The organism is Neorhizobium sp. CSC1952 (assembly GCF_030378245.1).
Lineage (GTDB): Bacteria > Pseudomonadota > Alphaproteobacteria > Rhizobiales > Rhizobiaceae > Neorhizobium > Neorhizobium oryzae_A.
The window spans coordinates 2,898,794-3,010,818 of the sequence record NZ_CP128416.1 but is presented as its reverse complement, the minus strand read 5'-3'; the positions used below and the strand labels follow the sequence as shown (position 1 = coordinate 3,010,818).

Genomic DNA, 112,025 nt, shown 5'->3' with positions numbered 1-112,025 from the left:
GGTGGTTCCGTCGGCCGGCGGCGGTGCCGCATCGGCATGGGACCCATCCTCGGGGCCGTCATCGGAACGGATCACGTCGGCATCGCTCGCCTTCGACCATCGCTTGCCGCCTTCCGCGGCGGTCCGGGGCTCGGGCGCGGGCGAAGCTGCTTCCGGCGCGTGCTGTGCCGCGGCTTCGTCATGGGATGGAGCGGGCTTCGCCTCTTCGCCGCGGCCGAAGATCATTCCCTTAACCGAGGCCAGGAAACCGCCCTCTTCCTTCTGCGGATCGATGGCCGCCTGTTCGGCTGAGGCGGGCTGATCGCCATGATCTTCCGTGGCGGCCGCCTCCCCGTGACCTTCTGCCGCCTCCCCGTGACCTTCTGCCGGCGCACCGTGGCCGACGGCGGCGGGCTCCGCGGCATGGCCGGGGGTTCTCTCCTGTCCGCTGCTTTCACCGTGGCCGGACCCCTCGCTTGGGCCGCCGGCAGGAGCACCATGCTCGCCATTGGAAGCGACGGCCTTCGGGTCGAAGCAATCGGCACTGTCGGTCAGCCTGGCGGAAAGCGTTTCGACATCCTCGAGCGGCAGGTCGATCCGCATGCCGTAATATTCGCCGTTCGCATTGGCCGAACCGTCGAGATAATAGGCGGAATAGGTCTGGGCGGCGATGCCTTCCGGGACCTTCTCCGGATCGGGGATATAGACGACCTGCGCTCCGATCATCCGGCCGCGCATCCGGGCGCGATCCGTGGGGCCTGCCTTGTCGACCATCGCCACCTGGACGAGATCGGCCTTTTCCTTCTTCTGCACCGCCTGGGCGACGCGCAGCGCCGTCTTCAGGCGCGCCGGGCCGTCGCCGGCCTTGTCGCTCGTCACATATTTGCGGACCCAGTAGCGCTGGTCGCGCCTGATCTTGATCGTTTCCAGCGTGGTACATTCGAGCCCGTTGAGCTCGCGGTAGGAGGGGCCGAGGATCTTGTCCGCGCCGATGATGACCGCAGCGGCGCCGCTGCCGCCGCCGAACAGGACGATGCTGCCCATGATCAGGACGAGCGTCCTGGAAAACCGGAACCTGGGACCCTTCACTTGCCGAGCTCCGGCATGATCAACTCCATTCACGCAAAACACCCATGGAATATTGGCCGGATATTCGCCCATTCTTCTTGAAGAAGCTTTAACCCTCGGCCGCCGGCGGCGGAGCAATCTGGAACAGGCGCCGATCTCGGCAGTTCCGCGCCAAAGGCAGGCGGTCTGCCGCAATTGGACGCTCTTCTTGCGAATGAGTTGCAATAGCAATTGACAGTCGAGAAATTTTTGCTACTTGGTATTGCGACTTAATCGCAAAAAAGGTTTGATCTGCTCATGAGACATTTCCGCCGCACGTTACGATTGGCTCTGGCTGCCGCCCTGCTCTCCCTCCCCTGGGCGGCGAACGCGCAGGAAAAGCCGAAGGTGGTGACCACCTTCACGGTGATTGCCGACATGGCGAGAAATGTCGCGGGCGACGCGGCGGATGTGGAAAGCATCACCAAGCCGGGTGCGGAAATCCATAACTACCAGCCGACGCCGCGCGATCTGCTGCGCGCCCGCGACGCCGACCTGGTGCTGCGCAACGGGCTGAACCTCGAACTCTGGTTCGAGAAATTCCTGGCGAACCTCGGCGACGTGCCGAGCGTCACGGTCTCCGACGGCGTGGAACCCATGGCGATCGCCGGCGGCGCCTATCAGGGCCGGCCGAACCCGCATGCCTGGATGTCGCCGGACAATGCGGTGATCTATGTCGAGAACATCCGCAAGGGGCTGACGGAGATCGATCCGGCGCATGCGGATGTCTATGCCGCCAATGCCAAGGCCTATACGGACAAGATCCGGGCCGAAATTCAGCCGATCCGCGACGAGCTCGCCGCCCTTCCCGAGGATCACCGCTGGCTGGTGACGAGCGAGGGCGCCTTCTCCTATCTCGCCCGCGATTTCGGCCTCAAGGAACTCTACCTCTGGCCGGTCAATGCCGACAGCCAGGGCACGCCGCAGCAGGTGCGCGCCGTCATCGACGCCATGCGCGAGCATAGGATCGGGGTGATCTTCAGCGAAAGCACGGTTTCCGCCGAGCCGGCCCAGCAGGTCGCCCGCGAGACCGGCGCGAAATACGGCGGCGTCCTTTATGTCGACTCGCTGAGCGAGGAAGGCGGCCCTGTTCCGACCTATCTCGATCTCCTCCGGGTGACCACGCAAACCATAGCGAAAGGCCTTTCGCAGTGATGATGGGCAAGACGAAACCCGCGGCCGCCGGCCTCGACGTGAAGGATGTCACGGTTGCCTACCGCAACGGACTGACGGCGCTGAGGCACGCGACCTTCACGGTACCGAAAGGGACGATCACCGCGCTGGTGGGCGTCAACGGCGCCGGCAAGTCCACGCTTTTCAAGGCGATCATGGGTTTCGTGCCGCTCGCCCAGGGCTCCGTCGAGATCTTCGGCATGCCCGCCCGCGAGGCTCTCAGGAAAAACCTCGTCGCCTACGTGCCGCAGGCCGAGGAGGTCGACTGGAATTTCCCGGTCCTCGTGGAGGACGTGGTGATGATGGGCCGCTACGGCCATATGAATTTCCTGCGCATCCCCTCGCGCCGCGACCATGAGATGGTCACCCAAGCGCTGAAGCGGGTGAACATGGAGGAATACCGCAAGCGCCAGATCGGCGAGCTCTCCGGCGGGCAGCGCAAGCGCGTCTTCCTGGCGCGCGCCCTGGCGCAGGAGGGACAGGTCATCCTGCTGGACGAGCCCTTCACCGGCGTCGACGTGACGACCGAGGAGCAGATCATCACGCTTCTGAAGGCCCTGCGCGACGAAGGCCGGGTCATGCTGGTCTCCACCCACAATCTCGGCAGCGTGCCGGAATTTTGCGACCGCACCGTCTTCGTCAAGGGCACCGTGCTCGCCTATGGCAGGACGGAGGACACTTTTAACGAGGCCAATCTCGAAAAGGCCTTCGGCGGCGTGCTGCGCCATTTCATCCTCGGCGGCGCCGAACTGCACGACGATGCCGACCCGCGGCATGTGAGGGTGATCAGCGACGACGAGCGGCCTTTCGTCACCTATGGCAACGGCAGGCAGAAGACGGGCAAGGACCAACCGAAGGAGAAGGCTGATGCTCCAGACGCTCCTTGAGCCCTTCACCTACGGCTATATGACCAACGCCATCTGGGTCAGCGCGCTGGTCGGCGGCGTCTGCGGCTTCCTCTCGGCCTACCTGATGCTGAAGGGCTGGTCGCTGATCGGCGACGCGCTTTCCCATTCCATCGTCCCGGGCGTCGCCGGCGCCTATATGCTCGGCCTCCCCTTCTCGATCGGCGCCTTCCTGTCCGGCGGGCTTGCGGCCGGCGCCATGCTCTTCCTCAACCAGCGGACGAGGCTCAAGGAAGACGCCATCATCGGGCTCATCTTCACCTCCTTCTTCGGCCTCGGCCTCTTCATGGTGTCGCTTTCGCCGACCTCCGTGAACATCCAGACGATCGTGCTCGGCAACATCCTCGCCATCACGCCGGAGGATACGCTGCAGCTCGTCATCATCGGCGGCGTGAGCCTGGCGATCCTGGCGCTCAAGTGGAAGGACCTGATGGTAACCTTCTTCGACGAAAACCATGCGCGCACGATCGGCCTGAAGCCGGACCTCCTGAAGGTCCTGTTCTTCGCGCTGCTCGCCGCCTCGACCGTCGCGGCCCTGCAGACGGTCGGCGCTTTCCTCGTGGTCGCCATGGTGGTGACGCCGGGAGCGACCGCCTACCTGCTCACCGACCGGTTCGAGAGGCTGATCCTGATGGGTCTCGTCATCGGCGCGGCGACTAGTTTCGTCGGCGCTTATCTGAGCTACTTCCTGAACGGCGCGACGGGCGGCATCATCGTCGTGCTGCAGACCGCATTGTTCCTCGCCGCTTTCCTCTTCGCGCCGAAGCACGGCATACTCGCCGCCCGCCGCCGGCTGCACCGGACGCTGGAGGAGAAGGCATGAGCGACTTCCTCGACCTTTTGACCTTCCCGTTCCAGATCGATTTCATGCAGCGCGCCTTCATCGTGACGCTGATGATCGCGCTGCCGATGGCGATCCTTTCCTGCTTCCTGGTGCTGAAAGGCTGGTCGCTGATGGGCGACGCGGTCTCGCATGCCGTGCTGCCCGGCGTCGTGATCGCCTACATGCTGTCGATCCCGCTGTCGGTCGGCGCCTTCGCGGCCGGCATGATCTGCGCGCTTGCGACCGGCTTCCTGAAGGAGAACAGCCGCATCAAGGAGGATACGGTGCTCGGCATCGTCTTCTCCGGCATGTTCGGCCTGGGCCTCGTCCTCTTCGTCAAGGTGCAGAGCGACGTGCATCTCGACCACATCCTGTTCGGCGACATGCTCGGCATCCTCCCCTCCGATCTGGTCGAGACAGGCCTCATCGCGCTCGCCGCCACCCTTTTCCTCGTCATCCTGCGCAAGGACCTGCTGGTGCATTCCTTCGACGAGCAGCATGCCAAGGCGATCGGCCTGCCGGTGCGCCTCCTCCATTACGGCCTGCTTGCCGTGCTGTCGCTGACGGTGGTCGGCGCGCTGAAGGCGGTCGGCATCATCCTGTCGGTCGCCATGCTGGTCGCGCCCGGCGCGATCGCGTTCCTCGTCACCCGCCGTTTCACCCAGATGCTGCTGACGGCGATGGCGATCGCGGCGGGCTGCTCGCTCCTCGGCATCTATGTGAGCTTTTTCCTCGATAGCGCCCCTGCCCCGACCATCGTGCTGCTGATGACCGCCTTGTTCGTTCTCGCCTTCGTGCGCACGACGATCAAGGCCCGCGCGGCCGCCTGAAATCTTTGTTCCCCTCTTGCGCAAGCCGGACTACGGGTATATACCCGCGCCATGCCGGACGATACATGCCATTGCATCCTGCTGAGAAAGGCCTCCCGGAAGGTCTCGTCATACTATGACGAGGCGCTGGCGCCGCTCGGCGTCAACATTGGCCAGTTCAGTCTGCTCAGGAACATCAACCGGCTGGCGCCTGTCTCGCTGACGGAACTCGCATCACAGGTGGAGCTCGACCGCTCGACGGTCGGCCGCAATGCCAAGGTGCTGGAACGCATGGGGCTGGTGACGATCGGCCATGGCGAGGACCAGCGCGAGGCCATGCTGAGCGTGGCGACCAAGGGCCACGCGATCCTGAAAAAGGGCGCGCCCCTCTGGGATGGCGTGCAGGACGATATCGAGGCCCGGCTGGGCCCCGAAAAGACGAAACAATTGCAGGATCTGCTCGCAGCTCTCTGAGGAATTTTTTGCGCAAACACGGGTATATACCCGAAATGACACGCTGCGGATGCGGCGACGATCAGGAAAGGGATAGATAATGATTTCCACCAGCGCCGCCCGATGGATGGCCGGCAGAAACCTCCACTATGGGTGGGTTGTCGCCGCGACCACCTTCCTGACCATGCTGGCGACCGCCGGCGCCATGGGCTCGGCCGGCGTGATGATCCAGCCGCTGCACCAGGAATTCGGCTGGGATATCGCCGACATCTCCTCCGCCATGGCGGTCCGCCTCGTGCTCTTCGGCCTGCTCGGCCCGTTCGCCGCCGCCTTCATGAACCATTTCGGTATCCGCCAGGTGGTGGCGACGGCGCTCGCCCTCATCATGGGCGGCATCGTCGTCTCGCTGTTCATGACCGAGGTCTGGCAGCTCGTGCTCCTCTGGGGCGTGGTGATCGGCGTCGGCACCGGCATGACGGCGCTGGTGCTTGGCGCGACCGTCGCGACCCGCTGGTTCTCCAAGCGCCGCGGCCTGGTCGTCGGCCTGATGACGGCGAGCAATGCCACCGGCCAGCTCGTCTTCCTGCCGCTGCTCGCCGCGATGACGGAGGCCTATGGCTGGCGCACGGCGCTGACGCTGACCGTCGCGGTCATCGCCGCCGCGATGGTGCTGGTCCTCCTGCTGATGCGCGACCATCCCGCCGATGTCGGCCTGCCGGCCTATGGCGATACGACGGTTTCGAAGCCTCCGAAGCAGGACCACAAGCTGCTCGCGACGCTCGCCTCGCCGCTCGTCACCCTTTACAGCGTCGCCGGCAATCCGGTCTTCTGGGTCCTGTTCGGCACGTTCTTCGTCTGCGGCCTTTCCACCAACGGCCTCATCCAGACCCACTGGATCTCGATCTGCGGCGATTTCGGCATGGCCGCGGTGACCGCCGCCAGCACGCTCGCCGTCATCGGCATCTTCGATTTCTTCGGCACGATCTTTGCCGGCTGGCTCTCCGACCGCTTCGACAACCGCTTCCTGCTCTTCTGGTTCTACGGCCTGCGCGGCCTGTCGCTGATCTACCTGTCCTTCTCGGGCTTCAGCTTCGTGGAACTCTCGGTCTTCGCGATCTTCTACGGGCTCGACTGGGTGGCGACCGTGCCGCCGACGGTGAAGCTCGCGGCGGAAAACTTCGGCCGTGAAAAGGCGGGCCTCGTCTTCGGCTGGGTCTTTGCGGGCCACCAGCTCGGCGCTGCGACGGCCGCCTTCGGCGCCGGCTTCTTCAAGAGCGACTTCAACACCTATATGCCCGCGCTGCAGATCGCCGGCGTGATGTGCATGATCGCCGCGATCTCGGTCCTGCTGCTGAGAAAGCCCGGCTCGGCAACGGCGGTACCGCAGGCGGCTTGAAAATCTCATGCGGTCAACTGCAGGAGCTTATCTTGCCATGAAACAGAAAACCGGGCATGAATGCCCGGCCATTTCCAAGTAATTACTCCCGTTCAGGAGGAACGATCATGAGGCAGTTCGAACTCTAGCGCATAAGCGGAGTTCAACGTTCGCTTGTGCGCCAAGCCCGATCTTTGTCGAGCAATTGGAGCATCACATGCGAACCATCACACCTATGCCTGCCAACGGCATAGAGGTTTACGATATCGATTCAGGAATTGGTGGCGTTTTCACGGTATCCATAGCCCGCGAACTGGGAAAAGATACGCTCGAACTACGCGTCTGGTACGGCAAATTGACGGAAAGCGGCTGGGAATCTTACGGCCTTTTCGACGGGTCAATGTTCAGAGCCAGCCGCAGCAGACTGAAGAACAAGCGAAAGCTTATCATTCGATAATCCGCAAGATCACAAAAGGCCCGCCGCAGGACGGGCCTTTCATTCTAATGTAACTGGAGATCACGCTGCGGCGAGCGCCAGTTCCTTCTTGATCATGCTGCGCAGCGCGACCAGGTCCTTGGCGAAGAGGCGGATGCCTTCCGACAGCTTTTCCGTCGCCATCTGGTCTTCGTTCAGCATCCAGCGGAACGCCTTCTCGTCGAGCGACTGCAGCGGCTCGGCCTTGAAGGTTTCGGGCGAGAGCTTGCGCGTCAGCGTGCCCTCGGCCTTGTCCAGTTCTTCGAGCAGCGCCGGGCTGATCGTCAGCCGGTCGCAGCCCGCCAGCGCTTCGATCTCTCCGACATTGCGGAAGGAGGCGCCCATGACGATCGTCTTGATGCCGTTCGCCTTGTAGTAATTGTAGATCTGCCGGACGGAGACGACGCCCGGATCGGTTTCCGCCGTGTAATCCTGCCCGGTCGACTTCTTGTACCAGTCGAGGATGCGGCCGACGAAGGGCGAGATCAGGAAGACCTTGGCTTCGGCGCAGGCGATCGCCTGGGCCTGGCTGAAGAGAAGCGTCAGGTTGCAGTCGATGCCTTCCGTCTGCAGCACTTCGGCGGCGCGGATGCCTTCCCAGGTGGAGGCGAGCTTGATCAGGATGCGGTCGCGCTCGATGCCGCGCTCCTTGTAGGCGGCGATGATCGAACGAGCTTTGGCGATCGAAGCTTCCGTATCGAAGGAAAGGTCGGCATCGACCTCGGTCGAGACGCGGCCGGGCACGATCCCCGCCAGCGCCGCGCCGACATCGATCGCCAGCCGGTCTGCGACCGCGGCGGCAACCGCGTCATCCTGGCCGCCCTGCTTGCGGCCCCAGGCGATCGCTTCCTTCACCTTGTCGGCGAAGGCCGGCGTGCCGAGCGCCTTCAGAACGATGGTCGGGTTGGTGGTGCAATCCACGGGCTTGAGACGGGCCACGGCTTCGATGTCACCGGTATCGGCGACGACCGTGGTCATGGAACGAAGTTGCTCTAGTTTCGACGTCATCCGAATAGTCCTCGATATGAGATTAAACGCCTGTCGCGCGATTTTGCTCCCCGGCGCCCTCTCCGGACTATCGTCCGTGCATGGTGAAGAAGTCAAGACATTTGTCCTTCGGAATTGACATATGTTTCACGACGGACAAATATCCGGGCTCGGTTCACCATCCTTCCGGGAGGCCCGTTGGCGAAGCTCAGACGCGAGATCCACACCGCCTATTCCGAAGCGGCATCGCTCCGGCTGCGCGCGGCATGGCTCTATTATAATCAGGGATTGACGCAGAAAGATGTCGCCGAACGGCTCGGCATCAGCCGCTCGACCGTGATCCGCCTGCTCGACGAGGCGATGAAGCGCTCCGAGGTGCAGATCTGGATCAGCGAGGGCATCGACACCTGCGTAGAGCTCGCGACTCGGCTGGAAAGGGCTTACGGCCTGGACGAGGCCGTGGTGGTGCCCGCGCCCCGCGACGACGGCGCCGCGGCCATGGCGGGCGCCGTCGGCCTTGCGCTCGGGCAGTTCCTTTCCGAAGTGGTTCAGGACGACATGACGATCGGCGTCGGCTGGGGCCGCACCATGACCGCCTCGCTGTCGAGCTTCCGCCCGCCGCGGCGGGAAAACTGCAAGGTCGTCTCGCTGCTCGGCGGCATCGTCGCCGTGCATCAGACGAACCCGATCGACTATACCTGGCGGTTCGCGGGCCAGCTCGGTGCCGAATGCTACATGTTCCTCGCGCCGCTCCTGGTGGATTCGGTCACCACCAAGCGGGCACTGATCGAGCAATGCGGGTTGAAGACGATCTACGATCTTGCCGAAAACCTCGATCTCGCGGTGGTGAGCTGCGGCGATATCGGCCCGCATTCGACCTCGCTCTCGGAAGGCTTCATCTCGAAGGCGGAGCTCGACCGGCTGATCGCGGCGGGATGCGTCTGCGACACCATGTTCAACTTTCTCGACGAGGAGGGCCGCTCCGTCGACCACAAGCTGAACGAGCGGGTGATGTCGGTCGACCTCGATACGCTGAGACAGGCCAAGCACATCGTGCTTTCCTCGGGCGGCGCCCACCGGGCCGTGGCGATCCGCGCCACGATCCGCAGGATCGGCTGCAACACGCTCATCACCGACGAGACGGCGGCGAAGGAGCTGTTGAGGCTGTCGGACGACCAGGCGCGCATCTCCGTGTAGGCACGGAAGCGTTATCTAATTATGGTTGAACTGTGGTATCCCTTTAGGTAACGTCGGCCCATGCCAAACATTCACTCTCCGAGACACAGCGTGTTTGACGAAGGACGCGCGAAGGAATGTGAAGCAGAGTTCAGACGAGTGCTGGACTCGGTGATTTCCCGCGCCGTGGCAGCCGGCTGGCGCGAGAAGGAAGTCGCCCTGCAGATTGCGGATCTCGCCGAGGATTACGTGATGGAACTGGCCCTCAACGGCAAGGCTTCCGCGGCCAACGACAACTAGAGCGCCGTGCGTCCGAACGACGCACAAAGGACGCTCTAACTTATTAATCTACGCATCGTGCTGACCGAAAATCGATTCCGATTTTCGGGCCGATGCTGTAGAACCCTTCAGACGTTTCCCGCTTCCCAGCCGAGGATAGCCCGCTTGCGGGTAAGACCCCAGTGATAGCCGGTAAGCGCTCCGCTTTTCCCGAGCGCCCGGTGGCAGGGCACGACGAAGGAAATCGGGTTGGCGCCGACCGCGGCACCCACGGCACGGCTTGCCGTCGGCTGGCCGATATCGCACGCGACCTCGGAATAGGTGACCGCCTTGCCGAACGGGATCTTCAACAGGCTCTGCCACACGCGCACCTGGAAGTCCGAGCCGATCAGCACGACCTTCAATGGCTGGTCGGACGACCACTGCGACCGGTCGAAGATGCGCCGGATGTAAGGCGCGGTGGCTTCCCGGTCCTCGACATATTCGGCATTCGGCCAGCGGCGCGCCATGTCCTCGAAAGCGGGCCTTTCACCGCCCGCATCGGCGAAGGCGAGGCCTGAAAGCCCGCGATCCGTCGCCATGACCAGCGCCACGCCGAAGGGCGACGGATGGAAGCCGTAACGGATCGTCAGGCCGCCGCCGCGCGCCTTCCATTCGCCGGGCGACATGGCCTCGTGGGTGACGAAAAGGTCGTGCAGCCGGCCGGGGCCGGACAAGCCCAGCTCATAGGATGCCTCGAGCAGCGGCATCTCCTCCTTGCCGAGCAGGCGCTTGGCATGGTCGAGCGTCACCGCCTGCAGGAAAGCCTTCGGCGAAAGCCCCGCCCAGCGGGTGAACACCTTCTGGAGCTGGGTCGGCGACTGGCCGAGTTCGGCGGCGATGGTTTCGAGCGAGGGCTGGTCGCGGTAGTCGAGCGTGATCATTTCGATGACGCGGCGGACGGTCTCGTAGTCGGAGCCGTCCGGCGTCACGTCGACTGCGGGTTCGGTGATCTTCGCAAGAGCGTTCATGGTGTTACTCCTTCACCAGCGCCCGCACGCCGGGACGGCACGCAAGGGCGTTGTGCAATTGACATGCTGCATAGATGCCCCTTCGGCTTCGCCGAAACCACCCGTTTCTTGCGGGCTTACGTCTTTTGTTTCACGGTGGCCAACGCGCCCTTGAACGCCTTGGCAAAGCTTTCGCGGTCATCGGGATTGAGGAAGGAACCGATATCCGTTCCGCGCCCCTCGCCCGTCACATACATGGAGGTGATGCCGAATTCCTCATGCCGGTTGACGCGGAAGCGCGCCCAGAACGGATTGAAGCAATACTCCACCATCCGCCCCGCCGGCGAAAATTTCCGGATCGAGAGATTGCTGCGCGACACGGTGACTTCCTCGCGCGCCCTGCCGGAGCGATAGCTCATCTTCAGAGCGAAATAGAGGGCGAGGAAATCGAGCCCGAAGAAAAAGCCGATCGGATAGGCGCCCGTCGCCAGGAAGAAGCCGCCATAGACAAGGCAGACCGCGCCGGACAGCATGAGCACGACCTGGAAACCGCGCCGGCCGAGCGAGCGGTGCGGCGTGAGCTCGGCGGCGAAAACCGGCTGATCGCTGGAAACGTCCACGTTGCTTTCCTTCACAGGGAGTGCCTATACAGGCATATGGCGACTCCAAAGACCAAATCCAGCACCAGCACTCCGCAAAAGTCAAATCACGCGTCCGGGCGCAAGCCCAAGCGCTACAAGACCGCCTATTCGAAAGCGGAGCTGGAGGAGATTTTCCGCCGCTTCTCCGTGCAGCGGCCGGAGCCGAAAGGCGAGCTGGAGCATGTCAACCCGTTCACGCTGGTGGTCGCCGTGGCGCTTTCCGCGCAGGCGACCGATGCCGGCGTCAACAAGGCGACGCGGGCGCTTTTCAAGGTGGCCGACACGCCGGAAAAGATGCTGGCGCTCGGGGAGGAAGGCGTCATCCAATATATCAAGACGATCGGGCTCTACCGCAACAAGGCGAAGAACGTCATCGCGCTCTGTCGCATGCTGATCGACGAGTTCGGTTCGGAAGTGCCGAAGACCCGCGAGGAGCTGATGCGGCTTCCGGGCGTCGGACGCAAGACGGCGAACGTGGTCATGTCCATGGCCTTCGGCATCCCGACGCTCGCGGTCGACACGCATATCTTCCGGATCGCCAACCGGCTGCTGCTCGCCCCCGGCAAGACGCCGGACGAGGTGGAGCAGCACATGCTGAAGGTGATCCCCGACCAATATCTCTATCACGCGCATCACTGGCTGATCCTGCACGGCCGCTATACCTGCAAGGCGAGACGGCCCGAATGCGAGCGCTGCGTCATCGCCGACCTCTGTCGCTCGCCGGAAAAGACCTGCGACGTGCCCGCTCCGCTGGTGGAACTACCGCCGCAGCGGATCGGCGTGGCCGAGGCCGTCGAGTAGCGCCGCGATCGCCGCCTCATAGCCCTCGCGGCTGCCGCCCGCATCGACGGCGATCGCCGCGCGATCGAAGGCGGCGGAGATCAGCACCGTCAGCGGATCGAGAAGCGGCTCCAGCTTCGAGCCGGCCACGAGCTCGGAAAGCCCGGCCCTGAGGCTCGCTTCCGCCGGCTCGTCGGCAAGCAGCGCCGGCGCCTCGCGCAGCAGAAGCTTGGTGCGGCCGGGCACCGCCATGGCGTCGAAATAGGCCGAAGCCCCCTGCAGCAACGCATCCCGCGCCGACGTCGCATCCGCGGACTTCGCCTCTATCGCTGCGCCCACCTCGGCGGCCTCGCGCTCCACGACGGCGGCAAAGAGCGCCTTCTTGTCCTCGAAATGATGATAGAGCGCCCCGCGCGTGACCTTCGCGGCCGCGACGATCTCAGGCGTCGCGGTTTCGGAATAACCCTTCTCCACGAAAAGCGCCCGGGCGGCATCCAGAAGAGCGGTTCGGGTGGCATCGGTGCGTTCGCGATTGCTGCGCGGCATTTCCTTCTCTTTCCTATTTACATACAGACAGAATGTATCTATAAAGAAACATACAGGCTGAATGTATCTTAAACAAAGAGGAAGGAAAAGCCATGAAGGCGTTGAGCTATTACCCCGTCATCATGACGGACGAGGTCGCCGGCACGGCGGCTTTCTATACCGGCCATTTCGGCTTCGAGGCGCTGTTCTCCGCGGATTGGTACGTCCACCTGCAATCGAAGGAAAGCGGGCATGTGACGCTGGCGATCCTCGACGGCAGCCACGAGACGATACCCGAGGGCAGCCGCGGCAAGGTTTCCGGGCTTCTCCTGAATTTCGAGGTGGAGGATGTAGATGCCGTCTACGATCGCCTCAAGGCGGCCGGGTTGCCGATCCGGCTCGATCTCCGCGACGAGGATTTCGGCCAGCGGCATTTCATCACGTCGGACCCGAACGGCGTGCTGATCGACGTGATCACGCCGATCCCGCCGAGCGCCGAGTTCGCGGCGATGTACGACGCTTCGGCTTTGCCGAACTAGGCTTTGCCGAACTATGCTTTGAAGGCCGGATCGCGGCGGGAGACCGCCTTGTGGAGATGCACCATGAGGCCCGCCGCGAAGAGCGGCGTCAGGAGATTGACGATCGGAACCGCCAGGAAGCAGGCGATCAGCAGGCCCGCCATGAACACGGTCGAGGAATGTTTCGACCGGAAGGCGCGCGCCTCCGCCGGCGGACGGAAACGCATCGCGGCGAATTCGAAGAATTCCCGGCCGAGCAGGTAGCCGTTCACCAGGAAGAAGGCGACCAGGTTGATGCCCGGGATGAACAGGAGAAAAAGCGCGACGATGTTGCCGACGATCACGACGCCGAGGAATTTGATGGAACTGGCGATCGCCTCCCCGAGCGGCATGGCCTTGCCGGGCGGATCGTTCGGATAGTCGCGCTTTTCGACCACCTCCGCGACATCGTCGAGGAAAAGGCCGGCGATCAGCGCCGTGATCGGCGCGATCAGCAGGGCAAGCGCCAGCGCCAGCCCGATGCCGGCGACGATCGCGCCGATCAGGGTGAGCCAGCCGGTCCAGTCCGGCATATCCGGAAAGAAGGCGGCGAACCACGGCCAGGCATAGAGGACGAAGAGCTCGCGCAGCGCGAACCAGATGCCGACCAGCACGAGGACGGTGAGCCCCAGCGTCTTCCAGAAGACGGCGCGTGTCTCCGGCGCGAAAAGGTTGAGGAGCGAAAGGCGTGCGGCGTCGAGGATCATCGGCGTCTCCATTTGTGCCGCAGAGATGTAGGTTTGCGCAAGCGCGGGAGCAAGCGTCAGCCGGATGGGCGCCGGACAAGAAAATTTTGCGGGCATGTCACACCGGCGGATCCTGTCTCGTCATGGTGTCGTAACCAACGGAAGGAAACGGACCATGAGTGCCAAGTTTGATATTTTCTCCGCCGCTCCCGCGCTGATGAAGAAGTGGATGGGCGTCTCCGTCGAAGTTGCTTCGAGCCTTGAGCCGAGCCTCATCGAACTCGTCAAGATCCGCGCCTCGCAGATCAACGGCTGCGCCAACTGCATCAACATGCACACGGCGGAAGCCCGCGCGAAGGGCGAGACCGAACAGCGCATCTATCTCCTGTCGGCCTGGCGTGAAGCTCCATGCTATTCCGATCGCGAGCGCGCTGCGCTAGGCTGGACCGAGGCCCTGACCCGGCTTTCGGAAGGCCACGCGCAGGAAAGCGCCTATGAGCCCCTATGGGCCCATTTCACGGCGGAGGAACAGGTGAAGCTCACTTTGATGATCAATGTCATCAACGGCTGGAATCGCCTCGCGGTCGGCTTCGGTCTGTGGACCGACCCCGCCGCGGCGAAGGCTGCCCAGGCAGCGGTGGCGGCCGCCTGATGGCGGGGCTCGACCATGAGGACGCAGCGGCGAGCTTCGATCCGCTGCGTCCTAAGCTCATGCGGGTCGCCTACCGCATGCTCGGATCGGTGGCCGATGCCGAGGATATGGTGCAGGAGGCCTTCATCCGCTGGATGAAGGCCGACCGCGGCGCGGTGCGCGAGCCGGAAGCCTTCCTGCGCCGGACGGTCACGCGCCTCTGCCTCGACCAGCTCAAGTCGGCGCGGCGCCAGCGCGAGACCTACGTCGGCCCCTGGCTTCCCGACCCCGTGGTGGAAGAGGAAGCACAGGAAGACGTCACATTGCCGCTGATGCTTGCCCTGGAACGTCTTTCGCCGCTCGAAAGGGCGGCGTTCCTGCTGCACGACGTGTTCGGACTGGGATTCGAGGAAGTCGCGGCGGCCGTCGAACGCGACCCGGCCGCCTGCCGGCAACTCGCCACCCGCGCGCGCCTCCATGTCCGCGAGGCGAGAACCCGCTTCCAGGTGGACAAGCAACGGGGCGTCGAGCTCGCCGAAGCCTTCTATGCGGCATCCCGCAGCGGCGACATGAAAGCGCTTGGCGCGATGCTGGCGGCGGACGTGAGCGTTCATGCGGACGGCGGCGGCAAACGCCCTGCCATCCTGGAGCCGATCTTCGGCTTCGATGCGGTGATGAAGGTGCACGAAAATCTGGCGGCCCTGTTCAGGAAACACGGCTCGCAACTGGTTCGTGCCGGCTTCGTCAACGGCCTGCCCGGCTTTGTCACGCTGGAAGCGGACGGCGAGTTCCAGACGACCGCGCTCGACATCGAGGACGGCAGGATCGCGGCCATCTACGTCGTGAGGAACCCCGACAAGCTGAGGCATCTGCATTAGAGCGCCGTGCGTCCGAACGGACGCACGAAGGACGCTCTAACTTATTGAATCTACGCCTCGTGCTTACCGAAAATCGATTCCGATTTTCGGGCCGATGCTGTAGCGCCCCTCCCCTCCTTTGATCGTGCTTTGGATCGTCAGGTCCTGTATAATGACGATGAACGGGAGGACCGATCATGCGCATTCGCAGATTGACTGTCCTGACGACGCTGCTTGCGGGCACCTGCGCAGTCGCGCAGGCTCAGCAGACAAAGCCGATGTCGATCGAAGTGTTTCCCTTCGAATTGGAGGACAAGAGCGCCGGCGCGGGAATAATTCCGCCGGATGACCGGGACAGGCGCTATCTGTCCGAAGCGGCTCAGGTTGCGAGGGACATGCTCTCCCGATCCGGGCGCTTCACGGTCGTCGACGCGGCGCCCCCAGATGAATTGGCGGCACCGCACGGATTGCGCAACTGCGGGGGCTGTGAAGGCAGGATCGCGAAAGAACACGGTGCGTCCCTCGCTCTGCTGGGCGTCGTAACGCGCGTCAACCGGACGGAACACACGATGTTCATCCGCATCCTTGACGCTGAAACCGGAAAACCTGTTTCGGTGGGCTTTACCGACCTCCGCATGGGCGCGAACTATGCCTGGCCCCGTTCCGTGAAGTGGCTGATGACGAACCGGATCCTGCGATAAGAGCGCTAGAGCTGAGCCTCGATGGCCGTCTTGTCGATGACGGACCAGACTTCCGCAATCTTTCCCGCCTGAAACCGGTAGATGACGTTTTCGGCAAACGCGACCCTCTTCCCATCGATGTCGAGACCGAGGAACGTCCCTTTGGGCGTGCAGTCGAACGCGAGCCTGCTGGCCACATGGGGCGGATCGCAGACGAGCAACTCGATGTCGAAATGCAGGTCCGGAATTTGCTCGAAATCCCGTGTCAGCATGTCCCGGTAACCGGAAATGCCGATCCGCCGGCCATTATGGATAACGTCATCGCCGACGAAGCGGTCGAGACTGTGCCAATCCTGACTGTTCAGACAGGCAATGTAAGCGCGATAGATGCCGGAGAGCTCCGAACTGTTCATCACTCCATCCCCCGCAACTCCTCCCGATGTCTTACCATCGTGAGGAACCGGCGATAGTCGCGGTCATATTGCGCCGCGCGCGAGGGATCGGGCAGCCGCTCGGTGCCGCCCGCGTCCATCGCCTGGCCCGCCGCGAACAGACTGCCATGCACGCCGCCTGCGACAGCCGCCGCCATGGCCGTGCCGAGCAGCACCGCATCGCGCGTTTCCGGGATGACGACGCGGCAGGCGGTAATATCGGCGTAGAGTTCGACGAGCAGCGGGTTGTTCACGTGCCCGCCGGTGACATGCAGCGTCTCGAAGCGGTAGCCGTAGCCGGCGAGCGTTTCGAGGATATGGCGGATGCCGAGCGCGACGGCCACGCAAGATCGCCAGTAGAGCCGGCAGAGCCCGTCGAAGGACGTGTCGAGCGTGAGCCCGCTGACGACGCCGGTCGCATGCGGATCGGCGAGCGGCGAGCGGTTGCCGTGGAAATCCGGCAGGACATGCAGGTTCGGCGCGATATCGCCCTTTTCCGCCGCGCGCAGCTCTTCGATCCGGGCGATGATGCGGCCGTGCAGCTCGGTGGTCGGCTCGCCGCCGGCGGCATGCATCCGCACGATATGGTCGAGCAGCGCGCCGGTCGCCGACTGGCCGCCCTCGACCAGCCAGTGGCCCGGCAGGATCGCTTCGTAATAGGGCCCCCAGAGGCTGCGGCCCGGTTTGGCCTCGCGGGCGAAGGCGACGATGCAGCTCGAGGTGCCGCCGATCAGCGCCACGCTGTTCTCCAGCGTCGGGCCGCCGGACGCTCCGCCGAGAACCCCGAAGGCACCGGCATAGGCATCGATCATGCCCGGCGCGACCTCGACATGCGTATCGAGGCCGAGTTCGTCGGCAGCCTTCGGGCTGAGGCGCCCCATGCTCGTCCCTGCCCCGACCGTCTCGTCCGGCAGGCCGCCCTTTTCCAGAAGATCGTCGAGGCCGGCGAGCGCAAGGTAGTCGGCGCTCCAGCCGGGGTTCTCGTGGGCGAGATAGTTCCACTTGGCCGTCAGCGTGCAGCGCGAGCGGGCGGGCGAGCCGGTCGCCTTCCAGGTGAGGAAATCGGCAAGGTCGAAGAAATATCCCGCCCTCGCCCAGCTCTCGGGCAGATGCCTCTTCAGCCACATCAGCTTCGGCATTTCCATTTCGGGCGACAGCGAGCCGCCGGAAAACTCCAGCACCTTGTGACCGGTGGCGGAAAGCTCGTCGGCCTCCCTGATCGCCCGATGGTCGAGCCAGACGATCGTATCGCGGCGGTCATCACCGGTGGCGGAGACGGTGAGCTGGCGTCCCTCGCGGTCGCGGGCGACGAGCGAGCAGGTGGCGTCGAAACCGATCGCGGCGATCTCGGATGCCGCGATGCCGGCCTCGGTGACCGCCTCCCGCACCGCCCGGCAGGTGGCCGCCCAGATATCCTCCGAATCGTGCTCGGCGTGGTTTTCCTTCGGGCGGAACATCAGGATGGGTTGCTTGGCCTTCGCCAGCAGCCGTCCGTTGCGGTCAAACACCCCGGCGCGCGCGCTGCCGGTGCCGATATCGACCGCAACGAGGTGATCACGCATCCCGATCTGCTTCCTGTCCCTGTGTCCGCTTCGGAAATTTCGCAAGCCGCTCTAGGGAGCGGCCCGGGAAACGGGGCCGTTGCGGCCCTCCCTATGTTTTCGGACAAGGTGTATCAAATCCGGCATGGCGTCAAACACGACTTCCGGAGAAAGCGCATCGATCCGCTCCCGGTAACCGGGGGCCGAGGCGTGCGAGCCGCCGACGAAGGCGAACGCGACCATGCCGGCGCGATGCGCGGCCTCGATGCCGGCCGGGCTGTCCTCGATGACGATGCAGCTTTCGGGGTCGGCCCCCATCTGGCTCGCCGCATGCAGGAAGAGATCGGGTGCCGGCTTGCCGCGCGCCACCATGGCGGCGGAAAAGATGTTGGGTTCCAGCCTGTCGATGAGACCGGTGAGCGAAAGCGACAGGCGGATGCGCTCCGGCTGGCTGGAGGAGGCGACGCAGCGCCGCAAGGTCAGCGCATCCAGCGTCTCGGCAATGCCGGGCATCGGCTTGAGCTCGGCGCGGAAGCGGGCATAGAGATCGCGGCGCATGTCCTCCAGGAAGGCGTCGTCCGCCTCGATGCCGAATTCCTCGCGTATGGTCTTCGTCACCGTGGCGAGGCTGCGGCCGAGGAAATGGCGGCAGGCCTCCGCCTCGTCCAGGACAAGCCCCTTGCGGCCAAGCCCGTCGAGCAGCACCCGGATCGAGACGGTCTCGCTGTCGACGAGAACCCCGTCGCAATCGAAGATCACCAATGGTCCCGCCGTCTGTGCCACGTATCCCACCCGCTATTTGACGAGATCGCCTGCCAGATACAGCTCGATCGTCTTCGCCGTCCCCTCTTTCCAGAGCGTCGCGAGCGCATGGGCGAAGCGCTTGCGGAACAGCTCGGATTTCGAAACCTCGCCGAAGATTTCATCGAAGACAAGGAAGGCTTCCGGGTTATCCTTGGCTTTCAGCGCCGCCTCGTGCAGCTTGTCGGCGCTCGCGTCGTTGAAGACGATCTCCTTGCCGCTGTCCGACGTGCCCGCGAAATAACGGCACCAGAGCGCCGAGACGAGCGAAAGGCCCACGATGTCGAGGCCCTTGACGAGCCGGTCGCGGGTCGAAGGCAGGATGAATTTCGGCTGGCGGTTGGAGCCGTCCTGCGCGAGCCGCGGGATGGTGTCGCCGATCTTCGGGTTCAGGAAGCGGCGCTCGATCAGCGCGAAATAGTCGTTGAGGGCGGTGCCCGGCACCGGCGGCACGATCGGGATGATTTCTTCCTTTTCGAGCTTCGCCAGGAAAGCGCGGATCAGCGGATGCTCCATCGCCTCATGGACGAAATGGATGTCGAGCAGCGCCGCGGGGTAAGCGATAGCCGCATGGCCGCCGTTCAGGATGCGGATCTTCATCAGCTCGTAAGGCGCCACATCCGGCACGAACTGCACGCCGACCTCCTCCAGCCGCGGGCGCCCGGCGGGGAACTTGTCCTCCATCACCCACTGCTTGAATTCCTCGCAGAAGACCGGCCAGTTGTCGTCGATATCGAAATCCTCTCTGAGAATGTCGATCTCGCGCTGGCCGGTGGCCGGCGTGATGCGGTCGACCATGGAGTTCGGGAAGGCGACGTTCTCATGGACCCAGCGGGCGAAATCCGCATCGGACAGCCTGGCGAGGCCGACGACCGCGTTTTCCGTCACCTCGCCGTTGCCCGGAATGTTGTCGCAGGACATGATGGTGAAGGGCGGAATACCCCTTTCCCTGCGCAGCCTGAGGCCTGCGAGGATGAGGCCGAAGACCGTCTTCGGGCTCTGCGGGTTCCTGCCGTCCTCGGCGATCGCCGGATGAGCCGGATTGAACTGGCCGGAAGCATCGATGAAATAGCCGCCTTCGGTGATCGTCATCGAGACGATGCGGATCGCCGGATCGGCAAGCTTCTCGACGAGAGCGGCCTTCTCGTCCGGCGCGATGACGTCGATCATCGGCGCGGTGACCCGCGCGGCCGTCTTGTTGTTGTCCTGCTCGACGACGGTGGTGAGATAATCCTGAGCCTTCAGCTTGTCGCGCATGACGGCGTCCGAGTCCGGCGAACCGATGAATCGAGATGCCCGCGACGAACTTCTTCGGTTTGCCCGGCGTTCTTCGGTCGCGGTAGAGTTCAGCGGCGAGCGACCTGTTCGATGACGCCGCGACGCAGCACGACGATCTTGTCGGCCATGGTCATCGCCTCGATCTGGTCGTGGGTGACGTAGATCATCGTCGTCTTGAGCTGATGGTGCAGTTCGCTGATTTCCAGCGCATGTGACGCGCAGCGCCGCATCGAGGTTGGAGAGCGGCTCGTCGAACAGGAAGGCGGACGGATTGCGGACGATCGCCCGGCCGATCGCCACGCGCTGGCGCTGGCCGCCGGAAAGCTGCGCGGATAGCGCTCCAGGTAGTCGGTCAGGTTGAGGATGCGCGCGGCGTCCGTCACCTTCCTGTCGATCGCGGCCTTGTCCATCTTCGCCATCTTCAGCGGGAAGGCGATGTTGTTCCTGACGCTCATATGCGGATAGAGCGCATAGGACTGGAAGACCATGGCAAGCCCCCGCTGAGCGGGCGCCGCGGCGGTCACGTCCTTGCCGTCGATGAGGATCTGGCCGCCGCTGACATCCTCCAGGCCTGCGATGAGACGCAAAAGCGTGGACTTGCCGCAGCCGGAGGGGCCGACGAAGACGACGAACTCGCCGTCGTGGATTTCCAGATCGATCGAGGGGATGACCTTGGCCTCGCCGAAGGTCTTCGACACGTTTTTGAGAGTGATGCTGCCCATAGCCGAGGGTCCCTTACTTAACCGCGCCAAAGGTGAGGCCGCGAACGAGTTGCTTCTGGCTGAACCAGCCGAGGATGAGGATCGGCGCGATCGCCATGGTGGAGGCGGCCGAAAGCTTCGCCCAGAACAGCCCCTGCGGGCTGGAGAACGAGGCGATGAAGGCCGTCAGCGGTGCCGCATTGGTGGTCGTCAGCCGGATCGTCCAGAACGCCTCGTTCCAGGCGAGGATGATGTTGAGCAGCAGCGTCGAGGCGATCCCCGGCACCGCCATCGGGGTGAGCACATAGACGATCTCCTGCCACAGCCCCGCCCCGTCCATGCGCGCCGCCTCCAGGATCTCGCCGGGAATCTCGCGGAAATAGGTGTAGAGCATCCACACCACGATCGGCAGGTTGATCAAGGTCAGCATGACGGTCAGTCCGATGCGCGTGTCGAGCAGGCCGAAATCGCGGAACATCAGGTAGATCGGCACGAGGACGGCGACCGCCGGCATCATCTTGGTGGAGAGCATCCACATCAGGATGTCCTTGGTGCGCCTGGTCGGCGAGAACGCCATGGCCCAGGCGGCCGGGATCGCGATGATCAAGGCCAGGATCGTCGAACCGACCGAGAGCACGACCGAGTTCATGAACGGCTTGAAATAGTCGCGCTGGGTCTGGACCGTCACGTAGTTCTCGAACGTGCCGGACGGGATGAGGCTGAAGCCGGCGATCGCCTCCGGTTCGGTCTTGATGCTGGTGATGACCGTGTAGAGGATCGGGAAGAAGATGATCAGCGCGACGATCCAGGCTGCGGCCGTGGCGGTGATCTTGTGCCTTGTGGTGACTGAGCGGGCCATGGTGATCTCCTACCGGTCCAGGTTCCTGCCGACGGCGCGCATCAGGAAGATGGCGACGATATTGGCGAGGATGATGGCGATGATGCCGCCTGCCGACGCTCCGCCGACATCGTAGCCGAGCAGCGCGGTGCGATAGATGAGGAACGGCAGGTTGGTGGAGGCGTAACCGGGGCCGCCATTGGTGGTGACGAGGATTTCCGCATAGACGCCGAGCAGGAAGATCGTCTGGATCAGGATGACGACCGTGATGGCGCGGGCGAGATGCGGCAGCGTCAGATAGATGAAGCGGTTGAGGAAGTTCGCGCCGTCCATCTCGGCCGCCTCCTTCTGCTCGCCGTCGAGCGACTGCAGCGCGGTCAGGAGGATGAGGGTGGCGAACGGCAGCCATTGCCAGGCGACGATGACGACGATCGAAAAGAGCGGGTATTGCGCGAACCAGTCGACCGGGCGAAGGCCGAAGAACCTGGCGATATCCGCCAGCACGCCGTAGCCCGGATGCATGATCATGTTCTTCCACACCAGCGCTGCGACCGGCGGCATGACGAAGAACGGCGAGATGACGAGGATGCGCACGATCCCCTGCCCGAAGATCGGCTGGTCCAATAGCAGCGCGATCGCGATGCCGCCGATGACGGTGATCAGCAGCACGCCGAGAACGATGACCAGCGTGTTCCAGATCGACTGGAAGAAGGCCGGATCGGTGTAGAAATACTGGTAGTTGAAGAAACCGGCGAAGCTCACATTGGCGGGATTGAGGAGATTGTAGTTCTGGAACGAGAACCACAACGTCATCGCCAGCGGAACGATCATCCAGATCAGGAGAAGTAAAACGGAGGGCGCCATCATCAGCCGCGCCAACGTCTTGGTGTTTTGCGTTGCCATATCGGCGCCCTCCCTAAATCGCTGCGCCTTTTCTTTGGGAAGGAGACGGCGCAGGGATGCAGCTTCTTCTTGTTATCCCGGTGATGCTTTCGAAATCCGGCCGCCCGGCAGAGACGGGACCGGGCGGCCGATGCTCGGGAGGATTACTTGATGTAACCGGCGCGGGTCATTTCGCGCGTGGTCGCGGACTGCGCCTGGGCAAGCGCGTCGTCGACCGTGGACTGGCCGGCGACGACGGCCGAGAACAGCTGGCCGACATTCGTGCCGATCGCCTGGAATTCAGGGATCGCGACGAACTGGCCGCCCGTATAGGGCACCGGCTTGACGGTCGGCTTGGTGATGTCGGCCGCCTTCATCGCTGCAAGCGTAGGCTCCGCGAAGGACGCCGCCTTCTTGTATTCCTCATTCTCGTAGAGCGAGGTGCGTGTGCCCGGAGGAACGTTCGCCCAGCCCTCCTTGGAGGCGACGAGCTGGGTATATTCCTTGCTGGTCGCCCAGGAGATGAACTTCTGAGCCGCCTCGGCCTTGGTCGAGCTCGCCGGCACGGCGAGGTTCCACGACCACAGCCAGTTGCCGTGGTTGTTCACGCCTTCCTTGGTCGGGAAGATCGCGTAGCCGACCTTGTCGGCGACCGTCGAGTTCTTCGGGTCGGAGACGAAGGAGGCCGCAACGGTGGCGTCCATCCACATGCCGCACTTGCCCTGCTGGAACAGCGTCAGGTTCTCGTTGAAGCCGTTCGAGGAAGCGCCGGACGGGCCGGCATCCTTCATCAGGTCGACATAGAACTGCAGCGCCTCTTTCCATTCCGGCTGGTCGAACTGCGGCTTCCAGTTCTCGTCGAACCAGCGGCCGCCGAAGGAATTGGTCAGCGCCGTGACGAAGGCCATGTTCTCGCCCCAGCCGGCCTTGCCGCGCAGGCAGATGCCGTTGATGTCGGCCGAACGGTCGGTAATCTTGCGGGCGGCATCGCCGATGAACTGCCAGGTCGGATTGTCCGGCATCTGCAGGCCGGCCTTCTCGAACAGGTCCTTGCGATACATGATCATCGCCGACTCGCCGTAGAACGGCGCGGCATAGAGCTTGCCCTCGACCGTCAGGCCGCCGCGGATCGCCGGCAGAAGGTCGTTGACGTCATAGGCGTCGCCGAGCTTGTCGAGCTCGAGCAGCCAGCCCTGCTTGGCCCAGATCGGCACTTCGTAATTGCCGATCGTCAGGATGTCGTACTGGCCGCCCCTGGTGGCGATATCCGTGGTGACGCGCTCGCGCAGCACGTTCTCTTCCAAGGTTACCCAGTTGATCTCGATATCCGGATTGGCCTTCGTGAATTCCGACGTCAGGCCCTGCATGCGGACCATGTCGCCGTTGTTGACCGTCGCGATCGTGAGAGTTTCGGCCGAAGCCGCGGTGGAAAAGCCGGCAAACACCAGCGCTGAGCAGGCGCCCAGCAAAACCGTCTTCAGTGTCATATCTTCCTCCCGAGAAGATTAAATGCGAGCATTCGCTTTGCTCATGAGCAATTACCCACAAAACGGCGCGAAAAGTCAATCGCCATTCGTCGCTGCAATGCAACGGACATAGGTCATGCTGTTGATTTGACTAGGTATAATTTTTGCTCAGTCGATGAGCAATTGCTCTGAAGTGGCTTCATCGGTGATGATGCCGTTGATGATCCTGCCCCTGAGAGCGGCGGAAATCGCTGCGACTTTTTTTCTGCCCTGGGCAATTCCGATGACCGAGGACGTTTCCCGCGAGGGAATCGGCACGCTGGCGACCCGGTCGTTGATGGAGTTGTCGAGCAGCCGGCCCCGGTGATCGTAGACCCAGCCGCAGATCTCCCCGGCCGCGCCGCTTTCGACCAGCTTGAGCATTTCGTCCCGCCCCAGGAACCCGTCGACGCAGAGCGGTCCGTCGATCCCGAGCTCGCCGATACCGACGAAGGTGACGTCCGCCTGGGCGCCGAGCGCGATGGTGGAACGCACCAGCGCCTGGTCGTGCAGGGTCTCGCGCTCTTCCGCCGACGAACAGAGGACCGGCAGCGGCATGGGGAAATGCCGCGCCTTGATGGCGTCGGCCATCGAGAAGATGACGTTGTAGAAGGCGGCAGAGCCGTCAGGGCCGATATTGCCGGTGAGCGACACGATGCGGTGCTGCGGACATTCCATCGGCGGCAGCTGGTCGACGGCCGCCTTCAGCGTGCGGCCGGTGCCGACGGCGATCACGATCGGATCCGGCCGCTTCAGCCAGCGCTCGATCTCCGCCGCTCCGGCCTCGGCGATACCAACCGTCGTCGAAACGCCGGCGGGATCGCTCGGCACCACTTCGACATGCCGGAGATCGTATTTCCTCCGCAGGGCCTCGGCGAGTTCCAGGCAGGCCGAGATCGGATGGTCGAGCCGCACCTTGATGAGCCGTTCGGCGACCGCGAGCGATACGAGCCGCTGCGCCGACTGTCTCGAAATGCTCATGGCCGCGGCGATCTCGTCCTGGGTTCTTCCCGCCACATAGTAAAGCCAGCCCGCCCGCGCCGCATCGTCGAGCCGCCCCTGCGTGTCAGACCGTTTTGCCATGGCAGAAAATCTCCTCGGCGTGTTTGCTGCCATGTTTTTCGAGTCGCTGTCAAACGGTTGGCGGCGGTGGAGCTCATACGCAAAGAGATCGGTCCGAGAACGCCTCTTGCTTGCAGAAAGATGCACGCCTGGCCGAAGACTACCGTAACGTTTTCAGATATTGCCCTGTGATTTCAAACCATAGACGACGTGAAGGCTTCTGAAGTTTGAAAAGCCACTCGTTCTCAATCAGGCTCATCGCCTGATCTAAACGCTTCGCGGCCAAAACTTCTTTGCATCCGAGATGCAAGATATTCAGTCCGGAGAAACGAGGATTGTTTCCGTAACGATTCGCGATCCTGCGCATATCTAAATCGATTGCTACAAGGATTGCATTATTCTTCATCGCAGTTTCGCAAACCAAAAGGTCCGGCGCGCCGTCTTCCAGAACATCGTGATAGGCAATCAGGTCGTGCCCATGAGTTTGAATTACCTTTCCAACAGAAACTGGTACGCCCGCATCCAAGAGAAATATCATGGAGGGACGCTTCGATATCACGCAGCGTCCTTGTGCTTGATGGCAGCCATGATGTCAGCTTCAGTCAGGGTGGGGTATTCTTGCCTGATTTGATTTACAGTATAACCTTCCTCTGCAAACGCCTTGATCGTACTAACTGGAATCCGGGTTCCAGCTATTACCGGCTTGCTTCTGGCAATGCCTTTCTTGGTTTCAATTTGCCCGACGAGGGTTTCATCACGGCGGCGCATGTCTTCCACAGAGTTGCGCATGTCACCGGTCACCACCTCAAGGGCAATTGCAAGCACACCTTGTCCGGTAACGATTTCTTCCTTGGCTTTAGTGACAGGGTTGTCGAATGCAACCCGTCTCTTCAGCACATAGAGCTTTGTTTTCGCCCAAATATCTTCGCCTAAATGAGAAAGCGTTTCCTTGACTTGGCGAAGATGCTGAAGTGATACTTTGTGCTCGTTTCGAAGCAAATTCAGAATCTTAAGGGAAACGAGGTCGCGAAAAGAATATAGCCGGCTAAGCGGTTGGCTGCGATCCTCGTAAGCCATGCTAGGCACAAAGAAACCGGTCCGGTCCCAGTGCCTTAATTGATGCACAGTAACACCGGTTAGCCGTTCCACCTGATCTTCGGTGAACGCTGCTATAGCAGTCTTTGTCGTTTCTTTGCTCATAACTCAAGAATTAACTTTTTAACTGATTCCGAACCATTAAAAACGGCGGCATAGCGGATCTTGTTGTAATCTTTTCCTTTTTCTGCATCCGCTTTTTCAGGTCTTCGCGAATATAAGCCAATTGCTCTTCTGTCGAAAACCCCTCCCGGTCGAACATCTCGAACATGGCGTAATCTTCATCGTCGAAAGGATTCCCATCGATCATCTGAAGGTGAGCGGCCTCAAGCGTGCGCTGCCGGATCGTGTCCTTGTCGTTCATGTGAGAACTTTCTTCGTGCGAAACCGATCCGTCGTCCGGATTTCATGGAGGTTCAGAATACCGGAAATCCGGACATTCGGCAAATTCGACCGCGTCGAAAACCTCACGCCACCTGTACCAGATGTCCTGCACTCACCTCGCGGTATTCGCGCCTCGGCGGCACGTAGTCGACGGGGCGGATGGGGCTCTTGATCTCGTCGGTCGACATGTTGCGCTTGATCCTGCGGCGCGAGGGGTCCGGCACCGGCACCGCCGACATCAGCTTCTTGGTATAGGGATGCTGCGGGTTCTCGAACACCGCCGCCCTTGGGCCGATCTCGACGATCTCGCCCAGATACATCACCGCCACCCGGTGGCTCACCCGCTCCACCACCGCCATGTCGTGGGAGATGAAGAGATAAGCGAGGTTCAGGCTCTGCTGCAGGTCGAGCAGAAGGTTGCAGACCTGCGCCTTGATCGAAACGTCCAGCGCGGAGACCGCCTCGTCGGCGACGATCACCTTCGGATCGAGCATCAGCGCCCGGGCGATCGCGATGCGCTGCCGCTGGCCGCCGGAGAACTCGTGCGGAAAACGCTTCATCATGTCGGCGGACAGACCCACCTTCTCCATCAGGTTCGCCGCCTTCTCCCGCGCCTGCTGCTTGGTGCCGAGGCTGTGTTCGACGAACGGCTCCATCACCGCCGCCCCGACGCTCATGCGCGGGTTCAGGGAGGCGAAAGGATCCTGGAACACCATCTGGATCGAACGGCGCATCTGCCGCAGCGTCGATGCGTCGAGTTTCATCACCTCGTAGCCGTCGAGCGTCACCTCGCCGCTGGTCGGCGTGATCAGCCGCGTCACCGAACGGCCGGTGGTCGACTTGCCGCAGCCGGATTCGCCCACCAGCGACAGCGTCTCTCCCTCGAAGAGGTCGAAGGAGACCTTTTCCACCGCATGCACGGCACCGGTCTTGCGGCCGAACAGGCCGGAATGGATGTCGAAGCGCGTCGTCAGGTCCTTCACGTCGAGGATCGGCGTCTTGCCCTTCGCGACCGTGTCGGTGACGTCGGTGAGCGGCTGCTGTTCGCCGGTCTTCACGTCGACGATCGGGAACCGCAAGGGGAGCTTCCGCTCGCCCATCGAGCCGAGCCGCGGCACGGCGGAAAGGAGCGCGCGGGTATAGGGGTGCTTGCCGCGATGGAAAATGTCGCCGGTCTCGCCCGTCTCCACCGCATCGCCGCGATACATGACGATGGTCCGGTCGGCCACCTCCGCCACCACGCCCATGTCATGGGTGATGAAGAGAACGGACATGCCTTCCTCGTCCTGCAGCGCCTTGATCAGATCGAGGATCTGGCCCTGGATCGTCACGTCGAGCGCCGTCGTCGGCTCGTCGGCAATCAGGAGCTTCGGCTTCGATGCGAGCGCCATGGCGATCATCACGCGCTGGCGCATGCCGCCGGAGAACTGGTGCGGATATTCGTCGAAACGGTTCTTCGCGTTCGGGATGCGCACTTTCTCCAGCAGCCGGACGACCTCCGCCTTGGCATCCGCCTTGGAAATGTCCTTGTGAACGGTGAGCGCCTCGGCGATCTGCTTGCCGATCGGAAAAATCGGGTTGAGCGAGGTCATCGGCTCCTGGAAGATCATCGAGATGTCGTTGCCGCGCACCCGCCGCATCTGCTCTTCCGGCAGCGACAATAGCTCCCTGCCGCTCAGGAAGACCTGGCCTTCGATGCGGCTGGAATTCTTCGGCAGGAGCCGCATGATGGAGAGCGAGGTGACGCTCTTGCCCGAACCGGACTCGCCGACGATCGCCACCGTCTCGCGCGGCGCCACGTCGAAGGAGATGTTGCGCACCACAGTCCGCCACTCGTCGTTCACCCGGAACGAGGTGGAGAGATTGCGGACGGAAAGCACGGGCGTCACCGAACCGCCGCCCTGCTCCATGGAAGTTCCCGAAAGCAGCATGGAAATCTCCCCCGCGTCAGGCGGCTTGCGCGGAAAGCGCGGTTTCGGCGAGCGTCACCCAATAGCTGACGCCATAGGGGATCGCCTCGTCGTTGAAATCGTAAGCGGCGTTGTGGAGGCTCGCGGTATCGCCGTTGCCGATGAAGATGAAGGCGCCCGGCCGCTTCTCCAGCATGTAGGAGAAGTCCTCCGCCCCCATATGCGGGGGAACGTCCGTCGCAACCGCCTTGGGGCCGGCGACCCTGCTCGCGATCTCGACCGCGAAATCGGTTTCGCCGTCGTGGTTGAAGGTGACCGGATAGCCGCGGCGATAGGCGACCTCCGCCGTCGCGCCATGGGCGATGGCGGTGGACTGGGCGACCTCGGCCAGGCGCTTCTCGGCGAAATCGCGGGTTTCCGGAAGAAGCGTGCGCACCGTCCCGCCGAGCTTCACGAAAGCGGGGATGACGTTGTTCGCCTCGCCGCCATGGATGGAGGCGACGGTGACGACGAGGGACTTCAGCGGGTCGGTCTCGCGCGAGACGATCGACTGCAGCGCGACGACGATATGCGAGGCCGCGAGGATCGGATCGATCGACAGATGCGGCTGCGCCGCATGGCTGCCGCGGCCATGGATGGTGATCTCGAACGTATCGGCGGCGGCCATGGTCGATCCCTTGCGGATGGCGAAATTGCCGACCGGCAGCCGCGGCTCGTTATGCATGCCGTAGACCTGCCGGATGCCGAACTTCTCCATCAGGCCGTCATTGATCATGGCGAGCGCTCCCGCGCCGCCCTCCTCCGCCGGCTGGAAGATCACCGCGACGGAGCCTTTGAAATTGCGGGTCTCGGCGAGATACTGGGCCGCGCCGAGCAGCATCGCGGTATGTCCGTCGTGACCGCAGGAATGCGCCTTGCCCGGCGTCCGGGAAGCCCAGGCCTTGCCGCTCGTCTCGAAGATCGGCAGGGCGTCCATGTCGGCGCGAAAGCCGATCACCGGGCCGTCGCCCTGGCTGCCCTTGATGATGCCGACGACGCCGGTCTTGCCGATGCCGGTCTCCACGATGTCGCAGCCGAAGGATCGGAGCTTCTCGGCGACGAATTTCGAGGTCTCGTGGACATCGTAGAGCAGTTCCGGATTCTGATGCAGATGGCGCCTCCATTCGGCGACCTGATCCTGCATTTCGGCGACGCGATTGATGACTGGCATTACGGAGACCCCGTTTACTTTGCTGTTTCCCACTCTGGTGTCCGGATTTCGAGGACATCAGTAACTTTATGATTCCATTGCGGCTTCTTGCTTCACGCTCGCTTCGGCGGCTGCCGTGGAATGATGCGAACTTCAACTCCGCCACACTGGTCGGAGACGGATATTGCGACGTAGGAAGCGGCTTTTGCAAGCTTCAATTTTCCGGCTTGAACGGAAAATAGGCCTATGCTTAGATGGCTCAAAATTTGATCATGTTCGCCTGGGGCGACACGATGCAACTTGTTCTTAAGCCAGCACATTGAGGAGGACGCAGAGAGAAAAACCCTGCGAAGTCAGCCAGTTGTAACATGGCTTCGCAATCCCATGGCATCAAAGCCGGCCTGACCGGCAAGCCACAAAAAACAACTCGTAAGAGAACGATAAGGGGAATAGCAGCATGAAAAATCTCAAACTCCTTCTGGCCGGCACCGTCGCCGCGCTGAGCTTTGCCGGCTCCGCCGCCCATGCCGAGCGGGGCACCGACGGGGATCTGAAAATCCTCTTCTGGCAGGCGGTTTCCACCATGAACCCCTACCTCTCCGGCGGCACCAAGGAAGTTTACGCCTCCTCCATGGTCATCGAGCCGCTCGCCCGCTACGACGAGAAGGGCGAACTCGTGCCGATGCTGGTCACCGAGATCCCGACCGTGGAAAACGGCGGCGTCGCCAAGGACCTGCTCAGCATGACCTGGAAGCTGAAGCCGGACGTCAAGTGGTCGGACGGCACGCCGTTCACGGCCGAAGACGTCATCTTCACCTGGAAATACTGCATCGCGCCGGACGGCGGTTGCGCCCAGGCAGCCCAGTATGAGGGCGTGAAGACCGTCGAGGCTCCGGATCCCCACACGGTCAAGATCACCTTCGACGAGCCGAAGCCCTACCCCTACAGCGCCTTCGTCGGCGCCCAGTCGCCGGTCATCCAGAAGAAGCAGTTCGAGAACTGCGTCGGCGCCAAGGCTCCGGGCTGCACGTCCGCCAATTTCGGCCCGGTCGGCACCGGCCCGTTCGTCGTCAAGGACTTCAAGCCGAACGACGTGATCACCCTCAATGCCAACACCAATTATCGCGATGCGGCCAAGCCCGCCTTCGCGACGGTGACGCTGAAGGGCGGCGGCGATGCGGCTTCTGCGGCCCGCGCCGTGCTGGAAACCGGCGAATACGACTACGCCTGGAACATGCAGGTGGAGCCGGAAGTGCTGGCGACCATGCTGAAGGCCGGCAAGGGCGTTCTCGTGACCGCGTTCGGCACCCAGGTCGAGCGTATCAACCTCAACCATTACAATGCCGATCCGGCGCTGGGCGACAAGCGCTCGACCAAGGAAGCCGGCCCGCATCCGTCGCTGTCGGACCCGGCCGTGCGCCGCGCCCTTTCGCTGGCGATCGACCGCGACGTCATCGACGAGGCCGGTTACGGCGAAGCGGGCAAGCCGACCTGCAACATCGTGCCGGCGCCGGAAGCCGTCGCTTCCACGAAGAACGACAGCTGGTGCCTGAAGCAGGACCTCGAAGCCGCCAACAAGCTTCTCGACGACGCCGGCTGGGCGAAGGGTCCGGACGGCATCCGCGCCAAGAACGGCGTGCGCCTTTCCTATCTCTACTCCACCTCCACCAACTCGGTCCGCCAGGCGACCCAGGAACTGGTGAAGGCCATGTGGGCGGAGATCGGCGTCGATGCGGAACTGCGCAATGCCAGCGCTTCCGTCTTCTTCGGCGGCGACCCGGCAAGCCCGGACACGTTCCAGAAGTTCTATGCCGACGTCGAAATGTACACCAACAACTTCGACGGCACCGACCCTGAAAAGTATCTCGCGGAATGGCTCTGCGACAAGGTTCCGAGTCCGGAAAACGGCTGGCAGGGCCAGAACATTCCGCGTTACTGCAACCCGGAATACGACAAGCTGGTCGGCGAACTCTCCAAGACCGCCGACCTCGACAAACGCCATGAGCTGGCCAAGCAGCTCAACGACATGCTGACCGAAGAGGGTGCGCATATCCCGCTCATCCACCGCGGCAGCGTCTCCTCGCATTCCGTCACGCTGGAAGGCGTGCGGATGAATGCGTGGGACAGCGAACTGTGGAACGTCGCCGACTGGTCGCGCAAGAAGTGATGACGACCGCCGGGCCTGCCTGAGAAAGCGGCAGGCCCGGCGTCCGCATTTTCTCTGCTCCAGTCCGGAGACGCATTCATGTTCACATACACTTTGCGGCGATTGCTTTTTGCAATCCCGACGCTGCTGGTCATCAGCTTCGTCATTTTCGCGCTTCTCGACCTCGCTCCCAACGATCCCACCGGCGACCTGCCGCTGACGATCCCGCCGGAGGTCCGCGAACAGATCCGGGCATCGCTCGGCCTGGATCAGCCCTTCGTCATCCGCTATCTCAGATGGCTGCAGCAATTCTTCGTCAACGAGCCGCTCAACATCTTCGAAAGCCTGACCGGCTGGCAGATCGGCGACGGCGAACGCATGCGGGTGCTTTCCTGGGCGACAAGAAGTCCGGTGGTCGACCTGATCGTCCAGCGCCTTCCCCAGACGCTCTGGGTCGTCGGCCTCGCCTATCTGTTCGGCGTCCTGATCGCCATTCCGATCGGCGTGGTCTCCGCCTACAAGCAGTATTCGATCTTCGACCAGATCGGCACTTTCCTGGCGATGGTCGGCTATTCCGTCCCGACCTTCTTCACCGGCGTGCTGCTGATCGTCATCTTCTCCTCCTATCTGCAATGGTTCCCGTCCGTCTACGACACCAACCTGAGGGTCACGGACGTCTCGAGCTTCATCGCACAGGTGAAGCAGATGGCGCTGCCGGTGACCGTGCTGGCCCTCTTCAACGCCTCGCAGATCACCCGCTTCGTGCGCGCATCGATGCTGGACAACCTGCATCAGGACTATGTGCGCACCGCGCGCGCCAAGGGCGTCAAGGAAAAGGCGGTGCTGCTCGTCCACGTGCTGCGCAACAGCCTGATCCCCGTGGTCACCGTGATCGCGCTCGGCGTGCCGACGATCTTCTCGGGCGCCATCATCACCGAGCAGATTTTTCGCGTGAACGGGCTCGGCCAGTTGCTGATCACCGCCGTCCAGGGGGCGGATATCCCGCTCGTCCAGACGCTGACCTTCATCTTCGCGGTGCTGATCGTGTTCTTCAATCTCATCGCCGACGTGCTCTACGGCATTCTTGACCCGAGGATCCGTTATGACTGATGCGACCATTGCAACCGCGCCGCCCGTCAAGGCGGCGACGCCCGCCCGATCGGCCTTCGCCGACATATGGCGCCAGTTCCGCGCCCACAGGGGCGGCGTCGCCGGACTAGTGGTCTTCGTCTTCATCCTGCTGGCGGTCTATGTCGGGCCGTATATCCACCGGGTGGCCCCGAACGCCATCAACATACGCGACAAGAACCAGTGGCCGTCGCTCGCCCACCCCTTCGGCACGGACAATCTCGGCAAGGACATGCTGGCCCAGGTGCTTGCCGGCGGACGCATCTCGCTTGCCGTCGGCGTCACGGCCATGCTGCTGGCGCTCTTCCTCGGAACGCTGGTCGGCGTGCTCTCCGGCTATTTCCGCCGGCTCGACGGGCCGCTGATGCGGCTCACCGACCTCTTCCTGGCATTGCCGCTCCTGCCGCTGCTTCTCGTCATCCTGATGCTCTTCCGCGATACGCTGCGCGCGACCTTCGGGCCGGAAACCGGCATCTTCATCCTGATCGTCTTCGTGATCGGGATAACGAGCTGGATGCATACCGCACGCATCGTTCGCGGCGACGTGCTGGCGGTCAAGAGCCAGGAATTCATCCTGGCGGCGAAATCGAGCGGCATGCGGGAATACCGCATCGTCCTGAAGCATATTCTGCCGAACGTGCTGAGTTCGATCATGGTCTCCGCGACGCTCGGCATCGCTTCGGCGATCATCACGGAATCGGCACTGAGCTTCCTGGGGTTGGGTTTCCCGTCGGACTTCCCGACCTGGGGCCGGCTGCTCTTCGACGGCGCCAATTTCCTGCAGCTCACGCCGTCGCGCGTACTGTGGCCGGGGCTGGCGATCTCGCTCACCGTGCTCAGCGTCAACTACATGGGCGACGCGATCCGTGACGCCCTCGACCCCCGGGCTCTCAAGCATTGAGGGCCGGTATTCCGATCGTGGGGCGAGACTGGAAAATGGCGGCCCGGCCGCCATTTTCGTTAGGCCGGCAGCAGGGGTGAAAAACGGCTCCGCAGACCCCGAATTTTTTTTCGGAACCGTGGGAACCTATTTTGTAGACGCCCGTTATATCCCTGTTCGAAGGCGACCCCCCGTCCCCCGCCCTACAAAGCCTTCGGACATACTCTTCAATCCCCCTCGAAGAGACGAGCTGGCTCGGTTCCGCAAATCGGAACCGGGCCAGTTTAGCTTTGGGCGGCGAAGTGGTGAAAAATGTGGCGCGGGCCTCAGTCGCCGCCGCTTTCCAGCGGGAAGGCCAGCTCGTAGCTGATGCGGTCGTTCGCGATGACGTAATGGGCCTTGCCGTTGACGGAGACCGGGACGACCCGCTCCAGCACCGTGCTGCCGAAATGCGCCTTGAGCGCCTCTTCGCTTCCCTCTGATTTCCGGTCGTCCAGGGCCTCGTCCCAGATCATTTCGAGCGAGTCATGGCCGTTGATATGCTTGCGGGTGCAGGTGACGTTGATCACCCGGCTGCCGCGCAGAAGCGATCCGTGGCTCACCGCGTTGACGATCAGCTCGTGCAGCGCGAGCCCCAGATGCAGCGAGGCATTCGGCGTCAAAAGCACGTTGTCGCCGTGGACGCGCACGAGATGCTTGTTCTCCGGCAGGTATTTTTCGGTCTGCTGCTGCACGAGCTCGAAGAAATAGGCGCCGCGCCAGCTGGAATCGGTGATCAGGTCCTGGCTTTGCGAAAGCGAATAGAGCCGCCCCCGGAACTTGTGCAGGAAGAGTTCGAGCGAGCCGGAATAACGGGCCGTCTGCAGCGCGATGCTCTGGATGATGGCAAGCAGGTTCTTGGAACGGTGGCTGACCTCCCGCAGCAGCGCGCGAAGAAGCCGCTCGCGATGCCGTTCCTCGGACCGGTCCACGATCGTGGTCACGAGATGGACCCCACCCTTGGCCAATTCCACCGCCTGGACGCGAAATTCGTAGATCTGTTCGGTGCCGACCGTGATCTCGATATGGCCCTTGTTGCCGGGCTCGGTGATGCCGTCCTTCAGCGCGGCAAGCTTGGCGCCGACCTCTTCGCCGAACAGGCTTATGTCGGTCGGAGCCGCGACGTGCTCGGCTGCCCAGACCTCGGGAAGGTTGGTGACGAAGAGATAGTTGCGGCGGGAATCCTGGATGATGACGCTCGCGCCCAGATCGACCAGGGCGGGCACGAAAAATTCACGTAATTTGTCATCGCTCTGACCAGCTTGCTGCCATGTCAGGGGATGCACCAATTTCCTCACTCCGTTCGCGGGCTTTCCGGAAGACCCCGGGCGCCCGCTGAGGAGACCCCCGGATATCTGAGCATTCGCACCTTATAAGGCGTCACACGCGCCGGAACAACCCGACCACAAGGGATATAAGCAACAGCGCGAGGAACAGGAAGAACAGGACTTGCGCGATGGTGGCCGCCGTCCCCGCAACGCCGCCGAAGCCAAGTGCACCGGCGACGATCGCCACGAGCAGGAACACAAGAGCATAATACAACATGGCATTTCTCCTTTCGGATGCGCTTAAAACGCTGGCCCTGTTGCATTTGTTCCTGGCCTGCCCGTTTGGGCGGCGGCTGCGATCAGGCGGCCGCCTTCACTGCTTCGTTGAAGAACAGCGCCTGGCTGATCAGCGCCTTCACCATGTCCGGATTGAACGGCTTGGTGACGAGGAAGGCCGGTTCCGGCCGTTCGCCGGTCAGGAGCCGCTCCGGGAAGGCGGTGATGAAGATCACCGGTACGCTGGAGGTTCTCAGGATCTCGTTCACGGCGTCGATGCCCGAGCTGCCGTCGGCGAGCTGGATGTCTGCCAGAACCATCTTCGGATGCGAGGAATTGAACAGCGAGACCGCTTCCTTGTGCGTGCGGGCGATCCCAGTGACGCGGTGGCCGAGATCCTGCACCATCTGCTCGATGTCGAGCGCGATCAGCGGCTCGTCTTCGATGATCATGATATCGGTGGCGACCTGGCGAGAAATCTCGCGGGTCGCCTCGTCGAGCAGCCGGTGCACGTCGGCGACGCCGACATCCAGGACTTCGGCGGTCTCTTCGATGGTGAAGCCCTCGACCGAAATCAGCAGGAAGGCGTGCCTGGCCTGGGACGGAAGCGTCGCCAGATTGGCGGCCGCCCTCTGTTCCCATGCAAACGGCGATTCCATCGGCCGGATCTCGATGTTCGTGGAACCAAAAATCGCGACAAAGAGTTTATAGAGCGAAACACGGTCCTTCGACGTTTCCGGGAATATCGAAACGTCCGCGATCAGAGCCTCCAGGACCGCAGCGACATACGCGTCCCCCGAGGTCTGAGACCCGGTAACGGCGCGAGCATATCGACGCAGGTACGGAAGATGAGACGCAACGCGTGTGGTGAGTGACATACAAAATCTCCCCTGATGCCCAACGGGCAATTGACCTGGTATGAACGTAAGGCGGCAAAAAAAGTTCCGCAAACATGGAACTTTTTTTGCCGCCATGAATTTCACCGCCCGACGATATCGTAACAGGCTGCCCGCGTATGAGTGACGACGAAAATAGAAAAAAAGACGAGATGACGACAATTCCACACAACGAACTCAGACCCGGGGCGATGCCGCCCAATGCATCCATTTCCCGCAAACTGCGGGAATTCTACAATGCCGTGCAAGAGGAGGGGATTCCGGATCGCTTTCTCGAGCTTCTCGAACGCCTCGAGCAAGCCGAGAAGAACGCCAAGTCGGTGAACGCAAAATGAGCAGGGAAGACGAGATCGACGATCGCGGCTTCAAGCGCGACCTCCTCGCGTCGCTGCCCAATCTGCGTGCCTTCGCGGTGTCGCTTACGGGCCGGCACGACAAAGCCGACGACCTGGTGCAGGACACGATCATGAAAGCCTGGGCCAATCAATCGAGCTTCACGGCGGGCACGAACATGCGCGCCTGGCTCTTCACCATCCTGCGCAACGAGTTCTACAGCCAGATGAGGAAGCGCGGCCGCGAAGTGCAGGACAGCGACGGCCTGTTCAGCGAACGCTTCTCCGTGCATCCCGAACAATACGGCCGGCTGGACCTCCAGGACTTCCGCAAGGCGCTCGACAAGCTGCCCGACGACCAGCGCGAGGCGATCGTGCTCGTGGGCGCTGCCGGCTTCGCCTATGAGGAAGCTGCCGCGATCTGCGGTTGCGCGGTGGGCACCATCAAGAGCCGCGTCAGCCGCGCGCGCACGCGCCTGCAGGAACTGCTCGGGGTCTCCGGCGAGAGCGACTACGGACCCGATGCGGGCGATGCGGCCATCACCTCCCGCGCCTTCGGAAGCTGACGATCTTCAATCGGCGGAATGCCGCAGGTCTCCTGTGGCATTCCTGATGGCTTCCACCAGCTTCTCGTCCTTGAAGGGCTTTGGCGCGAAGGCGATACGGCCGCGATCCAGGATGCCGGAAACCTTCTCGGTCAGGGACGTGGTGAACACGATGGCGGCGGCGCTGTCACGCAGCTCTTGCGCGTCCTCGGAGCGCCGGATGAGGTCCGGATCGATCAGAACGACATCGAAATTCCGCCTCTCCAGACTGGCCTGGTAATCGTGCGACATGGCGATCTCGATCTCGCAGTCGAAAGCGGCGTCGATAATACGCTCGGCGTCCATCGCAATGAGGTATTCCGGATCGACGATGAGAATGCGCAAAGGCTGAGGGCTCTAGCTGGAGTAAAGAAGAAGCAGCCCTAGATCATCCGCGGAAGGCCGCGTCATTTAAAAAAGACACAAGAGAAAAGAAACGGCCGCCGTCCGGGAGGAAGACGGCCGTTGAACCCGTTATTCGGCCGGCTCTCGGGCATGGCCGCGATCGGTCGAGCCCATGTTCCTCGTCAGCAGGAAGCCGAGGCCGGCAGCTGCCGAGGCCAGCAGGAGCGGCCGCGATTTCATGATGACCGGCAGTGCCGAAATCGCCGCGGTCACCATCAGCGCCTTGCTGCTGCTGGATGCGGCCGCTTCCCGCTTGCGCCTTGCCTCGGCCCGGTTTTCCATCACGACCCAGAGATACATGATGAGCGCCAGGACGAGCGCGCCGCCCGCGACGACGAGCAGGGCGATCGGCATGCCCCACAGGCTGCCGAGCTGGATCGCAAGGGCGGCGACCCCCAGCGCATAGGCCGTCAGCAGGAAGATCAGCGCGAGCGCATAGAGGATGACGTTTCTTTTCAGCCTGCGGGTGAACGCCGCGACGTCCATCGCGGCGAGCGAAGCCAAAAGAGGTCCCAGTCCCGCCATCATCAGCGGCGCGTCATCAGCGCGAACAGAAAGCCGACGCCTGCGGCGATGGCGACTGCCTGGATAGGGTTCGTGCGGATCTGACGCTCCAGGTCGCGCTCCAGCGAGACGGCCTGTTCGCGGGCGGCTTCCACCATCTGCATCGACGCATCGGCCGCCTCGTTGGCGACGCGGCGCGCCCTGCCCTTCACTTCGCTGGCCTTGTCGCTTCCGACCGCCGCGACGGTCCTGGCGAGCGATGCGATATCTTCGCGGAGCTGCTGGATCTGCGCTTCGATGTCCTTCGAGGCGGCCGAGCTCTGGCCGTTGCCGCTGCGGGCGAAATCACTGGACGGGTTGGCTGTAGGCATATCGATCTCCTCGGTTTTGTCTGTTCTTTAAAGCACGCAGGTCACAGCTCGACGTTGCGGAAAGTCAAATGACATCGCGTTTCGGGCTGCGCGCATTGAACGCGACAAAGGGCGTGATGGTTCCGCGCGCAGGCTTCGGCGCGAAATGAGGCAGGCGGGGCCTGGATGGGAATCAGGTCCCCGGCGGTTCCGGCCAGGCGGCAATGCCGCCGGTCCAACGCTCGAAGGCACGGGAGAGTTTCAGCACGGCGAGATCGCCGAAGCGCGGACCGACGATCTGCAGCCCGATCGGCATGCCGGATTTGGAGAAACCGCAGTTGATCGAGGCGGCCGGCTGCTCCGACATGTTCCAGGGCACCGTGAAGCCGATATGCTCGAAGGGTCTCGCCGGGTCATCGGTGGGCGAGGCCCATTCCGCAGGATAGGAGACGACCGGATTGGTCGGAGACAGGACCGCATCGACGGCGGTGAAGAGCTTTCCGCAGGCCTTGCGCATCTCGATCGTCTGGTTGAAACCGCGCACCGCCTCGACGCCGGAAATATAGGTGCCGCCCTCCGCCCATTCATAGATGTAAGGCAGGATCAGCGCCCGGCGCTCCTCCGGCATCTTCTCGATATCGCCCCAGAAGCGGGCGCGCCAGAAGTTGTCGAGGCCGTCGAGCATGACGCGGGTCAGAACCGGTCCGGCCGGCACGATCTCCGCCCCCGCCTCCTCGAAACGCCTTGCGGCAGCGACCACGGCATCGCGTACCTCCTCCTCGACCGGCAGGCCGATGCCGGCATCGAGCATCAGGCCGATCTTCATGCCCTTCACGTCGATATCGAAATCGAGCCAGTCGAAATCGTTGGGCGGCAGCGCGGTGCCGTCGCGCCAGTCTGGCCGCGTGAGCGTCGCCATGGAGAAGGCGGCGTCTTCCACCGTGCGGGCCATAGGACCGGCACAGCGGCCGACATAATAGGGATCGATCGGGATGCGGCCCTGGCTCGGCTTGAAACCGAAAAGCCCGGTCCAGCCGGCCGGAAGCCGCACCGACCCGCCGATATCCGTGCCGATATGAAGCGGTCCGAAACTCGCGGCGCCCGCAGCCGAGGCGCCGGCGCTCGATCCGCCCGGGTTCTGCGTCAGTTCCCACGGGTTGCGGCTCAGGTGATGGAAGCTCGACAGGCCGGAGGAGAGCATGCCGTAGTCCGGGCAGGTCGTCTTGGCGAAGATCACGGCGCCGTCTTCCCTGAGGCGGGCGGCGATCGGCGCATCTTCGGCCGCGGGGACGAGCTCCACCGCCGCCGTGCCGAGCGGCACCGGCTGCCCCCTGGTGGCGATCAGCTCCTTCAGCGTCACCGGAATGCCGTCGAGCGCGCCCAGCGTCTCGCCCTTCGTCCAGCGCTCCGTGGCGGCGGCGGCCTGGGCACGCGCGCTTTCCGGATCGTAGAGATAGAGCGCCTGAACATGCGGCTCGAAGGCCGCGACCCGTTCCTCGACCGCCAGCCAGTATTCCGACGGCGAGAGTTTCTTCGCGGCATAGAGAGACAGGAGCTCGCGGATCGTCAGTTTCAGGAGGTCGTTCATCGCAATATCTTCGTTTTCAGGAATTGTCGCGCGGGTCGAGGAGGTCGCGCAGGCCGTCGCCCAGCATGTTGAGGCCGAGCACGGCGAGCGCAATCGCCAGCCCCGGCAGCAGCGCCAGCCATGGCGCCTGGCCGAGGAAGGTCTGGCTGTCGGCAAGCATCCGGCCCCAGGTCGGCGTCGGTGGCGGCATGCCGAGACCGAGGAAGCTCAGCCCCGCTTCGGTGAGGATCGCAAGGCCGAGCTGGATCGTCACCTGCACGATGATCTGGTTGGAGATGTTCGGCAAGACATGGACGAGCGTGATCCGCCCTTTCGGCCGGCCCATGCCCGTCGCGGCGGTGACGTAGTCGCGCGTCCAGATCTGCAGGGCGGCGCCGAGGCTCAGCCGCGCAAAGACCGGCACCATGAAGACGGCAATGGAGATGATCGCGGTGAACCGGCCGGAGCCGATGAAGGCGCCGAGCATCATCGCCGACAGGATCGGCGGCACGGCGAAGATGATGTCGCAGCCGCGCATGACGACGAGTTCCAGCCAGCCGCGCCGCATGGCGACGAAAACGCCGAGCGCGGTGCCGACGGTCGCACCGAGCGCCACGGCGAGGATCGAGGTGGACAGCGAGTTCCAGGCGCCGACCATCAGCATGGAGGCGACGTCGCGGCCGAACTGGTCGGTGCCCAGAAGTCCGAATTCCAGCGGCGCCTTGAGCCTCTGGACGATCTGCATGCGGGCCGGCGGAAACGGCGTCCAGACGAGCGACAAGAGCGCCACCGCGAAGAGCGCGAGCGTGATGACGAGCCCGATGAGGAAGACGGGACGGCGGAGAGCGCGTGTCATTGGGCCCTCCTCATTGCGCATTGGCCCTGAGACGCGGATCGATCACCAGATAGGCGAGATCGACGAGAAAGTTCATCAGGATGACCAGGCCGGAGAAGAACAGCACGACATCCTGCATGACGACGATGTCGCGCTGCGACAGTGCCTGATAGGCGAGCCGGCCGAGCCCCGGCAGGTTGAAGACGTTCTCCACCAGCACCGCGCCGGCGATCAGGAAGGTGAACTGCAGGCCGAGCATGGTGACGACCGGCACCAACGCGTTCGGCACCGCATGCCGCCAGACGGCAACGCCGTCGCTGAGCCCCTTGGCGCGGGCCGTTCGGACGAAATCCTCGTTCATCACGTCGAGCACCGCCGTCCGCGCGACGCGGGTGAGCACGCCCGCCTGGGGAAGCGCCAGCGCCACCGCCGGCATCAGAAGCGCCTGCAGCCCCGCAAGAAGCCCCGCATCCCAGCCCGGAAAACCGCCGGCCGGCATCCAGCCGAGCATGGTGGAAAAGAAAATGATGAGCAGCAGCCCCACCCAGAAGGCGGGCACCGCGATGCTGACATAGGAAAACAGCCCGGCAACGAGGTCGAAGACGCCGTTGTGCCTGCGCGCCGCCTGCACCCCGAGCGGGACGGCGATCAGAACGGAAATGACGATCGCCATCAGCGCCAGCGGCAGGGTGACGGAAAGCCGTTCGGCAATGAGCCCGGCGACCGGCACGCCGTAGGTATAGGACTGTCCCAGATCGCCCCGGAAGACGCCGGCGAGCCAGGCGAGATATCGCACCGGCAGCGGCTGGTCGAGACCGAGCTGCGTGCGGAGCGCGGCGAGCGTCTCTGGGCTCGCCGAGGTGCCGAGCATGATCGCCGCCGGATCGCCCGGAAGCAGGTCCATCACCGTGAAGATGACCAGCGAGACGACGAGCAGGGTAATAATGAGGCTGAGAATGCGGCGGACGAGGATGGAGATCATGGGGAGATCCCCCGGCAAGGCATTATGATCGATCTATAAACAGGATGCGGACTGGTGCCGCAGACGCCCTCTGATCTCCCCCCTTGAGGGGGAGATTGGTCTGCCGCGCCATCTCTTTCCCAACGACCGGCACCGCTGCCCTCAAGGCAAGGAGGAAACAGGAGCCGCCTGCTCCCTTCTTCTCCCCAGCGGGGAGAAGTGCCGAGCACAGCGAGGCGATGAGGGGGTGCGCACGCGGCAAACTCTTCGCCCACCTGTCTGGCTTCGCCCCCCTCATCCGGTCCTTCGGACCACCTTCTCCCCGCTGGGGAGAAGAGGGAGATTGCCGCTGCCACCCCACTCCGCTTCATCACCGGAACATCACTCTTCCCAATGAACATCCGTCAGGACGTTCGAGGGGATCGGCTCGTTTTCCCAGAGTCCCTTCACCTTGCCGTCCCAGACGCCGAGCTTCGGCATGACGAAGAGGTAGAGCGCCGGCACGTCGTCGGCGAGAATGGTCTGCGCCTCGCCGTAGAGCTTTTCCTGTTCGGCCGGATCGGCGGTCGCCTCGACCTTCTTCAGGACATCGTTGAAAGCCGGGTTCTTGTAGTTGAAGTAGTAGGGATCGCGGGCATAGATGTCGATGTCCATCGGCTCCGCATGGGCGACGATGGTCATGTCGTAGTCGGTCGCCTTCATCACGTCGGCCACCCATTTCGCGGGAAACTCGGTCGTCTCGATGTTCATCGTCACGCCGATTTCCGCAAACATCGCCTGCAGCACCTGCGAGGTGCGCTGCGCATAGGCCATCTGCGGCGCCTTGATGGTGAAGGTGAAGCCGTTCGCATAACCGGCTTCGGCAAGCAGCGCCTTCGCCTTTTCGGGATCATAGGGGTAGACCCCCGTGAGGTCCTTGTAGCCGCGGTCGTTCGGCGTGTAATGGCTGCCGATCGGCGTGCCGAGGCCGGACCAGGCGCCTTCCACGACGGTGGCGCGGTCGACCGCCATCATCAGCGCCTGGCGGACCCTCTTGTCGTCGAAGGGCTTGCGCGCATTGTTCATGCCCGCGACCACCTTGAGCTCCGTGTTGCCGATCACCGTCACCAGCCGCTTGTCGCCCTCGAAGGACTTGATGAGTTCGGGAGCCGCAAATTCCGGGAAGGCGTCCACGTCGCCGGCCTTCAATGCCGCGGCCTGGGCCTGCGGATCGGCCATGAAGCGGAAGGACGCGGTATCGAGCTTCACCGATACGTCCTTGTTCCAGTAGTCCGGGTTCCTGGCGAGGTCGACCTTGGAGCCCTTGGCCCAGCTCGCGAACTTGAACGGGCCGGTGCCGATCGGCGTCGTCTTGTTGTCGGCGGCGGATTTCGGCTCGACCATGACCGAGGCCGGCCAGCCGAGCCAGTAGAGCAGGCTGCCGGCCGGCTGCTTGAGCTTCAATACGAACGTCGAGGCATCCGGCGTTTCGATCGTGTCGATCGACGCGAAATAGCGTTTCTGCGGATTGACGGAATCGGCGCCGCGGGCGCGGTCGAGCGAGAATTTCGCGACCGAACTGTCGAAGGCGACGCCGTTGTGGAACGTCACGCCCTGGCGCAGCTTGAACGTATAGGTGAGCCCGTCCGGCGAGATCTGCCAGCTCTCGGCGAGCTGCGGCTGCACCTTGCCGCTCTTGTCGATCGTCGTGAGCCCTTCGAAAATGTTCTGCCAGGTCACTTGGCCGATCGCCACCGGTGCGGCGGCCGTCGGATCGAGACCGGTCGGCTCGACCGACATGCCGACGGTGATCGCCGTCTTCGGCGCGGCCTGCGCGCCTGTCTGCGCCAGGAAAAGACCCGCCGCCATCGCAAAGCCGAAGGCCGCGCTCCTCAACATCGTGGCGGAGCCCAGAAACGTCATCCTGCCCATCCATCGTCCCCTTTTGGTAGGCGATCCAGCCTGATCGGCACCTGCGGGATCGCGATTGCCCGAACTGTGTCATTTCGCAGGTGCACACACAATGCAGAATTTTGTGTTCCCTGTGTAGCCGAAAACGCTACACGAAACGCTTTAGGCCTTCGCTTTTGCGGGCGCCGGTTTGCGGCTGTCGGCACCGCGCATGAAGCGTTCGATGAAATCGACGAGCTTGCCGGCGGCAAACGAAAGCTGGCGATCGGGCGCGACGCAGAGGTCGATCGGCGTGCGCACCGCCTTGCCGGCCGCGATCGGCACGGCACAGAGCTGGCCGGCATCGATCTCCCTCTGCACGGCAAGCGCCGGCAGCAGCGTCACCGCCGCGCGGCGCAGCACCAGTTCCTTCAGCATTTCCAGCGCCCCGGTGACGAAGACCGGGTCGAGCGTCAATCCTTCCTTGGTGAACACGTCCTCGAAGGCCTGCCGCGCGCCAAAACTCTTGTCCGGCAGCGCAAGCGGCATCCGCACCAGATCGCGGAGCGCGAGTTCCTTCGCGCCCGCCGAGGGATGATCCGCCGCCATGATGACGTCATAGGTGATCTCGGAACGCAGCCTCACCTTCACGCCGGAGATCTTCGGCGCGAAGAGCGTGACGACCAGATCGGCCTCCGCGGCGGCAAGCGCCTCGACCGCCTCACGCGCGCTGGTGATCGCCACTTCGAACCTGAGCTTCGGATAGCGCAGACTGAATTCCGCCAATACCGGGGCGATCAGGTTCGCGACCGTCGCACCATTGGCATAGATCACCACCCTGCCCCGCTGCAGGCCCTGCAGGTCGTCGATCAGCTGATGGACGTGTTCGAGCTCCCGCAGCGTCCGCCCTGCCCTGGCCGCCAGAAGCTCGCCGGCCGCCGTCAGCTTGATGCCGCGATTGCTGCGCTCGACGAGCGGCGTGCCGAAATAGTGCTCGAGGTTCTCGATCTGCCGCGAGACGGCCGTGGCGGCGACATTGAGGTTCTCCGCCGCTGCCCGCATGGAGTTCGTGCGCACCAGTTCATCGAAATACATAAGCGCGCGAAGCTGCATGCGATCCTGCCGGCTAGAAAGTGAGGCTCTCTCAGCCCCGGCGAAAACCTTCGCTGGCGACGAGCAGCCGGCGCGTATAATCGGCGGAAAATTCGCGTTTTTCCAGTGCTTTCGCAGGCACCGTCTCGACAACCTCGCCTTGCCGCATCACCGCCAGCCGCTCGCACATGTGGCTGATGACGCCGAGATCGTGGCTGACCATGACGAAGGTGAGGTTGCGGTCGCGCCGCGCCTGTTCGAGCAGGTTGAGGATCTCCGCCTGGATGGAGGCGTCGAGCGCCGAGGTCGGCTCGTCGAGAAGCAGGATCTTCGGCTCCAGGATCAGCGCGCGTGCGATCGCGATGCGCTGGCGCTGGCCGCCGGAAAGCTGGTGCGAATAGCGGAAGCGGAAACCGGAGCCGAGCCCCACCTCGTCCAGTGCGCGGGAGATGCGGGCCTCGATATCGTCGAAGCCGTGGATGAGAAGCGGTTCCAGCAGCAGGCGATCGACCGTCTGGCGCGGATGGAGCGAGCCGTAAGGGTCCTGGAAGACCATCTGGACGGTGCGGTAGAACGCCTTGTCCCGATGGCGGCCGGAATAGGAACGGCCGTTGACGGTCAGCGCGCCCTGGTCGAAGGACGCGAGCCCGGAAATGGCGCGCAGCAGCGTCGACTTGCCGGAGCCGGATTCGCCGACGATGCCGAAGGATTCGCCCGCGCCGACATCGAGGCTGACATGGTTCAGCGCCGCGAAATCGTTATAGACGACGACCATGTCGCGGATCGAAACGGCCGAGGTCATAGCGCCCACTCCCGTTTCCGGTCGAGGACCGGCAGCGGATGCCGGTCGGTTCCGATGGTCGGCAGGCAGTTCAGCAGCCCGCGCGTATAGGGATGTTCCGCCTCGGCGAGGTTCGCGGACGGCAATTCCTCGACGATCTTTCCGGCATACATGACGATGACGCGATCGCAGAAGGACGAGACGAGCCTGAGATCGTGGGAAATGAAGATCAGGCCCATGCCGCGCTCGGCCACCAGCTTGTCCAAAATGGAGAGAACGTCGAGCTGTACGGTCACGTCCAGCGCCGAGGTGGGCTCGTCGGCGATCAGCAGCTCCGGGCCGCAGACGAGCATCATGGCGATCATCGCGCGCTGCCCCATGCCGCCGGAAACCTCGTGCGGATAGAGATCGAAGACGCGTTTCGGATCGCGGATCTGCACGGCCTCCAGCATCGAAAGCGCCCTCGCCTTCGCTTCAGCGGTCGAGACCTTCTCGTGCGTCTTCAATGTCTCGACGATCTGCCGGCCGATGGTCATGACCGGGTTCAGCGAATATTTCGGGTCCTGCAGGATCATCGCGACTTTCTTGCCGCGCAGCTCTCGGCGCTCGGATTTCGGCATGGCCAGCAGGTCGCGGTCGCCGAAGGCGAGCTTCCGGGCGGCAATCTTCGCATGCGGCGGCGTCAGCCCCATGATCGCGCGGCCGGTCTGCGACTTGCCGGAACCGCTCTCGCCGACGATGCCGAGCCGCTCCCTGCCGAGCGTGAAGGAGACGCCCCGCACCGCCCGCACTTCGCCGGTGCGGGTCGGAAACGTGACGCGCAGGTCTTCGACCGTGAGCAGCGGCGTCCCGGAGGTCGTCATTGGCCGGCCTCCTTGGGGTCGAGCGCGTCGCGCAGGCCGTCACCCAGCAGGTTGAAGCCGAGGCTGACGACGAGGATCGCGAAACCCGGCATGGCGGCCACCCACCACTGGTCGAGGATGAAGCGGCGGCCCGACGCGATCATCGCCCCCCATTCCGGCAGCGGCGGCTGCGCGCCGAGGCCGAGGAAGCCGAGGCCCGCGGCGGTGAGGATGATGCCCGCCATGTCGAGCGTGACCCGCACGATCAGCGACGAGACGCAGAGCGGCATGACGTGCCTGAGGATGATCCGGAGCGGCGAGGCGCCCATCAGCTTCACCGCGGCGATGAATTCCGAATTGCGGAAGGTCATCGTCTCGGCCCGGGCGATGCGCGCATAGGGCGGCCAGGAGGTGACGGCGATCGCCAGGATCGCGTTTTCGATGCCCGGCCCGAGAGCGGCCACCAGCGCCAGCGCCAGGACGAGCTTCGGAAAGGCGAGGAAGATGTCGGTGATGCGCATCAGGACGGCATCCGCCCAGCCGCCGATATAACCGGAGACCGTGCCGACGATGAGGCCTATCGGAGCGGCGATGATCGCCACCAGCACCACGACCAGCAGCGTCAGCCGCGAGCCGTGAACGAGGCGCGAGAGGATGTCGCGGCCCTGGTCGTCCGTGCCGAGCAGATAGCCCTCCGAGCCCGGCGGCAGCAGCCGGGCGTTGCGCAGGTCCCCGACGACGGGATCGTGGGGGGCGAGCACGTCCGCGAAGGCCGCGACCAGAAGAAGCAGGATGAGGATGGCGAGCCCCACCAGCGCCAGACGGTTTTCCGCGAACCGTCGCCAGACGATATAGGCGCGGCCGAGTCGGGCCTGCCTGCGCGAGGCCGGCCGGTCGGACAGCAGCCATTCGCGGCTGTAGGGTCTGGGTTGGGCTTGCGCCGCGCCTGTCGGATTCGGGCTCATCGGCTGCGCGTCCTCGGATCCAGCGTCCGATAGAGGAGATCGGAGAAGATGTTGATGCCGACGAAGACCGCCCCGATCACCAGCGTGCCGCCGAGCACGGCGTTCATGTCCGCATTCTGCAGCGAATTGGTGATGTAGAGGCCGAGCCCCGGCCAGGAGAAGATGGTTTCCGTCAGGACCGAGCCCTCCAGGAGGCCCGCATAGGAGAGCGCGATCACCGTCACCAGCGGCACGGCGGCGTTGCGCAGCGCATGGAACCAGATGATGCGGGTCTCCGACAGCCCCTTCGCCCGCGCCGCCACGATATATTCCTGGGAGAGCTCGTTGAGCATGAAGGAACGGGTCATGCGGCTGATATAGGCGAGCGAGAAATAGCCGAGCAGCGAAGCCGGCAGGATGACATGCCGGAATACGTCCCGGAAGACGTCCCACTGCCCCTGCCATGCGGCATCGAACAGGAAGAACCCGGTGGTCGACGTGAAGGTATATTCATAGACGACGTCGATGCGGCCCGGATAGGCGACCCAGCGCAGTTTGGCATAGAAGAGCACGAGCGACAGCAGCCCCAGCCAGAAGATCGGCACCGAATAGCCGATCAGCCCGATGACGCGGACGACCTGGTCCGCAATGCTGCCCCGCTTGACGGCGGCCAGCACCCCGAGCGGAATGCCGAGGATCGCCCCGATCAGCGTGCCGATCGTCGCAAGTTCGATGGTCGCGGGAAACACCCGCTTGATATCCTCGAACACCGGATTGGTCGTCAGCACCGATGTGCCGAAATTGCCGGAAAGCGCCTGCTCCACATAGATGAAGAATTGCTGATAAAGCGGCAGGTTGAGGCCGAGCTCGATCCGTGCCCGCTCCACCACATGCGCCGGCGCCCGGTCGCCGACAATCGCCAGCACGGGGTCGATCGGAATCACCCTGCCGATGAAGAAGGTCACGACCAGCAGGCCGAAAACCGTCGTCAGCGTCGTGACCGCGAAACGCAGTAAACCCGTCGCCGCGGAGGAAGCGCGGCGACGGTTTCGCCGCGTCACCGCGGATGTGTCGGAAAGGGCCAAGGACCTTTCTCCGTAAGGTTATTCCTTCGATACCGGCGAAAGCAGGTTGGTGTCGAAACTCGGGCCCAGCTTGTAGCCCTTCACCTCGGCGCGGACGGCCGCGACCTCGGTCTGCTGAAAGACGATCACGAACGGCCCCGTTTCGAGCACCTTCTTCTGCAAGTCCTCGTACATGGCGCCGCGCTTCGCCGCATCACGTTCCAGAAGCGCCGCGGCGGTTTCCTTCGTCAGTTCGGGAATATCCCAGGCATTGCGCCATGACAGCGGCTTGGCGGCGGCGTCGTCCGCATTGTTCGGGTTCGCAGCGAACGTATCGGCGTTCGAATGCGGGTCCCAGTAATCCGTGCCCCACTGGCCGATATAGATGTCGTGATTGCGGGCTCGGTATTTGGTGAGCGTCTGCTTGCCGTCGCCGGGGATGATGCTGAGCTTGACGCCTGCCTGTGCAAAGGTCTGCTGCACGCTTTCGGCGATCCCCGTCACCGGCTGCGTGTTGCGCACGTCCATGGTCACGTCGAACCCGTCCGCCAGACCGGCCTTGGCCAGCAACTCCTTGGCCTTTGCAACATCCAGCTTGTAGGGGTTGTCGTCGAGCGAGCCGAGCATGCCCTTCGGCAGGAAGGTCTGGTGGATTTCGCCTATGCCCTTGATCAGTGTCGCGCCGATCGCGTCGTAGTCGACCAGGTATTTGAGCGCTTCGCGGACCTCGGGCTTGGCAAGGTTCGCGTTCTTCTGGTTGAGGCTGAAATAATAGACGGTGCCTTTCGGCGCCGCATCCGTGATGATTTCCTTGTTCTTGGCGATCGCGTCCAGATCGCCCGGCTCCAGGTTGCGGGCAACGTCGATGTCGCCGGCCTCGAGTGCCAGTCGCTGGCCCGAGCTTTCCTTCATATGGCGGTAGATCGCGCGCTTCACCTTCGCCTTCTCGCCGTAATAGTTGTCGTTGCGCTCGAGCACCAGAATCTCGTTGGCGCGCCACTGCATCATCTTGAACGGGCCGGAACCGGCATAGTTGGTCTTCAGCCAGCCGTTGCCGAAATCGCCGTCCGCCACATGCTCTTCCAGGAGCGCCTTGTCGACGATGGAGGCGACGTTGGCCGTCAGGCAGTTCAGCACGAAGCTTGGTGCATAGGCCTTGTCGACCGTCAGGACGAAGGTGGAATCGTCCGTCGCCTTGGCCTTTTCGGTGACGTTGTCCTTGGTGAGCCCGAACTGCGTGAGGATGAAGGCAGGCGACTTGTCGAGCTTTACGGCGCGTTCGAACGTGTAGGCCACATCAGCGGCGGTGATCGGGTTTCCCGAGGCGAACTTGAGGTCCGGCTTGATCTTGAACGTATAGGTCAGCGCGTCGTCGGACACTGTCCAGCTCGCCGCAACGCCCGGCGTCACCTTGGACGTGTCGTTGATGTCGAGGTTCACCAGATTGTCATAGGCATTGCCCATGATCTCGCCGGCGGAGATTTCGAAAGCTTCGCCGGGATCGAGCGTGATGATGTCATCGATCGCCCAGGCGAGCACCAGGGTATCCTTCGGTGTGGCAGCCAATGCCTGCGGCGCGGCGGCCATCATCACCGCCAACGCAACGCCCGTGGTCAGAAGACGGATTCGTCCCTTGAATGCATGAATCATGATCGATTTTCCCCTTTAATCTCGGATCTTGGGGGAGAACCGACCTATTCGTGCCAGGCCTTCCCCAAAATTCTGAGCCAGTTTTTCCGGCACAGCTTTATTAGCTCTTCGTCAGCGTAGCCCGCGTTCCTGAGCGCCGCAACCAGATTTTGATTGCCCGCAGCATCATGAATCTCTTCGGGAATCGAGGCGCCGTCGAAATCCGAGCCGAGCGCCACGTGATCGATTCCCATGCGGCCGACCATGTGGTCGACATGGCGCACCATGTCGGAAATCGGCGTCGCCACATTGTCGCGGCCGTCGGGCCTCAGCATGGTCACGGCGTAGTTGAGCCCGACGAGGCCGCCGCTTTCCTTGATCGCGTCGAGCTGCTTGTCGGTGAGGTTGCGGGCGACGGGGGTCAGCGCATGCGCGTTGGAATGGCTGGCGACCAGCGGCTGGTCCGTGGTCTTGGCGACATCCCAGAACCCTTTCTCGGTGATATGCGCGAGATCGATCAGGATGCCGAGCCGGTTGCAGGCCCTGACGAGTTCGAACCCGAGATCGGTAAGGCCGGGACCGGTATCCGGCGACATGGGATAGGCGAAGGGCACGCCGTGGCCGAAGATGTTGTGGCGGCTCCAGACCGGCCCGAGCGAGCGAAGGCCGGCGGCATGGAAGACTTCGAGATTGTCGAGATCGGGATCGATCGGCTCGCAGCCTTCCATATGCAGGACGGCGGCGAAGACGCCCTCTTCCATGGCCTTGTGGATGTCGGCGGTGGAACGGCAGAGCCGCCAGCCGCCGGCGCGGTCGAGCCTGAGCGCGATCGATGCCTTTTCGAGCGCGACCGTCAGCGACGGCAGGTGGTCGAGGGGCGCGGACAGCGGGGTCACGTAGCGGCCGCTCGAATCGGGGTCCTTGAGAACCAGGTCGCCGGACGGGATATAGATGGCGCACAGCCCTCCGGCCAGCCCGCCGGCCTTGGCGCGGGGGGCGTCGATATGGCCGTTCGGCGTCCCCTTCATGAATTCGGCGATCGGATCGCCGCCCCCTTTCATGCTCCGCCAGAGCCGCAGGAGCACGTCGTTATGGCCGTCGAAAACCAATTCCATGAACCCGTCCCGAGTATTTTTGAAGTCCGGATGAGCGATCCTAGCCAGGCGCCTTTCTTTCGCAAGGCGCAATTCGTCTCATACGGCCCAGCGCCCCTCTCCGGCCCTTTTCAGCATCGGCGTGCGGAACGAGCCGACGACGCGCGGCCGCCATTGCGGCCCGAAGGCGTCGAGCCTGTCGTGCCAGCGCTCCGACTGCAGCATCGCCGCGCCGATGACGACCGGCTCGATGCCGAGCGAGGCCATCAGGGAAAGGCCCGAGACGATCGAGGTGCCGCTGGAGATCACGTCGTCCACCAGCGCGACGCGCTTGCCCTGAATGAGCGGCAGCATGCGCGGATCGACATAGAGCCGCTTCTGCTGTTCCGGCGTGGTGATGGAGGAAAGCGGCACGGACAGCGTCTCGTCGTACCAGAATTTTTTGGAGGTCCCGAGCGGCACGTAGCGCGTGAAGCCGAGCGAACGGGCGACGGCGGCGGCAAGCGTCAGCCCCAGCGTCGGCAGGCCGACGATCACTTCCGGCCGGTGGGCGGCGAGCTTCGGCGCAAGGTCGGCGGCAAGCGCGTCCTGCACGTCGAAACTCGCCTGGTTGACGATCAGCGAGGCGAGCGCATGTTCGCCATCGGCAAGCGGCCGGATCGGCAGTCTGATCTGGCTGCCGTCATCCAGCGTCGCAGGATAGAAACCGGAAAACGGCCCGGCCGGGTCGAAGCTTCCGGGCGGATGCACGTCCTGCCAGAAATCATGCGGCTGCATCGGTCCCACCTATTCGAGAATTTCGAGAATCGGAGATTCCAATAGCGTGCCGGTCGTGACATCGGCAATGCCGCGATCGGTCTGGTGCGGACCGGGATTGCAGGCGAGCGTCGCGCCGAAGCAGGCCTTGAAGACGAGATAGGGCGGCTGCCACTCGACGACCCGGTCCATGGCGGCGCGGATATTGCGGAAACCTTCGGCCACCTCTTCCATCGGCGCTTCGGAGACGAGGCCGGAGAGCGGCAGCGGCAGGAGCGCCTCGACCTTGCCGCCGATCGCCACCGCCATGCCGCCGCCCGTCGCGATCACCGCATTGGCGGCCGCCGCCATATCCGCCGGATCGGAACCGAAGACGGTGAGATTGTGGCTGTCATGGGCGAGCGTCGTGGCGAAGGCGCCTTTCCACCGGCCCCAGCCGGTGAGGAACCCAAGACGGGTGCGGCTGTCGACGCGGCCGTGGCGGTGGGTGACCGCAATCAGGGTCGTTCCCTCCGGGGGTACCACATAGCCGTCGGCGACATCCGCATCCGTCTGCCCCCAGTTGGTGAAACGCGGGCGATCGATCGTTGCGAGCCGGACCTTGCTGGCCGTCGCGGGAAGCTTGAAATCCTCGGCCCGCAAGGGCTCGAGCCTGACCGAGCCCTTGAGCGGCGAAGGATCGACGGAGCCCACCTCGACGATCATGGCGCCGTTGCGTGCGATCGGCGTGCCGCTCGCGAGCACATGCCGCGCACGGAAATCCTTGAGATCTTCGAAAAGCACGATATCCGCCCGGCGCCCGGCGGCGATCAGGCCGAGATCGGCCCGGCCGATCCGGACGGCGGCATTCAGCGTCGCCGCCTGCAGCGCCCATTCCGGCCTCATGCCGTAGCGCACCAGCCGGCGCACCACGTCGTCGAGACCGCCGCCCCCGACGAGATCGTCCGGGAAGACGTCGTCGGTGCAGAGCGTCACGGTCTGCGGCAGATGGCCGAGCGTGTTGAGCGCCTCGACGAATTCCGGCAGCAGGTGGTCGTGCGAGCCGCGCATCTCGATCGTCAGCCCGGCGCGCAGCTTGGAGAGGAAGTCGGCGGCGGAAACCAGCTCGTGATCGGATGTCACGCCGGCCGCCATGAAGGCGGCGAGATCGGGTCCGGCAAGGCCGCGCGCATGGCCGCAGACCAGCTTCTCGGATGTCAGCGCCACCTGCACGATCGCGCTCATGCGCGGATCGCGGTCGATGACGCCGCGCATGTTCATGACCTCGGCAAGCCCGCCGATCTTCGGCCAGAACAGCATTTCCTCGATCGCCGCGGCGTCGAAATCGGCGCCTGCCGTTTCCAGGCCCGGCGCGGAAGGCACGCAGGACGGCGCCAGCACGACCGCGCGCAGCGGCAGCGGCCTGACCGCCTCGACCGCCCAGCGCACGCCGTCGATGCCGTGCACGTTGCCGAACTCGTGCGGATCCCAGACGATGGTGGTCACCCCGCGCGGCAGGACCGCGCCCGCGTAAGTTCCGGGCGTCACCATCGAGCTTTCGATATGCATATGCGTGTCGATGAGCCCGGGCGAGACGAAGGCGCCCTTCGCATCGATGACCTGCGCGGCATCGGAACGGCTGCCGGCGTCATGGACGCTGGCGATCATCGGCCCGACGATGCCGATATCGGCCGGCCTCAGCTCCCCCGTCACCATGTCCACCAGCATGCCGCCGGTGATCAGGATATCGAAAGGCGCGGCGCCGCGCGCCGCCGTGACGGCGCGATTGCGCAGCGCCGGATCGGTGAACTCCTGCACCGTCGCAATGATGTTCTTCACCAGCTTGCCTCCGCCCGCAATGTTTCGAGAATGACTGTCCTCGCCGCCTCGGTGTCGATCTCCACGCCATAGGCGGCGTTGAACTCGGCACGGCCGGCGCGTGCCTCGACCACGGTGCGGCCGCGGGTGAGCGTCCCGGCAAGCTCGACATCGAGACGCGCCTCGCGCCAGGTCACATGCTCCGGATAGACGAAGGCGACGGCTGCAACCGCATCGTAGAGCGCCATGGCCGGACGGCCGCGGCTGGTGGCGATCGCCACGAAACCGGCGAGCAGGTCGGCGACGAGTTCGGCGTTGCGACCGCCGGCTGCCCGGACCGGCGCGATGTCGTCGGGTCCGCAGAGAACCTTGCGGCAGAGGTCGAGATCGACCATCCGGAACGGGATCTTGTGGGCAAGCACGATCGCCAGTGCCTCCGGATCGGCATAGGCGTTGAACTCGGCCGATGCCGTATGGTTGCCGGCCGTCACCCCGCCGCCCATCCAGGTGAGATCGGTGATCTTCGCGGCAAGGTCCGGCCGCGCAAGGGCGACGGCCGCGATATTGGTCAGCGGCCCGAGCGCCAGGATGCGCCGCTCGCCCTCGCCTTTTTCAAGCCAGGCGCAGAGCGCTTCGAAGGCGTCGTCCTGAAAGGTGTCTGCGGCATTCGGCAGGCTCACGCCCGCGGTCGGAATGCCGGTCTGGCCGAGCACGCTGGTCGCCGTCTCCAGCCGGCCCAGCACCGGCGCATCGCGCCCCGCATGGATCGGGAACGGCCAGACGAAGGCGGCCGCCGCTCCGGCCGCATTGCGCCGGACGTTGTCCATCGGCGCGTTGCCGAACACCAGCGAAACGCCGTCGATCGCAAGGCCCGCATGCGCCGCGACCATGATCGCGGCGATGTCGTCGAAGCCCATGTCGGTATCGATCCAGATGCCCATGGCTCAAGCAAACCTCGCAAGCGGCGCAGCCTTTTCGGCCGGCAGGTCGAAGGAAAGGTCGGCACCCAGCGCATGCGCCGGCTGGCTTGCCTCCACCTCGGCCTTGATCGGGCCGAAGGGCGTGTCGAGCAGGTATTCCCGGCTGTCGCCGGCGAAGGATGTGCCGCGCACGGTGCCCCGGAAAGGACCTGATCCCAGGGTCACCATACGCGGCCGCCAGGCCAAACCCGCCGCTGATGGGGCTTGACCCGGGAGTTCGATGAGGCCGCCGCTCGTCTTCAGTCTTCCTTGTTCGAGCGGGAAAATGTTCTCGAAGCCGACGAAATCGGCGACGAAAGAGGAAACGGGACGGCTGTAGATATCTTCCGGCGAACCGATCTGCTCGATCGCGCCGCCCTTCATCACCACAATTCGGTCGGCGAGCGCAAGGGCTTCCGCCTGGTCGTGCGTGACAAAAATCATCGTCACGCCGGTTTCCTTCTGCACCCGCTGCAGTTCCGTGCGCATTTCCAGCCGCAGGCGGGCGTCGAGGTTGGAAAGCGGCTCGTCGAGCAGCAGCACCTTCGGCTCCATGACCATGGAGCGGGCGAGCGCCACGCGCTGCTGCTGGCCGCCGGAAAGCTCGGCCGGCTTGCGGTTGGCGAAGCTGGAAAGCCCCACCGACTTGATGCCCGACTGCACCTTGACGTCGAGCTCCGTCCCGCGCATGCCCTTGAGCTTCAGGCCGAAGGCGACGTTCTCGTAGACCGAGAGGTGCGGAAAGAGCGCATAGGACTGGAAGACGAGGCCGACGGCGCGCTTGTTGGCCGGTACGCGGGTGATGTCGGCGCCGTCGAGCCGTACATGGCCAGACTTGACCGGCAGCAGCCCGGCGATGGCCCGCATCGTCGTCGTCTTGCCGCAGCCGGAAGGGCCGAGCAGCGCGATGAGCTCGCCTTTCCGGATGCCGAGATCGAGATCGGCGACGGCAACCGTGTCGCCATAGGCGAGCGTCAGCTTTTCGAGCGAGAGGTAAGGCGCATCAGACATAGCGGGAGAATCCGAGGAAACGTTCGGCGGCGAATACGATGCCGATGGAAAGGAAGGCGAGCAGCGAGGAGAGCGCCGCCACGGACGGGTCGAAGACGATCTCCATGTAGGCGATCATGTCGACCGGCAGCGTGCGCACGCCGGGCCCCGAGAGGAAGAGCGACACCGGCACTTGGTTGAAGCTGGTGACGAAGCCGAGGATGAAGGCGGACAGAATGCCGCCACGGATGTTCGGCATCACCACCCGGAAGAAGGCGCCGAGCCGCGAGGAACCGAGCAGCACCGCCGCTTCCTCGATGTCGGAGCGCAGGTTGTCGAGGCTCGCGGAGACGACACGCACCGCATAGGGCAGAACCAGCGCCGTATGCGCGAGGAACAGCGCCGCGGTGATGCCGACCTGGAAGGGCACGACGATGTAGCGCAGCAGCGCCAGGCCGACGATGATCCCCGGCACGATGATCGGCACCGAGACGACGGTGCGGACGATTTCCGCCCCCGGCAGCTTGTAGCGGGAGAGCGCGTAGGACGCCGGGATGCCGAGCACCAGCGCCGCCGCCGTGCCGCCGATCGCGAGAAACAGCGACATGCCGAACGAGGCGCGGAAGCTTTCGACCGTGAAGACCTTCAATATCCAGCGCAGCGAAAAGCCCTGCGGCGGAAAATTCAGCGTCTCGCCGGCCGAAAACGAGGCGGCGACGATGATCAGGAACGGCCCGATAAGGAAGGCCAGCACCAGAAAGAGCGTGAGAGGAATGAAGAGGCTGCGCGCGGTCATTGGGCAGCCCTCTGCTTGTTGCGCGCGGTGGCGACGCGCTTCAGGAGAATGTTCGCGGCAAAGCTCATGACGATCAGGATGAAGGCGATGACGCTCGCCGAGACGAAATTGTTGGAGACGGAAACCTGCTGGTAGAGCAGCGTTTCCAGCATCAGCACCTTGGAGCCGCCGAGAATGGCGGGCGTGATATAGGCCGTCAGCGAACCGGTGAAAACCAGCGTGCCGCCGATGACGAGGCCTTCCTTGGTAAGCGGCAGGACGACCTTCCAGAAGACCTGGAACCAGTTGGCGCCGAGCACCCGGGCGGCGGGAATGGCGTCCTTCGGCATGTTTTCGAGCGCCGAGATCAGCGAGATGATCATCAGCGGCAGGAAGAGCTGCAGCAGGCCGATGAAGATCGCGGTCTCGGAGAAGAGGATGCGCAGCGGCGCCTCGGTAAGCCCCAAGAGCTGGAACGCCTCGTTGACGATGCCGGTGCGGCCGAGGATGACGATCCAGGCATAGGTGCGCGCCACCGGCGAGATCATCAGCGGCAGCACGACGAGGCCGGTCATCCTGCCCTTCATGCCGGGCTCCAGGCTGACGATCGCAAACGCCGCCGCATAACCGATGACGGCCGAAGCGACCGTCACCAGCGCGCCGAGCTTCAGGGTGCGCAGGAAGACGGCGCGGTTCAGCGAATTGGAGAAGAAATCCGTATAGGCGGAAATCGTCCAGCCGCCGCCGGATCCGCGGAAACCGTCGGAGAGCAGGATCACCACCGGCACGAGGAAGACCGCCGCGGCGAACAGCGCGGCAGGCAACGCAAGTGCAAGCGCTTCGGCCCTGTTTTGGAACATTGGTGGTGGTCTCCGATAGTGTAGTGCCGTGTAGCCCCCTCACCCGGCCTCCGCTTTGCTCGGCCACCCTCTCCCCGAGGGGAGAGGGGGATCGGCGACGCCGCGGCAACTTCCCTTCTCCCCGGCGGGGAGAAGGTGCCGGCAGGCGGATGAGGGGGCTACGGTTTCAGTTCGAGCTTACTGCCCCACCGTCTCGTTCCAGCTCTTCACCCAGCCGGCGCGGTTGTCGAGCGAGACTGCGGACGGGATGAGCTTCAGGCTCTTCGCCGTTTCCTCACCATAGGTGAGGTTGTTGGCGATCTCGTCGGAGAGCTTGACCTCCTTGTTGGCCGGGCTGTCGACCAGTTTTTCGGCAAGCTTGGTCTGGACTTCGGTCGAGAGCCAGAAATCCATGAACTGCAGCGCCAGGTCCTGGTTCTTCGAACCCTTGGTGACGATCATGACGTTCATGCCGCCCGTCTGGCCTTCCTTCGGCGTCGCCCAGGCGACCGGCAGGCCGAGCTTGGTGAAGGGCGCCCAGGTGAAGCGGCCGATCGGCGCCGCCCAGATTTCTTCCTGCTGCATGAGCTGCACGAGCTGCGAGGATTTCTCGTAGAAGGTGACGATCTCGTCCTTCCTTTCGCCCACCGCCTCGATCGCGGCCTTGAGGTCCGGCGTGTCCTTGCCGAGCGCCTGGCCGAGCATGTAGAGCGCCGGCGGGCCCTGGTTGGTGGTGACGTTCGGCCAGGCGATGTGGCTCGCATATTCCGGCTTCAGGAGATCGGCCCAGGACTCGATCTTCATCTTGTCGGAACGGTAGGCGATCGAGGTGGCGTAGAAGGTGTAGCCGACGCTCATGCCGTCGCCGTTCGGATCCTTCGCCACGTCGTAGAGCTTGCCGAAGTTCGAAAGCTTGGCCGTGTCGATCTTGTCGATCAGGCCGGCGCGGGAGGCGGCCAGCGCATCGGCCATCGAGACGACGGCCATGTCGACCACCGGATTGGCCTTGTTGGCTTCCATCTTGGTCAGGCGCTCGACGCTGTTGCCGGTCTCGACCACGAGCTTGCAGCCGCAGATCTTCTCGAAGGGAGAATAGACGATCTCCTTGTATTCGTCCTGGGCGAGCGCATAGACGGAAATCGTCAGCGTCTTTTCCTGGGCCAGGGCCTGTATTGGCGCTGCGCCCATGCTGAGCATCAGGGCGGCGCCCGATGCGAGAATGACCTTCTTCATGATTTGTGCTCTCCTGCTGTCGGCTTGATCGGGGGTTGGGCATGCGAATTTGGAGTGCCGCCGGAATAGGGGGCACCCGTTGACTGGCGGATGACAAGCTGCATCGGCACCCGGTCCGTCTCCGAAGCGACCCTGCCGGCTAGAGCCTCCTCCGCCTCGCCCTCGGGTCCGATCGCGCGGATCAGCGCCGCGATGGCGAGATCGGCGATGGCCGCCATGTCCATGCGCATGGTGGTGAGCGCCGGCGTGACGACCGGCGACCAGACGAGGTCGTCGAAACCGGTGACGCTGACCGCTTCCGGCACGCCGATGCCGGCCCGCTGCAATTCGGTGAGCGCCCTGAGCGCCGAAAGATCGGAAACCGCCGCAAAGGCGGTGAACCCGGCTTCGGCCCTTTCCGCAAGGCCGAGCGGACAGCCCTCGCCTCCGGCGGCCTCGACCTTTTCGATCCACAGCACCTCGCATTCGACGCCGGCGCCGAGGCCGGCCTTCAGCCCGCCGATGCGATCGTTCTGCACGTTCGAGGAGGCGCTGGTGCCGATCAGCAGGACCTTCCGGTGACCGAGCGAGGACAGATGCCGCCCCATCTGCGCCCCGCCGTCCCAATGATCGGCCGCAACGGTGTTCCCGGGCGTGGACGGCGTGTCGATGACGGCGACGGGACAGCCGACATCGGCGATCCGCGTGCCGCGCCGGGGCACGATCACCATGCCGTCGACGCCGCGTTCTAGAAGCCGGTTGATCGCCTCCGTCTGCCTGGCGACATCGCCGCGGGAGTCGGCGATCAGCACGCCGTAACCGGCATTCGACGCGGCATTCTCGATCGCCTGGGCGATCTGCGGAAAGAGCGGGTTGGCGATATCCGGCAATACGAGCCCGAGAACCCCGGTGCGGCCGGTGCGCAGCGCCCGTGCCGCAAGGCTCGGCACGTAGCCGAGTTCGGCCGCCTTGGCGCGGATCCGCTCGATGAGCTCCGGCGATACCCTGCCCTTGCCGGACAGCGCATTGGAGACGGTCGCCGCCGACACGCCGAGGGCGGCGGCGATCGCGCTCATATTCGGTCCGGAACGGGGGATGGCCATGACATGCTCTGATTAAACGTTTAAGCACGCATACTTTGATCAAAACACTTTGTCGAGTATTTTGTAACCACGAGGTGACAGATATCCCCACATCCTGCCTTGACTCTGGTCGCGCCGCCAGCAACAAATCCCCTCACCAACAAAATCTACGACTTGGCTGAAGCTAAGATCGTGATTTTGTAACCTCTCCCACAAGGGGGAGGGGCTTATCCGCACCGCCTTACCACCCCACCACCTCTTCCCGATACCGCCCGATCTCCTCCAGGAGCCACGCCCGGAAGGCCACGACGGGCCGGAAGCCCGCCTTGCTGATCGGCGCCACCGCGTAATACGAACTGGGGCTCCTGACCTGATGCGGGAAGGCTTCGACGAGCTGGCCGCTCGCAAGCTCGGAATCGATCAGGAAGAGCGGCATCAGCGCCACGCCGAGACCGGCGATGCAGGCCTGCGCCACGCTGCCGAACTGCTCGAAGCGCATCCCCTGCGACGGCGTGCCGGTGACGCCGGCGCTTTCGAACCAGTGCGCCCAGGCGCCCGGCCGCGAGGCCATGTGCAGCAGCGGCAGGCGCAGCAGGTCCTCGCCCTTGCCGATCGGATGCGACTTCAAGAAGGCCGGCGACGAGACCGGCGCCACCATCTCCTCCATCAGGAAGGTGCATTCCGCGCCCGGCCAATCCGGCTGGCCGATATGGATCGCCATGTCGATGCCGTCGCGGTCGAAATCGAAGATGCCGATGCGGGTCGCGAAATTCAGCGTGATCTCCGGATGCCGCGCGACGAATTTCGGAATGCGCGGCATCAGCCAGCGCGTGCCGAAGGTCGGCAGGATCGCGAGGTTCAGCTGGTCGTTATGCCGTTTGGTCATGGCGGCGAGCGAGGCCGAACGGATCTGCGCAAGCGCGTCGGCGACCGCCTTGGCGTAGTCCGCACCGGCGGCTGTCAGCACGACGCCGCGGCTGGTGCGGTCGAAAAGCGGAATGCCCAGCTGCTCCTCGAGGCCGGAAACCTGCCGGCTGATCGCCCCTTGCGTCAGCGACAGCTCTTCGGCCGCGGCGGAGAAGCTTCCGAGCCGGGCAACGGAATCGAAAGCCGCGAGCGCCGAGGTGGAAGGCAGGAATTTCCGCGAGAGGCTGATCATGCGCTATTACTATAGATCATGGCCGGATGAGTAAACGGTGCTTGCTCCCGCGCCCCGGCTGGCGATAATCCTTCAAACTTCAAAATTGCCGAACTCAACACCGCCAGAACTCTACACCGCCAAAATCCTACACCGGAGGAACGACCTTGGCTTTTTCCTGGAACGACCCTTTCCTGCTCGACGATCAGCTGACCGACGACGAGCGGATGATCCGCGACTCCGCCGCCGCCTTCGCCAGGTCCGAACTCCTGCCGCGCGTCCAGGAAGCCTATCTCGACGAGACGACCGAACCGGAGCTTTTCAAGCTGATGGGCCAGACGGGCCTCCTCGGCGTCACCCTGCCGGAGGAATACGGCGCCGCCAACGCGTCCTACGTCGCCTACGGCCTCGTCGCCCGCGAGATCGAGCGCATCGATAGCGGCTACCGTTCGATGATGAGCGTCCAGTCCTCGCTGGTCATCTATCCGATCTATGCCTACGGCTCCGACGAGCAGAAGAAGAAATACCTGCCGGGCCTCGTCTCCGGCGAGCTGATCGGCTGTTTCGGCCTCACCGAGCCGGATGCCGGCTCCGATCCGGGCGGCATGAAGACCCGCGCCGAGAAGATCGAGGGCGGCTACCGCCTGCGCGGCTCGAAGATGTGGATTTCCAACGCGCCGATCGCCGACGTCTTCGTCGTCTGGGCGAAGTCGGAAGCCCATAACAACGAGATCCGCGGCTTCGTGCTGGAAAAGGGCATGAAGGGTCTCTCCGCACCGAAGATCGGCGGCAAGCTGTCGCTGCGCGCCTCGATCACCGGCGAGATCGTGCTCGACGGCGTCGAAGTCTCCGAAGATGCGCTGCTGCCGGGCGTCTCCGGCCTGAAGGGTCCGTTCGGCTGCCTGAACCGCGCCCGCTACGGCATTTCCTGGGGCGTCATGGGTGCGGCGGAAGACTGCTGGTTCCGCGCCCGCCAGTATGGCCTCGACAGAAAACAGTTCGGCAAGCCGCTCGCCGGCATGCAGCTCTACCAGAAGAAGCTCGCCGACATGATGACCGAGATCACGCTCGGCCTCCAGGGTTCGCTCCGCGTCGGCCGGCTGATGGACGAGCACAGGATGGCCCCGGAAATGATCTCCATCGTCAAGCGCAACAATTGCGGCAAGGCGCTGGATATCGCCCGGCAAGCCCGCGACATGCACGGCGGCAACGGCATCCAGATCGAATTCCACGTCATGCGCCACGCGCAGAACCTGGAGACGGTCAACACCTACGAGGGCACACACGACGTCCACGCCCTGATTCTGGGCCGCGCCCAGACGGGCATCCAGGCGTTTTTCTGAGGTTTGCTGCTTAGGCGTCATGCCGTTCCCGCCCCCCTCTGGCCTGCCGGCCATCTCCCCCACAGGTGGGGAGATTGGATGGGCGCACCGGCTTCCCCAAACAGCTAAGCTTTCTATTCGGTAAACGCTGAGTGAGGCGGGAAGAGCCCGCCGCTTGTGATCTCCCCACCTGTGGGGGAGATGGCCGGCAGGCCAGAGGGGGGCCGGATCGGCACGCCCTCGATAGGCGCCCCTCCCCCGCTCACCTTCCGCGCCGTTTTTCGTCATTGGCCAAATTTTCGCCTTCGGTGTATCACTGAGTGGAACCGCTCTATCGGGCGGTGAGGACAGGAAAAGGTCGATTCGAAGAATGCACGCCATGGAGAAGACGGCGGATGACGCCGATGGCGGTTTCAACGTGGGTGAACGGCTTCGCCTGGTGCGCCAGAGCCACGGTCTTTCCCAGCGGGCGCTGGCGATGAAGGCGGGAGTGACCCACTCGCTCGTCTCGCTGATCGAGAAGAACAAGGTGAGCCCCTCGGTCGCCTCGCTGAAAAAGATCCTCGAGGCGATCTCCTATCCGATGACCGATTTCTTCGCCCTGACGCTGCCGCCCGTCGACCAGATCTTCTATCGCGCCGACGAGCTGACGCCACTTTCGACCGGCGCGCTGACGCTTCTTCAGGTGGGCGACGCCAAATCCCACAACGTCCAGATCTTCCATGAATTCTACGAGCCGGGCGCCGATACCGGCGAAACCATGCTGAGCCACGAGGCGGAGGAAGGCGGCGTGGTCGTCGCCGGCGAACTGGAGCTGACCGTCGGCGGCCAGACGCGCATCCTCAGGCGCGGCGACGCTTTCCTGTTCGACAGCCGCCTGCCGCACCGCTACCGCAATATCGGCACCGAGCGCTGCGAAGTGGTCAGCGCCTGCACGCCGCCTTATCTTTGATGATCTTTAATGCACAGAAATTGCTTTAATAGCGGCTGCGCCGTTGATTGTCGGCGGCAATTATCCTAACTCAACTACCGGAATTCTCCGCACCTCTGCGGGCGGCTCAGGCCCCGCTTCCCTGCACTTTTAGAACGAAAGTGGACATCATGCAGACCTATCCCGACGTCAAGCTTTTCATCAACGGCGAGTGGCGCGATGCCCTCGGCGGCGAGACCTTGCCCGTGGTCGATCCGGCGACCGAAGAGGTGATCGGCAAGATCGCCCATGCCCGCAAGGCGGATCTCGACCTGGCGCTGGAAGCGGCCGACAAGGGCTTCAGGATCTGGCGCGACACCGCCGCCTTCGAGCGTTCGAAAGTGATGCGCAAGGCCGCCGACCTCATGCGCTCCCGCGCGGATGCGATCGCCTGGATGATGACCCGCGAGCAGGGCAAGCCGCTCGCCCAGTCGAAGATGGAGGTCATGGGCGCGGCAGACACGATCGACTGGTTCGCCGAAGAGGCCCGCCGCACCTATGGCCAGATCATCCCGGCCCGCTTCGGCGGCGTGCAGCAGATGGCGATCAAGATGCCGGTCGGCCCCGTCGCCGCCTTCACGCCCTGGAATTTCCCGATCAACCAGATCGTCCGCAAGCTTTCGGCGGCACTCGCCACCGGCTGCTCGATCATCGTCAAGGCGCCCGAGGAAACCCCGGCCTCGCCGGCGGAGCTGATCCGCGCCTTCGCCGATGCGGGCGTCCCGGCCGGCGTCGTCAATCTCGTCTACGGCATCCCGGCCGAAGTGTCCGAATATCTCATCCCGCATCCGGTCATCCGCAAGATCTCGTTCACCGGCTCCACGCCGGTCGGCAAGCATCTGGCGGCACTTGCCGGCAAGCACATGAAGCGCGCCACGATGGAGCTCGGCGGCCATGCGCCGGTGATGATCTTCGACGACGCCGATCTCGAAAAGGCGATCGAGGTCACCGCTGCCGCGAAGTTCCGCAATGCGGGCCAGGTCTGCGTCGCCCCGACCCGCTTCCTCGTGCAGGACGGCATTGCCGACAGGTTCACGGCCGGCTTCGTCAAGGCCGCCCAGGCGCTCAAGGTCGGCAACGGCCTCGAAGAGGGCGTCGGCATGGGTCCGCTCGCCAACGAGCGCCGCATTCCCGTCATGGAAGACATGATCCACGATGCGGTCGGCAACGGCGCCGAGCTGAAGACGGGCGGCAAGCGCATCGGCAACAAGGGCTACTTCTTCGAGCCGACCGTGCTCTCCGACGTGCCGACCTCGGCCAAGGTGATGAACGACGAGCCCTTCGGCCCGCTCGCCATCATCAACCGCTTCTCGCATTTCGACGATGCGATCGCGGAAGCCAACCGCCTGCCCTTCGGCCTCGCCTCCTATGCCTTCACGAGCTCGGTGAAGACGGCGCACGCGCTCGGCCGCCAGGTGGAAGCCGGCATGCTGACCATCAACCACAACGGCCTCGCCCTGCCGGAAGTCCCCTTCGGCGGCATCAAGGACTCGGGCTACGGCACCGAAGGCGGCTCGGAAGCGACCGAAGCCTATCTGGAAACCCGCTTCGTCAGCCAGATGAGCTGAGTGGTTTGATATTTGAGGGGTGTGGATGGCTCCACCCCCCTCTGCCCTGCCGGGCATCTCCCCCACAAGGGGGGAGATCGGCTAGACGTGCCGGTTTCCTCAAACAACCAACCGAGATGTCCGACAAGCGGTAGTTTGGCGGGAAAGGCAGGCTGCTCGTGATCTCCCCCCTTGTGGGGGAGATGTCCGGCAGGACAGAGGGGGGTATTTCGAGCTCAAAGCTACCCCACCGCAAAAACCTTCGCCCGCCTGAGCGTCACGAAACCGCCGTCGCCGGCCTTCACCGTGCGTTCCGGCTCCACGTCGAACTCCAGATGTTCGCCCGTCTCGGCCGTCGCCAGCACGCGCCTTCCATCGGGCCGGTCGAGAACGCGGGTGATGCTCGCCGGAATGCCCGGCCCCTGCAGCGACCAGTCGAGATCGGCAGGCCGGGCGTAAAGCTCCGCCTTGCCGTCGGCCAGCCCCGACACCTCGATCGCCGCACCGCTGGCATAGGCCTTGCCGTCGCGCACTTCCGCCGCGATCACGTTGGCATCGCCGAGGAATTTCATGACGAAGGACGATTGCGGATCGCGGCACACCTCTTCCGGCGTGCCCTGCTGGACGATATGCCCGTCCTTCAGGATGACGACGCGGTCGGCGAGGTCGAGCGCCTCTTCCTGGTCGTGGGTGACGAAGAGCGTCGTGATGCCGAGTTCGGAATGGATTTCGCGCAGCCACCGGCGCAGGTCGCGCCGGACATTGGCATCGAGCGCGCCGAACGGCTCGTCGAGCAGCAGCACCTTGGGATCGACGGCGAGCGCCCGGGCGAGCGCCACGCGCTGCCGCTGCCCGCCGGAAATCTGCGCCGGAAACCGGTCGCCCAGGCCTTCGAGGCGCACCAGCCGCAAGAGCTCCGCGACCCGCGCGTCGATCGCCGCCTTCTCGCGCTTCACCTTGGAGACCTTCATGCCGAAGGCGATGTTTTCCGCCACGGTCATGTGCGGGAAGAGCGCGTAATGCTGGAAGACGAAGCCGACGCCGCGGTCGCGTACGGGAATGTCGGTCGCATCCTGGTCGCCGAAGTAGATGTGTCCGCCATCGGCATATTCGAGGCCCGCGACCATGCGCAGGATGGTCGTCTTGCCGGACCCGGAGGGCCCGAGCAGGGCGACGAGCTCGCCGCTCTCGATCGTGAGCGAAACGTCGCGCACGGCGCGGAAGGTCTCGAAGGTTTTGACGACGTGGTCGAGGCGGATCTTCATGAGGCTTTCTCCGCGGGATTGGCGGCGGCCAAGGGGTCGGAACGCACGCGGCCCGCACCCTGGCGTTCCAGCGCCACCTTGGCGATGATGGTGAAGACGGCGATGAGCGCCAGGATGGAGGCTGAAGCGAAGGCGCCCGTCGCCTGATAATCGTGGTAGAGCAGCTCGATATGCAGCGGCAGCGTGTTGGTCTGGCCGCGGATATTGCCAGAGACGACCGAGACCGCGCCGAATTCGCCCATGACGCGGGCGTTGCAGAGCACCACGCCGTAGAGCAGCGCCCATTTGATGTTCGGCAGCGTCACCGACAGGAAGGTGCGCCAGCCGGAGGCGCCGAGCGAGGTGGCGGCCTCTTCGAGATCGCGTCCCTGCGCCTGCATGAGCGGGATCAGTTCGCGGGCGACGAAGGGCGCCGTGACGAACATCGAGGCGAGAATGATGCCGGGAATCGCGAACAGGATTTTTATCCCGTAGGCATCCAGCACCGGCCCGAAAATACCCTGCAGGCCATAGACGAAGAGATAGGCGACGCCGGCGACGATCGGCGAAACCGAGAACGGGATTTCGATGACGACGAGCAGGAAACGCTTGCCCCGGAAATCGAACTTGGTGATCGCCCAGGCGGCCGCGATGCCGAAGGCCGTGTTGACCGGCACGGCGATCAGCGCCGCGAGCACCGTCAGCATGATCGCGTGCCGCGTGTCGGGATGGACAATCGTGTCGCGATAGACGGCCCACCCTTTGGCGAAGGCCTCGACGCCGATGATGACGAGCGGAGCGAGGATAATGAGAGCGACCAGGACGAGCACGATGCCGATCAGGGCCCGGCGGAAGAGCGGCTGGTCGCCGACGCGCGGCGGCTTTCGGCCTTTGACGACGGTGCTCATGGTCAACTCCTCGCCGTGTAACGCAGCGCCCGCGCCTGCATCCAGTTGGTGACGGCAAGCATGGCGAAGGCGGTGAGCAGCAGCACCGAGGCGATCGCGGCGGCGGCCGCATAATCGTATTCCTCCAGCCGGATGAAGATCAGAAGCGCGGTGATTTCCGTCGACATCGGCTGGTTGCCGGCGATGAAGATGATCGCGCCGAACTCGCCGAGGCAGCGGGCGAAGGAGAGCGACAGGCCGGCAAGAAGAGCCGGTGTCAGGAGCGGCAGGATGACCTTGCGAAAAATTTCCCAGTCGGAGCCGCCGAGCGACTGGGCCGCCTCCTCCAGCGCCGGATCGAGATCCTCCAGCACCGGCTGCACCGTTCTCACGATGAAGGGCAGCGAGGTGAAGCACATGGCGATCATGATGCCGAGCGGCGTATAGGCGACCTTGATGCCGAAATCGTCGAGGATGGAGCCGAACCAGCCGTTGGTGGCGAAGAGCGCCGTCAGCGAAATGCCGGCCACCGCCGTCGGCAGCGCGAAGGGCAGGTCCACCATCGCGTCGACGATCCGCCGTCCGGGAAAGCGGTAGCGCACCAGCACCCAGGCGAGCGCCAGGCCGAAGAAGAGGTTGAACAGCGTGGCGCCGAGCGCCGACAGCACCGTGACGCGGTAGCTCGCCAGCGCCCGCGCCGAGGACACGATGCGCCAGTAATCCTCCGGCCCGAGGCTCGCGGCCTTGAAGACGAGCGCCGCCAGCGGCAGCACCACGATCAGCCCGACATAGAACAGGGTCACGCCCAAGGATAGCGGCAATCCGGGCAGGACATTGCGTTTCAAGCGGTCATTTCCTCTTCTCACGGCAAAACCCGGCGGATGAAAATCCACCGGGTGTAGAGATGGCAACCTCGCCTCATGCTCGACGTCGTCCCCGGCCTTGTGCCGGGGATCTGCCGCGCTCGCGATCTGGCCGATGCAGATGCCCGGCACGAGGCCGAGCATGACGGAAGAGCATTTTGGCGATGCCGGTCAAACCCGGGACGACTTAACGGCTGCCGTAGAGCTTGTCGAGAGTGCCGCCGGAAGCAAAGTGCTCGGACTGGATCTTGCTCCAGCCGCCGAAGACGTCTTCGACATTGACGAGGCGGATCGCCGGGAACTGATCCTTGAACTCGGCGGCGACCTTTTCATTGTTGACGCGGTGGCCGAATTCGGCAGCGATGCGCTGGCCTTCTTCCGTATAGAGGAAGTCGAGATAGGACTTTGCGAGCGCTTCGGTGCCGTGCTTCTGCACCACCTTGTCGACGACCGCGACCGGGAATTCGGCGAGCAGGCTGACCGAGGGGATGACGCCCTCGACCTTGTCGGCGCCGTATTGCTTGACGATGCCGCGGGTCTCCGCCTCGAAGGTGATCAGCACGTCGCCGGTCTCGCGCTCGACGAAGGTCGTGGTCGCCGCGCGGCCGCCGGTATCGAAGACCGGAACGTTGTCGAAGATCTTGGTGATATAGGCCTCGATCTTTTCCTGGTCGCCCTTGTAGGCTTCGTTGGCCCAGGCATAGGCGGCAAGGTAGGTGTAGCGGGCATTGCCGGACGTCTTCGGGTTCGGGAAGACGGCATGCACGTCGTCACGGGCGAGATCGCTCCAGTCCTTGATGTTCTTCGGATTGCCGGCGCGCACCAGGAAGGACGGGAAGGAATAGAAGGGCGAGGCGTTGTTCGGGAAAGCCTTCGTCCAGTCCTTCGAGACGAAGCCGTTCTTGGCGAGGAAATCGATATCCGTCGACTGGTTGAAGGTCACCACGTCGGCTTCGAGGCCTTCGACGATCGAACGCGCCTGCTTGGAGGTGCCCGCATGCGACTGGTCGACGGTGACGCCCGGATGCTGCTTGACGAAGGCTTCGTTCACCGAAACGAAGAGTTCGCGGGCGACGTCGTAGGACGCATTCAGAAGTTTCGTCGGCTGCTGCGCCATTGCCGGCGTGACGAAAAGCGCGGCAAGAGCGGTGCCGAGGATCAGGAGGCGGTTCATGCAGGTCTCCGGTGTTGGATATTGCCGGTGAAACTACCGGGACGCGCATGAAATCGCGAGGAACCGGCCACCCCGGTTGCAGACCGCCTTAGAATTTTTGTCCATTTTCTCTCGTGTTTGGCGGAGCTTTTCGCGCAATGCCGGGTTCGACACCGTCCCCTCACGAGAGCAGCGCTATGAATGCTCCGAAAACTCCATCATCAATCCGTCACGCGACGCTGCGCGGCGCTTCGAGATCGTGGATGGCTTTCTTGATTTCCTCGCGGAACTCCGGCGTGTCGTGATGGCCGTGCACGGAAACGGCATGCTGTACCGCGGCGCTGACGAGTTCGTCCGTGCTGTCGGCCGAAATCGCTACGGTGCATTTCGTCTCGCTCGGAAATTCGCGGCAGTCGATGAATTTGCGTCCCATCTTCTCCTCCATCGCAAGCCTGGCCGGCGGCCAGGGGGCAGGGATTTTACTCCCTTTGCCGAGGTGAGACAAACCTGATTAAACCCTCATATGCGCCGCCGCCAGCGGGGATGATTTCGGCCGGCTGGAAAAATTCCGCGCCCTCTTTTCAAAAGCTTAGGCCGGGAGAACCGGCCGGTTCTTCCCCGCCCTCCGGCGCCGGGCGATAATTCTCACGTCATCGGATGGGAAACCGGGATCGCGAACCGGCCTCCTCCTCAGGGTTCGTTTTCGGGCTCCGGTTTCCGGTGATGGTCGATGGAAGCGATCGGACGAGAACTGACAACTCTCGAAAGACCGCCGAAACGGCCGGGGCAGGCAGAAAATCCTATCTCCCACTTGCATCACCGCTGCCTGCCCCGTTCCCAACCACGCCGGCCCGGCCGGACGTGGATAAAGGCATGTCCGCCAAAACCTATGCGCCCGCCTTCTCCCGCAACATGTGAATGATGGCGGAAAAATCGTCTCCGCCGTGACCCGCCTTCTCGAACTCGGCATAAAGCTCCGCCGCATGCTGCCCAAGCGGTGTCGCAGCCCCCGATTGTCTGGCCGCCTCCTGCGACAATGTCAGATCCTTGAGCATCAGCGCCGCGGCGAAACCCGGCCTGTAATCGTTGTTCGCCGGTGAGGTCGGCACCGGCCCCGGCACCGGGCAATAGGTGGTGAGCGACCAGCACTGGCCGGAGGACGTGGAGGCGACGTCGAACAGGGCCTGATGCGACAGCCCGAGTTTTTCCGCGAGCCCGAACGCCTCGCAGACGCCGATCATCGAAATGCCGAGGATCATGTTGTTGCAGATTTTCGCCGCCTGCCCCGCACCGGCGCCGCCGCAATGGACGATCTTCCTGCCCATGGCTTCGAGGATGGGCCTGCCGCGGGCGAACGCCGTTTCCGAACCGCCGACCATGAAGGTCAGCGTGCCCGCGGCCGCTCCGCCCGTGCCGCCGGAAACCGGCGCGTCGAGCGAGACGCTGTTCATCACCTCGGCCAGCTTGTGGGCGCGCCGGGCGCTTTCCACGTCGATGGTGGAGCAGTCGACGACCAGCGTCCCCTCCGCGATGAGGGTGGCAAGATCGGTCCAGACGGCCAGCACGTGCTGCCCCTTCGGCAGCATGGTGATCACGCATTCCGCATCGCGCACGGCCTCGGCCAGCGATGCGGAACCGTTGACGCCGGTTGCCGCGGCGGCCTGCAGGGAGGCCTCCGAAAGGTCGAAGCCGCGCACCTCGTGGCCGGCCTTCACGAGGTTGGCGGCCATCGGCCCGCCCATGTTGCCGAGGCCAACAAAAGCGATCTTGGTCATGTCTTCCTCCCGTTCTCGTTGTTTTCAAAGCCTGTGGTCCGGAAACAGCACCGGATGCCGCGCGGCGAAATAGCGGTCGAGATCGGCCTCCCCCACCTCTTCCAGCCGGGCAGGCGACCATTTCGGATTGCGGTCCTTGTCGACGATCGCGGCGCGCACGCCCTCGTAGAAATCGCGGTTGCGGAGGATTTCCGTGCCGGCCGTGAATTCCCGTTCAAGGCATTCGACGAGGCTCGAACTCTGCCGCCCGAGGCGCAGCAGCCGCAGCGCCAGCTTGAGGCTGGTCGGCGAGCGCTTCGAAATGATCTCGCGGGTCCTGACGGCGAACTCGCCCTCTTCCTTCCGGAGCGCCGCGACGATCTCCTCGACGGTCTCGAAGCCGAAGGCGCGGTCGATCAGCTCGCGATGCGCTTCCAGCTCGCTTCCGCCCGGCACGACGGCAAAACGGTCGATCACCACCCGCACCTGCTCGTCGGAAGCGCCGCCCTTCAATTCGCCGAGGGCATCGACAAGCGCGCCAAGCCGTTCCGACGGCACATGGGTATCGGCGAGACCGGCATAGATCGCGTCCGCCGCGCCGATCGCCTCGCCCGTCAGCGCCATCCATGTCCCCGTTTCTCCCGGAGCGCGCGGCAAAAGCCAGGTGGCGCCGACATCCGGCACGTAGCCGATGCCGGTTTCCGGCATGGCGAGCCGCGTGCGCTCGGTGACGATGCGGTGCCCGCCATGCGAGGAAACCCCGACGCCGCCGCCCATGACGATCCCGTCCATCAGCGCCACATAGGGCTTGTCATAATGGGCGATCATGTAGTTCAGCGGAAATTCCTCCCGCCAGAAGCGCGTCACGTCCGGATCGTCCGCCTTTCCCATCTCATGGATGACGCGGATGTCGCCGCCGGCGCAAAGTCCCCGCTCCCCCTCGCCTTTCAGGACGACGCAGGAGACCTCCGGGTCTTCGGCAAAGCGCTCCATCGCCGCCTTCATCGCCCGCACCATGGCAAGGTTGAGGCTGTTCAGCGCCTTCGGCCGGTTGAGCCGGATGATCGCCGCCGAGCCGATGCGGCCGATAAGGATTTCGTCGCTCTGGGTTGCCGCTTCCGGCATGCTGCTTCCTTCCTATTCAGGCTTTCGGCGTGGGAGATTTCCCTCTTCTCCCCGGCGGGGAGAAGTGCCGAGCGGATGCGAGGCGATGAGGGGGCCGCACGGTAAAACGCTCATTTCGAGACCGCCGAGGGCTCGCCCCCTCATCCGACCCTTCGGGCCACCTTCTCCCCGCTGGGGAGAAGGAGAGACCGCGCCGCCCAAACCTCTACATCCGACGTCCTATCCTACCTGTTGTCCGCCAGGATCATCTCCGCCGCTTTCTCCGCGATCATGATCGTCGGCGAATTGGTGTTGCCGGAGGTAATATTGGGCATGATCGACGCATCGGCGATACGCAACCGTCCGAGCGCCCGCATTTTCAGCCGCGGATCGACGACGCTCTCCGGATCGGCGCCCATGCGGGCCGTGCCGACCGGGTGGAAGATCGTCGTGCCGATATCGCCCGCCGCCTTCTCCAGATCTTCGTCGGTTTCGAAGGACGAGCCGGGCTTGTACTCCTCCGGGTGATAGCGCGCGAACGCCGGCTTCCTGACGATCTCGCGGGTGATGCGGATCGATCTGACCGCCACGTCACGGTCGCCGGGGGTCGAGAGATAGTTCGGATGAATGCCGGGCGCTGTGGCGAAATCCGGGCTCTTCAGATGCACCGAACCGCGGCTTTCGGGCCTGAGATTGCACACGCTCGCGGTCATGGCCGGAAACGCGTGCACCGGCTCGCCGAACCTGTCGAGCGATACGGGCTGGACGTGATATTCGAGGTCCGGGGTTTCCTTGTCGGGGCCGGATTTGGTGAAGATGCCGAGCTGGCTCGGCGCCATGGACATCGGCCCGGAGCGACGGAAGGCATATTCCAGCCCGATCGCCGCCTTGCCGATCAGGCTGGAAGCCTTCTCGTTCAGCGTCGGCACGCCGGTCACCTTGTAGACCATCCGAAGCTGCAGGTGATCCTGCAGGTTCTCGCCAACCCCTTTTACCTCCTTGACCACCTCGACGCCGGCGTTCTGCAGCACGTCGCCGCGGCCGATGCCGGAGAGTTCGAGGATGTGCGGCGTGCCGATCGCGCCGGCGCTGAGCACGGTTTCCCGCCGCGCATAAGCTTTCTTCGTCACGCCGTCGTGCTGGAATTCGACCCCCTTCACCTCGCCGTTCTCGATGATGAGGCGCCGCACATGCGCCTTGGTCAGCACGGTGAGGTTCGGCCGCTTCATCGCGGGACGCAGGAAGGCCTTCGAGGCGTTCCAGCGGGTGCCGGAGCGCTGGTTGACGTCGAAATAGCTGGAACCTTCGTTGTTGCCGCGGTTGAAATCCTCGACGATCGGGATTCCGGCCTCCTCGGCCGCCTTCTGGAAGCTCTCGAGCACGGCCCAGCGGAGACGCTGCTTTTCGATGCGCCATTCGCCGCCCACCCCATGCATGTCGTCGGCGCCCCTGTAGAAATCCTGGCTCTTCTTGAAGATCGGCAGCACGTCGTCCCAGCCCCAGCCGGTGCAGCCCATCTGACGCCAGAGATCGTAGTCGCGCGCCTGGCCGCGCATGTAGATCATGCCGTTGATCGACGAACAGCCGCCGAGGATCTTTCCGCGCGGATAGGAGAGCGCGCGGCCGTTGAGGCCCTCTTCCTTTTCGGTCGTGAAGCACCAGTCGGTGCGCGGATTGTTGATGCAGTAGAGATAGCCGACGGGAATATGCACCCAGTGGTAATTGTCGTTGCCGCCCGCTTCGAGGATGAGGACGCGGTTGCCCGGATCCTTCGAAAGCCGGTTGGCCAAAACGCATCCGGCGCTGCCTGCGCCGATGACGATGTAGTCGTAGTTTTCCATTCCCGTATGCTACTCCGCAAATCAAGACCCCTCCCCACCCTCCCCACAAGGGGGAGGGCTTAACCTGGCCGTGACCGCCGAATGCAGGGCGAGACGTTGCCACAGGTCTTCTCCCCCCTTGTGGGGGAGATGGCCGGCAGGCCAGAGGGGGTATTTTTCACCGCCGATATTCAAACCCGAGCTTCCGCCCGATCCACGACGCATAGAACTCCCCGACGATGCCCCGCCGGAAGACCAGCACGCAGATCATGAACACGACACCCGTGATGATCGTCACCGGGAAATCCGAGGTCGCCAGATAATTCTGCAGCGTCACCACCAGGCCGGCGCCGAAGATCGGGCCGATCAGCGTGCCGATGCCGCCGAGCAGCGTCATGAGGATCACCTCGCCGGACATCTGCCAGGCGACGTCCGTCAGCGTCGCGAACTGGAAGACCAGCGCCTTGACGCCGCCCGCAAGCCCGGCCAGCGCCGCCGACATGACGAAGGCGCCGAGCTTGTAGCGCGCCACGGAATAACCGAGCGAGATAGCGCGCGCCTCGTTTTCGCGGATCGATTTCAGGATCATGCCAAAGGGCGAGTTGATGAACCGCCAGATGATCACCATGCCGATCACGAACACGGCCAGCACGAAGTAGTACATGTTGGTCGAGCTGTTGAGATCGACGAAGCCGAAGAGATGGCCGCGCGGCACCTGCTGGATGCCGTCCTCCCCTTGCGTGAACTCCGCCTGCAGGCAGAAGAAGAAGAACATCTGCGACAGAGCGAGCGTGATCATCGCGAAATAGATGCCCTGCCGGCGGATCGCCACATAGCCCATGACGAGCCCGAGCAGTGCCGCGCCGGCGACGCCGGTCAGGACGCCGAGCTCCGGCGGAAAACCCCATTCCTTCACCGCATGGGCGGTGAAATAGGCAGCGCCCCCAAAGAAGGTCGCATGCCCGAAGGACAAGAGCCCCGTATAGCCGAGCAGCAGGTTGAAGGCGCAGGCGAAGAGTGCGAAGCAGAGCAGCTTCATCAGGAAGATCGGATAGAAGAAGGCCGGCGCCACCACGAGGAAGGCGAGGCCCGCGATCAGGAAGGCCGCATAGGTCATCGAGGCGGTGGCGGACCGTTCGGCGCGCTGCCCGGCAGGGGATTTGACGCTGGTATCGCTCATGTCGGTCATGTCACGCATCCTCTCCTAAGCATCTCGGCCGAAAAGGCCGGCCGGCCGGATGAGAAGCACGATCGCCATGATGACGAAGATCACGATGTTCGAGGCTTCCGGATAAAACACCTTGGTCAGGCCCTCGGCGATGCCGAGCATGTAGCCGGTCAGGATGGCGCCCATGATCGAACCCATGCCGCCGACCACGACGACGGCGAAGACGACGATGATGATGTTCGAGCCCATCAGCGGCGAGACCTGGTAGACGGGCGCGGCAAGCACCCCGGCAAAGGCCGCCAGCCCCGCGCCGATGCCGTAGGTGAGCGTGAGCAGCATCGGCACGTTGACGCCGAAGGCCTGTACGAGAACCGGGTTCTCGGTTGCGGCGCGCAGGTAGGAGCCGAGCTTGGTCTTCTCGATCAGGAGCCACGTGCCGATACAGGCGATGAGCGACACGACCACCACCCAGCCGCGATAGATGGGCAGGAACATGAAGCCGAGGTTCGTCCCGCCGGCAAGCTGCGGCGGCACCGAATAGGGCTGGCCGGCCGCGCCGTAGAGATAGCGGAACGTGCCCTCGATCGTCAGCGCAAGGCCGAAGGTGAAGAGCAGGCCGTAGAGCGGATCGAGCTTGTAAAGGCGCGACAGCATGGTCCTTTCGATCAGCGCCCCGAACAGGCCGACGATCAGCGGCCCCAGCACCAGCGCGAACCAGTAGTTGATGCCGAAATACTGCAGCATCAGCATCGCCGCGAAGGCGCCGAGCATGTATTGCGCGCCGTGGGCGAAGTTGATGACGCGCAGCAGGCCGAAGATGACCGCGAGCCCGAGGCTCAGGAGCGCATAGAAGGAACCGTTGATCAGGCCGATCAGCAGCTGCCCGAGAAAAGCCTGCAGCGGTATGCCGAAGATCATCGTCATGGGGTGGGGCTCCCGACCAAAGCAACTGAGTGAGAAACACCCCCTCTGGCCTGCCGGCCATCTCCCCCACGAGGGGGGAGAAAACCCGCGGCACCCTCTCCGGCAAGCCTGGCCCCGACGGTGCGGCAAGGTAAGCCCCTCCCCCTTGTGGGGAGGGGTTGGGGAGGGGTTTTGATCAAAATCTCAGCCATCCCTACACCCCCAACACCTTGTGCAGCATGGTCATCCGGTCCGGCAGTTCCCGGACCGGGAAATCCGCGACCATCCGGCCGTGATCCATGAGATAGAACCGGTCGGCGATGCGGCTTGCGAAGCGGAAATTCTGTTCCACCAGAAGCACCGTCATGCCCCGCTCCTTCAGCTTCTTCAGCACCTCGCCGATGCGCTGCACGATGACGGGAGCAAGGCCTTCCGTAGGTTCGTCGAGGATCAGCAGCCTGACGCCGGTGCGCAGGATGCGGGCGATCGCCAGCATCTGCTGCTCGCCGCCGGAAAGCTTCGTGCCGGGGCTGGAGCGGCGTTCCCTGAGGTTCGGAAAGAGCTCATAGATTTCGGCGAGCGACATGCCGCCCTCGGCGACGACCGGCGGCAGCGTCAGGTTCTCTTCGACGGTGAGCGTCGAGAAGATGCCGCGCTCCTCCGGCACGAAGCCGATGCCCGCATGCGCCGTCTTGTGCAGCGGCACGCCGAGCATATCCCTGCCGCCGAAGCGGATCTCGCCCTTCCGCTCGCGGATGATGCCGACGATGGTTCTGAGCGTCGTCGTCTTGCCGACGCCGTTGCGGCCGAGAATGGTGATCGTCTCGCCCTCGCCCACCGTCATGTCGACGCCGTGGAGCACGTGGCTTTCGCCATACCAGGCATTCAAATTCGAGACTTGCAGCAATGGCGCCATCTCAAGCCTCCTCCGAGCCCATATAGGCGAGCCGCACGCGCTCGTCCTGGCTGACGGCGGCATAATCGCCTTCCGCGAGGATCTCGCCGCGCTGGAGCACCGTCACATGGTGGCAGATGTTGGCGACGACGGAAAGATTGTGCTCCACCATCAGCACCGCGCGGGTCTTCGCGACCTCGCGGATGATGCCGGAGACGGTGCCGATATCCTCCTGCCCCATGCCGGCCATCGGCTCGTCGAGCAGCAGGACTTTCGGATCGAGCGCCAGCGTCGTGGCGATCTCCAGCACGCGCTTGCGGCCGTAGGAAAGGTCGGCGGCGAGCGCATTGCGCTCCCGTTTCAGGCCGACCGCCTCGATCAGCTCGTCGGCGCGCGCATTCAGACGGTCGAGTGCGGAGGTGGGCAGCCAGAACTGCGTCGAAAGCCCGTTCGGCCGCTGCAGCGCGACGCGCACATTGTCGAGCACAGAAAGATGCGGAAAGACCGCGGAGATCTGGAAGGAGCGCACCAGGCCCATGCGCGCCACCTTGTCCGGCGGCGTTCTGGTGATGTCCGTGCCCAGAAGCGTGATGGAACCGGCCGTCGGCTGCAGGAACTTGGTGAGCAGGTTGAAGACGGTCGTCTTGCCTGCTCCATTCGGGCCGATCAGCGCATGGACGCGCGCGTGGTGAATATCGAGGTCGACGTTCTTCACCGCCGCGAAGGCGCCGAAATGCTTGGTGAGGCCGCGGGCGGAAAGCACCACCCGCGGCTCTTCAAGCATTGCTGTCGCGGAGACCGCCATTACTTCACCAGATCGCAGCCGCTCTTGGCGGGATCCATATAGGCCTCCTTGCCCGGAATGGTGGCGAGCACGTTGAAATAATCCCACGGCTCCTTGCTGTCGGCCGGCTTCTTGACCTGCAGCAGGTACATGTCGTGGATCATCCGGCCGTTCGCCGCCACCGTGCCGCCGCGGGCGAAGAAGTCGTCCACCGGCATCTCGTGCAGCGCCTTGGCGACGGCTTCCGTCTCGTCGGTGCCGGCCTTCTGGATCGCCTTCAGATATTGCAGCACGGCGGAATAGGTGCCGGTATGGATCATGTTCGGCATCTTGTTCGTGCGGGTGAAGAATTTTTTCGCGAATTCCCGGCTCTGGTCGTCGAGGTTCCAGTAATAGCCTTCCGTCAGTGTCAGGCCCTGCGCCGCTTCGAGGCCGAGGCCGTGCACTTCCGCGAGCGTGAAAAGGAGAGCCGCAAGGTTCTGCCCGCCGGCGGTGATGCCGAATTCCGCCGCCTGCTTGATGGCGTTGGATGTGTCGAGGCCGGCATTGGCAAGGCCGATCACCTTGGCGCCGGAAGACTGCGCCTGCAGCAGGAAGGACGAGAAATCGGTGGTCGACAGCGGATGGCGCACCGAGCCGACGACCGTACCGCCGCTCGCCTTGACGAAATCGCTCGTCTGCTGCTCCAGCGAATAGCCGAAGGCATAGTCCGCCGTCAGGAAGAACCAGCTGTCGCCGCCCTGCTTGACGAGCGCGCCGCCGGTGCCGACCGCCAGCGCATGGGTGTCATAGGCCCAGTGGAAGCCGTAGGGGGAGCACTGCTTGCCCGTCAGGTCCGTCGTGGCGGCGCCGGTGACGATGTCGATCCTCTTCTTTTCCTTGGCGATCGCCTGCACCGCCAGCGCAACGGATGAGGTCGTCAGCTCCATGATCGCGTCGACCTGCTCGGTATCGTACCACTGGCGGGCGATGTTTGAGGCGATATCCGGCTTGTTCTGGTGGTCGGCATCGACGATCTCGACCGGAACGCCGAGAACCTTGCCGCCGAAATCCTCGACCGCCATCTTGGCGGCCTCGACCGACGACTTGCCGCCGAAATCCGCATAGACGCCGGACTGGTCGTTCAGGATGCCGATCTTGACCTTGCCGTCGGACGCACTCTGCGCGAACGCCATGCCGCCCGTAAGCCCGGTGGTTGCAAAGAGAACCGCCAGCGATGTCAGAAGTGTCTTGCGCATGATTTCTCCTCCCAGAGAAAGTATCCGGAGATTTTCCCGAAGTTTCTGTTCAAAATTGGTGAGCCGCCCTCCTCAAAGCGGCCGATCCGGCATGCATGGTTCTTTAAATCCGCCGTTGACGCAAGCAGGGAAGCGCAATTAATTGCAAACAGCATCTGTGCGTTTTTGAACAGACGAGAACATCTTGAGCGGCAATCCGAATTTCACCTGGGACGACCTGCAATATTTCCTCGCCGTCGCCCGCACCGGGCAGTTGTCCACCGCGGCCCGGCAGTTGCGCACCAGCCATGCGACGGTGTCGCGCCGCATCGACCGGCTGGAATTCGCCCTCAAGGTGAAGCTCTTCGAACGCAATCCGCGCGGCTACGTTCTGACCGGCATGGGCCAGCGCTTCATCGAGGCGGCGGAAAGGATCGAGGCGGAGGCGGACCGGCTGCAGGCGGAGATCACCTCCGGCACGACGGCGCAGCGCGGCGTCGTCCGGCTCAGCACGCCGGAAGGGTTCGCCAACTTCTTCTTCGCCGACAAGATCAGGAGTTTCTGGGACAGCCACCCGAACATCACGCTGGAACTGGTGACGATCCAGCAGATCATGTCGCTGTCGCGCAAGGAGGCGGATATCGCCGTCTCGCTCGATCCGCCGAAGGACGGGCCGTATCTGACGGAGAAACTCACCGACTACAGCCTGAATGTCTACGGCGTGAAATCCTATCTTTCCAAGGCCGCCCCGATCCGCAACCGGCAGGACCTGCTCGATCATCCCTTCATCGGCTATATCGAGGACATGATCTTCGTGCCGGGGCTGGATTATCTCGGAGATGTCCATCCGGGCATCAAGGCCCGCTTCCAGAGCTCGAGCATCTTCGCGCAGCTCACAGCGACGCTGAACGGGCTCGGCCTTTGCGTGCTGCCGCATTTCATCGCCCGCTCCTATCCCGACCTGCGGATCGTGCTGCCGGAGGAGGTTGAACTCAGGCGGAACTACTGGCTGGTCTGCCACCGCGATCTCGTCCAGATCCCGCGGGTGCGCATGGTGACGGATTACATCTTCGAGGCGATCCGCAAGAACCAGAATGCCTTCCTCCGGGGTTTGGCCCCGGAGGAAGGCACGCGACGTTATTCGGCAGCCATGGGTAGGGGTGTTTCACGGCTTTCGAACAGGTCGCCTTGATTGGCGGGCTGGCCCTCGTCCTCATCCTTCTTCCGTTCGCGGCCGAAGAAGAGCGCATAACCGGCCGGCAGCACGAGGATGGTAAGCACCGTCGCGACCAGGATGCCGCCCATCATGGCATAGGCGAGCGGCCCCCAGAAACCTTCCCGCGAGATCGGGATCAGCGCCAGCACGGCGGTGACGGCAGTCAGCACGATCGGACGGAAACGCCGCACGGCCGCGCCGACGATCGCTTCCGAGCGCGCCATGCCGGCGGCGATGTCCTGGTCGATCTGGTCGATGAGGATGATCGAGTTGCGGATGATGATGCCGAGCAGCGCGATGACGCCGAGGATCGCCACGAAGCCGAACGGAGCCCCGGTGATGAGGAGCGCCATGGCCGCGCCGATGATCCCGAGCGGGCCGGTCGCGAGCACCAGCATGGCCTTGCCGAAATGCTGCAGCTGGACCATCAGCAGCGCCAGGATGATCAGCAGCATGATCGGCACTTTCGCGGCGATCGAAGCCTGGCTTTCGGCCGAATCCTCGGCGCCGCCCTGGATTTCGATGGTGTAGCCGGCCGGCAAATCGGCGCGCAGGTCGGCGATCGAGTTGTAGAAGTTGAGCGCCATCTGCGTCGGCTCGATCCCGTCCGGCAGCGTCGCCTTGACGGTGATGGTCGGCAGGCGGTTGCGGCGCCATTCGATGCCCTGTTCGAGGACCGGCACGACCCTGGCGATCTGCGAGACCGGCACGAAGCCGCCGAAATCCGTCGGGACATAGACCGACTGCACGGCCGAAAGCAGGCTGCGGGTGGCATCCGGCTCGCGGACGACGATCGAGACGGTCTCCTCGCCGTTGCGGAAGTCGTTGATCGGCGCGCCGGAAACCGCCGCCTGCAGCATCTGGCGGACGCGCTGCGAGGAAACGCCGAGCGCCCGGGCACGGTCCTGGTCGATGACCAGCTGCATGGCCGGCACCGGCTCCATCCAGTCGTCGTGGATCGAACCGAACAGCGGTTCCTTGTAATAGCGTTCCTTGACCTGGTCGGCGATGCGGCGGACCTCCGCCTTGTCGGGACCGGTGACGCGCATCTGTACCGCCCAGCCGGTCGGCGGGCCGAGGAAGAGGCGGTCGACCTTGCCGCGGACCGTCGGGAAATCCTTCGCGAGGATATCCCGAAGCTTGACGATCAGCCGTTCGCGGGCCTCGACATCCTTCGACATGACGAGGAGCTGCGCATAATTCGGGTTGCGGAGTTGCTGGTCGAGCGGCAGGAAGAAGCGCGGAGCCCCCTCGCCGATATAGGTGGCGACGTAGGCTTTGTCCTGGTCGGGCAGGATTCTCTGTTCGAGAGCCTTGGCCTGGCGCTCGACTTCCCCGATCGCCGTGCCTTCCGGCAGCCACATGTCGACCAGGATTTCCGGCCGGGACGATTGCGGGAAGAAGCTCTGCGGGATGAACTGGAAGGACCAGAGGCTGCCGGCGAAAACCGCGAGCGTCATCACCAGCACGATGATCCGGTGCCTGACCGCCCAGCCGACCGTGCTGCGCAGGCGATGGTAGAAGCGGGTGTCGTAGGCGTCGTGATGCGTGCCGGCATGGGCCCGCTGCTTCAGGAGCATGTAGCCGAGCCAGGGCGTGAAATAGACCGCCACGAACCATGAGGTGACGAGCGCAATGCCCACCACGAAGAACAGCGAGCGGACATATTCGCCGGCGGTGGATTCGGCAAAGCCGACCGGAATGAAGCCGGCGGTGGTGATCAGCGTGCCGGTGAGCATCGGGAAGGCGGTGGAGGAATAGGCGAAGGTCGCCGCGTCGATACGGTGCAGCCCCTCTTCCAGCTTGCGCTCCATCATCTCGACCACGATCATCGCGTCGTCGACGAGAAGCCCGAGCGCGATGATCAGCGCGCCGAGCGAGATGCGCTGCAGCTCGATGCCGATATAGTACATGATCGCCAGCGTCGCCGCGAGCACGAGCGGGATGGCGATCGCGATCACGATGCCGGAACGCCAGCCGATCGAGATCAGCGAGACGATCAGCACGATGACCAGCGCCTCCATCAGCGCCTTGGTGAATTCGCCGACCGCTTCGGTGACGACTTCCGGCTGGTTGGAGATCTGCTCGACGGAGACGCCGACCGGCAGCGTCTCTTCGAAACGGTGATAGGTATTCTCGATATCGTGGCCGACATCGGTGACCTTGAAGCCCGGAGCCATGACGACGCCGACCTGGACGCTGTCGTGGCCGTTGAAGCGGAACTTGCGCTGGAAGGGGTCTTCGAGACCTTCCGTCACGGTGGCGATATCGCCGAGCCGGATCACCTGGTTGCCGGCGCGAAGGCGGAGCTCCCGGATATCCTCCGGCGTGGTGATGCCGCCTTCGACCGAGATGCGCACCGAGCGGTCGGCCGTCTCGACGCTGCCGGCCGGATCGACATTGTTCTGGCCGGCAAGCGCATCGCGGATGTTGAGGACGGTGAGGCCGCGCTCGGCAAGCGCCTTGGAGGAGACGTCGATGAATATCCTCTGCGGCTGGTCGCCGAGGATGACGGCCTTTTCGACGCCCGGCGTGGCGAGCAGCATGTCGCGGGCCTGGATCGCGAACTGCTTGAGCTCGGGATAGCTGTAGCCCTCGCCGCTGATCGAATGCAGCGTGATATAAGTGTCGCCGAACTCGTCGTTGAAATAGGGGCCGAGCAGGCCGGAAGGCAGGTCCTGCTGGATGTCGCCGATCTTCTTGCGCACCTGGTAGAAGGCGTCCGCCACCTCGTCGGCATTGGTGTCGCCCTTGATCTGGACCTGCGTGATCGCAAAGCCGGCGCGGGTATAGGACTTGACCCAGTCGAGATGCGGCGTTTCCTGCAGCTTGCGCTCGATCTTGTTGACCACCTGGTCCTGCATATCGGCGATCGAGGCGCCGGGCCAGACGGTCTGCACGACCATGACGCGGAAGGTGAAATCCGGGTCTTCCTTCTGGCCCATGTTCATGACGCCGAGGACGCCCATGACGATGATGAGGCCGAAGAGGAAGCGTGCGATGCTCGGATGGCCGATCGCCCAGCGGGACAGGTTGAACCGGGCCTTGTCAGAAGGATCGGCCTGATGGGAGGAGCTCATGGTCGTGTCCTTTAAGCCGGTGATCAGGGCGTGACGGAAGCAGTGCTGGTGCTGCTGACATTACCGAAGCGTGAGGCGACGGTTTCCGGCAGCTTCACCTTCATCTCTTCCTTCATGAACTGCGTGCCGGCCGAGACGACGAGGTCGCCTTCGGCCAGGCCTTCGGCGATGCGCACGCCGTTATCGGAAAAATCGGCGACCTTGACTGCGCGCGAGCCGACGGTGCCCTTCTCGCGGTCGACGACCCAGACGACCGGCTGGTCGCCGTTCTTGGCGAGCGCGGCGAGCGGAATGGACCAGGTCGGCACGGCATTGTCCTCCACGGCTTCGATCGTGGCGGTCATGCCGAGAAGCACGCGGCCGTCTTCGGGCAGGCTGACGCGGACGGCGAAAGTGCGAGACTGCGGATCGGCGCTGCCCGCGACTTCGCGGACCTTGCCGTCGAGCGTAAGATCGGTGGCCGACCAGAAGCGCGCCTTGACCGTCTTGCCCGGCTTGAACTGGGCGACGTCCATTTCCGGAACGGCGATCTGCACTTCCTTCTCCCCGTCGACGGCGACGGAAAGGACCGGGGTGCCGGCGCTCACCACCTGGCCGATATCGGCGCTGACGGCGGTGACGATGCCGTTCTGGTCCGACTTCAGTTCGGCGTAGGCGACCTGGTTGCGGGCCTGTTCCAGCGCGGAGACGGCGGACTGGCGGGCGGAAACGGCCTGATCGTAGGCGAGCGTCGCCTGTTCCAGTTCGGATCGGGAGGCGACGTTCTTGGCATTGAGGGATTCGGCGCGGCGCTTGGCGAGCTCGGTGATTTCCGCCTGCTTCTGCGCTGCCGCGAGATCGGCCTCGGCGCGGCGGACGGCGAGCTGGTAATCGACGGCATCGAGCCGCGCCAGCACGTCTCCCGGCGCGACGCGCTCGCCGATATCCACGAGCCGCTCGGTGATCTTGCCACTGACGCGGAAACCGAGATTCATCTCGGTGCGGGCGCGGACGGAACCGGAATATTCGAGCTTGCGGCCCTGGTCGGCCGCGGCGATCTCCGTCACCTTGACCGGCCGGACGGCCTCCGGAGCTTCGGCCGCCTTCTCCTCCGAGCAGGCCGTCAGCGCGCCGAGCGCGGCCGCAACGGCAAGCCCCTTGATGAGAAACGAGACGTCACGTCTGGTCTTCACGAAAAACATGTTCCGCACTCCCGATGGCGGGTTTTCGATCAAAGGCGCTCGTCGCGCCCGCGTTGTTTCAAAGCTATTTCAGGGCACGCAAGCCGAATTCGACCAGGTCTTCCGGCTGGCCTATGCGCGTATCGTTCAGACAGTCGGCAATCAGCATCGGATGGCACAGCTTCACCATGCACGACATGAAGTTTTCCGCCGCCAGCTGGGGATCCTGATCGCGGAATTCCCCCGCCTCGATACCTTCCCGGATGATGTCGGCCACCAGCAGCCGGATACGGTCCAGAAACTGCTCTATCACCGGCCATTGCTGCTCGATGGCGATGACGACCATCTCGTGGACCTTCTTCTCGTCCAGCATGGTCTCGAGCGTGATGCGGTGCTGCTGCAGCACGTGGTCGCGCAGCCGTTCCGTGGCGCTCACCGGCCGCTTCGCATTGGCGAACGCCACCTGGTAGCTTCCTTCGAGCATGCGGTTCGCCAGCGCCTGATGGATATCCGCCTTCGACGAGAAGAAGCGGTAGATATTGGCCGGCGACATGCCGAGCTCGCGGGCGATGTCTGCGACATTCGTCTTGGTATAGCCGTAGTGCTTGAAGAGGCGCTCGGCCGCATCGAGGATGCGGTTGACGTTCTCCTGCTTCGTCGTCTCCAGGGCCTGATCGCTTGCGTCCATAGGGCTGACGGCTTTCATTTTACATGTGACGATTTTCATTTTTCGTCAGTCGTAAACAAGAAGTCGCTTTCTGTCAATCGGGGCGGCCATTAATTCCCGCGGAGGGGATAAAAATCGGCTAACAGGAGGAACCAAAACCGACACCACACGTTAGGGCGCGTTGAGCCGCGCAGACCGCGGGCCTGGGGACATTTGATGAGCATGCCGCAAAGTTACGACGCTTCGTTACTGGACGAGGAGCGCTATCGCCTCCTCATAGACGCCATTACGGATTACGCCATCTACATGCTCGACACCGACGGCAGGGTTGCGAGCTGGAACCCTGGAGCCCGCCGTTTCAAGGGCTATGAAGCCTGGGAAATCCTGGGCGAGCATTTCTCCCGCTTCTACACGGACGAGGACCGGTTGGCCCGGGTGCCGGAGCGCGCGCTGCAGGCCGCCGCGACCGAAGGCCGTTTCGAAAGCGAAGGCTGGCATGTCCGCAAGGACGGCAGCCGCTTTCTGGCGCATGTCGTCATCGATCCGATCTGGGGCCGGTCGGGTGAGCTTCTCGGTTTCGCCAAGGTCACCCGTGACCTGACGGAACGGAAGCAGGCGGAAGCGGATCTCCGGCGAAGCGAACAGAAATTCCAGCTCCTGGTGCAGGGCGTCACCGACTATGCGCTCTATATGCTCGATCCCGAGGGTTATGTCAGCAACTGGAACATCGGCGCCGAACGTATCAAGGGATACAGCGCCGACGAAATCGTCGGAAAACATTTTTCACAGTTCTATACGCAGGAGGATCGCGAGCGTGGGGAACCGCAGCGGAGCCTCGAGACGGCCAGACGCGAGGGACGTTTCGAGCGGGAAGGCTGGCGCCAGCGCAAGGACGGCACCCGGTTCTGGGCGCATGTGATCGTCGACGCCATCCGCAACGACGACGGCGAAATCCTGGGCTTTGCCAAGATCACCCGCGACATCACCGAAAAGGTCGAGGCCCAGAAGGCGCTCGCCCAGGCCCGCGAGGAGCTTTTCCAGGCCCAGAAGATGGAAGCGATCGGGCAGCTTACCGGCGGCATCGCGCATGATTTCAACAACCTGCTGATGGCGATCCTCGGCAGCCTGGAAATCCTGAAGAAACGCCTCCCGAACGATCCGGCACTGGTCCCGCTGCTCGACAACGCCATCCAGGGCGCCGAGCGCGGCGCGGCCTTGACCCAGCGCATGCTGGCCTTCTCCCGTCGCCAGGAACTCAACATGCAGGCGGTCGATACGGCGACGCTCATCAACGGCATGATGGATTTCGTGCGGCGCTCCCTCGGCGGCGAGACCCGCATAGAGACCCGGTTCCCCGATGGCCTCCCCTCGGTCGTCACCGATCCCGTGCAGCTCGAAACGGCGCTCCTCAACCTCGTCGTCAATGCCCGCGACGCGATGACGAACGGCGGCCTGATCACCGTCGGCGCGGAGGAATATGTGGCCGAAGAAGGGACGGAAAAGCTGAAGCCCGGCCGTTACGTGCGGCTTTCGGTCTCCGATACCGGCGAAGGCATGGACGAGGAGACGCTTGCGCGCGCGACGGCCCCCTTCTTCACCACCAAGGGCGTCGGCAAGGGAACCGGGCTCGGCCTTTCCATGGTCCAGGGCCTGACCGAACAATCGGGCGGCAAGCTGGTGATCGAAAGCGAGAAGGGCAAGGGCACGACGGTTTCGCTCTTTCTGCCCGCCGCCGACGCAGACGACTGCCCGCAGTCTCCGGAGCGGACCGCGCCCTTACCTGCAGCGGCGCCGAACGAACATCTCACGATCCTCGCGGTCGACGACGATGCCCTGGTGCTGATGAACACGACGCTCATGCTCGAGGATCTCGGCCACACCGTGATCGAAGCCTATAGCGGCGCCGACGCCCTGAGGGAGCTCAAGGGCGGCACGCATCGGGTCGATCTCGTCATCACCGACCATTCCATGCCCCGCATGACCGGCTCCGAACTCGCCGCCGCCATCCGCAAGGAATGGCCGGACCTCCCCGTGGTGCTTGCGACGGGCTACGCGGAACTGCCCTCCGGCGGCGACAACCGCCTGCCGCGCCTGCCGAAGCCTTTCTCGCAGAGCCAGCTTCAGGACGTCATCGTCGCGGCACTCGCCGGCGCTTGAACCAAAGCCGGTGACCGGGCGTTGTTCTCCCGTATGAAACCGGGAGAACGATCAATGGTCTTCAAGCACCAGCATTTTCATGAGACGCCCGCCGAGGTGGAGGCGGAATTCCCGCCCCGCGCGACGCTGGAAAGCGCCGTTTCCGATGCGCTCGCCTCCGCCGGCGGCGTCGATGCCAGCGACGTGACGGTGACCGTCAAAGGCGGTGAGGTCACCCTCTCGGGCGCCGTCCAGGTGCCGGAGGAAATCGGACGGGCCGAGGAAGTGGCCCGCGGCGTCGCCGGCGTCACGGCGGTCCGCAACGAAATCCGCCACACCGCGCCGTCTTTCTTCAACGGCGGACCAAGGCCATTATGACCTGCTGCCTCTCTTGAAGGCAGGGCAATCGCGCATTCCCTCCCCCGCCTGCGACAGGGCAATTACCTATGAGCGGAACAGGCTTCCGTGGAATGATGAGGCGGCAGCGGCTTCCCTTCTCCCCGGCGGGTAGAAGGTGGTCCGAAGGACCGGATGAGGGGGGCGCAGCCAAAATCCAGCACGGCGTTTGCCGCGTGCGCACCCCCTCATCGCCTCGCTTTGCTCGGCCCTTCTCCCCGCTGGGGAGAAGGGGGCAAACCGAATCCGCTCGGCTCCTCATAGGGTGAAGAGCAATCGCGCGCAGGCGATCGCCTTTCTTTCCAAAGAGGTCACCGCGGCAGGGCGTAGGCGATCACGTAATCTCCGGGCTTGGTGCCGACGGAACCGTGGCCGCCCGCCACCATCACCACGAATTGCCGGCCGTCTTCGACCGCATAGGTCATCGGCGTCGCCTGACCGCCGGCCGGAAGCCGCGCCTTCCAGAGTTCCTGGCCGGTGGTGAGGTTGTAGGCGCGCAGATAGTCGTCGACCGCGGCACCGAGGAAGGCCACGCCCCCCTTGGTGATCATCGGCCCGCCGATGCCGGGCACGCCGACCTTGAAGGGCAGCGGCAGCGGCGTCATGTCGTAGACGGTTCCGTTGCGGTGCATGTAGGCGATCTCGCCGGTCCTGAGGTCGGCGCCGGCGACATAACCCCATGGCGGCGCCTGGCAGGGGATCTGCAGCGGCCCCAGGAACGGCCCCATATAGACGCCGTAGGGCGCACCGTCGTTGCGGTTGAGACCCTGTTCGCTGCCCTTTTCGTCCTGGCCCTTCGGCGGAATTTCGGAACGGGGCACGAGCCGCGAGGTGAAGGCGAGATAGGTCGGCATGCCGAACATCACCTGCCGTTCCGGATCGACCGCCACGCTGCCCCAGTTGAAGGTGCCGAAATTGCCGGGATAGACGATCGTGCCCTTAAGCGACGGCGGCGTGTAGCGGCCCTGGTAGTTGTGCTGATGGAACCAGATGCGGCAGACCATCTGGTCGAACATGGTGATGCCCCACATGTCCTTTTCTTCCAGCGGCTTCGGCTTGAAGGTGAGCGCCGAGGTCGGCTGCGTGGGGGCGGTGAAATCCTCCGGGATCGCGCCTCCCGGCGCCGGTTCCTCCGTTACCGGGATGATCGGTTCGCCGGTGCGCCGGTCGAGCACGTAGATGTCGCCCTGCTTGGTCGGCCCGACCAGCGCGGGAACTACGGTGTTGTCCGGCCTGGAGATGTCGAGGAGCACGGGCTGCGCCGGCACGTCCATGTCCCACAGGTCGTGATGCACGGTCTGGCGCACCCAGCGGTCGGCGCCCGTATTGAGGTCGAGCGCGACGATCGACGAGGAATATTTCTCGACGCTCTCGCTGCGGCCCATGCCCAGCTGGTCCGGCACCTGGTTGCCGAGGGGGATGTAGACGAGCCCCAGTTCTTCGTCGACGCTGAAGACCGACCAGCTGTTCGGCGAGTTCGTCGTATAGGTCTGGCCGGGCTGGATCGGCTGGGTTTGCGTCGGATTGCCGGAATCCCAGTTCCAGATGAGCTGCCCGGTATTCACATCATAGGCGCGGATGACGCCCGACTGTTCCTGCGTCGAATAGTTGTCGTTCACGGCCCCGCCGATGACGATCTTGTTGCCGGCGATGGCCGGCGGCGAGGTCGAGTAATAGTAGCCGGCCGGATTGTACTTCATGCCGGTTTCGAGGTGCAGCGTGCCCTGATCGGCAAAGGAGGTGCAGACCTCGCCGTTCGCCGCGTCGAGCGCGATCAGCCGCGCATCCGAGGTCGGCAGGTAGACGCGTTCGGAACAGGGCGTGCCGGCAGCCGCCGCCGGATCCTTGTAATAGCTGACGCCGCGGCAGGTCTGGTGCTGCCGGTCCGGATTCATGCCGGAATTCGGGTCGTATTTCCACTTCTCCTGGCCGGTGGTCGCATCGAGAGCGATGGCGAGATTGTGCGGCGTGCAGAGATAGAGCGAATTGCCGACCTTCAGCGGCGTCACCTGATAGGTGGTTTCGCCGACATCGTCCGGCCGCTTCACGTCGCCGGTCTGGTAGCGCCATACTTCGGTGAGGTTGGCGACGTTCTCGACATTGATCTGGTCGAGCGGCGAGTAGCGCTGGCCGTAGGGCGTGCGGCCGTATTGATGCCATTCGCCGGGAGGCACGTTGCCGCCCATGGGCGGCGCGGCGGCGACCGACTGTTCCGGCAGCGCGCCGCTCTTGTCGTAGGGATCCATGAACATGGAGAAGATCGCGACCGCGATGGCGATGACCACGGAGAGCGCGAGCGGCGTGGCGGCCGCGCCGTAGCGCGCGCCCGTCGGGCTCGAAAAGCCGAGCGGCCTGCGGATCCAGGGCGTCAGCAGCCAGAGGCCGAGAATGATGATCAGGCCGCCGCGCGGGCCGAGCTGCCACCAGTCGAAGCCGACTTCCCAGATCGCCCAGACGAGCGACGCGAGCACGAGGACCGCATAGACCCTGAGCGCCATGGCCCTTCCGAGGAAAAGCAGGATGGCGGTAAGGATGAAACCCAGACCGCAGACGAGATAATAGGCGCTGCCGCCGAGCAGCAGCAACTGGCCGCCGCCGACCGCCAATGCAAGTCCGATCAGCGTGAAAAGGATTGCCGTGATCTTTATGGCCATAAGGATGCCCCCGTTTCGGCTCGGAATTTCAGGCCCGCTTGAACCCTGCGTCCCCCCGCGCCTTCAACACGAGCTTCGCACAAAAGTTCCAACGCGGGTTCCCGTCCCGCAAAATTTAGCGGAACCGTCCCCTGGTCAAGCCGGTTTTGATGTTTCTGCAAGGAGTTCGATCATGCTGACGGCGCGCAAAGGCCCGGCCTTCGAGACACCGGGCGCCGAGGGCGGGAAGTTGCCGGAGGTCAGGGAGCAGGCGGAAGGCTGCACCCGCTGCGATCTCTATAGGAACGCCACCCATCTCGTGTTCGGCGAGGGACCCGCCAAGGCGAAGGTGCTCTTCGTGGGCGAGCAGCCGGGCGACAAGGAAGACCTTGCCGGCAGGCCTTTCGTCGGTCCCGCGGGCAGGCTGCTCGACCGCTGCCTGGAGGAAGCCGGCGTCGACCGCGGTCTCTGTTACGTCACCAATGCGGTGAAGCATTTCAAGTTCACCCCGCGCGGCAAGCGCCGCATCCATTCCAAGCCCAATGCCGGCGAGGTGCAGGCCTGCGCCTGGTGGCTGGCGGCGGAGCTGCGCCTCGTCAGGCCGAAGCTCACGGTGGCGCTCGGCGCGACCGGCCTCTATTCTCTGCTCGGCCGGCAGGCGAAGGTGACGCGCGACCGCGGCACCATTCTACAATCGCCGGACGGGCTGCCGGTGCTGGTGACGATCCACCCTCGGCGCTGCTGAGGACGCTGAACCAGCCCGATGCGGAGCTCAATCGCGCCCGTTTCGTGGATGACTTGAAGAAGATCGCAGAATTTCTGGAGTGAACATGGCCTACGAACTCTATTATTGGGACGGCATTCAAGGCCGCGGCGAATTCGTGCGGCTGGCGCTGGAGGAGGTCCGCGCCGATTATCTCGACGTCACCCGCGACGGACAGGGCATGCAGAGGATGCTGGATTACATGCGCGGCAGGCATGGTTACGACCACATGCCGTTCGCCCCGCCCTTCCTGAGGGACGGCGACATCGTCGTCTCGCATGTGGCCAACATCCTGCATTATCTGGGGCCGAAGCTGGGCCTCGTGCCGAAGGACGAGAAGTCCCGCATCCTCGCCCACGGGCTGCAGCTCACGATTACCGATTTCGTCGCGGAAGTGCACGACACGCACCACCCGATCAGCACGGACGACTATTACGAGGATCAGAAGGATGAGGCGAAGGCTCGTACCAAGGCCTTTCTGAAGCACCGGGTGCCGAAGTTCATGGGCTATTTCGACCGCATCATCGGGGCCAACCCGGCGAAGGGCGGCCATGCGGTCGGCGGCGGCCTGAGCTACGTGGACCTCTCGCTCTTCCAGCTCGCCGAAGGGCTGAGCTACGCCTTCCCGCGGGCCATGGAGAATTTCGCAAAGGACTATCCGCATGTCGCGAAGGTCCGCGACATGGTGCGCCAGCGGCCGAATATCGAAGCCTATCTCACGTCAAAGCGCCGGCTCGCCTTCAACGAGTCGGGCATATTCCGGCACTATCCGGAACTGGATCAGGATCCCGCGTGAACCGCCGGTAACGACCGGGATCAGATAAAAAGGAATACCGGCGCGATGGTCGCCAGAATGACGGCCGTCGCGATCAATGTGAATTTCATGATGACCTCCACCAGTATGAACATGAGCCGCCCCTGACCGATGGCTCAGTTCACGTCTTCTCCCAATTCCTGCAGAATTTGATGCCGTGCGCGGTTCAGCCGGCTTTTCACCGTGCCGACGGCGCAGTCGCAGATCTCCGCCGCCGTCTCGTAGCTCTCGCCCAGGATCGCCACGAGCGTCAGCACCTCGCGGTAATGCGGCGGCAGTTTCTGAAGCGCCCGCTGCACTTCGCGTGCCCTGGCCGCGGTCTCCTGGGACGCGGCCACGGGCGTATCGCCGGAGACGTTCTCCTCGATCCCCGGCGCCTCTCGGCCAAGCACCTTGGCGCGCGTGTAGAACGCGTTTCGCATGATGGTGAAGAGCCAGCTCTTCAGCTTGGTGCCCGGCTCGAACTTGTCCAGGTTGGCGAGCGCCTTCATCAGCGTTTCCTGCACCAGATCGTCCGCGTCGACGGGATTGCGGCAGAAGGTGCGGGCAAATGCGCGGAGAGCCGGAATGAGCCTCACTATATCCGCACGTGCAGGATCACCATTCAACTGTGATTCAGACACCGTTGCCTACCTCTCCGAATCTTCCATGGGCGGGAATTTTCGGTGGCAAACGCACGCCTTGCGCATTTGGTTCCGCCGAGATGAACGGCCTGTTCATGTTCGTGACGGAACAAAGCGGCCGGCAGCCCTGTTGATAACACTTTCACGGAGTTATGATCGTGGCACCGCGTGCGAACTGGAAAGGTTATCTCAAGGTCGGAGAGCTGAGCTGCCAGGTGGGACTCTATACCGCCGCCTCCACGTCCGACCGCGTCAGCTTCCACATCATCAACCGCGATACGGGCCACCGGGTCCACCGCCAGATGGTCGACGCCGATACCGGCAAACCGGTGGACAACGACGATATCGTCAAGGGATACGAGGTCTCCAGCGGCGAATACGTCATCCTCGAACCGGACGAGATCAAGGCGGCGGTGCCGGAGAGCGACAAGACGCTGGAGCTCGAAACCTTCATCCCCTGCAACGGGGTCGACACGATCTATCTCGACCGCCCCTACTATCTTGCGCCGGTGGACAAGCCGTCGGCGGAAATCTTCGGCCTCATCCGCATGGGGCTGAAGGAGAAGAATGTCGCGGCCCTCGCCCGCACCGTCCTGTTCCGGCGGCTTCGCACGCTGCTCATCCGGCCGAGCGAGGACGGGCTGGTCGCCAGCACCTTGAACTACGACTACGAGGTGCGGCCGGCCAAGGAGATCTTTTCCGACATCAAGGACTTCAAGATCGAGGGCGAGATGCTCGATCTGGCAAGGCACATCATCGATACCAAGCGCGGCGAATTCGACCCGACGGAATTCGACGACCGTTACGAGGCGGCGCTTGCCGAACTGATCCGGGCGAAGATCGAGGGCCGCAAGCTCAAGAAGAAGCCGACGCCCGAGCCGAAGAAGGTTTCGAACCTGCTCGACGCCCTCCGCCAGAGCGCCGGCACCGCCGCTCCCCGGAACGCAAACCGCAAGAAGACGGCCGCGAAGAAGACCACCCGCGCGGCATCGCGTAAGACCGCTGCTCCGCAGAAAAAGGCGAGCTGACCATGGCGCTTGAAACCTATAACCGGAAACGGAACTTCAAGGCCTCGCCGGAACCCCAGGGAAAGGTGCCTCGCGGCCGCAAGGGCAAGACGGGCGGCAACAGCTTCGTGATCCAGAAACACGACGCCACCCGGCTGCATTACGATTTCCGCCTGGAGATGGACGGCGTGCTGAAGAGCTGGGCCGTGACGCGCGGGCCGAGCCTGGTGCCCGGCGAAAAGCGGCTTGCGGTGCATGTGGAGGACCATCCGCTCGACTACGGCGGTTTCGAGGGCATGATCCCGGAAGGCAATTACGGCGCAGGCGCCGTGCTGCTCTGGGATCGCGGCAGTTGGGAACCGATCGGCGATCCCCACAAGGCTTACCGGAAAGGCCATATGGAATTCGAGCTCAAGGGCGAGAAGCTGGAAGGCCGCTGGCACCTGGTCCGCATGGGCCACAAGGAAGGCGAAAAGCGCGAGAACTGGCTTCTGATCAAGGGCGAGGACGAATTCGCCCGCGCCGAGGGCGACAAGGACGTCCTGGAGGAAATGCCGCTTTCGGTCAAAACCGGAAAGACGATCGCGGAAGTCTGGGGCCGGCAGGTTTCCAGGCGGAAGCGATCTGCAAAAGCCGGGACGAAGGCCAAGGCCGATCCGGAGCCCGAAACCCCCGGCATCGCCGTCTCAAAGATCAGGGGCGCAAAGAAGGCGGGACATTCCGGCTTCATCGAACCCCAGCTCGCGACGCTGGTGAAGGGCGCGCCCTCCGGAAAACGCTGGGTGCACGAGATCAAGCTGGACGGCTATCGCCTCCAGGCGCATATCGACGGCGGCGAAGTGAGGCTGCTCACCCGCACCGGGCTCGACTGGACGCACAAGTTCGGCAGCGACATCGTGGCCGCATTCGGGAAGCTTGCCGTCCAGGACGCGATCATCGACGGCGAGGTGGCGGTGGAGGCGGGCTCCGGCGCCACGGATTTCTCGCTGCTGCAGCAGGACCTGAGCGAAGGCCGCGACGATCGTTTCACCTTTTTCGCCTTCGACCTGCTTCATCTCGACGGCTACGACCTCACCGGCGCCACGCTGCTGCGGCGCAAGGAGGCGCTCGAAAAGCTGCTGACCGGCAGCGGCCCGGCCCTTCGCTACAACGAACATTTCGGCGACGAGGGCGGGCTGGTGCTGAAACATGCCTGCCGCCTGAGCCTCGAAGGCATCGTCTCGAAAATCTCGGAAGCCCCCTATCGCCCCGGGCGCGGCCGCGACTGGGTGAAGTCGAAATGTTCGGCCCGGCAGGAATTCGTGGTCGCGGGTTATGTCCCCTCCTCCGTCTCCAACAAGGCGATCGGCTCGCTGGTCATGGGCTATTACGAGAAGGGCAAGCTGCGCCATGCCGGCCGCGTCGGCACCGGCTATACGGGCGCGATGGCCCAATCGCTCTTCAGGAAGCTCAACGAAATCCGCATCGACAAGAGCCCGTTTGACGAAAAGCTCACGGGGGTGGAAAAGAAGGACGTCGTCTTCCTGAAGCCCGAGACGGTGGCGGAGGTGGAATTCCGCGGCTGGACGGCGGATGCGCATATCCGCCATGCCGCCTTCCGGGGCCTGAGGGAAGACAAGGACCCGAAGGATATCGTCCGGGAGGGCGGGCCTGTGAGCGCAGCGGAAGAACCGAAACCGCCGAAACGGACGGTCAACCTCACCCATCCGGACCGGATCTACTGGCCGGATGCCGGCGTGACCAAGGGCGGTCTCGCGGATTACTACACCGAGGTCTGGCGGCTGATGGCGCCCTTCGTCGTCAACCGGCCGCTGGCGCTGATCCGCGGCCCGGACGGCATCACCAAACAGCTCTTCTTCCAGAAGCACGGCTGGAAGGGCATGACGAAGAACGCGATCCTGATCAAGGACCCCGCCGATCCGAGCGAGGAGGACATCACCATCCGCGACCTCGACGGCCTGCTCGGCCTCGTCCAGGGCGCGGCGCTGGAAATCCACCCCTGGGGCTCCAATCTCAACGACTGGGAAAAGCCGGACATGGTCAATATCGACCTCGACCCCGGCGAAGGCGTCTCCTGGACGGACATCATCGCCGCGGCCCACGAGGTGAAGCGGCGTTTCGAGGACATGGGCCTGGTTCCCTTCGTCAAGACCTCCGGCGGCAAGGGATTGCATGTCGTCGCTCCGGTCAGGCCGAAGGCGGAATGGCCGGAGGTGAAGGCGGCGATGAAGGCGCTCGCCGACGGCATGGCCGGCGACGATCCCGACAGGTATGTTTCGACCATCACCAAGTCGAAGCGCAAGGGCAAGATCCTGATCGACTACCTGAGGAACGGCCGGGGCAATACCGCCGTGGCGCCCTATTCCACCCGTGCCCGCCCCGGCGCGCCGGTCTCCATGCCGCTTGCCTGGGACGAGCTCGGCGGCGCGATCGGCCCCAATTATTTCACCGTCAACAACACGCCGGCCCGCATCGCCCAGCAGGCGAGCGACCCCTGGGGCGATTTCCGCAAAGCGGAAGCGCCGATCGAGTTTGAGGGGAAGAGAAAGCGGTAGTTAAGAAGATGATCCTGGGACATCTCCCCTTCAGAACATCTCCTCCTTGAGTGAGCGCTGCCCCTCACCCCAGCCCTTGCCGGGGTTGAGCACCCGTCTCAACCCGTCCTTCGGTCCCCGCAGGCGGGGAGAGGGGACTGGAAGCCTGCATCTCGCATCCTTCTCCCCGTTTGACGGGGAGAAGGTGGCGGCAGCCGGATGAGGGGCAGGCCCACATGCGGTTGCCCTGCCGTCAGAACGGGCAGAGGGTAAGGGCAAACCTCAGCCATTACTTCCGTGGCGATTTCCGCTCCGCCTCCAGGCTTTTCCTGAGCGCGCTGGTGATGTCGATGACGTTGCTCGGCCGTTCCGGCGCCTTCTCATCGGCGCGCCTTTGTGTTTTCCGGCCCTTCTTCCGCTCCGCGATGATGTCGAGCAGACGGTCCTGCACCGGATCGTCGGCCATGGATGGCTTCCAGCGTTCGGTGCGTTCCTCGATGATCTTCTTCATCATCGTCAGGTGCCTGGCTTCCGGCTTTTCCTTCGGCTTCTCGGCGGCGTATTCCTCCGGATCGCGCACCTCGTCGCCGTAACGCAGCGTCCAGACGACGATGCCCTTGTCCTTCGGGAGAAGCAGTACGGCCCGCTCCCGGCGATACATGACGAGCCTCGCGATGCCGCCGGTCTTCGTCTTTGCCATCGCCTCGCGGATCACCGCGAAGGCCTCCGCGCTCACCTCGTCGTCGGGCGCCAGATAATGCGGCCGGTCGTACCAGATCCAGCCGATCGATTCCTCCGGCACGAATGTCTCGATGTCGATCGTGCGGGTGCTTTCGAGCCCCACGTCCTCGATCTCCTCGTCCTCGAAGAGCACGTAGTCGTCTTCGCCCTTCGGATAACCTTTGACCTGGTCGTCGTCCTCGACCGTCTCGCCGGTCTCTGCATCCACATAATGGCTCAGCACCCGGTTCCGGGTCTTCCGGTTGATGTTGTGGAAGCGGACCCTGGCTCCTTCCGAGACCGCCGGCGTCATCGTCACGCGGCAGGTGACGAGCGAAAGTTTCAGGTAACCTTTCCAGAAGACACGCGGCGCCACGGCAGAAACTCCTTCGTTTCGCCGATAACCCGCGCCGGCGCGGCTTGGTTCCGGAACAAGTCCCGCGACAAACCGTTTCCTCCCGACATCCAGCACAGGAGGGCATCCATGAGCAGCACCCCCAACGCTCCGCAGAAGGACCGGGAGAAGAAGACGGCAGAACGCTCCGCGCGCGAGAAGCATGAGACGACCGAATTGGAAGAACAGCTCAACGAAGGCCTGGAGGATACGTTTCCGGCGAGCGATCCGGTTTCGACCACGGTGACCTCCATCCCCACCGGCACGCCCAAACCGCCGAAGCATTGATCGTCGCACAATCCGCCGATCGCGAAATCGGTCTGGAACAATTCGGGCGGCTTCCTGGATAGGAAGTCGCCCGAATTCATTTGTCGTATGTGACTTTTTCGGGATATTCGAAGATAACCATATTGCTGTAAGGAGACTGTTCCAGGGTTTGGATGGGGCGCGAACATCGTTTCGGCATTGATTTGCCGGGCATTCGTTACTTCAGAGGTCGGGATGGCGAAGCAGAACAATCCGGTTGCGGACCAGGAAATCAGGATGGGACGACGCGTCAGCCGTCAGGTCTCGGTCCTGCTGACCGAAATCGAGAAGGAGGAAGTTCCCGATCGCCTGCTCGAATTGGCGCGTGAACTCCAGAAGGCGCTCAACGAAAAGATCGCCAGCCGCTCCGATCGATAGCACCCGTCAAAGCTGCGTCGAGATCAGGTTGTCGGTACGCACCCGCCCATCCACGACGCCGCGCGGCCCATCCGCCTCATACCGCCCGCTTTCGTCCTCGATCACCGTGTAGAGCTTCTCGCTGCGGAATGCGCTCGCCATCTCCGTCGAATTGCCTTCGGAGGGCGAGGCATCGATCTCCGTGAAGTCGAGTTCCGCGCCGCTTGCCACGAGGCGGGCGTCGCCCGCGGTTCTCGCCCGGACGACCACTTCGCCGTGCGGCGGCGAATTCTGCCAGTTCGGATCGTCGGGCGCCGCGATCGGCACCAGCCGGTAGATCTTCAAACCATCCTGCATGTCTGTCTCCCTTTGAGGTCCCCCGGGCGAGGTCCCGCGGCCCCTGCGGCAACGCCGCTCGGGCGCCGCCGGTTCCCGTGAGGCAGCACGGGAACTTTTCTCGTCGCCGCTTTGTTCCTCCCCGCTGACAAAGTGGAGGCAGATATGGAAGACCCGCGCCGTTGCCGGCATCTCTGCGTCGACATGCAGCGCATGTTCGCGGAGGATACGCCCTGGCATATTCCCTGGATGCAGCGGGTGCGCGAGCCCGCCGCCGCCCTCGCCGGGGCGCATCCGGCAGAGACGATCTTCACCCGCTTCGTCACCCCCAAGACGCCTGACGAAGCGCAAGGGAGCTGGCGGAATTATTACGAAAGATGGGCGCAGATGACGCGCGGCGAGCTCGGCGATCACATGATCGACCTTCTCCCGGAGCTGAAAGCCATGGTGCCGCCGGCGCGCGTTTTCGACAAGATGGTCTATTCGCCCTGGCTGGACGGGCGCCTGCACCATGTGCTGCGGGACCAGGACGTCACCACGCTCGTCATTTCGGGTGGCGAGACCGACGTGTGCGTGCTTGCCGCCGTGCTGGGAGCCATCGATCTCGGCTATTCGATCATCCTCGCCACCGACGCGATCTGCAGCACGTCAGACGAGACGCATGATGCGTCGCTGGCGCTTTACGGCAACCGTTTCTCCAAACAGCTCCGTCTCTCCGATACCGAGGGCATCCTGCGCTGGTGGAGCGATTGATGCCGGGATTGCGGAACCTTGCGGCACGCAATCGGTTTTCCGATTGGGCGATGGCGCCCCCGCGACAAGGAGCGTGACAAGGAGAAAGCCGATGAAAAATGAGCAGCCGAAAGCAGGCCGGCCCGGCGAGACCTCGCAATGGCCCCGTTGGGAAGGCCCGGCGGAAAGCCGCCCGAGCGGTTATCTTCAGGGCGAAGCGAACATTTTCGCCGAGCGACCGGAACAGGAAAAGCAGATCGGCAAGGCACCGAGCGACTACGAGCGTCCGGACGATCTGATCGCTGAGGACGTCAACGAACAGCTGACCCAGGATGCCTTCCTCGACCCCACCAACATGTCCGTCTCGGTGGAGAACGGCGAGGTTGTTCTGGAAGGCTATGTCGCGCAGCTCGCCGACAAGGCCCGCGCCGAAGAGGCCGTCCTGAACGTCGCGGGCGTGACCGCCTGCCGCAACAACCTGCGGATCGCCCCCGAACGGCATTGATCCGTAGCGACAAGGAGAAAGCGATGGCCGACAATTTCTGGTTCATGGTCGTGGCGCTCGGTCCCATCCTTCTGGGCGGCGCGATCGCCTACGCGCTGCTGCAGCGCCGCCGCCTGTCGCCGGGCGAAGAGAGGCGGCAGGAAAAGGCTGTCGAAGATCTCTACGACAAGCCGCCGGGCGGCCGCGAACCGCATTCGCACAGCCGCTGAGACGGCAGGAACCTTCCGAGGCATCTCGACGTTAGGTGCCTCGCAATACCCGAACACCATCCCATAAAAATCCAAGGAGAGAGCAATGGCCAGCAAGACCCTCGACGACCTTTTTTATGAGACCCTCAAGGACATCTACTATGCCGAGCGCCAGATCGTGAAAGCCCTTCCGAAGATGGCTCGCGGTGCCCGCGACGAAAAGCTCAAGGCGGCTTTCGAGAAGCACCGTGATGAAACCGAAGGCCAGATCGAGCGCCTGAAACAGGTCTTCGAGATCATCGGCAAGCGCGCCCAGGGCAAGACCTGCCCGGCGATCGACGGCATCATCGAGGAAGGCGAGGAGATCCTCGACGAGTTCAAGGGCAATCCCGCGCTCGACGCCGGCCTGCTCGCCGCTGCCCAGGCTGTCGAGCACTACGAGATCAGCCGCTACGGCACGTTGCGCGCCTGGGCCCAGCAGCTCGGCCTGAAGGACGCCGTCACGCTTCTCCAGCAGACGCTGGCGGAGGAAACCAAGACCGACGAGACGCTGACCGGTCTTGCCGAATCCGCGGTCAACAGGGCGGCCCAGAAGGCTGCCTGATCGCCTCGGAAGGCCGGGTGCGGGCGTTTTCCCGCGCCCTTCCGTTTGCCGCCGACGGAAAGCCCGGCAAGGCCGGGCTTTCTCTTTGCCGCAGGACATGCCCGTACCGGAATGCGGAGGCAGCCGGCGGTGGCGATATGCGCCCTGGACGCCCCCGGCGAGGTCGTGGGTGTGGTAATAGGACGCAGACCGGTTTCATCCATAATATGGTCCTCAGCCGGTTGCGCAGGGACGGATATAGCAGTACCTTTTTCAGCTTGAACGTGTCTCCTTCCCGGCGGCGACAAGACGTTCGACAGCCAAAAAATTCCGCCCCGGGCAGATTTTTCGAGTAGTGGCCGCGTCTGTTGGTCCAAATGCCGATTTTTCGTTTTTACACAGGAACTTTTCCGTACCGCGCACGTTGGGGCGCTCGGGTGAATGGAGACAATAATGGCGGATTCCGAAGAAGATTGGATCAAGAAACGCGCCTACGCATTGTGGGAAGAGGAAGGTTACCCTGCCGGCAAGGATAGAGAGCATTGGGAAAGGGCGAAGCTGGAATACGCGACGCTCAAGCCCGTGGCTTCGAACGCAGCACCGGTGATCCGGCGGCGGAAATCTGCGGCGGAAGCAGCGCCGGCTAAAGCGGCGCCCAAGACCAAGGCCGTTTCCCCCAAGACGGCTACGAAGGCGGCGGCACCCAGAACGGCAGCATCCAAGACGGCAGCACCCAAGACTGCCGCTGCCCCGGCAAAGACTGCCTCCAAGACGCCTGCAGCCATCCCGGCCTCGGCGGAACCGGCCAAAAAGCGCTCCAGAAAAGTTCCGGCCGGCGAATAGCGCCGTCCGGTCCCGCGATATCGAACAATTTGATAGCCGTGGCGACGCGTGTCGCCGCGAGGTGGATTTTTACCTTGGGAACCGGGATGTTTTTTGTGTCTGAACTCCGCCTGAATCCGAACCCGACAGGGAACGTCGGCCATCACCGAAATGTTCTGAAGGGTAAGAACGAACTATGGCGGAGGCAGGCATGATGAACGCTCACGTCCCGGTCGGCGATGCGCATCGCGATCAGCGAAGCATGAGGGATGGTGAGGTCCGGCCGGCCTCCGGAAAGCCGGGGCTGCCGCAGATGAAGATCCTTTCGGTCACTTCCGAGGTCTTCCCCCTCGTCAAAACGGGCGGGCTTGCGGACGTGACGGGATCCCTGCCCAAGGCGCTCGCGCCCCTCGGCATCGAAACCACGTCGCTGATCCCCGGCTATCCCGCCGTGATGCGGCAACTGACGAGCGCCATGCCGCTTGTCACGTTCGACAGCCTTCTGGGGGAGCGGGCCTCGCTGCTGCATACCCGCGTCGAAGACCTCAGCCTCTTCGTTCTCGATGCGCCGGCCCTCTACGACCGGCCGGGCGGTCCCTATGTGGATGAAACCGGCGCCGATCATCCCGACAACTGGAAACGGTTTGCCGCCCTCTCCCTGGCTGCCGCGGAAATCGCCGACGGGGTGCTGCCCGGATGGGTTCCCGACCTCGTCCACACCCATGACTGGCAGTCGGCGCTGACCTCCGTTTACATGCGCGAACGCGGCTGCATGACACCCGTCGTGCTGACGATCCACAACCTCGCCTTCCAGGGACAGTATTCCGCAAAGCTGCTTGGAAATCTCGGCCTGCCCCCCGAGACCTATTCCATGAACCGCATGGAATATTTTGGCGACATCAGCTTCCTCAAGGGCGGATTGCAGACGGCGGATGCGATCACCACCGTCAGCCCGACCTATGCGCGGGAAATCCTGACGCCCCGGTTCGGCATGGGCATGGACGGCGTGCTGAACGCGCGCGTCTCGGTCCTGCGCGGCATCGTCAACGGCATCGACCTCGACGTCTGGGACCCGTCGTCCGATCCGCATCTGCCGCGCGGCTACGACGTCAACAGCCTGCGCCGCAAGCGCGAGAACCGGGCGGTCCTGCTGAAGGAATTCGGTCTGGACCCGTCGCATCCAGGTCCGGTCTTTTCGGCGGTCAGCCGCCTGACGTGGCAAAAGGGGCTCGACATGTTCGCCGAGACGGCGGACGAGGTCATCCGCCACGGCGGAAAGGTGATCGTGTTCGGTAAGGGCGACCACGAGATCGAACAGGCGCTGCTGGACACCGCATCGCGCTTCCCGGGCCGCATGGCCGTGCATATCGGCTACGACGAGCCGACGGCCCACCTGATCCACGGCGGATCGGACGCGATCGTGCAGCCTTCCCGCTTCGAGCCCTGCGGGCTGACCCAGCTCTATGCGCTCCGCTACGGCTGCGTGCCGGTCGTCTCGCGCACCGGCGGGCTTTCGGAAACGATCATCGACGCCAACGACGCGGCCATGTCCGCGCGCGTGGCGACCGGCTTCCAGTTCCACCCGGTGACGACCGACGGCCTGCGGCTGGCGCTTCGCCGCGCGCTGCACGCCTATGCCGACCCGAAAATGTGGGCGCGGCTGCAGAACCAGGGCATGAAGGCGAAGTTTTCGTGGGAGCGCAGCGCCCAGCAATATGCCGCCGTCTACGCCAACCTGGTGCGCAAGTCGGGACCGATCTCGGCCGCCGCCCCCGCCGACCTGCGCCGGGCGACGATCTGATCCGGACGCCATCTCGGCAAATGAGAACCGGGCCACCAGCCCCAGCCACTCACTTAAATGCGGAATATTTTAGATTAACCTTCACGGCATCGCGTTGCTGGATTTTTTCGGAAACCCCAAAGCGGCTCCGGCTGCTGCTCCCCTTCAAAGGGACCAGAACTGCCATCGGTCGTGAAGGGCGATGGCAACTATGCGCCACGAGCGGGCGCGAGGATCGACCCTTGACTTTGATGGAGCCTTCACGACCCTTTAGCTCCGAGACTTACCAGGCTATTGAGGACATCGGCCATGTTCGACCTTCGTCCGTTATATTCGACCCTGCATATCGAGGCGATCACACAGTTTATCGGTGAACACTATGCGGTCGAAGGGCCGGTCTCCTGCCAAATGCTCCAACGCGGTCTGAATGACGTTTATCTCGTCACTGGCAAAAATGGTGAGCGTTACGTGTTTCGCCTCTCTCAACATAGGGCACGTGGTCCGGCCGATGTCAAAACCGAAACTGCGTTTCTGATACACCTCTCGCAATCGGGCGTCCCGGTCGCCGCACCCGTTCCAACGCGAGAAGGCACCTTCTTCGTCCAAGCCCATGCTCCGGAAGGTTGGCGCTCTGGAGTCCTCTTTCAAGCGCTGGAAGGACGCGAACCTCACGCTACAGACCTTGGAGATGCGTGGGCAAACGGAAAGACTCTTGCAATGCTGCACAATGCGTCGGAGGCATTCTCCTCGGATGGGGCGGTGTATCGTCTTGATCTTGAGCATTTGCTGTGGCGACCTCTCGCCCGATTGCAGGAAAGTGGAATTATCGAAGATGTCAGTGCGTATAACGATCTCAAAAGAATTGCTGAAGAGGCTGGGAGGGCAATTGAAGCATTCGGCAATCTGACTTGGGCGTATTGCCATGGGGACTGTCATGGCTTCAATTCGCGCATCAATGATGTTGGTGAAGCAGTATTCTTTGACTTTGATGATAGCGGCCCAGGATACCTTGCTTACGACCTATCCGTTTTTCTGTGGGCGAACGTATCTTTCGGCAGGAAAACAATACGCAGGTGGGATGCGTTCATTGAGGGCTATCGGGCTGTCCGGCCAATAGGATCAGACGACTTCGAAGCCGCCATATGCTTCGTAATCGTCCGCCATTTTTGGCTTATGGGAGAGTACGCAACGCGCGCCAACGAATGGGGGAGCAACACAGTCAGTTGGATCGCGCGAGAAGCGAACTTCCTCAAAACGTGGCAGACTGAACAACTCGTCAATCGTCTATTCTAATTCTGTCGATTTGGTCAAACGCGATCCAACGGCCGCTTTGGGTTGTCAGCGGTCATGCCTAAGTGATGTAGAACCATAAAATTTTAGCGATTCCACATTTACGTTAGTGGTTGGCCACCAGCCCGGTTTTTCTTTCGCGGGAGATCTCAGCTCATGGCCTCCTGAAAAGCGCCAGGCTTCGGCCTTCGAGCTCGAAATCCTTTTCCTTGGTGATCACCAGCCCGCGTTTCGCGATGTCGGACGTGGTGAGTTCCAGCACCCAGCCGCCTTCGCCGAACTGCGGGATGCGGAAGGGTACATTGCCTTCGAACGGATTGAAGAGCAGGAGGACATCGTGCCAGATGCCCTCTTCCTCCTGGAGGTCCGGGCGCCCGATATAGAGACCGAGCGTCGAACCCTCGTCCCAATGTTCCGGCTGCTGGAAGCCGCCTCCGGCGTTGAACCATTTGATGTCCATGCCGTCGCGCCAGTTTTCCCGCCGCAGGAGGGGTTGCTCCTGCCGGAGCTTGATGATGTGACGCGTGAACTCGCGCAGCTCCTCGCAGCTCTCCGGCAGGTCTTCCCAATGCACCCAGGAAATCTCGCTGTCCTGGCAGTAGCCGTTGTTGTTGCCCATCTGGCTGCGGCCGAACTCGTCGCCGGAAAGCAGCATCGGGGTGCCGTGCGAGAAGAAGAGCGTCGCGAGAAAATTGCGCTTCTGCCGGTCGCGGACGGCGTTGATGCCTTCGTCGTCGGTCGGTCCTTCGGCGCCGTAATTGAAGCTGCGGTTGTCGTTGTGGCCGTCGTTGTTGTCTTCGCCGTTCGCCTCGTTGTGCTTGTCGTTATAGGAGACGAGGTCGTTGAGGGTGAAGCCGTCATGGGCGGCGATGAAGTTGACGCTCGCCCAGGGCCGGCGGCCGCGCTGGTCGTAGAGATCGCCGGAGCCGAGCAGGCGGGCGGCGAAATCCGTCGAGACATTGGTGCCCTTCCAGTATTCGCGCACCGTATCGCGATACTTGTCGTTCCATTCGGCCCAGCCGGGCGGAAAGCCGCCGACCTGATAGCCGCCCGGACCGATATCCCACGGCTCGCCGATCAGCTTGACCTTCGAAAGAACCGGATCCTGCGTCATCGCGTCGAAGAAGCCGCCGCGCTGGTCGAAACCCTGCGGCTCGCGACCGAGGATGGTGCCGAGATCGAAGCGGAAACCGTCGACATGCATGAATTCCGTCCAGTACCGCAGCGAATCCATGATGAGCTGCAGCACGCGCGGATGGGATGTGTTGACCGTGTTTCCGGTGCCCGTATCGTTGATGTAGTAGCGATGCTGGTCGGGCATCGTCCTATAGTAGGAGAAGTTGTCGATGCCCTTGAAGGAAAGCGTGGGGCCGAGCTCGTTGCCCTCCGCCGTATGGTTGTAGACCACGTCGAGGATGACCTCGATGCCGGCATCGTGGAAGCTCCGCACCATATCGCGGAACCCCTGGATGCCTTTCGGCCCGTAATAGCGGGAGGCCGGCGCGAAAAATCCGAGCGTGTTGTAGCCCCAGAAGTTCTTCAGGCCCTTGTCGAGCAGATGCTGGTCGTCCGGAAAATAATGCACCGGCATCAATTCGACCGAGGTGATGCCGAGGCTCCTGATATAGTCGACCGAGGCCTTGTGGCCCATGCCCTCGAACGTGCCGCGCAGATTCTCGGGGATGCCCGGATTGAGCTGGGTGAAACCCTTCACATGGGTCTCGTAGATAACCGCCGCGGGCCAGGGAATGTCCGGCCGGTTCCGGTCCTGCCAGTCGAATTCGTTCGGATCGATCACCCGGCATTTCGGCATGAAGGGCGCACTGTCGCTCTCGTCGAAGGTTAGGTCCTTGTCCTCGTGCAGGAGGTCGTAGGCGAAATGCGCCTCGTTCCACTGCACGTCTCCGACGAGCTCGCGGGCATAGGGATCGATCAGCAGCTTGTTCGGGTTGAACCGGTGGCCGTTCTCCGGATCGTAGGGACCGTGGACGCGGTATCCGTAGAGCGCGCCGGGCCTCAGGCCCGGAACGTAACCATGCCAGATCTCGTGCGTATATTCCGGAAGCTCGAGGCGGGCGATCTCGACCTTTCCGGTGCTGTCGTAGAGGCAGAGCTCGACGCGCTCGGCATGCGCCGAGAAGATCGCGAAATTGACGCCTTCGCCGTCGAAATTGGCGCCGAGCTGGAGCCATGAGCCGGGCTCGACGACGAAGCGGTTCGCCTTGGTATCCATGCCGCACCTTTCACAAAAGTCCTCTACTAATGGTGCAGCACAGCATTTCGTTCCCGGCTCGCGCGATTATGGTTCGCGTGATCACGGGTTGCCGGACCCGGCGGGAGGCGTGCTGGTATTGCCGGAGGGTGGATTGGCGGGGCTTGGGCCGCCGGTGCCCGTCTGCGGCGTGCTGCTGCGATCGGCCGGAGCGGTGTTCTCGGGTTGGGGCTGCGGCGTGTTGTTCACCGGATCGCTCTGGTTTTCGCCGCTGTCGCCGCAGGCGCTCAAGAGCAGGACAGCCGAAAGGGCGATGATCAAACGCTTCATTTTCCATCTTCTCCGTTGGATTTTCCGATCCCGGCTTTGCTGACGGCACCCCGCCGACGGCGTTCGTCGAGCGCGACGACCTTCTCGACCGCGACCACGTCTTCGGCCGCCGCAACAGGGACCGGGTCGCTGGCGATCGCTTCCAGGACCTCCGGGGAAAGCGCGCCCTCGCGGATGACGTATTCCAGCGCCTCGCGCGTCTGGCGTTCCGCTTTCAGCTGGGCGTAAAGCGCCAGGATCAGCCGGTCGCGGACATCATGTTTCCTACCCCCGCCCCCTGTTCCGGCGAACTCTGCCATGGTTTCCTCCTGTCCCTGCTCGAAAGGTCAACTTTCCGCTGGAGCGATTGTTCCCTCCGCCCGAGCCTCCCCTATCTCCCTGAAAGGGAAAACACGACGAGGAGGCGAGCCATGGCTGCGCTGGCACCGGAAGAACTGGAAGGGCGGCTGAATGCCCACCGCGAACTGCTGATCGAGTTGCTGGCCGCGATGATCGGCGGCGAAGTCACCATCACGGCGCTCCTGCGGCGCCTGAGGGACGACGCCACCTTCAAGGACAATGAAGAGGACCCCGGCGTGCTGCCGGAAGACGCGTTCGCGATCGAGAATTCCGCCGCCCGCGAGGTCCGCGCCATCCTCGAAGCGGCCCGCGCCAGGGCCGAGGCGGACAGTCGTTAACCATGGCAATTCATATTTGCGGCGATCCTGCCACGTTTATGGCTATTTCATGGAACTAAAATACCATTGACTCGTTCATTCACCACCAAAGCGACGGAGGCGTCTATGGTCAGGGAATGGGTAGAAGCTGCAGGCTTCGTTCTATTGATAGCGGCCTGCTACATGATGGTCATTCCGGTTTAAGCTCCTGGGGAGGAGAGAGGCCTTACGGCCCCTTGCTCTCGCGGCCGGAGAAGAAGGCCGCGAGAGCGGCGACATCCTCGTCGTCCAGGTTTTTGGCGGCTTCCGTCATCAGGTGGCTGAACGAGGAACCACCCCGGACGCCTTCACGGAACAGCCTGAGCTGCTGCTCCAGATAAGCGGCGTTCTGGCCCGAAAGGTACGGATAGGCGGGATTGCCGCCGGGCTTTTCGTGGCAGCTGAAACAGGCGGGTATCCTGTCCGCCGCCCTTCCCCTCTCGGCAAGCTCCCTTCCCTTTTCCATCAACTGCGGATCGGCCGCGGCGGCTGGCCGTTGCGGCCGGGCCTGTTTGGCATAGTAGCCGGCAAGCCCCGGCAGGCTCTCCTCCGACAATGTGCCGACCGCCACCTGCATGATGCCGCTCGGCCGCTTTCCTTCGGCATAGGCGCGCAGGCTGTTGAGCAGGTAGGCCTCCGACTGGCCGGCAAGCCGCGGAATGATGCTGCCGTTGTTGAGCTTCTTCTCCGCATGGCAGCTCTCGCAGGTGATCGGCAGCGGCGAGACCTCGCCGGCAGTGCCGATGCCGTGCAGGCCGGATGCCTGCAGATAGGCGTTCGTATCCATCTCCGGCAGCCTGCGGAGAAAGGCGACCATGGCCCAGACCTCGTCGTCGCGCGCCTGCGTCGGCCAGGCCGGCATGCCGGTGAAGCGCACGCCGTGCTTGACGATCTCGAAGAGCTGCGCGTCGCTCCAGTCGGGCACGACCGTTTTGAGGTCCGGCGGCGACGGCAGCATGGCGAGCACCGCATCCGAACGGGGCTGCGCCGGCGAGCCGTGGCAGATGGCGCAGCCGGTCTCGTAATGCCCCGCCGCCGGCGGAAGCAGCGCCGGATCGTCAAGTGGCGGAACCTCGACGGAAAGCGCTGCGGTGCGCACGGAATTCCTCATCACCCAGTGCAGGAACCAGTCGGTCACGGCCCAATGGCCGGTGCTGGCCTGGATGCCCATCAGCCCCGACCAGGCGAACAGCATGCCGGACAGGGGCAAAGCCACGACCAACCCGATGAGATGCTTTCGGCGGATCCTCATCGGCTATCCCTCCTCCCCAAAGCCTCCGGCGCGCCGCCGTTGAGCGTGCGGGCAAGCAGCGCCACGCCGCCGGCCAGATAGACCGCCGCTCCCACCATCAGCATGATCACGCCGCCCGCCTGCTGATCCGCCGCAGCGGTGAGCGTGACGCCGAAACATATCACCACCCCTTCACCGTAGAGCGGCCGCGGCGACAAGGAAAGGAGCGCGCCGAGCAGCGTCATGTGCATGGAGGTGAAGAGCAGGCCGAACGTGCCGGAAAGCCGCCGCTCCTCGCGTCCGTCCGCGGCACCACCGAGGCAGGAAAGCCAGAGCGCGAGGCCGGCGCCGAGGAAGACGGCCTGTTCTGCGGCCGCGAAGAAGGTGGAGGTTTCCGAAAGGGCCCGCATGGCGGGAACATGCCAGGCCCAGACGGCGAAGAGTTCGATGAGCGAGGCGGTGAGCGGCGTCAGCCAGCCCCTGCCCGCGGTAAAATCGAAGCGCGTTCCGGACAGGCCGATGGCGATGAGCGGCGCGGCGCCCGCCACCACGCCCATATGCGCGATCATATGGACGGAAAACGAGCTTCGGTCCGCAAAGGGAAGCAGGACCGCCCAGAGCAGGAACAGCATGATCAAGCCAACGATGAGTGCTGCACGTTTGAAAGCCGAAAGGGACGGAGTGATGGCACGGCGAACTACCTCTGATCTCCCCCCATGTGGGGGAGATGGCGCCAAAGGCGGCAGAGGGGGGTATGACGGCGGCGCGGCAGCCATACCAGCGAAGGGAGTGCCATCGCCATACCCCCCTCTGCCCTGCCGGGCATCTCCCCCACAAGGGGGGAGATCGGCTGGATGCGGCACCTTCCGCCCCATATGTGTTTGCTTCGCCCTCATGACTGGCACTCCGCGATGAAGATCAGCGGGATGGCCAGATAGGCGACGGCCACGAAGCTGAGGCCGGAAAGCAGCAGCGTTGCGAAACCCTGGAAGAACCTGCGGTCCTGGCGGGTCGGCGCGTCGTGGGGAGGGTCTCCCGATCCGAAACCCCATTGCCGCCAGGCGAGAAAGGCCGAGAGCACGATCATCGCGAGAGCCAGCAGGGTGAAGACGCCGAGGCCGATGCGGACCGTCTCGAACGAAAGATGAAGGGCAAGGCCCTTGGCGCAGAAAACCGCCACGGTGACGTAGCAGACGACGAAATGCAGTGCCCAGACCGTCGGCGCGGTGAAGAGCGTCCAGAGCGTTTCGATCTCGCGCGGAATGAAGCTTTTCATGATGCCACCAGCGGAAAGAGGCCGATCACTCCGAAGGTCACGACGGCGGTGACGGCCGTGAAGTGCCAATAGAGCGCGACATTGCGGATATCCTGGTCGTATTCGGCGGTCATCCTGCCGGCGAAACTGCGCGCCAGGCAATAGAGTTGCATGATCGCGCCGATCGCCCCATGGGCGACCGTCCAGATCGCCAGGATCCATACGATGGCCGGATAGACGTTGGAGGTCGGCTCCATGCCGTGGAGATACGGTCCGGCCAGGCCCGCGAGCGAGGCGGCGACCGTGACGAGGCAGGCCGCGACAAGCGCGAGCCGTGCCCCCGCCGGTCCTTTTTCATTGAGTTCCCGGGCAAGAAGCGTCAGCCCCCAGGCGATCACGAAAAGCGCCAGTGCCGCCATCGGCCAGAACATGCCGGGCCCTTGAGCCGCCGCGGTGAAATCGTCATGGATCGTCCAATAGAAGAAATAGCCGAAGACGAGGCTCGCGAAGGCGGTACCATCGCCCACCATAGTGATGAACATCGCCCACCAGCCGACCGAGGCAGGCCCGGAAACGTAGATCGGCAGCGTCTTGCCGAGGCCGACGTCCATTTCCGGCGCTTCCGGAATGGGCGCCGTGCCGGTCCAGAGCCACGATACGATGGCGATGAAGGTGATGACGGCCGAGACGATCGTGGCGATCCACCAGTGGAAGGTGAGCGCGATGAAGACGCCCCCGAGCGCCATGGCGGCGATGATCGTCACGTAGGACACACCGCCGACGCGCAGGCACTGGATCGGCTCGGCATCGAGCACCGACGTCACCAGCGTTTCGCGATAGCCCGATTTCGCATCCGGCAGGTAGAAGCGCCCCGCTTCGATATCCGCCTGCAGGTTCGGCTGATCCCAAAGAGGATAGCGGCTGGTGATGATCGGCACGGAGCGCATGCCCCAGCTTTCCGCCGGGTCGCTCGTCCATTCCAGCGTGCCGGAATTCCAGGGATTGAGATTGCGCCCTTCCGGCTTTGGTTTCGGCCGCAGGATATCGACGACGAAGGTCGCCACGCCGGACGCGAAGACGAAGGCGCCGACGGTGGAGATCAGGTTGAACCAGTCCCAGCCGATGCCTTCGGGATAGGTGAAGACGCGGCGCGGCATGCCGCGCAGGCCGGAGAAATGCATCGGGAAGAAGGCGATGTTGAAGCCCGAGAACATCAGCCAGAAAGCGACCTTGCCCCAGGCGTCGCTCAGCCTCTTTCCGGTGACGAAGGGGAAATAATAGTAGATGCCGGCCACGACCGGAAACAGCATGCCGCCGATCAGCACGTAATGCAGATGGGCGACGACGAAATAGGTGTCGTGCGCCTGCCAGTCGAACGGCACCAGCGCCACCATGACGCCCGTCAATCCGCCGATGACGAAGATGATCAGTCCGCCGGCGCCGAAGAGCATCGGCACGGAGAAGATCACCCGGCCGGCCAGCATGGTGGCGATGAAGACGAAGATCTGCACGCCGGTCGGGATCGCCACCGCCTCCGAGGCCGCGGAGAAGAAGGCGAGCGAAATCTGCGGCAGGCCGGTGGTGAACATGTGATGCACCCAGAGCCCGAAGCTCAGGAACCCCGTGCCGACCGCCGCGAGCACGATCCACGAATACCCGACGATCGGCCGCTGCGAGAAGGTCGGCACGATCATCGCCATCAGCGCGATCGCCGGCAGGAAGATGATGTAGACCTCCGGATGGCCGAAGATCCAGAAGAGGTGCTGCCAGAGCAGCGGATCGCCGCCGCGCTCCGCATCGAAGAAGGGCCAGTCGAACATCCGCTCCATCTCGAACAGGATGTCGCCGGCGATCAGCGGCGGGAAGGCGAAGAGGATCATGCCCGCGACGATCAGCAGATACCAGGCGAACATCGGCATCAGGTTGATGCGCATGCCGGGCGCCCGGCATTTCATGATCCCGACGATGATCTCGACGGCGGCCGCGATCGAGGCCACTTCGATGAAGGAAAGGCCGAGCAGCCAGATATCGGCGCCGATGCCGGAATATTCCTTGTCGGTCGCAAGCGGCGGATACATGAACCACCCCGCATTGGGGGCCGCGTTGAAGAAGATCGAACCGCAGACGAAGATGCCCCCGAGCAGGAAGCTCCAGAAGCCGAAGGCGGAAAGCCGCGGGAACGGCAGCTCGCGGGCGCCGAGCATGGACGGCAGCAGGAAGATCGCCCAGGCCTCGAAGATCGGCACGGCGAACAGGAACATCATCACCGTGCCGTGCAGCGTGAACGCCTGATTGAAAAGGTCGGCGGAGATGAGGTCGTTCTCCGGCACGACGAGCTGCAGGCGCACCAGAAGCGCGAGCAGCCCGGCGAACAGCATGAAGATGAAGGCGGTCACACCGTACCAGAGGCCGATCTGGGTGTTGTTGACCGAGGTCCAATAGCGGATGCCCTTCGGCGTCTCCCATACCTTGCGCAGCCGCTCCTCCTGCGCCGCCCGCTCTTCCGGCGAGAAATTGCCGAGCTCCTCCATTACATGAGCCTCTTTGTCATCTGAGCCCCTTCAGATAGGTTGCCATCCGGCCGACATCGGCGTCGGGCAGCATGCCGAAATGCGGCATGAGCGCGCCGGGCTTCACCTCCCCCGGATAGCGGATGAAACGGGCGATATGTTCCTGCTCATTGGCAAGCGTGCCCGCACCGACCGAGCCCCGCTCGCCGAAGGCGGTGAGATCCGGACCGATCGTGCCGCGCGCCTCGGTGCCGGAAATCGCATGACAGGCGGCGCATCCATGCTTCAGGAACAGCGCCAGACCTTCGGAATCCCCGGCGCCGGACGCGTTCCGCCGCGCCGACACCCAGTCCTCGAACGCCTGCGGCTCCAGGGCGAGCACCGTGAAAGCCATCAGCGCGTGCGAAGTCCCGCAGAATTCGGCGCAGACGCCGCGATAGGTACCGGGCTTTTCGGCCAGGAGAGCAAGCCGGTTCTCGCGGCCGGGAATCATGTCCATCTTGCCGCCGAGCACGGGGATCCAGAAGGAATGGATGACGTCCGGCGACGTGAGCGAGAAGACGACGCGTTCTCCGACCGGA

At 63.7% G+C, this 112,025-nt stretch carries 110 protein-coding genes and 3 pseudogenes (2 of these 113 running past the window's edge); 39 read left to right on the top strand and 74 right to left on the bottom strand.

Translation table 11 applies throughout. The annotated features are described in order from the left end of the window. A protein-coding gene (locus QTA58_RS14620; protein WP_200814017.1) for a hypothetical protein crosses the window boundary here: on the bottom strand, positions 1–1,068 show its 5' portion. The gene continues 120 nt to the left of window position 1, outside the view; the window shows 1,068 of its 1,188 coding nt (coding positions 1–1,068); the start codon lies at positions 1,066–1,068; the stop codon falls past the left edge of the window. A gap of 276 nt (positions 1,069–1,344) precedes the next feature. On the opposite strand from QTA58_RS14620, the gene QTA58_RS14615 reads away from it, so the two are divergent. The 7 genes from QTA58_RS14615 (at position 1,345) to QTA58_RS14585 (ending at position 7,081) form a co-directional block, all read left to right on the top strand. Beyond that, positions 1,345–2,241 (top strand): metal ABC transporter substrate-binding protein, encoded by an 897-nt coding sequence (locus tag QTA58_RS14615; RefSeq protein WP_289669406.1) that lies wholly within the window; start codon positions 1,345–1,347, stop codon positions 2,239–2,241. A gap of 2 nt (positions 2,242–2,243) precedes the next feature. Beyond that, a complete protein-coding gene (locus QTA58_RS14610; protein WP_289669405.1) occupies positions 2,244–3,146 on the top strand; it encodes a manganese/iron ABC transporter ATP-binding protein in 903 nt (300 codons plus the stop codon). Continuing rightward, entirely contained in the window at positions 3,127–3,987 is an 861-nt protein-coding gene (locus tag QTA58_RS14605) for a metal ABC transporter permease (RefSeq protein WP_289669404.1), read from the top strand. The genes QTA58_RS14610 and QTA58_RS14605 overlap by 20 nt, the downstream gene beginning before the upstream one ends. Further along, on the top strand, positions 3,984–4,817 hold the full coding sequence (locus QTA58_RS14600; RefSeq protein WP_289669403.1) for a metal ABC transporter permease: 834 nt from the start codon (positions 3,984–3,986) through the stop codon (positions 4,815–4,817). The genes QTA58_RS14605 and QTA58_RS14600 overlap by 4 nt, the downstream gene beginning before the upstream one ends. 51 nt (positions 4,818–4,868) lie before the next feature. Then, on the top strand, positions 4,869–5,270 hold the full coding sequence (locus QTA58_RS14595; RefSeq protein ID WP_085420300.1) for a MarR family winged helix-turn-helix transcriptional regulator: 402 nt from the start codon (positions 4,869–4,871) through the stop codon (positions 5,268–5,270). 79 nt (positions 5,271–5,349) lie between these two features. Then, a complete protein-coding gene (locus tag QTA58_RS14590) occupies positions 5,350–6,645 on the top strand; it encodes an MFS transporter (protein ID WP_289669402.1) in 1,296 nt (431 codons plus the stop codon). Between the two features lie 196 nt (positions 6,646–6,841). After that, entirely contained in the window at positions 6,842–7,081 is a 240-nt protein-coding gene (locus QTA58_RS14585) for a hypothetical protein (protein WP_289669401.1), read from the top strand. 60 nt (positions 7,082–7,141) lie between these two features. Here QTA58_RS14585 and tal read toward each other — a convergent pair whose 3' ends face one another. Then, a complete protein-coding gene (tal, locus tag QTA58_RS14580) occupies positions 7,142–8,107 on the bottom strand; it encodes a transaldolase (protein WP_085420302.1) in 966 nt (321 codons plus the stop codon). Positions 8,108–8,284: 177 nt separating this feature from the next. Here tal and QTA58_RS14575 point away from each other — a divergent pair, with 177 nt between their 5' ends. Together QTA58_RS14575 and QTA58_RS23980 are read left to right on the top strand one after the other, a co-directional pair. Further along, complete coding sequence (locus QTA58_RS14575; RefSeq protein WP_289669400.1) at positions 8,285–9,283, top strand: sugar-binding transcriptional regulator; 999 nt, start codon at positions 8,285–8,287, stop codon at positions 9,281–9,283. A gap of 138 nt (positions 9,284–9,421) precedes the next feature. Continuing rightward, the gene (locus QTA58_RS23980; protein WP_337332503.1) at positions 9,422–9,562 is read left to right on the top strand and encodes a hypothetical protein; all 141 of its coding nucleotides are present in this window, start codon (positions 9,422–9,424) and stop codon (positions 9,560–9,562) included. A 107-nt stretch (positions 9,563–9,669) separates the two neighbouring features. Here QTA58_RS23980 and QTA58_RS14565 read toward each other — a convergent pair whose 3' ends face one another. Continuing rightward, positions 9,670–10,551, bottom strand: a complete 882-nt coding sequence (locus QTA58_RS14565) for a bifunctional helix-turn-helix domain-containing protein/methylated-DNA--[protein]-cysteine S-methyltransferase (RefSeq protein WP_289669398.1) — start codon at positions 10,549–10,551, stop codon at positions 9,670–9,672. A gap of 116 nt (positions 10,552–10,667) precedes the next feature. Next, positions 10,668–11,165 (bottom strand): DUF2244 domain-containing protein, encoded by a 498-nt coding sequence (locus QTA58_RS14560; RefSeq protein WP_289669396.1) that lies wholly within the window; start codon positions 11,163–11,165, stop codon positions 10,668–10,670. A gap of 21 nt (positions 11,166–11,186) precedes the next feature. On the opposite strand from QTA58_RS14560, the gene nth reads away from it, so the two are divergent. After that, positions 11,187–11,972, top strand: a complete 786-nt coding sequence (gene nth / locus QTA58_RS14555) for an endonuclease III (protein WP_289669395.1) — start codon at positions 11,187–11,189, stop codon at positions 11,970–11,972. Here nth and QTA58_RS14550 read toward each other — a convergent pair. Beyond that, positions 11,931–12,497 (bottom strand): TetR/AcrR family transcriptional regulator, encoded by a 567-nt coding sequence (locus QTA58_RS14550; protein WP_289669394.1) that lies wholly within the window; start codon positions 12,495–12,497, stop codon positions 11,931–11,933. The two genes, nth and QTA58_RS14550, sit on opposite strands and share 42 nt — an antisense overlap. Before the next feature lie 92 nt (positions 12,498–12,589). Here QTA58_RS14550 and QTA58_RS14545 point away from each other — a divergent pair, with 92 nt between their 5' ends. After that, complete coding sequence (locus QTA58_RS14545) at positions 12,590–13,015, top strand: VOC family protein (RefSeq protein WP_289669393.1); 426 nt, start codon at positions 12,590–12,592, stop codon at positions 13,013–13,015. An 11-nt stretch (positions 13,016–13,026) separates the two neighbouring features. On the opposite strand, the gene QTA58_RS14540 is transcribed toward QTA58_RS14545, so the two are convergent. Next, positions 13,027–13,740 carry a sulfate transporter family protein gene (locus QTA58_RS14540; RefSeq protein WP_085420310.1) on the bottom strand — a complete coding sequence of 238 codons (714 nt, stop codon included), beginning with the start codon at positions 13,738–13,740 and terminating at the stop codon, positions 13,027–13,029. Positions 13,741–13,894: 154 nt separating this feature from the next. Here QTA58_RS14540 and QTA58_RS14535 point away from each other — a divergent pair, with 154 nt between their 5' ends. From QTA58_RS14535 to QTA58_RS14525, 3 genes are all read left to right on the top strand, one after another. After that, positions 13,895–14,371, top strand: coding sequence for a carboxymuconolactone decarboxylase family protein (locus QTA58_RS14535; protein ID WP_085420311.1), 477 nt, complete (start codon positions 13,895–13,897; stop codon positions 14,369–14,371). Next, complete coding sequence (locus QTA58_RS14530) at positions 14,371–15,228, top strand: sigma-70 family RNA polymerase sigma factor (RefSeq protein WP_085420312.1); 858 nt, start codon at positions 14,371–14,373, stop codon at positions 15,226–15,228. The genes QTA58_RS14535 and QTA58_RS14530 overlap by 1 nt, the downstream gene beginning before the upstream one ends. 176 nt (positions 15,229–15,404) lie before the next feature. Beyond that, positions 15,405–15,908 (top strand): DUF3280 domain-containing protein, encoded by a 504-nt coding sequence (locus QTA58_RS14525; protein WP_085420313.1) that lies wholly within the window; start codon positions 15,405–15,407, stop codon positions 15,906–15,908. 5 nt (positions 15,909–15,913) lie between these two features. Here QTA58_RS14525 and QTA58_RS14520 read toward each other — a convergent pair whose 3' ends face one another. The 14 genes and pseudogenes from QTA58_RS14520 to QTA58_RS14455 all read right to left on the bottom strand — a co-directional run bounded on the left by QTA58_RS14520 (position 15,914) and on the right by QTA58_RS14455 (position 29,525). Further along, the gene (locus QTA58_RS14520; protein ID WP_289669392.1) at positions 15,914–16,300 is read right to left on the bottom strand and encodes an ester cyclase; all 387 of its coding nucleotides are present in this window, start codon (positions 16,298–16,300) and stop codon (positions 15,914–15,916) included. Then, positions 16,300–17,880: an FGGY-family carbohydrate kinase gene (locus QTA58_RS14515; RefSeq protein WP_289669391.1), complete on the bottom strand. Its 1,581-nt coding sequence runs from the start codon at positions 17,878–17,880 to the stop codon at positions 16,300–16,302. The genes QTA58_RS14520 and QTA58_RS14515 overlap by 1 nt, the downstream gene beginning before the upstream one ends. 51 nt (positions 17,881–17,931) lie before the next feature. Then, the gene (locus QTA58_RS14510; protein WP_289669390.1) at positions 17,932–18,642 is read right to left on the bottom strand and encodes an HAD family hydrolase; all 711 of its coding nucleotides are present in this window, start codon (positions 18,640–18,642) and stop codon (positions 17,932–17,934) included. A 12-nt stretch (positions 18,643–18,654) separates the two neighbouring features. Beyond that, positions 18,655–19,929, bottom strand: a pseudogene (locus tag QTA58_RS14505) (mannitol dehydrogenase family protein); the annotation flags it as partial. A gap of 78 nt (positions 19,930–20,007) precedes the next feature. Then, positions 20,008–20,660: pseudogene (locus QTA58_RS14500) on the bottom strand (ABC transporter ATP-binding protein); the annotation flags it as partial. Between the two features lie 13 nt (positions 20,661–20,673). Continuing rightward, the gene (locus tag QTA58_RS14495) at positions 20,674–21,498 is read right to left on the bottom strand and encodes a carbohydrate ABC transporter permease (protein ID WP_085420319.1); all 825 of its coding nucleotides are present in this window, start codon (positions 21,496–21,498) and stop codon (positions 20,674–20,676) included. 9 nt (positions 21,499–21,507) lie between these two features. Next, positions 21,508–22,380, bottom strand: a complete 873-nt coding sequence (locus QTA58_RS14490) for a sugar ABC transporter permease (protein WP_289669389.1) — start codon at positions 22,378–22,380, stop codon at positions 21,508–21,510. Between the two features lie 143 nt (positions 22,381–22,523). Next, positions 22,524–23,846, bottom strand: coding sequence for a sugar ABC transporter substrate-binding protein (locus QTA58_RS14485; protein ID WP_085420321.1), 1,323 nt, complete (start codon positions 23,844–23,846; stop codon positions 22,524–22,526). A 147-nt stretch (positions 23,847–23,993) separates the two neighbouring features. Next, a complete protein-coding gene (locus QTA58_RS14480) occupies positions 23,994–24,947 on the bottom strand; it encodes a sugar-binding transcriptional regulator (protein WP_289669388.1) in 954 nt (317 codons plus the stop codon). A 139-nt stretch (positions 24,948–25,086) separates the two neighbouring features. After that, entirely contained in the window at positions 25,087–25,464 is a 378-nt protein-coding gene (locus QTA58_RS14475; RefSeq protein WP_289669387.1) for a DUF5615 family PIN-like protein, read from the bottom strand. A 17-nt stretch (positions 25,465–25,481) separates the two neighbouring features. Beyond that, on the bottom strand, positions 25,482–26,126 hold the full coding sequence (locus QTA58_RS14470) for a DUF433 domain-containing protein (RefSeq protein ID WP_289669385.1): 645 nt from the start codon (positions 26,124–26,126) through the stop codon (positions 25,482–25,484). A gap of 10 nt (positions 26,127–26,136) precedes the next feature. After that, positions 26,137–26,385 carry a hypothetical protein gene (locus tag QTA58_RS14465; RefSeq protein WP_289669384.1) on the bottom strand — a complete coding sequence of 83 codons (249 nt, stop codon included), beginning with the start codon at positions 26,383–26,385 and terminating at the stop codon, positions 26,137–26,139. Positions 26,386–26,488: 103 nt separating this feature from the next. Next, the gene (locus QTA58_RS14460) at positions 26,489–28,336 is read right to left on the bottom strand and encodes an ABC transporter ATP-binding protein (RefSeq protein ID WP_289669383.1); all 1,848 of its coding nucleotides are present in this window, start codon (positions 28,334–28,336) and stop codon (positions 26,489–26,491) included. Between the two features lie 16 nt (positions 28,337–28,352). After that, a complete protein-coding gene (locus tag QTA58_RS14455) occupies positions 28,353–29,525 on the bottom strand; it encodes a M20 aminoacylase family protein (RefSeq protein WP_085420325.1) in 1,173 nt (390 codons plus the stop codon). A 436-nt stretch (positions 29,526–29,961) separates the two neighbouring features. Between QTA58_RS14455 and QTA58_RS14450 the strand changes: the two genes are divergently transcribed. The 3 genes from QTA58_RS14450 (at position 29,962) to QTA58_RS14440 (ending at position 33,679) form a co-directional block, all read left to right on the top strand. Next, positions 29,962–31,671 (top strand): peptide ABC transporter substrate-binding protein, encoded by a 1,710-nt coding sequence (locus QTA58_RS14450; RefSeq protein WP_289669382.1) that lies wholly within the window; start codon positions 29,962–29,964, stop codon positions 31,669–31,671. A gap of 78 nt (positions 31,672–31,749) precedes the next feature. Further along, positions 31,750–32,760 carry an ABC transporter permease gene (locus QTA58_RS14445; protein WP_289669381.1) on the top strand — a complete coding sequence of 337 codons (1,011 nt, stop codon included), beginning with the start codon at positions 31,750–31,752 and terminating at the stop codon, positions 32,758–32,760. After that, entirely contained in the window at positions 32,753–33,679 is a 927-nt protein-coding gene (locus tag QTA58_RS14440; RefSeq protein ID WP_289669380.1) for an ABC transporter permease, read from the top strand. Before QTA58_RS14445 ends, QTA58_RS14440 begins: the two co-directional genes overlap by 8 nt. Before the next feature lie 305 nt (positions 33,680–33,984). Here the strand turns inward: QTA58_RS14440 and QTA58_RS14435 are convergent, their stop codons facing one another. From QTA58_RS14435 to QTA58_RS14425, 3 genes are all read right to left on the bottom strand, one after another. Continuing rightward, positions 33,985–34,923, bottom strand: a complete 939-nt coding sequence (locus QTA58_RS14435) for a sensor histidine kinase (RefSeq protein WP_234810860.1) — start codon at positions 34,921–34,923, stop codon at positions 33,985–33,987. 154 nt (positions 34,924–35,077) lie between these two features. Then, complete coding sequence (locus QTA58_RS14430) at positions 35,078–35,242, bottom strand: DUF1328 domain-containing protein (protein ID WP_085420329.1); 165 nt, start codon at positions 35,240–35,242, stop codon at positions 35,078–35,080. Between the two features lie 82 nt (positions 35,243–35,324). Further along, positions 35,325–36,119 (bottom strand): response regulator, encoded by a 795-nt coding sequence (locus tag QTA58_RS14425; RefSeq protein ID WP_085420330.1) that lies wholly within the window; start codon positions 36,117–36,119, stop codon positions 35,325–35,327. 170 nt (positions 36,120–36,289) lie between these two features. Here QTA58_RS14425 and QTA58_RS14420 point away from each other — a divergent pair, with 170 nt between their 5' ends. Together QTA58_RS14420 and QTA58_RS14415 are read left to right on the top strand one after the other, a co-directional pair. Beyond that, positions 36,290–36,472 (top strand): NepR family anti-sigma factor, encoded by a 183-nt coding sequence (locus tag QTA58_RS14420; protein ID WP_085420331.1) that lies wholly within the window; start codon positions 36,290–36,292, stop codon positions 36,470–36,472. Further along, positions 36,469–37,035, top strand: a complete 567-nt coding sequence (locus QTA58_RS14415) for an RNA polymerase sigma factor (protein ID WP_085420332.1) — start codon at positions 36,469–36,471, stop codon at positions 37,033–37,035. Before QTA58_RS14420 ends, QTA58_RS14415 begins: the two co-directional genes overlap by 4 nt. A gap of 6 nt (positions 37,036–37,041) precedes the next feature. Here the strand turns inward: QTA58_RS14415 and QTA58_RS14410 are convergent, their stop codons facing one another. The 23 genes from QTA58_RS14410 to QTA58_RS14300 all read right to left on the bottom strand — a co-directional run bounded on the left by QTA58_RS14410 (position 37,042) and on the right by QTA58_RS14300 (position 60,559). Next, positions 37,042–37,398: a hypothetical protein gene (locus QTA58_RS14410; RefSeq protein ID WP_289669379.1), complete on the bottom strand. Its 357-nt coding sequence runs from the start codon at positions 37,396–37,398 to the stop codon at positions 37,042–37,044. Positions 37,399–37,527: 129 nt separating this feature from the next. After that, positions 37,528–37,986 (bottom strand): hypothetical protein, encoded by a 459-nt coding sequence (locus QTA58_RS14405; RefSeq protein WP_085420334.1) that lies wholly within the window; start codon positions 37,984–37,986, stop codon positions 37,528–37,530. Further along, entirely contained in the window at positions 37,986–38,333 is a 348-nt protein-coding gene (locus QTA58_RS14400) for a DUF883 family protein (protein WP_085420335.1), read from the bottom strand. Before QTA58_RS14400 ends, QTA58_RS14405 begins: the two co-directional genes overlap by 1 nt. Positions 38,334–38,505: 172 nt before the next feature. Then, complete coding sequence (locus QTA58_RS14395) at positions 38,506–39,900, bottom strand: amidase (RefSeq protein WP_289669378.1); 1,395 nt, start codon at positions 39,898–39,900, stop codon at positions 38,506–38,508. A 16-nt stretch (positions 39,901–39,916) separates the two neighbouring features. After that, complete coding sequence (locus tag QTA58_RS14390) at positions 39,917–40,735, bottom strand: ABC transporter permease (protein WP_289669377.1); 819 nt, start codon at positions 40,733–40,735, stop codon at positions 39,917–39,919. A 10-nt stretch (positions 40,736–40,745) separates the two neighbouring features. Next, positions 40,746–41,696: an ABC transporter permease gene (locus QTA58_RS14385; RefSeq protein ID WP_289669375.1), complete on the bottom strand. Its 951-nt coding sequence runs from the start codon at positions 41,694–41,696 to the stop codon at positions 40,746–40,748. A gap of 360 nt (positions 41,697–42,056) precedes the next feature. Beyond that, a complete protein-coding gene (locus QTA58_RS14380) occupies positions 42,057–43,586 on the bottom strand; it encodes an ABC transporter substrate-binding protein (RefSeq protein ID WP_289669374.1) in 1,530 nt (509 codons plus the stop codon). A 141-nt stretch (positions 43,587–43,727) separates the two neighbouring features. Then, positions 43,728–44,657 carry a LysR family transcriptional regulator gene (locus QTA58_RS14375; RefSeq protein WP_289669373.1) on the bottom strand — a complete coding sequence of 310 codons (930 nt, stop codon included), beginning with the start codon at positions 44,655–44,657 and terminating at the stop codon, positions 43,728–43,730. Positions 44,658–44,688: 31 nt separating this feature from the next. Then, on the bottom strand, positions 44,689–45,438 hold the full coding sequence (locus tag QTA58_RS14370; protein WP_289669372.1) for an ABC transporter ATP-binding protein: 750 nt from the start codon (positions 45,436–45,438) through the stop codon (positions 44,689–44,691). Next, positions 45,435–46,280, bottom strand: a complete 846-nt coding sequence (locus QTA58_RS14365) for an ABC transporter ATP-binding protein (RefSeq protein ID WP_289669371.1) — start codon at positions 46,278–46,280, stop codon at positions 45,435–45,437. Before QTA58_RS14365 ends, QTA58_RS14370 begins: the two co-directional genes overlap by 4 nt. Then, the gene (locus QTA58_RS14360) at positions 46,277–47,224 is read right to left on the bottom strand and encodes an ABC transporter permease (RefSeq protein ID WP_289669370.1); all 948 of its coding nucleotides are present in this window, start codon (positions 47,222–47,224) and stop codon (positions 46,277–46,279) included. Before QTA58_RS14360 ends, QTA58_RS14365 begins: the two co-directional genes overlap by 4 nt. Further along, the gene (locus QTA58_RS14355) at positions 47,221–48,288 is read right to left on the bottom strand and encodes an ABC transporter permease (RefSeq protein WP_289669369.1); all 1,068 of its coding nucleotides are present in this window, start codon (positions 48,286–48,288) and stop codon (positions 47,221–47,223) included. Before QTA58_RS14355 ends, QTA58_RS14360 begins: the two co-directional genes overlap by 4 nt. Before the next feature lie 18 nt (positions 48,289–48,306). Continuing rightward, a complete protein-coding gene (locus QTA58_RS14350; RefSeq protein WP_289669368.1) occupies positions 48,307–49,917 on the bottom strand; it encodes an ABC transporter substrate-binding protein in 1,611 nt (536 codons plus the stop codon). A gap of 44 nt (positions 49,918–49,961) precedes the next feature. Next, positions 49,962–51,011, bottom strand: a complete 1,050-nt coding sequence (locus QTA58_RS14345; protein ID WP_289669366.1) for a dipeptidase — start codon at positions 51,009–51,011, stop codon at positions 49,962–49,964. A 78-nt stretch (positions 51,012–51,089) separates the two neighbouring features. Beyond that, positions 51,090–51,767, bottom strand: coding sequence for a phosphoribosyltransferase (locus QTA58_RS14340; protein WP_289669365.1), 678 nt, complete (start codon positions 51,765–51,767; stop codon positions 51,090–51,092). Positions 51,768–51,776: 9 nt separating this feature from the next. After that, entirely contained in the window at positions 51,777–53,564 is a 1,788-nt protein-coding gene (locus QTA58_RS14335) for an adenine deaminase (protein ID WP_289669364.1), read from the bottom strand. Continuing rightward, a complete protein-coding gene (locus QTA58_RS14330; RefSeq protein ID WP_289669363.1) occupies positions 53,561–54,484 on the bottom strand; it encodes a nucleoside hydrolase in 924 nt (307 codons plus the stop codon). Before QTA58_RS14330 ends, QTA58_RS14335 begins: the two co-directional genes overlap by 4 nt. Positions 54,485–54,487: 3 nt before the next feature. After that, entirely contained in the window at positions 54,488–55,513 is a 1,026-nt protein-coding gene (locus QTA58_RS14325; RefSeq protein WP_289669362.1) for an ABC transporter ATP-binding protein, read from the bottom strand. Beyond that, entirely contained in the window at positions 55,506–56,288 is a 783-nt protein-coding gene (locus tag QTA58_RS14320; protein ID WP_289669361.1) for an ABC transporter permease, read from the bottom strand. The genes QTA58_RS14325 and QTA58_RS14320 overlap by 8 nt, the downstream gene beginning before the upstream one ends. Next, positions 56,285–57,127 (bottom strand): ABC transporter permease, encoded by an 843-nt coding sequence (locus tag QTA58_RS14315; protein ID WP_289669360.1) that lies wholly within the window; start codon positions 57,125–57,127, stop codon positions 56,285–56,287. Before QTA58_RS14315 ends, QTA58_RS14320 begins: the two co-directional genes overlap by 4 nt. Positions 57,128–57,304: 177 nt before the next feature. After that, positions 57,305–58,339: an ABC transporter substrate-binding protein gene (locus QTA58_RS14310; protein ID WP_289669359.1), complete on the bottom strand. Its 1,035-nt coding sequence runs from the start codon at positions 58,337–58,339 to the stop codon at positions 57,305–57,307. Further along, positions 58,336–59,421 (bottom strand): LacI family DNA-binding transcriptional regulator, encoded by a 1,086-nt coding sequence (locus tag QTA58_RS14305; protein WP_085420355.1) that lies wholly within the window; start codon positions 59,419–59,421, stop codon positions 58,336–58,338. The genes QTA58_RS14310 and QTA58_RS14305 overlap by 4 nt, the downstream gene beginning before the upstream one ends. Positions 59,422–59,641: 220 nt before the next feature. Next, positions 59,642–60,559, bottom strand: coding sequence for a LysR family transcriptional regulator (locus QTA58_RS14300; RefSeq protein ID WP_289669358.1), 918 nt, complete (start codon positions 60,557–60,559; stop codon positions 59,642–59,644). 146 nt (positions 60,560–60,705) lie between these two features. On the opposite strand from QTA58_RS14300, the gene QTA58_RS14295 reads away from it, so the two are divergent. The 3 genes from QTA58_RS14295 (at position 60,706) to QTA58_RS14285 (ending at position 64,398) form a co-directional block, all read left to right on the top strand. Then, positions 60,706–61,881 (top strand): acyl-CoA dehydrogenase, encoded by a 1,176-nt coding sequence (locus tag QTA58_RS14295; RefSeq protein ID WP_289669357.1) that lies wholly within the window; start codon positions 60,706–60,708, stop codon positions 61,879–61,881. A 349-nt stretch (positions 61,882–62,230) separates the two neighbouring features. Further along, a complete protein-coding gene (locus QTA58_RS14290; protein ID WP_085420358.1) occupies positions 62,231–62,812 on the top strand; it encodes a cupin domain-containing protein in 582 nt (193 codons plus the stop codon). Between the two features lie 149 nt (positions 62,813–62,961). Beyond that, positions 62,962–64,398 carry an NAD-dependent succinate-semialdehyde dehydrogenase gene (locus QTA58_RS14285; RefSeq protein ID WP_289669356.1) on the top strand — a complete coding sequence of 479 codons (1,437 nt, stop codon included), beginning with the start codon at positions 62,962–62,964 and terminating at the stop codon, positions 64,396–64,398. Between the two features lie 221 nt (positions 64,399–64,619). Here the strand turns inward: QTA58_RS14285 and QTA58_RS14280 are convergent, their stop codons facing one another. From QTA58_RS14280 to QTA58_RS14220, 13 genes are all read right to left on the bottom strand, one after another. Continuing rightward, on the bottom strand, positions 64,620–65,642 hold the full coding sequence (locus QTA58_RS14280; RefSeq protein WP_289669355.1) for a sulfate/molybdate ABC transporter ATP-binding protein: 1,023 nt from the start codon (positions 65,640–65,642) through the stop codon (positions 64,620–64,622). Beyond that, a complete protein-coding gene (cysW, locus tag QTA58_RS14275; RefSeq protein ID WP_289669354.1) occupies positions 65,639–66,529 on the bottom strand; it encodes a sulfate ABC transporter permease subunit CysW in 891 nt (296 codons plus the stop codon). Before cysW ends, QTA58_RS14280 begins: the two co-directional genes overlap by 4 nt. A 2-nt stretch (positions 66,530–66,531) precedes the next feature. Further along, entirely contained in the window at positions 66,532–67,353 is an 822-nt protein-coding gene (cysT, locus tag QTA58_RS14270; RefSeq protein ID WP_289669353.1) for a sulfate ABC transporter permease subunit CysT, read from the bottom strand. A 205-nt stretch (positions 67,354–67,558) separates the two neighbouring features. Next, positions 67,559–68,545, bottom strand: coding sequence for a thiosulfate ABC transporter substrate-binding protein CysP (cysP, locus tag QTA58_RS14265; protein WP_289669352.1), 987 nt, complete (start codon positions 68,543–68,545; stop codon positions 67,559–67,561). A 208-nt stretch (positions 68,546–68,753) separates the two neighbouring features. Continuing rightward, the gene (locus tag QTA58_RS14260; protein ID WP_085420363.1) at positions 68,754–68,957 is read right to left on the bottom strand and encodes a DUF1059 domain-containing protein; all 204 of its coding nucleotides are present in this window, start codon (positions 68,955–68,957) and stop codon (positions 68,754–68,756) included. Between the two features lie 454 nt (positions 68,958–69,411). Then, positions 69,412–70,299, bottom strand: a complete 888-nt coding sequence (mmsB, locus tag QTA58_RS14255; RefSeq protein ID WP_289669351.1) for a 3-hydroxyisobutyrate dehydrogenase — start codon at positions 70,297–70,299, stop codon at positions 69,412–69,414. A gap of 24 nt (positions 70,300–70,323) precedes the next feature. Beyond that, positions 70,324–71,403: an enoyl-CoA hydratase/isomerase family protein gene (locus tag QTA58_RS14250; RefSeq protein ID WP_289669350.1), complete on the bottom strand. Its 1,080-nt coding sequence runs from the start codon at positions 71,401–71,403 to the stop codon at positions 70,324–70,326. 224 nt (positions 71,404–71,627) lie between these two features. Next, on the bottom strand, positions 71,628–73,223 hold the full coding sequence (locus QTA58_RS14245; RefSeq protein ID WP_289669349.1) for a GMC family oxidoreductase: 1,596 nt from the start codon (positions 73,221–73,223) through the stop codon (positions 71,628–71,630). A gap of 157 nt (positions 73,224–73,380) precedes the next feature. Further along, entirely contained in the window at positions 73,381–74,391 is a 1,011-nt protein-coding gene (locus tag QTA58_RS14240) for a branched-chain amino acid ABC transporter permease (RefSeq protein ID WP_289669348.1), read from the bottom strand. Positions 74,392–74,406: 15 nt separating this feature from the next. Beyond that, entirely contained in the window at positions 74,407–75,294 is an 888-nt protein-coding gene (locus tag QTA58_RS14235; RefSeq protein WP_289669347.1) for a branched-chain amino acid ABC transporter permease, read from the bottom strand. 193 nt (positions 75,295–75,487) lie between these two features. Further along, positions 75,488–76,189 carry an ABC transporter ATP-binding protein gene (locus QTA58_RS14230; protein WP_289669346.1) on the bottom strand — a complete coding sequence of 234 codons (702 nt, stop codon included), beginning with the start codon at positions 76,187–76,189 and terminating at the stop codon, positions 75,488–75,490. A gap of 1 nt (position 76,190) precedes the next feature. Continuing rightward, the gene (locus QTA58_RS14225; protein ID WP_289669345.1) at positions 76,191–76,973 is read right to left on the bottom strand and encodes an ABC transporter ATP-binding protein; all 783 of its coding nucleotides are present in this window, start codon (positions 76,971–76,973) and stop codon (positions 76,191–76,193) included. Beyond that, positions 76,973–78,190, bottom strand: a complete 1,218-nt coding sequence (locus QTA58_RS14220; RefSeq protein ID WP_289669344.1) for an ABC transporter substrate-binding protein — start codon at positions 78,188–78,190, stop codon at positions 76,973–76,975. Before QTA58_RS14220 ends, QTA58_RS14225 begins: the two co-directional genes overlap by 1 nt. A gap of 184 nt (positions 78,191–78,374) precedes the next feature. Here QTA58_RS14220 and QTA58_RS14215 point away from each other — a divergent pair, with 184 nt between their 5' ends. Next, entirely contained in the window at positions 78,375–79,361 is a 987-nt protein-coding gene (locus tag QTA58_RS14215) for a LysR family transcriptional regulator (RefSeq protein WP_085420372.1), read from the top strand. Here the strand turns inward: QTA58_RS14215 and QTA58_RS14210 are convergent. From QTA58_RS14210 to QTA58_RS14200, 3 genes are all read right to left on the bottom strand, one after another. Continuing rightward, positions 79,307–82,465: an efflux RND transporter permease subunit gene (locus QTA58_RS14210; protein ID WP_289669343.1), complete on the bottom strand. Its 3,159-nt coding sequence runs from the start codon at positions 82,463–82,465 to the stop codon at positions 79,307–79,309. The genes QTA58_RS14215 and QTA58_RS14210 overlap by 55 nt on opposite strands. 23 nt (positions 82,466–82,488) lie before the next feature. Beyond that, on the bottom strand, positions 82,489–83,646 hold the full coding sequence (locus QTA58_RS14205; protein ID WP_085420374.1) for an efflux RND transporter periplasmic adaptor subunit: 1,158 nt from the start codon (positions 83,644–83,646) through the stop codon (positions 82,489–82,491). A gap of 64 nt (positions 83,647–83,710) precedes the next feature. Beyond that, positions 83,711–84,313 carry a TetR family transcriptional regulator gene (locus QTA58_RS14200; protein ID WP_085420375.1) on the bottom strand — a complete coding sequence of 201 codons (603 nt, stop codon included), beginning with the start codon at positions 84,311–84,313 and terminating at the stop codon, positions 83,711–83,713. A 195-nt stretch (positions 84,314–84,508) separates the two neighbouring features. Here QTA58_RS14200 and QTA58_RS14195 point away from each other — a divergent pair, with 195 nt between their 5' ends. Next, positions 84,509–86,449, top strand: coding sequence for a PAS domain-containing sensor histidine kinase (locus QTA58_RS14195; protein ID WP_289669342.1), 1,941 nt, complete (start codon positions 84,509–84,511; stop codon positions 86,447–86,449). A 54-nt stretch (positions 86,450–86,503) separates the two neighbouring features. Beyond that, on the top strand, positions 86,504–86,806 hold the full coding sequence (locus QTA58_RS14190; RefSeq protein ID WP_085420377.1) for a BON domain-containing protein: 303 nt from the start codon (positions 86,504–86,506) through the stop codon (positions 86,804–86,806). A 329-nt stretch (positions 86,807–87,135) separates the two neighbouring features. Here the strand turns inward: QTA58_RS14190 and QTA58_RS14185 are convergent, their stop codons facing one another. After that, positions 87,136–89,478, bottom strand: coding sequence for a glucose/quinate/shikimate family membrane-bound PQQ-dependent dehydrogenase (locus tag QTA58_RS14185; protein ID WP_289669341.1), 2,343 nt, complete (start codon positions 89,476–89,478; stop codon positions 87,136–87,138). A gap of 172 nt (positions 89,479–89,650) precedes the next feature. Here QTA58_RS14185 and QTA58_RS14180 point away from each other — a divergent pair. Beyond that, positions 89,651–90,285, top strand: a pseudogene (locus QTA58_RS14180) (UdgX family uracil-DNA binding protein). Between the two features lie 2 nt (positions 90,286–90,287). Beyond that, a complete protein-coding gene (locus QTA58_RS14175) occupies positions 90,288–91,016 on the top strand; it encodes a glutathione S-transferase (RefSeq protein WP_289669340.1) in 729 nt (242 codons plus the stop codon). A gap of 134 nt (positions 91,017–91,150) precedes the next feature. Here the strand turns inward: QTA58_RS14175 and QTA58_RS14170 are convergent, their stop codons facing one another. Next, positions 91,151–91,612, bottom strand: coding sequence for a sigma-70 family RNA polymerase sigma factor (locus QTA58_RS14170; protein ID WP_289669339.1), 462 nt, complete (start codon positions 91,610–91,612; stop codon positions 91,151–91,153). 200 nt (positions 91,613–91,812) lie between these two features. Here QTA58_RS14170 and QTA58_RS14165 point away from each other — a divergent pair, with 200 nt between their 5' ends. Next, complete coding sequence (locus QTA58_RS14165; RefSeq protein WP_200814039.1) at positions 91,813–92,685, top strand: Ku protein; 873 nt, start codon at positions 91,813–91,815, stop codon at positions 92,683–92,685. 2 nt (positions 92,686–92,687) lie between these two features. Beyond that, a complete protein-coding gene (ligD, locus tag QTA58_RS14160) occupies positions 92,688–95,219 on the top strand; it encodes a DNA ligase D (protein WP_289669338.1) in 2,532 nt (843 codons plus the stop codon). 268 nt (positions 95,220–95,487) lie between these two features. Here ligD and QTA58_RS14155 read toward each other — a convergent pair whose 3' ends face one another. Next, positions 95,488–96,294: a Ku protein gene (locus QTA58_RS14155; RefSeq protein WP_289669337.1), complete on the bottom strand. Its 807-nt coding sequence runs from the start codon at positions 96,292–96,294 to the stop codon at positions 95,488–95,490. 108 nt (positions 96,295–96,402) lie between these two features. On the opposite strand from QTA58_RS14155, the gene QTA58_RS14150 reads away from it, so the two are divergent. Together QTA58_RS14150 and QTA58_RS14145 are read left to right on the top strand one after the other, a co-directional pair. Then, positions 96,403–96,600: a hypothetical protein gene (locus tag QTA58_RS14150; protein ID WP_085420382.1), complete on the top strand. Its 198-nt coding sequence runs from the start codon at positions 96,403–96,405 to the stop codon at positions 96,598–96,600. A gap of 213 nt (positions 96,601–96,813) precedes the next feature. Continuing rightward, the gene (locus QTA58_RS14145) at positions 96,814–96,996 is read left to right on the top strand and encodes a hypothetical protein (RefSeq protein WP_085420383.1); all 183 of its coding nucleotides are present in this window, start codon (positions 96,814–96,816) and stop codon (positions 96,994–96,996) included. A gap of 6 nt (positions 96,997–97,002) precedes the next feature. On the opposite strand, the gene QTA58_RS14140 is transcribed toward QTA58_RS14145, so the two are convergent. Continuing rightward, positions 97,003–97,332 carry a hypothetical protein gene (locus QTA58_RS14140; protein ID WP_289669336.1) on the bottom strand — a complete coding sequence of 110 codons (330 nt, stop codon included), beginning with the start codon at positions 97,330–97,332 and terminating at the stop codon, positions 97,003–97,005. Positions 97,333–97,476: 144 nt separating this feature from the next. On the opposite strand from QTA58_RS14140, the gene QTA58_RS14135 reads away from it, so the two are divergent. The 7 genes from QTA58_RS14135 (at position 97,477) to QTA58_RS14105 (ending at position 103,214) form a co-directional block, all read left to right on the top strand. Next, a complete protein-coding gene (locus QTA58_RS14135) occupies positions 97,477–98,064 on the top strand; it encodes an isochorismatase family cysteine hydrolase (protein ID WP_289669335.1) in 588 nt (195 codons plus the stop codon). A gap of 91 nt (positions 98,065–98,155) precedes the next feature. Continuing rightward, positions 98,156–98,548 carry a BON domain-containing protein gene (locus QTA58_RS14130; RefSeq protein ID WP_289669334.1) on the top strand — a complete coding sequence of 131 codons (393 nt, stop codon included), beginning with the start codon at positions 98,156–98,158 and terminating at the stop codon, positions 98,546–98,548. A gap of 23 nt (positions 98,549–98,571) precedes the next feature. Continuing rightward, positions 98,572–98,757 carry a hypothetical protein gene (locus QTA58_RS14125; protein ID WP_289669333.1) on the top strand — a complete coding sequence of 62 codons (186 nt, stop codon included), beginning with the start codon at positions 98,572–98,574 and terminating at the stop codon, positions 98,755–98,757. Between the two features lie 85 nt (positions 98,758–98,842). Then, a complete protein-coding gene (locus tag QTA58_RS14120; RefSeq protein ID WP_085420388.1) occupies positions 98,843–99,340 on the top strand; it encodes a ferritin-like domain-containing protein in 498 nt (165 codons plus the stop codon). A gap of 432 nt (positions 99,341–99,772) precedes the next feature. Then, entirely contained in the window at positions 99,773–100,162 is a 390-nt protein-coding gene (locus QTA58_RS14115) for a DUF2934 domain-containing protein (RefSeq protein ID WP_289669332.1), read from the top strand. Positions 100,163–100,454: 292 nt separating this feature from the next. Continuing rightward, positions 100,455–101,942, top strand: a complete 1,488-nt coding sequence (glgA, locus tag QTA58_RS14110; protein ID WP_289673169.1) for a glycogen synthase GlgA — start codon at positions 100,455–100,457, stop codon at positions 101,940–101,942. Between the two features lie 288 nt (positions 101,943–102,230). Next, entirely contained in the window at positions 102,231–103,214 is a 984-nt protein-coding gene (locus QTA58_RS14105; protein WP_289669331.1) for a phosphotransferase, read from the top strand. A gap of 151 nt (positions 103,215–103,365) precedes the next feature. Here the strand turns inward: QTA58_RS14105 and glgX are convergent, their stop codons facing one another. The 3 genes from glgX to QTA58_RS14090 all read right to left on the bottom strand — a co-directional run bounded on the left by glgX (position 103,366) and on the right by QTA58_RS14090 (position 106,052). After that, positions 103,366–105,444, bottom strand: a complete 2,079-nt coding sequence (gene glgX, locus QTA58_RS14100) for a glycogen debranching protein GlgX (RefSeq protein ID WP_289669330.1) — start codon at positions 105,442–105,444, stop codon at positions 103,366–103,368. 81 nt (positions 105,445–105,525) lie between these two features. Next, positions 105,526–105,753, bottom strand: a complete 228-nt coding sequence (locus QTA58_RS14095; protein WP_085420391.1) for a membrane lipoprotein lipid attachment site-containing protein — start codon at positions 105,751–105,753, stop codon at positions 105,526–105,528. After that, positions 105,750–106,052: a hypothetical protein gene (locus QTA58_RS14090; protein WP_085420392.1), complete on the bottom strand. Its 303-nt coding sequence runs from the start codon at positions 106,050–106,052 to the stop codon at positions 105,750–105,752. Before QTA58_RS14090 ends, QTA58_RS14095 begins: the two co-directional genes overlap by 4 nt. A gap of 111 nt (positions 106,053–106,163) precedes the next feature. Between QTA58_RS14090 and QTA58_RS14085 the strand changes: the two genes are divergently transcribed. Beyond that, positions 106,164–106,430: a hypothetical protein gene (locus tag QTA58_RS14085; RefSeq protein ID WP_289669328.1), complete on the top strand. Its 267-nt coding sequence runs from the start codon at positions 106,164–106,166 to the stop codon at positions 106,428–106,430. A 205-nt stretch (positions 106,431–106,635) separates the two neighbouring features. On the opposite strand, the gene QTA58_RS14080 is transcribed toward QTA58_RS14085, so the two are convergent. The 5 genes from QTA58_RS14080 to coxB form a co-directional block, all read right to left on the bottom strand. Further along, positions 106,636–107,700, bottom strand: coding sequence for a c-type cytochrome (locus QTA58_RS14080; RefSeq protein WP_289669327.1), 1,065 nt, complete (start codon positions 107,698–107,700; stop codon positions 106,636–106,638). Then, positions 107,697–108,455, bottom strand: coding sequence for a cytochrome c oxidase assembly protein (locus QTA58_RS14075; protein ID WP_289669326.1), 759 nt, complete (start codon positions 108,453–108,455; stop codon positions 107,697–107,699). The genes QTA58_RS14080 and QTA58_RS14075 overlap by 4 nt, the downstream gene beginning before the upstream one ends. 116 nt (positions 108,456–108,571) lie before the next feature. Further along, the gene (locus tag QTA58_RS14070; RefSeq protein ID WP_085420395.1) at positions 108,572–108,955 is read right to left on the bottom strand and encodes a hypothetical protein; all 384 of its coding nucleotides are present in this window, start codon (positions 108,953–108,955) and stop codon (positions 108,572–108,574) included. Beyond that, positions 108,952–111,465: a cytochrome c oxidase subunit I gene (ctaD, locus tag QTA58_RS14065; protein WP_289669325.1), complete on the bottom strand. Its 2,514-nt coding sequence runs from the start codon at positions 111,463–111,465 to the stop codon at positions 108,952–108,954. The genes QTA58_RS14070 and ctaD overlap by 4 nt, the downstream gene beginning before the upstream one ends. Before the next feature lie 16 nt (positions 111,466–111,481). Further along, a protein-coding gene (coxB, locus tag QTA58_RS14060; RefSeq protein WP_289669324.1) for a cytochrome c oxidase subunit II crosses the window boundary here: on the bottom strand, positions 111,482–112,025 show its 3' portion. The gene runs 509 nt beyond the window's last position; only the last 544 of its 1,053 coding nucleotides appear in the window; the start codon falls outside the window, past its right edge; it ends in the stop codon at positions 111,482–111,484.

What these genes read in the sequence shown, in the direction of transcription:
- QTA58_RS14235 (WP_289669347.1), bottom strand. Translation starts at nt 75,294, where the DNA reads ATGACGATGATCTTCGGCATACCGCTGCAGGCTTTTCTCGGGCAGCTG.
- QTA58_RS14125 (WP_289669333.1), top strand. Translation starts at nt 98,572, where the DNA reads ATGGCCGACAATTTCTGGTTCATGGTCGTGGCGCTCGGTCCCATCCTT.
- ligD (WP_289669338.1), top strand. Translation starts at nt 92,688, where the DNA reads ATGGCGCTTGAAACCTATAACCGGAAACGGAACTTCAAGGCCTCGCCG.
- QTA58_RS14105 (WP_289669331.1), top strand. Translation starts at nt 102,231, where the DNA reads ATGTTCGACCTTCGTCCGTTATATTCGACCCTGCATATCGAGGCGATC.
- QTA58_RS14080 (WP_289669327.1), bottom strand. Translation starts at nt 107,700, where the DNA reads ATGAGGATCCGCCGAAAGCATCTCATCGGGTTGGTCGTGGCTTTGCCC.
- QTA58_RS14515 (WP_289669391.1), bottom strand. Translation starts at nt 17,880, where the DNA reads ATGCGTGATCACCTCGTTGCGGTCGATATCGGCACCGGCAGCGCGCGC.
- QTA58_RS14310 (WP_289669359.1), bottom strand. Translation starts at nt 58,339, where the DNA reads ATGAAGAAGGTCATTCTCGCATCGGGCGCCGCCCTGATGCTCAGCATG.
- QTA58_RS14445 (WP_289669381.1), top strand. Translation starts at nt 31,750, where the DNA reads ATGTTCACATACACTTTGCGGCGATTGCTTTTTGCAATCCCGACGCTG.
- QTA58_RS14380 (WP_289669374.1), bottom strand. Translation starts at nt 43,586, where the DNA reads ATGGGCAGGATGACGTTTCTGGGCTCCGCCACGATGTTGAGGAGCGCG.
- QTA58_RS14325 (WP_289669362.1), bottom strand. Translation starts at nt 55,513, where the DNA reads ATGTCTGATGCGCCTTACCTCTCGCTCGAAAAGCTGACGCTCGCCTAT.
- QTA58_RS14185 (WP_289669341.1), bottom strand. Translation starts at nt 89,478, where the DNA reads ATGGCCATAAAGATCACGGCAATCCTTTTCACGCTGATCGGACTTGCA.
- QTA58_RS14360 (WP_289669370.1), bottom strand. Translation starts at nt 47,224, where the DNA reads ATGAGCCCGAATCCGACAGGCGCGGCGCAAGCCCAACCCAGACCCTAC.
- QTA58_RS14345 (WP_289669366.1), bottom strand. Translation starts at nt 51,011, where the DNA reads ATGGAATTGGTTTTCGACGGCCATAACGACGTGCTCCTGCGGCTCTGG.
- QTA58_RS14590 (WP_289669402.1), top strand. Translation starts at nt 5,350, where the DNA reads ATGATTTCCACCAGCGCCGCCCGATGGATGGCCGGCAGAAACCTCCAC.
- QTA58_RS14525 (WP_085420313.1), top strand. Translation starts at nt 15,405, where the DNA reads ATGCGCATTCGCAGATTGACTGTCCTGACGACGCTGCTTGCGGGCACC.
- QTA58_RS14225 (WP_289669345.1), bottom strand. Translation starts at nt 76,973, where the DNA reads ATGGCGGTCTCCGCGACAGCAATGCTTGAAGAGCCGCGGGTGGTGCTT.
- nth (WP_289669395.1), top strand. Translation starts at nt 11,187, where the DNA reads ATGGCGACTCCAAAGACCAAATCCAGCACCAGCACTCCGCAAAAGTCA.
- QTA58_RS14260 (WP_085420363.1), bottom strand. Translation starts at nt 68,957, where the DNA reads ATGGGACGCAAATTCATCGACTGCCGCGAATTTCCGAGCGAGACGAAA.
- QTA58_RS14460 (WP_289669383.1), bottom strand. Translation starts at nt 28,336, where the DNA reads ATGCTGCTTTCGGGAACTTCCATGGAGCAGGGCGGCGGTTCGGTGACG.
- QTA58_RS14200 (WP_085420375.1), bottom strand. Translation starts at nt 84,313, where the DNA reads ATGGACGCAAGCGATCAGGCCCTGGAGACGACGAAGCAGGAGAACGTC.
- QTA58_RS14330 (WP_289669363.1), bottom strand. Translation starts at nt 54,484, where the DNA reads ATGGGCATCTGGATCGATACCGACATGGGCTTCGACGACATCGCCGCG.
- QTA58_RS14405 (WP_085420334.1), bottom strand. Translation starts at nt 37,986, where the DNA reads ATGATGGCGGGACTGGGACCTCTTTTGGCTTCGCTCGCCGCGATGGAC.
- QTA58_RS14385 (WP_289669375.1), bottom strand. Translation starts at nt 41,696, where the DNA reads ATGATCTCCATCCTCGTCCGCCGCATTCTCAGCCTCATTATTACCCTG.
- QTA58_RS14550 (WP_289669394.1), bottom strand. Translation starts at nt 12,497, where the DNA reads ATGCCGCGCAGCAATCGCGAACGCACCGATGCCACCCGAACCGCTCTT.
- QTA58_RS14365 (WP_289669371.1), bottom strand. Translation starts at nt 46,280, where the DNA reads ATGACGACCTCCGGGACGCCGCTGCTCACGGTCGAAGACCTGCGCGTC.
- QTA58_RS14600 (WP_289669403.1), top strand. Translation starts at nt 3,984, where the DNA reads ATGAGCGACTTCCTCGACCTTTTGACCTTCCCGTTCCAGATCGATTTC.
- QTA58_RS14115 (WP_289669332.1), top strand. Translation starts at nt 99,773, where the DNA reads ATGGCGGATTCCGAAGAAGATTGGATCAAGAAACGCGCCTACGCATTG.
- QTA58_RS14455 (WP_085420325.1), bottom strand. Translation starts at nt 29,525, where the DNA reads ATGCCAGTCATCAATCGCGTCGCCGAAATGCAGGATCAGGTCGCCGAA.
- QTA58_RS14495 (WP_085420319.1), bottom strand. Translation starts at nt 21,498, where the DNA reads ATGGCCCGCTCAGTCACCACAAGGCACAAGATCACCGCCACGGCCGCA.
- QTA58_RS14545 (WP_289669393.1), top strand. Translation starts at nt 12,590, where the DNA reads ATGAAGGCGTTGAGCTATTACCCCGTCATCATGACGGACGAGGTCGCC.
- QTA58_RS14095 (WP_085420391.1), bottom strand. Translation starts at nt 105,753, where the DNA reads ATGAAGCGTTTGATCATCGCCCTTTCGGCTGTCCTGCTCTTGAGCGCC.
- QTA58_RS14205 (WP_085420374.1), bottom strand. Translation starts at nt 83,646, where the DNA reads ATGTTTTTCGTGAAGACCAGACGTGACGTCTCGTTTCTCATCAAGGGG.
- QTA58_RS14440 (WP_289669380.1), top strand. Translation starts at nt 32,753, where the DNA reads ATGACTGATGCGACCATTGCAACCGCGCCGCCCGTCAAGGCGGCGACG.
- QTA58_RS14490 (WP_289669389.1), bottom strand. Translation starts at nt 22,380, where the DNA reads ATGGCAACGCAAAACACCAAGACGTTGGCGCGGCTGATGATGGCGCCC.
- QTA58_RS14210 (WP_289669343.1), bottom strand. Translation starts at nt 82,465, where the DNA reads ATGAGCTCCTCCCATCAGGCCGATCCTTCTGACAAGGCCCGGTTCAAC.
- QTA58_RS14400 (WP_085420335.1), bottom strand. Translation starts at nt 38,333, where the DNA reads ATGCCTACAGCCAACCCGTCCAGTGATTTCGCCCGCAGCGGCAACGGC.
- ctaD (WP_289669325.1), bottom strand. Translation starts at nt 111,465, where the DNA reads ATGGAGGAGCTCGGCAATTTCTCGCCGGAAGAGCGGGCGGCGCAGGAG.
- QTA58_RS14140 (WP_289669336.1), bottom strand. Translation starts at nt 97,332, where the DNA reads ATGCAGGATGGTTTGAAGATCTACCGGCTGGTGCCGATCGCGGCGCCC.
- QTA58_RS14130 (WP_289669334.1), top strand. Translation starts at nt 98,156, where the DNA reads ATGAAAAATGAGCAGCCGAAAGCAGGCCGGCCCGGCGAGACCTCGCAA.
- QTA58_RS14565 (WP_289669398.1), bottom strand. Translation starts at nt 10,551, where the DNA reads ATGAACGCTCTTGCGAAGATCACCGAACCCGCAGTCGACGTGACGCCG.
- QTA58_RS14465 (WP_289669384.1), bottom strand. Translation starts at nt 26,385, where the DNA reads ATGAACGACAAGGACACGATCCGGCAGCGCACGCTTGAGGCCGCTCAC.
- QTA58_RS14395 (WP_289669378.1), bottom strand. Translation starts at nt 39,900, where the DNA reads ATGAACGACCTCCTGAAACTGACGATCCGCGAGCTCCTGTCTCTCTAT.
- QTA58_RS14610 (WP_289669405.1), top strand. Translation starts at nt 2,244, where the DNA reads ATGGGCAAGACGAAACCCGCGGCCGCCGGCCTCGACGTGAAGGATGTC.
- QTA58_RS14250 (WP_289669350.1), bottom strand. Translation starts at nt 71,403, where the DNA reads ATGCCGGAAGCGGCAACCCAGAGCGACGAAATCCTTATCGGCCGCATC.
- tal (WP_085420302.1), bottom strand. Translation starts at nt 8,107, where the DNA reads ATGACGTCGAAACTAGAGCAACTTCGTTCCATGACCACGGTCGTCGCC.
- QTA58_RS14450 (WP_289669382.1), top strand. Translation starts at nt 29,962, where the DNA reads ATGAAAAATCTCAAACTCCTTCTGGCCGGCACCGTCGCCGCGCTGAGC.
- QTA58_RS14605 (WP_289669404.1), top strand. Translation starts at nt 3,127, where the DNA reads ATGCTCCAGACGCTCCTTGAGCCCTTCACCTACGGCTATATGACCAAC.
- QTA58_RS14530 (WP_085420312.1), top strand. Translation starts at nt 14,371, where the DNA reads ATGGCGGGGCTCGACCATGAGGACGCAGCGGCGAGCTTCGATCCGCTG.
- QTA58_RS14615 (WP_289669406.1), top strand. Translation starts at nt 1,345, where the DNA reads ATGAGACATTTCCGCCGCACGTTACGATTGGCTCTGGCTGCCGCCCTG.
- QTA58_RS14370 (WP_289669372.1), bottom strand. Translation starts at nt 45,438, where the DNA reads ATGACCTCGGCCGTTTCGATCCGCGACATGGTCGTCGTCTATAACGAT.
- QTA58_RS14350 (WP_289669368.1), bottom strand. Translation starts at nt 49,917, where the DNA reads ATGATTCATGCATTCAAGGGACGAATCCGTCTTCTGACCACGGGCGTT.
- QTA58_RS14430 (WP_085420329.1), bottom strand. Translation starts at nt 35,242, where the DNA reads ATGTTGTATTATGCTCTTGTGTTCCTGCTCGTGGCGATCGTCGCCGGT.
- QTA58_RS14070 (WP_085420395.1), bottom strand. Translation starts at nt 108,955, where the DNA reads ATGAAAAGCTTCATTCCGCGCGAGATCGAAACGCTCTGGACGCTCTTC.
- QTA58_RS14300 (WP_289669358.1), bottom strand. Translation starts at nt 60,559, where the DNA reads ATGATCAGCCTCTCGCGGAAATTCCTGCCTTCCACCTCGGCGCTCGCG.
- QTA58_RS14470 (WP_289669385.1), bottom strand. Translation starts at nt 26,126, where the DNA reads ATGAGCAAAGAAACGACAAAGACTGCTATAGCAGCGTTCACCGAAGAT.
- QTA58_RS14535 (WP_085420311.1), top strand. Translation starts at nt 13,895, where the DNA reads ATGAGTGCCAAGTTTGATATTTTCTCCGCCGCTCCCGCGCTGATGAAG.
- QTA58_RS14150 (WP_085420382.1), top strand. Translation starts at nt 96,403, where the DNA reads ATGAGCAGCACCCCCAACGCTCCGCAGAAGGACCGGGAGAAGAAGACG.
- QTA58_RS14585 (WP_289669401.1), top strand. Translation starts at nt 6,842, where the DNA reads ATGCGAACCATCACACCTATGCCTGCCAACGGCATAGAGGTTTACGAT.
- QTA58_RS14175 (WP_289669340.1), top strand. Translation starts at nt 90,288, where the DNA reads ATGGCCTACGAACTCTATTATTGGGACGGCATTCAAGGCCGCGGCGAA.
- QTA58_RS14285 (WP_289669356.1), top strand. Translation starts at nt 62,962, where the DNA reads ATGCAGACCTATCCCGACGTCAAGCTTTTCATCAACGGCGAGTGGCGC.
- glgA (WP_289673169.1), top strand. Translation starts at nt 100,455, where the DNA reads ATGAAGATCCTTTCGGTCACTTCCGAGGTCTTCCCCCTCGTCAAAACG.
- QTA58_RS14320 (WP_289669361.1), bottom strand. Translation starts at nt 56,288, where the DNA reads ATGACCGCGCGCAGCCTCTTCATTCCTCTCACGCTCTTTCTGGTGCTG.
- QTA58_RS14245 (WP_289669349.1), bottom strand. Translation starts at nt 73,223, where the DNA reads ATGGAAAACTACGACTACATCGTCATCGGCGCAGGCAGCGCCGGATGC.
- QTA58_RS14090 (WP_085420392.1), bottom strand. Translation starts at nt 106,052, where the DNA reads ATGGCAGAGTTCGCCGGAACAGGGGGCGGGGGTAGGAAACATGATGTC.
- QTA58_RS14475 (WP_289669387.1), bottom strand. Translation starts at nt 25,464, where the DNA reads ATGATATTTCTCTTGGATGCGGGCGTACCAGTTTCTGTTGGAAAGGTA.
- QTA58_RS14420 (WP_085420331.1), top strand. Translation starts at nt 36,290, where the DNA reads ATGACGACAATTCCACACAACGAACTCAGACCCGGGGCGATGCCGCCC.
- QTA58_RS14425 (WP_085420330.1), bottom strand. Translation starts at nt 36,119, where the DNA reads ATGTCACTCACCACACGCGTTGCGTCTCATCTTCCGTACCTGCGTCGA.
- glgX (WP_289669330.1), bottom strand. Translation starts at nt 105,444, where the DNA reads ATGGATACCAAGGCGAACCGCTTCGTCGTCGAGCCCGGCTCATGGCTC.
- QTA58_RS14075 (WP_289669326.1), bottom strand. Translation starts at nt 108,455, where the DNA reads ATGGCTGCCGCGCCGCCGTCATACCCCCCTCTGCCGCCTTTGGCGCCA.
- QTA58_RS14145 (WP_085420383.1), top strand. Translation starts at nt 96,814, where the DNA reads ATGGCGAAGCAGAACAATCCGGTTGCGGACCAGGAAATCAGGATGGGA.
- cysP (WP_289669352.1), bottom strand. Translation starts at nt 68,545, where the DNA reads ATGAACCGCCTCCTGATCCTCGGCACCGCTCTTGCCGCGCTTTTCGTC.
- QTA58_RS14220 (WP_289669344.1), bottom strand. Translation starts at nt 78,190, where the DNA reads ATGCGCAAGACACTTCTGACATCGCTGGCGGTTCTCTTTGCAACCACC.
- QTA58_RS14280 (WP_289669355.1), bottom strand. Translation starts at nt 65,642, where the DNA reads ATGAAGATCCGCCTCGACCACGTCGTCAAAACCTTCGAGACCTTCCGC.
- mmsB (WP_289669351.1), bottom strand. Translation starts at nt 70,299, where the DNA reads ATGACCAAGATCGCTTTTGTTGGCCTCGGCAACATGGGCGGGCCGATG.
- QTA58_RS14290 (WP_085420358.1), top strand. Translation starts at nt 62,231, where the DNA reads ATGCACGCCATGGAGAAGACGGCGGATGACGCCGATGGCGGTTTCAAC.
- QTA58_RS14390 (WP_289669377.1), bottom strand. Translation starts at nt 40,735, where the DNA reads ATGACACGCGCTCTCCGCCGTCCCGTCTTCCTCATCGGGCTCGTCATC.
- QTA58_RS14135 (WP_289669335.1), top strand. Translation starts at nt 97,477, where the DNA reads ATGGAAGACCCGCGCCGTTGCCGGCATCTCTGCGTCGACATGCAGCGC.
- QTA58_RS14195 (WP_289669342.1), top strand. Translation starts at nt 84,509, where the DNA reads ATGAGCATGCCGCAAAGTTACGACGCTTCGTTACTGGACGAGGAGCGC.
- QTA58_RS14315 (WP_289669360.1), bottom strand. Translation starts at nt 57,127, where the DNA reads ATGTTCCAAAACAGGGCCGAAGCGCTTGCACTTGCGTTGCCTGCCGCG.
- cysW (WP_289669354.1), bottom strand. Translation starts at nt 66,529, where the DNA reads ATGAGCACCGTCGTCAAAGGCCGAAAGCCGCCGCGCGTCGGCGACCAG.
- QTA58_RS14120 (WP_085420388.1), top strand. Translation starts at nt 98,843, where the DNA reads ATGGCCAGCAAGACCCTCGACGACCTTTTTTATGAGACCCTCAAGGAC.
- QTA58_RS14480 (WP_289669388.1), bottom strand. Translation starts at nt 24,947, where the DNA reads ATGGCAAAACGGTCTGACACGCAGGGGCGGCTCGACGATGCGGCGCGG.
- QTA58_RS14340 (WP_289669365.1), bottom strand. Translation starts at nt 51,767, where the DNA reads ATGCAGCCGCATGATTTCTGGCAGGACGTGCATCCGCCCGGAAGCTTC.
- QTA58_RS14305 (WP_085420355.1), bottom strand. Translation starts at nt 59,421, where the DNA reads ATGGCCATCCCCCGTTCCGGACCGAATATGAGCGCGATCGCCGCCGCC.
- QTA58_RS14230 (WP_289669346.1), bottom strand. Translation starts at nt 76,189, where the DNA reads ATGGCGCCATTGCTGCAAGTCTCGAATTTGAATGCCTGGTATGGCGAA.
- QTA58_RS14485 (WP_085420321.1), bottom strand. Translation starts at nt 23,846, where the DNA reads ATGACACTGAAGACGGTTTTGCTGGGCGCCTGCTCAGCGCTGGTGTTT.
- QTA58_RS14595 (WP_085420300.1), top strand. Translation starts at nt 4,869, where the DNA reads ATGCCGGACGATACATGCCATTGCATCCTGCTGAGAAAGGCCTCCCGG.
- QTA58_RS14190 (WP_085420377.1), top strand. Translation starts at nt 86,504, where the DNA reads ATGGTCTTCAAGCACCAGCATTTTCATGAGACGCCCGCCGAGGTGGAG.
- QTA58_RS14240 (WP_289669348.1), bottom strand. Translation starts at nt 74,391, where the DNA reads ATGACCGACATGAGCGATACCAGCGTCAAATCCCCTGCCGGGCAGCGC.
- QTA58_RS14375 (WP_289669373.1), bottom strand. Translation starts at nt 44,657, where the DNA reads ATGCAGCTTCGCGCGCTTATGTATTTCGATGAACTGGTGCGCACGAAC.
- QTA58_RS14085 (WP_289669328.1), top strand. Translation starts at nt 106,164, where the DNA reads ATGGCTGCGCTGGCACCGGAAGAACTGGAAGGGCGGCTGAATGCCCAC.
- QTA58_RS14520 (WP_289669392.1), bottom strand. Translation starts at nt 16,300, where the DNA reads ATGAACAGTTCGGAGCTCTCCGGCATCTATCGCGCTTACATTGCCTGT.
- QTA58_RS14540 (WP_085420310.1), bottom strand. Translation starts at nt 13,740, where the DNA reads ATGATCCTCGACGCCGCACGCCTTTCGCTCCTCAACCTTTTCGCGCCG.
- QTA58_RS14415 (WP_085420332.1), top strand. Translation starts at nt 36,469, where the DNA reads ATGAGCAGGGAAGACGAGATCGACGATCGCGGCTTCAAGCGCGACCTC.